109 protein-coding genes, 1 tRNA gene and 1 pseudogene (1 of these 111 only partly in view) are annotated in these 112,401 nt (G+C 62.0%); 52 read left to right on the forward strand and 59 right to left on the reverse strand.

Annotated features, from left to right (window positions below; translation table 11 throughout):
• From CHU94_RS02515 to CHU94_RS02535, 5 genes and pseudogenes are all read left to right on the forward strand, one after another.
• A pseudogene (locus CHU94_RS02515) lies at positions 1–294 on the forward strand (tripartite tricarboxylate transporter permease); the annotation flags it as partial.
• A gap of 61 nt (positions 295–355) precedes the next feature.
• Complete coding sequence (locus CHU94_RS02520) at positions 356–1,462, forward strand: ABC transporter substrate-binding protein (RefSeq protein WP_094476446.1); 1,107 nt, start codon at positions 356–358, stop codon at positions 1,460–1,462.
• A gap of 111 nt (positions 1,463–1,573) precedes the next feature.
• Positions 1,574–3,280, forward strand: a complete 1,707-nt coding sequence (locus CHU94_RS02525; protein WP_094476703.1) for a diguanylate cyclase — start codon at positions 1,574–1,576, stop codon at positions 3,278–3,280.
• A 61-nt stretch (positions 3,281–3,341) separates the two neighbouring features.
• Positions 3,342–3,764 (forward strand): hotdog fold thioesterase, encoded by a 423-nt coding sequence (locus CHU94_RS02530; RefSeq protein WP_094476448.1) that lies wholly within the window; start codon positions 3,342–3,344, stop codon positions 3,762–3,764.
• Positions 3,765–3,793: 29 nt separating this feature from the next.
• Positions 3,794–4,687, forward strand: coding sequence for a hypothetical protein (locus tag CHU94_RS02535; protein ID WP_094476450.1), 894 nt, complete (start codon positions 3,794–3,796; stop codon positions 4,685–4,687).
• Positions 4,688–4,730: 43 nt separating this feature from the next.
• Here CHU94_RS02535 and CHU94_RS02540 read toward each other — a convergent pair whose 3' ends face one another.
• The 6 genes from CHU94_RS02540 to CHU94_RS02565 form a co-directional block, all read right to left on the reverse strand.
• A complete protein-coding gene (locus CHU94_RS02540) occupies positions 4,731–5,306 on the reverse strand; it encodes a cob(I)yrinic acid a,c-diamide adenosyltransferase (protein ID WP_094476705.1) in 576 nt (191 codons plus the stop codon).
• A 46-nt stretch (positions 5,307–5,352) separates the two neighbouring features.
• Positions 5,353–6,408: an RNA 3'-terminal phosphate cyclase gene (gene rtcA / locus CHU94_RS02545; protein WP_094476452.1), complete on the reverse strand. Its 1,056-nt coding sequence runs from the start codon at positions 6,406–6,408 to the stop codon at positions 5,353–5,355.
• Positions 6,409–6,419: 11 nt separating this feature from the next.
• A complete protein-coding gene (locus CHU94_RS02550; RefSeq protein ID WP_094476454.1) occupies positions 6,420–7,652 on the reverse strand; it encodes an RtcB family protein in 1,233 nt (410 codons plus the stop codon).
• A 13-nt stretch (positions 7,653–7,665) separates the two neighbouring features.
• Positions 7,666–8,469 (reverse strand): hypothetical protein, encoded by an 804-nt coding sequence (locus tag CHU94_RS02555; protein ID WP_141211366.1) that lies wholly within the window; start codon positions 8,467–8,469, stop codon positions 7,666–7,668.
• Between the two features lie 45 nt (positions 8,470–8,514).
• Entirely contained in the window at positions 8,515–9,654 is a 1,140-nt protein-coding gene (locus CHU94_RS02560) for a slipin family protein (RefSeq protein WP_094476458.1), read from the reverse strand.
• Between the two features lie 243 nt (positions 9,655–9,897).
• Positions 9,898–9,970: transfer RNA gene (locus CHU94_RS02565), tRNA-Asn, on the reverse strand.
• 353 nt (positions 9,971–10,323) lie between these two features.
• Here CHU94_RS02565 and rtcR point away from each other — a divergent pair.
• The 4 genes from rtcR to CHU94_RS02585 all read left to right on the forward strand — a co-directional run bounded on the left by rtcR (position 10,324) and on the right by CHU94_RS02585 (position 15,128).
• Positions 10,324–11,925 (forward strand): RNA repair transcriptional activator RtcR, encoded by a 1,602-nt coding sequence (gene rtcR, locus CHU94_RS02570; RefSeq protein ID WP_094476460.1) that lies wholly within the window; start codon positions 10,324–10,326, stop codon positions 11,923–11,925.
• A gap of 64 nt (positions 11,926–11,989) precedes the next feature.
• Complete coding sequence (locus CHU94_RS02575; RefSeq protein WP_094476462.1) at positions 11,990–13,414, forward strand: FAD-binding oxidoreductase; 1,425 nt, start codon at positions 11,990–11,992, stop codon at positions 13,412–13,414.
• A gap of 78 nt (positions 13,415–13,492) precedes the next feature.
• On the forward strand, positions 13,493–14,299 hold the full coding sequence (locus tag CHU94_RS02580) for a transporter substrate-binding domain-containing protein (protein WP_094476707.1): 807 nt from the start codon (positions 13,493–13,495) through the stop codon (positions 14,297–14,299).
• 16 nt (positions 14,300–14,315) lie between these two features.
• The gene (locus CHU94_RS02585) at positions 14,316–15,128 is read left to right on the forward strand and encodes an amino acid ABC transporter permease (RefSeq protein WP_094476464.1); all 813 of its coding nucleotides are present in this window, start codon (positions 14,316–14,318) and stop codon (positions 15,126–15,128) included.
• Positions 15,129–15,149: 21 nt separating this feature from the next.
• On the opposite strand, the gene CHU94_RS02590 is transcribed toward CHU94_RS02585, so the two are convergent.
• The 11 genes from CHU94_RS02590 to mnmG form a co-directional block, all read right to left on the reverse strand.
• Positions 15,150–15,950 carry an ABC transporter substrate-binding protein gene (locus CHU94_RS02590; RefSeq protein WP_094476466.1) on the reverse strand — a complete coding sequence of 267 codons (801 nt, stop codon included), beginning with the start codon at positions 15,948–15,950 and terminating at the stop codon, positions 15,150–15,152.
• A 4-nt stretch (positions 15,951–15,954) separates the two neighbouring features.
• A complete protein-coding gene (locus tag CHU94_RS02595) occupies positions 15,955–16,713 on the reverse strand; it encodes an HD-GYP domain-containing protein (RefSeq protein WP_094476468.1) in 759 nt (252 codons plus the stop codon).
• Positions 16,710–17,501 carry a trans-aconitate 2-methyltransferase gene (locus CHU94_RS02600; RefSeq protein ID WP_255033771.1) on the reverse strand — a complete coding sequence of 264 codons (792 nt, stop codon included), beginning with the start codon at positions 17,499–17,501 and terminating at the stop codon, positions 16,710–16,712. Before CHU94_RS02600 ends, CHU94_RS02595 begins: the two co-directional genes overlap by 4 nt.
• Before the next feature lie 54 nt (positions 17,502–17,555).
• Entirely contained in the window at positions 17,556–18,515 is a 960-nt protein-coding gene (locus CHU94_RS02605) for a ParB/RepB/Spo0J family partition protein (protein ID WP_094476470.1), read from the reverse strand.
• 38 nt (positions 18,516–18,553) lie between these two features.
• Positions 18,554–19,111 carry an alpha/beta hydrolase gene (locus tag CHU94_RS02610; protein WP_094476472.1) on the reverse strand — a complete coding sequence of 186 codons (558 nt, stop codon included), beginning with the start codon at positions 19,109–19,111 and terminating at the stop codon, positions 18,554–18,556.
• A 68-nt stretch (positions 19,112–19,179) separates the two neighbouring features.
• Positions 19,180–19,965, reverse strand: a complete 786-nt coding sequence (locus CHU94_RS02615; protein ID WP_094476474.1) for a ParA family protein — start codon at positions 19,963–19,965, stop codon at positions 19,180–19,182.
• Between the two features lie 20 nt (positions 19,966–19,985).
• Positions 19,986–20,600, reverse strand: a complete 615-nt coding sequence (locus tag CHU94_RS02620; RefSeq protein ID WP_094476476.1) for a LysE family transporter — start codon at positions 20,598–20,600, stop codon at positions 19,986–19,988.
• 374 nt (positions 20,601–20,974) lie between these two features.
• On the reverse strand, positions 20,975–21,658 hold the full coding sequence (gene rsmG, locus CHU94_RS02625) for a 16S rRNA (guanine(527)-N(7))-methyltransferase RsmG (protein ID WP_255033772.1): 684 nt from the start codon (positions 21,656–21,658) through the stop codon (positions 20,975–20,977).
• Positions 21,645–22,208, reverse strand: a complete 564-nt coding sequence (locus CHU94_RS02630; protein ID WP_176451903.1) for a DUF4124 domain-containing protein — start codon at positions 22,206–22,208, stop codon at positions 21,645–21,647. Before CHU94_RS02630 ends, rsmG begins: the two co-directional genes overlap by 14 nt.
• A gap of 5 nt (positions 22,209–22,213) precedes the next feature.
• Positions 22,214–22,870: a hypothetical protein gene (locus tag CHU94_RS02635; RefSeq protein ID WP_094476480.1), complete on the reverse strand. Its 657-nt coding sequence runs from the start codon at positions 22,868–22,870 to the stop codon at positions 22,214–22,216.
• A gap of 33 nt (positions 22,871–22,903) precedes the next feature.
• The gene (mnmG, locus tag CHU94_RS02640) at positions 22,904–24,952 is read right to left on the reverse strand and encodes a tRNA uridine-5-carboxymethylaminomethyl(34) synthesis enzyme MnmG (RefSeq protein WP_094476482.1); all 2,049 of its coding nucleotides are present in this window, start codon (positions 24,950–24,952) and stop codon (positions 22,904–22,906) included.
• A gap of 408 nt (positions 24,953–25,360) precedes the next feature.
• Here mnmG and CHU94_RS02645 point away from each other — a divergent pair, with 408 nt between their 5' ends.
• On the forward strand, positions 25,361–25,945 hold the full coding sequence (locus tag CHU94_RS02645) for an NADPH-dependent FMN reductase (protein ID WP_094476484.1): 585 nt from the start codon (positions 25,361–25,363) through the stop codon (positions 25,943–25,945).
• Between the two features lie 84 nt (positions 25,946–26,029).
• On the opposite strand, the gene CHU94_RS02650 is transcribed toward CHU94_RS02645, so the two are convergent.
• Positions 26,030–27,484, reverse strand: coding sequence for an aldehyde dehydrogenase (locus CHU94_RS02650; protein WP_094476486.1), 1,455 nt, complete (start codon positions 27,482–27,484; stop codon positions 26,030–26,032).
• A gap of 166 nt (positions 27,485–27,650) precedes the next feature.
• Here CHU94_RS02650 and CHU94_RS02655 point away from each other — a divergent pair, with 166 nt between their 5' ends.
• From CHU94_RS02655 to CHU94_RS02685, 7 genes are all read left to right on the forward strand, one after another.
• Positions 27,651–28,637: a helix-turn-helix domain-containing protein gene (locus tag CHU94_RS02655; RefSeq protein WP_094476488.1), complete on the forward strand. Its 987-nt coding sequence runs from the start codon at positions 27,651–27,653 to the stop codon at positions 28,635–28,637.
• A gap of 140 nt (positions 28,638–28,777) precedes the next feature.
• Positions 28,778–29,533, forward strand: a complete 756-nt coding sequence (locus tag CHU94_RS02660; RefSeq protein ID WP_094476490.1) for a class II aldolase/adducin family protein — start codon at positions 28,778–28,780, stop codon at positions 29,531–29,533.
• A gap of 5 nt (positions 29,534–29,538) precedes the next feature.
• Positions 29,539–31,164: a GMC family oxidoreductase gene (locus CHU94_RS02665; protein ID WP_094476492.1), complete on the forward strand. Its 1,626-nt coding sequence runs from the start codon at positions 29,539–29,541 to the stop codon at positions 31,162–31,164.
• 73 nt (positions 31,165–31,237) lie between these two features.
• Positions 31,238–31,846, forward strand: a complete 609-nt coding sequence (gstA, locus tag CHU94_RS02670; protein ID WP_094476494.1) for a glutathione transferase GstA — start codon at positions 31,238–31,240, stop codon at positions 31,844–31,846.
• A 314-nt stretch (positions 31,847–32,160) separates the two neighbouring features.
• Entirely contained in the window at positions 32,161–32,634 is a 474-nt protein-coding gene (locus tag CHU94_RS02675) for an Lrp/AsnC family transcriptional regulator (RefSeq protein WP_094476496.1), read from the forward strand.
• Between the two features lie 10 nt (positions 32,635–32,644).
• Complete coding sequence (locus CHU94_RS02680) at positions 32,645–33,409, forward strand: NRDE family protein (protein WP_094476498.1); 765 nt, start codon at positions 32,645–32,647, stop codon at positions 33,407–33,409.
• Between the two features lie 72 nt (positions 33,410–33,481).
• Positions 33,482–34,636, forward strand: a complete 1,155-nt coding sequence (locus CHU94_RS02685) for a metallophosphoesterase (protein ID WP_094476500.1) — start codon at positions 33,482–33,484, stop codon at positions 34,634–34,636.
• Positions 34,637–34,702: 66 nt separating this feature from the next.
• Here CHU94_RS02685 and minE read toward each other — a convergent pair whose 3' ends face one another.
• From minE to minC, 3 genes are read right to left on the reverse strand one after another with little or no spacing between them, the layout of a single operon-like run.
• The gene (gene minE / locus CHU94_RS02690) at positions 34,703–34,966 is read right to left on the reverse strand and encodes a cell division topological specificity factor MinE (protein ID WP_094476503.1); all 264 of its coding nucleotides are present in this window, start codon (positions 34,964–34,966) and stop codon (positions 34,703–34,705) included.
• 3 nt (positions 34,967–34,969) lie between these two features.
• Positions 34,970–35,785: a septum site-determining protein MinD gene (gene minD, locus CHU94_RS02695; RefSeq protein ID WP_094476505.1), complete on the reverse strand. Its 816-nt coding sequence runs from the start codon at positions 35,783–35,785 to the stop codon at positions 34,970–34,972.
• Positions 35,786–35,822: 37 nt separating this feature from the next.
• Positions 35,823–36,602 carry a septum site-determining protein MinC gene (minC, locus tag CHU94_RS02700; RefSeq protein WP_094476507.1) on the reverse strand — a complete coding sequence of 260 codons (780 nt, stop codon included), beginning with the start codon at positions 36,600–36,602 and terminating at the stop codon, positions 35,823–35,825.
• A 418-nt stretch (positions 36,603–37,020) separates the two neighbouring features.
• Here minC and CHU94_RS02705 point away from each other — a divergent pair, with 418 nt between their 5' ends.
• The 3 genes from CHU94_RS02705 to CHU94_RS02715 are packed head-to-tail and all read left to right on the forward strand — an operon-like array spanning position 37,021 to position 40,136.
• Positions 37,021–37,968, forward strand: coding sequence for an alpha/beta fold hydrolase (locus tag CHU94_RS02705; RefSeq protein ID WP_094476509.1), 948 nt, complete (start codon positions 37,021–37,023; stop codon positions 37,966–37,968).
• 14 nt (positions 37,969–37,982) lie between these two features.
• The gene (locus CHU94_RS02710; RefSeq protein WP_094476511.1) at positions 37,983–39,542 is read left to right on the forward strand and encodes a GGDEF domain-containing protein; all 1,560 of its coding nucleotides are present in this window, start codon (positions 37,983–37,985) and stop codon (positions 39,540–39,542) included.
• A 15-nt stretch (positions 39,543–39,557) separates the two neighbouring features.
• Positions 39,558–40,136: an NnrU family protein gene (locus CHU94_RS02715; RefSeq protein WP_094476513.1), complete on the forward strand. Its 579-nt coding sequence runs from the start codon at positions 39,558–39,560 to the stop codon at positions 40,134–40,136.
• A 7-nt stretch (positions 40,137–40,143) separates the two neighbouring features.
• Here CHU94_RS02715 and CHU94_RS02720 read toward each other — a convergent pair whose 3' ends face one another.
• Both CHU94_RS02720 and CHU94_RS02725 read right to left on the reverse strand, forming a co-directional pair.
• A complete protein-coding gene (locus CHU94_RS02720) occupies positions 40,144–40,353 on the reverse strand; it encodes a DUF2788 domain-containing protein (protein ID WP_176451904.1) in 210 nt (69 codons plus the stop codon).
• On the reverse strand, positions 40,353–41,198 hold the full coding sequence (locus CHU94_RS02725) for a DUF2189 domain-containing protein (protein WP_094476517.1): 846 nt from the start codon (positions 41,196–41,198) through the stop codon (positions 40,353–40,355). Before CHU94_RS02725 ends, CHU94_RS02720 begins: the two co-directional genes overlap by 1 nt.
• A 106-nt stretch (positions 41,199–41,304) precedes the next feature.
• Between CHU94_RS02725 and CHU94_RS02730 the strand changes: the two genes are divergently transcribed.
• A complete protein-coding gene (locus tag CHU94_RS02730; protein WP_094476519.1) occupies positions 41,305–41,670 on the forward strand; it encodes a glutaredoxin domain-containing protein in 366 nt (121 codons plus the stop codon).
• Between the two features lie 2 nt (positions 41,671–41,672).
• Here CHU94_RS02730 and CHU94_RS02735 read toward each other — a convergent pair whose 3' ends face one another.
• Positions 41,673–42,155 carry a Spy/CpxP family protein refolding chaperone gene (locus CHU94_RS02735; protein ID WP_094476521.1) on the reverse strand — a complete coding sequence of 161 codons (483 nt, stop codon included), beginning with the start codon at positions 42,153–42,155 and terminating at the stop codon, positions 41,673–41,675.
• A gap of 148 nt (positions 42,156–42,303) precedes the next feature.
• Here CHU94_RS02735 and CHU94_RS02740 point away from each other — a divergent pair, with 148 nt between their 5' ends.
• Complete coding sequence (locus tag CHU94_RS02740; protein ID WP_094476523.1) at positions 42,304–43,260, forward strand: recombination-associated protein RdgC; 957 nt, start codon at positions 42,304–42,306, stop codon at positions 43,258–43,260.
• A 24-nt stretch (positions 43,261–43,284) separates the two neighbouring features.
• Positions 43,285–44,175 carry a dienelactone hydrolase family protein gene (locus CHU94_RS02745; protein ID WP_094476525.1) on the forward strand — a complete coding sequence of 297 codons (891 nt, stop codon included), beginning with the start codon at positions 43,285–43,287 and terminating at the stop codon, positions 44,173–44,175.
• 11 nt (positions 44,176–44,186) lie between these two features.
• On the opposite strand, the gene CHU94_RS02750 is transcribed toward CHU94_RS02745, so the two are convergent.
• The 18 genes from CHU94_RS02750 to CHU94_RS02830 all read right to left on the reverse strand — a co-directional run bounded on the left by CHU94_RS02750 (position 44,187) and on the right by CHU94_RS02830 (position 60,204).
• Positions 44,187–44,684 carry a glycine zipper domain-containing protein gene (locus CHU94_RS02750; RefSeq protein ID WP_255033794.1) on the reverse strand — a complete coding sequence of 166 codons (498 nt, stop codon included), beginning with the start codon at positions 44,682–44,684 and terminating at the stop codon, positions 44,187–44,189.
• 122 nt (positions 44,685–44,806) lie between these two features.
• A complete protein-coding gene (locus CHU94_RS02755; RefSeq protein WP_094476529.1) occupies positions 44,807–45,556 on the reverse strand; it encodes an aspartate/glutamate racemase family protein in 750 nt (249 codons plus the stop codon).
• An 8-nt stretch (positions 45,557–45,564) separates the two neighbouring features.
• Positions 45,565–46,278, reverse strand: a complete 714-nt coding sequence (locus tag CHU94_RS02760) for a GntR family transcriptional regulator (RefSeq protein WP_094476531.1) — start codon at positions 46,276–46,278, stop codon at positions 45,565–45,567.
• Positions 46,275–47,162 (reverse strand): ABC transporter permease, encoded by an 888-nt coding sequence (locus CHU94_RS02765; protein WP_094476533.1) that lies wholly within the window; start codon positions 47,160–47,162, stop codon positions 46,275–46,277. Before CHU94_RS02765 ends, CHU94_RS02760 begins: the two co-directional genes overlap by 4 nt.
• On the reverse strand, positions 47,159–48,079 hold the full coding sequence (locus CHU94_RS02770; RefSeq protein WP_094476535.1) for an ABC transporter permease: 921 nt from the start codon (positions 48,077–48,079) through the stop codon (positions 47,159–47,161). The genes CHU94_RS02765 and CHU94_RS02770 overlap by 4 nt, the downstream gene beginning before the upstream one ends.
• Before the next feature lie 160 nt (positions 48,080–48,239).
• Complete coding sequence (locus CHU94_RS02775; protein WP_094476537.1) at positions 48,240–49,520, reverse strand: PotD/PotF family extracellular solute-binding protein; 1,281 nt, start codon at positions 49,518–49,520, stop codon at positions 48,240–48,242.
• An 85-nt stretch (positions 49,521–49,605) separates the two neighbouring features.
• Positions 49,606–50,646 carry an ABC transporter ATP-binding protein gene (locus CHU94_RS02780; RefSeq protein ID WP_094476539.1) on the reverse strand — a complete coding sequence of 347 codons (1,041 nt, stop codon included), beginning with the start codon at positions 50,644–50,646 and terminating at the stop codon, positions 49,606–49,608.
• A 214-nt stretch (positions 50,647–50,860) separates the two neighbouring features.
• Positions 50,861–51,052: a DUF2892 domain-containing protein gene (locus CHU94_RS02785; protein WP_094476541.1), complete on the reverse strand. Its 192-nt coding sequence runs from the start codon at positions 51,050–51,052 to the stop codon at positions 50,861–50,863.
• A 66-nt stretch (positions 51,053–51,118) separates the two neighbouring features.
• Positions 51,119–51,787 carry a Crp/Fnr family transcriptional regulator gene (locus CHU94_RS02790; RefSeq protein WP_176451905.1) on the reverse strand — a complete coding sequence of 223 codons (669 nt, stop codon included), beginning with the start codon at positions 51,785–51,787 and terminating at the stop codon, positions 51,119–51,121.
• Between the two features lie 52 nt (positions 51,788–51,839).
• On the reverse strand, positions 51,840–53,132 hold the full coding sequence (locus CHU94_RS02795; protein WP_094476545.1) for a biosynthetic peptidoglycan transglycosylase: 1,293 nt from the start codon (positions 53,130–53,132) through the stop codon (positions 51,840–51,842).
• 29 nt (positions 53,133–53,161) lie between these two features.
• Positions 53,162–53,713: a hypothetical protein gene (locus tag CHU94_RS02800; protein WP_094476547.1), complete on the reverse strand. Its 552-nt coding sequence runs from the start codon at positions 53,711–53,713 to the stop codon at positions 53,162–53,164.
• Complete coding sequence (gene xrtQ, locus CHU94_RS02805; RefSeq protein WP_255033777.1) at positions 53,710–54,555, reverse strand: exosortase Q; 846 nt, start codon at positions 54,553–54,555, stop codon at positions 53,710–53,712. Before xrtQ ends, CHU94_RS02800 begins: the two co-directional genes overlap by 4 nt.
• Positions 54,556–54,557: 2 nt before the next feature.
• Positions 54,558–56,663, reverse strand: coding sequence for a VIT domain-containing protein (locus CHU94_RS02810; RefSeq protein ID WP_094476551.1), 2,106 nt, complete (start codon positions 56,661–56,663; stop codon positions 54,558–54,560).
• A 144-nt stretch (positions 56,664–56,807) separates the two neighbouring features.
• Positions 56,808–57,287 carry a hypothetical protein gene (locus CHU94_RS18975; RefSeq protein ID WP_141211368.1) on the reverse strand — a complete coding sequence of 160 codons (480 nt, stop codon included), beginning with the start codon at positions 57,285–57,287 and terminating at the stop codon, positions 56,808–56,810.
• A gap of 31 nt (positions 57,288–57,318) precedes the next feature.
• Positions 57,319–58,785, reverse strand: coding sequence for a two-component system sensor histidine kinase CreC (gene creC / locus CHU94_RS02815; RefSeq protein WP_094476553.1), 1,467 nt, complete (start codon positions 58,783–58,785; stop codon positions 57,319–57,321).
• On the reverse strand, positions 58,782–59,513 hold the full coding sequence (gene creB / locus CHU94_RS02820; protein WP_094476555.1) for a two-component system response regulator CreB: 732 nt from the start codon (positions 59,511–59,513) through the stop codon (positions 58,782–58,784). Before creB ends, creC begins: the two co-directional genes overlap by 4 nt.
• A 63-nt stretch (positions 59,514–59,576) precedes the next feature.
• The gene (gene cueR / locus CHU94_RS02825) at positions 59,577–59,996 is read right to left on the reverse strand and encodes a Cu(I)-responsive transcriptional regulator (RefSeq protein ID WP_094476557.1); all 420 of its coding nucleotides are present in this window, start codon (positions 59,994–59,996) and stop codon (positions 59,577–59,579) included.
• Between the two features lie 10 nt (positions 59,997–60,006).
• Positions 60,007–60,204, reverse strand: coding sequence for a heavy-metal-associated domain-containing protein (locus CHU94_RS02830; protein ID WP_094476559.1), 198 nt, complete (start codon positions 60,202–60,204; stop codon positions 60,007–60,009).
• Positions 60,205–60,334: 130 nt separating this feature from the next.
• Between CHU94_RS02830 and CHU94_RS02835 the strand changes: the two genes are divergently transcribed.
• From CHU94_RS02835 to CHU94_RS02850, 4 genes are all read left to right on the forward strand, one after another.
• Positions 60,335–61,750, forward strand: a complete 1,416-nt coding sequence (locus tag CHU94_RS02835) for a Fic family protein (protein ID WP_094476561.1) — start codon at positions 60,335–60,337, stop codon at positions 61,748–61,750.
• Positions 61,751–61,762: 12 nt separating this feature from the next.
• A complete protein-coding gene (locus tag CHU94_RS02840) occupies positions 61,763–62,218 on the forward strand; it encodes a GNAT family N-acetyltransferase (RefSeq protein WP_255033779.1) in 456 nt (151 codons plus the stop codon).
• A gap of 33 nt (positions 62,219–62,251) precedes the next feature.
• Complete coding sequence (locus tag CHU94_RS02845; protein WP_255033780.1) at positions 62,252–64,498, forward strand: cation-translocating P-type ATPase; 2,247 nt, start codon at positions 62,252–62,254, stop codon at positions 64,496–64,498.
• 73 nt (positions 64,499–64,571) lie between these two features.
• Positions 64,572–64,904: a YnfA family protein gene (locus CHU94_RS02850; RefSeq protein ID WP_094476563.1), complete on the forward strand. Its 333-nt coding sequence runs from the start codon at positions 64,572–64,574 to the stop codon at positions 64,902–64,904.
• A gap of 13 nt (positions 64,905–64,917) precedes the next feature.
• On the opposite strand, the gene CHU94_RS02855 is transcribed toward CHU94_RS02850, so the two are convergent.
• From CHU94_RS02855 to CHU94_RS02875, 5 genes are all read right to left on the reverse strand, one after another.
• Positions 64,918–65,523 (reverse strand): DUF4124 domain-containing protein, encoded by a 606-nt coding sequence (locus CHU94_RS02855; RefSeq protein WP_255033781.1) that lies wholly within the window; start codon positions 65,521–65,523, stop codon positions 64,918–64,920.
• On the reverse strand, positions 65,520–66,734 hold the full coding sequence (locus tag CHU94_RS02860; protein ID WP_094476567.1) for a hypothetical protein: 1,215 nt from the start codon (positions 66,732–66,734) through the stop codon (positions 65,520–65,522). The genes CHU94_RS02855 and CHU94_RS02860 overlap by 4 nt, the downstream gene beginning before the upstream one ends.
• Positions 66,718–68,577 (reverse strand): right-handed parallel beta-helix repeat-containing protein, encoded by a 1,860-nt coding sequence (locus CHU94_RS02865; protein WP_094476569.1) that lies wholly within the window; start codon positions 68,575–68,577, stop codon positions 66,718–66,720. The genes CHU94_RS02860 and CHU94_RS02865 overlap by 17 nt, the downstream gene beginning before the upstream one ends.
• Positions 68,574–69,443 carry a hypothetical protein gene (locus CHU94_RS02870; protein WP_094476571.1) on the reverse strand — a complete coding sequence of 290 codons (870 nt, stop codon included), beginning with the start codon at positions 69,441–69,443 and terminating at the stop codon, positions 68,574–68,576. Before CHU94_RS02870 ends, CHU94_RS02865 begins: the two co-directional genes overlap by 4 nt.
• Before the next feature lie 155 nt (positions 69,444–69,598).
• Entirely contained in the window at positions 69,599–70,447 is an 849-nt protein-coding gene (locus CHU94_RS02875) for a helix-turn-helix domain-containing protein (RefSeq protein WP_094476573.1), read from the reverse strand.
• A gap of 190 nt (positions 70,448–70,637) precedes the next feature.
• Between CHU94_RS02875 and CHU94_RS02880 the strand changes: the two genes are divergently transcribed.
• The gene (locus CHU94_RS02880; protein WP_094476575.1) at positions 70,638–72,215 is read left to right on the forward strand and encodes a methyl-accepting chemotaxis protein; all 1,578 of its coding nucleotides are present in this window, start codon (positions 70,638–70,640) and stop codon (positions 72,213–72,215) included.
• A gap of 35 nt (positions 72,216–72,250) precedes the next feature.
• A complete protein-coding gene (locus tag CHU94_RS02885) occupies positions 72,251–73,426 on the forward strand; it encodes a YbfB/YjiJ family MFS transporter (RefSeq protein WP_094476577.1) in 1,176 nt (391 codons plus the stop codon).
• Here CHU94_RS02885 and CHU94_RS02890 read toward each other — a convergent pair.
• The gene (locus CHU94_RS02890; protein WP_094476579.1) at positions 73,423–74,145 is read right to left on the reverse strand and encodes an amidotransferase; all 723 of its coding nucleotides are present in this window, start codon (positions 74,143–74,145) and stop codon (positions 73,423–73,425) included. The genes CHU94_RS02885 and CHU94_RS02890 overlap by 4 nt on opposite strands.
• Before the next feature lie 276 nt (positions 74,146–74,421).
• Here CHU94_RS02890 and CHU94_RS02895 point away from each other — a divergent pair, with 276 nt between their 5' ends.
• Together CHU94_RS02895 and infA are read left to right on the forward strand one after the other, a co-directional pair.
• Entirely contained in the window at positions 74,422–74,673 is a 252-nt protein-coding gene (locus CHU94_RS02895; protein ID WP_255033782.1) for a hypothetical protein, read from the forward strand.
• A gap of 23 nt (positions 74,674–74,696) precedes the next feature.
• Complete coding sequence (infA, locus tag CHU94_RS02900) at positions 74,697–74,945, forward strand: translation initiation factor IF-1 (RefSeq protein ID WP_087495722.1); 249 nt, start codon at positions 74,697–74,699, stop codon at positions 74,943–74,945.
• 46 nt (positions 74,946–74,991) lie between these two features.
• On the opposite strand, the gene CHU94_RS02905 is transcribed toward infA, so the two are convergent.
• Positions 74,992–75,426, reverse strand: a complete 435-nt coding sequence (locus CHU94_RS02905; RefSeq protein ID WP_217901283.1) for a DUF2798 domain-containing protein — start codon at positions 75,424–75,426, stop codon at positions 74,992–74,994.
• 100 nt (positions 75,427–75,526) lie between these two features.
• Here CHU94_RS02905 and CHU94_RS02910 point away from each other — a divergent pair, with 100 nt between their 5' ends.
• Positions 75,527–75,970 (forward strand): MarR family winged helix-turn-helix transcriptional regulator, encoded by a 444-nt coding sequence (locus CHU94_RS02910; protein WP_094476583.1) that lies wholly within the window; start codon positions 75,527–75,529, stop codon positions 75,968–75,970.
• A gap of 50 nt (positions 75,971–76,020) precedes the next feature.
• On the opposite strand, the gene CHU94_RS02915 is transcribed toward CHU94_RS02910, so the two are convergent.
• The 3 genes from CHU94_RS02915 to CHU94_RS02925 are packed head-to-tail and all read right to left on the reverse strand — an operon-like array spanning position 76,021 to position 80,353.
• Positions 76,021–77,661 carry a methyl-accepting chemotaxis protein gene (locus CHU94_RS02915; RefSeq protein WP_094476585.1) on the reverse strand — a complete coding sequence of 547 codons (1,641 nt, stop codon included), beginning with the start codon at positions 77,659–77,661 and terminating at the stop codon, positions 76,021–76,023.
• Positions 77,662–77,700: 39 nt separating this feature from the next.
• Positions 77,701–78,627, reverse strand: coding sequence for an SMP-30/gluconolactonase/LRE family protein (locus tag CHU94_RS02920; protein WP_141211369.1), 927 nt, complete (start codon positions 78,625–78,627; stop codon positions 77,701–77,703).
• Position 78,628: 1 nt separating this feature from the next.
• Complete coding sequence (locus CHU94_RS02925) at positions 78,629–80,353, reverse strand: IlvD/Edd family dehydratase (protein WP_094476589.1); 1,725 nt, start codon at positions 80,351–80,353, stop codon at positions 78,629–78,631.
• 135 nt (positions 80,354–80,488) lie between these two features.
• Between CHU94_RS02925 and CHU94_RS02930 the strand changes: the two genes are divergently transcribed.
• Positions 80,489–81,262: an SDR family NAD(P)-dependent oxidoreductase gene (locus CHU94_RS02930; RefSeq protein ID WP_094476591.1), complete on the forward strand. Its 774-nt coding sequence runs from the start codon at positions 80,489–80,491 to the stop codon at positions 81,260–81,262.
• 18 nt (positions 81,263–81,280) lie between these two features.
• Here CHU94_RS02930 and CHU94_RS02935 read toward each other — a convergent pair whose 3' ends face one another.
• Positions 81,281–82,249 (reverse strand): LysR substrate-binding domain-containing protein, encoded by a 969-nt coding sequence (locus tag CHU94_RS02935; RefSeq protein ID WP_094476593.1) that lies wholly within the window; start codon positions 82,247–82,249, stop codon positions 81,281–81,283.
• A 152-nt stretch (positions 82,250–82,401) separates the two neighbouring features.
• Here CHU94_RS02935 and chvE (CHU94_RS02940) point away from each other — a divergent pair, with 152 nt between their 5' ends.
• From chvE (CHU94_RS02940) to chvE (CHU94_RS02970), 7 genes are all read left to right on the forward strand, one after another.
• Positions 82,402–83,478, forward strand: coding sequence for a multiple monosaccharide ABC transporter substrate-binding protein (chvE, locus tag CHU94_RS02940; RefSeq protein ID WP_094476595.1), 1,077 nt, complete (start codon positions 82,402–82,404; stop codon positions 83,476–83,478).
• Between the two features lie 90 nt (positions 83,479–83,568).
• Complete coding sequence (gene mmsA, locus CHU94_RS02945; protein ID WP_094476597.1) at positions 83,569–85,104, forward strand: multiple monosaccharide ABC transporter ATP-binding protein; 1,536 nt, start codon at positions 83,569–83,571, stop codon at positions 85,102–85,104.
• Position 85,105: 1 nt separating this feature from the next.
• Positions 85,106–86,299 carry a multiple monosaccharide ABC transporter permease gene (gene mmsB / locus CHU94_RS02950; RefSeq protein WP_094476599.1) on the forward strand — a complete coding sequence of 398 codons (1,194 nt, stop codon included), beginning with the start codon at positions 85,106–85,108 and terminating at the stop codon, positions 86,297–86,299.
• Between the two features lie 9 nt (positions 86,300–86,308).
• Positions 86,309–87,238, forward strand: a complete 930-nt coding sequence (locus CHU94_RS02955) for a dihydrodipicolinate synthase family protein (RefSeq protein WP_094476601.1) — start codon at positions 86,309–86,311, stop codon at positions 87,236–87,238.
• Positions 87,239–87,262: 24 nt separating this feature from the next.
• Positions 87,263–88,432 (forward strand): Gfo/Idh/MocA family protein, encoded by a 1,170-nt coding sequence (locus tag CHU94_RS02960; protein ID WP_094476603.1) that lies wholly within the window; start codon positions 87,263–87,265, stop codon positions 88,430–88,432.
• Positions 88,429–89,865: an aldehyde dehydrogenase family protein gene (locus CHU94_RS02965; RefSeq protein WP_094476605.1), complete on the forward strand. Its 1,437-nt coding sequence runs from the start codon at positions 88,429–88,431 to the stop codon at positions 89,863–89,865. Before CHU94_RS02960 ends, CHU94_RS02965 begins: the two co-directional genes overlap by 4 nt.
• A gap of 25 nt (positions 89,866–89,890) precedes the next feature.
• A complete protein-coding gene (gene chvE / locus CHU94_RS02970; protein WP_094476607.1) occupies positions 89,891–90,958 on the forward strand; it encodes a multiple monosaccharide ABC transporter substrate-binding protein in 1,068 nt (355 codons plus the stop codon).
• Between the two features lie 16 nt (positions 90,959–90,974).
• Here chvE (CHU94_RS02970) and CHU94_RS02975 read toward each other — a convergent pair whose 3' ends face one another.
• Positions 90,975–91,964 carry a helix-turn-helix domain-containing protein gene (locus CHU94_RS02975; protein WP_094476609.1) on the reverse strand — a complete coding sequence of 330 codons (990 nt, stop codon included), beginning with the start codon at positions 91,962–91,964 and terminating at the stop codon, positions 90,975–90,977.
• Positions 91,965–92,112: 148 nt separating this feature from the next.
• On the opposite strand from CHU94_RS02975, the gene CHU94_RS02980 reads away from it, so the two are divergent.
• From CHU94_RS02980 to CHU94_RS03000, 5 genes are read left to right on the forward strand one after another with little or no spacing between them, the layout of a single operon-like run.
• Positions 92,113–93,591 (forward strand): amino acid permease, encoded by a 1,479-nt coding sequence (locus CHU94_RS02980; RefSeq protein WP_094476611.1) that lies wholly within the window; start codon positions 92,113–92,115, stop codon positions 93,589–93,591.
• Positions 93,592–93,608: 17 nt separating this feature from the next.
• Positions 93,609–95,018 (forward strand): glutamine synthetase family protein, encoded by a 1,410-nt coding sequence (locus tag CHU94_RS02985; RefSeq protein ID WP_094476614.1) that lies wholly within the window; start codon positions 93,609–93,611, stop codon positions 95,016–95,018.
• Positions 95,019–95,026: 8 nt separating this feature from the next.
• Positions 95,027–96,160, forward strand: a complete 1,134-nt coding sequence (locus CHU94_RS02990) for an iron-containing alcohol dehydrogenase (protein WP_094476616.1) — start codon at positions 95,027–95,029, stop codon at positions 96,158–96,160.
• On the forward strand, positions 96,160–96,972 hold the full coding sequence (locus CHU94_RS02995; protein WP_094476618.1) for a gamma-glutamyl-gamma-aminobutyrate hydrolase family protein: 813 nt from the start codon (positions 96,160–96,162) through the stop codon (positions 96,970–96,972). The genes CHU94_RS02990 and CHU94_RS02995 overlap by 1 nt, the downstream gene beginning before the upstream one ends.
• A gap of 8 nt (positions 96,973–96,980) precedes the next feature.
• Entirely contained in the window at positions 96,981–98,354 is a 1,374-nt protein-coding gene (locus CHU94_RS03000; RefSeq protein ID WP_094476620.1) for an aldehyde dehydrogenase family protein, read from the forward strand.
• A gap of 22 nt (positions 98,355–98,376) precedes the next feature.
• On the opposite strand, the gene CHU94_RS03005 is transcribed toward CHU94_RS03000, so the two are convergent.
• From CHU94_RS03005 to CHU94_RS03020, 4 genes are read right to left on the reverse strand one after another with little or no spacing between them, the layout of a single operon-like run.
• Entirely contained in the window at positions 98,377–99,240 is an 864-nt protein-coding gene (locus CHU94_RS03005) for an ABC transporter permease (RefSeq protein ID WP_094476622.1), read from the reverse strand.
• On the reverse strand, positions 99,237–100,121 hold the full coding sequence (locus CHU94_RS03010) for an ABC transporter permease (RefSeq protein WP_094476624.1): 885 nt from the start codon (positions 100,119–100,121) through the stop codon (positions 99,237–99,239). Before CHU94_RS03010 ends, CHU94_RS03005 begins: the two co-directional genes overlap by 4 nt.
• Positions 100,111–101,241 carry an ABC transporter ATP-binding protein gene (locus CHU94_RS03015; protein ID WP_094476626.1) on the reverse strand — a complete coding sequence of 377 codons (1,131 nt, stop codon included), beginning with the start codon at positions 101,239–101,241 and terminating at the stop codon, positions 100,111–100,113. The genes CHU94_RS03010 and CHU94_RS03015 overlap by 11 nt, the downstream gene beginning before the upstream one ends.
• Before the next feature lie 9 nt (positions 101,242–101,250).
• The gene (locus tag CHU94_RS03020; protein WP_094476628.1) at positions 101,251–102,318 is read right to left on the reverse strand and encodes an extracellular solute-binding protein; all 1,068 of its coding nucleotides are present in this window, start codon (positions 102,316–102,318) and stop codon (positions 101,251–101,253) included.
• 203 nt (positions 102,319–102,521) lie between these two features.
• On the opposite strand from CHU94_RS03020, the gene CHU94_RS03025 reads away from it, so the two are divergent.
• On the forward strand, positions 102,522–103,325 hold the full coding sequence (locus CHU94_RS03025; protein ID WP_094476630.1) for a TIGR00266 family protein: 804 nt from the start codon (positions 102,522–102,524) through the stop codon (positions 103,323–103,325).
• Positions 103,326–103,336: 11 nt separating this feature from the next.
• The gene (locus tag CHU94_RS03030) at positions 103,337–104,455 is read left to right on the forward strand and encodes a M48 family metallopeptidase (protein ID WP_094476632.1); all 1,119 of its coding nucleotides are present in this window, start codon (positions 103,337–103,339) and stop codon (positions 104,453–104,455) included.
• A gap of 9 nt (positions 104,456–104,464) precedes the next feature.
• On the opposite strand, the gene CHU94_RS03035 is transcribed toward CHU94_RS03030, so the two are convergent.
• Positions 104,465–105,553 (reverse strand): 3-deoxy-7-phosphoheptulonate synthase, encoded by a 1,089-nt coding sequence (locus CHU94_RS03035; protein ID WP_094476634.1) that lies wholly within the window; start codon positions 105,551–105,553, stop codon positions 104,465–104,467.
• A gap of 177 nt (positions 105,554–105,730) precedes the next feature.
• Between CHU94_RS03035 and hsdR the strand changes: the two genes are divergently transcribed.
• The 5 genes from hsdR to CHU94_RS03060 all read left to right on the forward strand — a co-directional run.
• The gene (gene hsdR, locus CHU94_RS03040; protein WP_094476636.1) at positions 105,731–108,187 is read left to right on the forward strand and encodes an EcoAI/FtnUII family type I restriction enzme subunit R; all 2,457 of its coding nucleotides are present in this window, start codon (positions 105,731–105,733) and stop codon (positions 108,185–108,187) included.
• 80 nt (positions 108,188–108,267) lie between these two features.
• Positions 108,268–109,737 (forward strand): class I SAM-dependent DNA methyltransferase, encoded by a 1,470-nt coding sequence (locus CHU94_RS03045; protein ID WP_094476638.1) that lies wholly within the window; start codon positions 108,268–108,270, stop codon positions 109,735–109,737.
• A gap of 8 nt (positions 109,738–109,745) precedes the next feature.
• The gene (locus tag CHU94_RS03050; protein WP_094476640.1) at positions 109,746–111,440 is read left to right on the forward strand and encodes a restriction endonuclease subunit S; all 1,695 of its coding nucleotides are present in this window, start codon (positions 109,746–109,748) and stop codon (positions 111,438–111,440) included.
• Positions 111,441–111,442: 2 nt separating this feature from the next.
• Positions 111,443–112,264, forward strand: a complete 822-nt coding sequence (locus CHU94_RS03055) for a hypothetical protein (protein ID WP_094476642.1) — start codon at positions 111,443–111,445, stop codon at positions 112,262–112,264.
• A gap of 75 nt (positions 112,265–112,339) precedes the next feature.
• Positions 112,340–112,401, forward strand: partial view of a type II toxin-antitoxin system RelE/ParE family toxin gene (locus CHU94_RS03060; protein ID WP_094476644.1) — the start only. 268 nt of this gene lie beyond the right edge of the window; only the first 62 of its 330 coding nucleotides appear in the window; the start codon lies at positions 112,340–112,342; the stop codon falls past the right edge of the window.

Genomic DNA, 112,401 nt, shown 5'->3' on the forward strand with positions numbered 1-112,401 from the left:
TATTCGACCAACAACAACACCTGGGATATCTGGATGGTGGCCTTGTTTGGCATCATTGGTTACATCTTCATCAAGCTGGGCACCGAGCCCGCGCCACTCTTGCTGGGCTTTATCCTGGGGCCGATGATGGAGGAGTATCTGCGCCGCGCCTTGCTGCTCTCCCGCGGGGACTGGAGTGTGTTCATCACCCGGCCGCTCTCGGCGGGCTTGCTCGCAGCAGCCATCCTGCTGCTCGTCGTCGTGCTCATGCCGTCTATCAAGGCCAAGCGCGAAGAGGCCTTTGTGGATGATTGAGCGTCGCCAACCCGACTTGTGGGCATGCTGTAATCCGGTCACTAAAAATTAGGAGACTCCCATGACATCCCTGCGTTCTGCGCTACTTGGACTTTGTATTGCCAGTGCCGGCTTCACCGCCCACGGTCAAATCAAGATAGGGCAAACCACAGGGGTCACGGGGGCGGTGGCTGCCACCGTCAAGGAAAGCAGCTTGGGTGCCCAGCTCTACCTGGATGCCACCAACGCCAAGGGCGGCGTGAACGGCGAAAAAATCGAACTGATCACGCTGGACGACAAGTTCGACACCAAGCTGGCAGCAGCCAATGCGCGCGAGCTGATCGAACAACGCGGTGTGCTGGCCCTGTTCATGACACGCGGCACGCCACACACCGAAGGTATCATCCCCCTGCTGGACCAGCACGGTGTGCCGTTGGTGGCCCCGTCCACGGGCGCCATGGTGCTGCACCAACCCGTAAAAAAACATGTGTTCAATGTGCGCGCCACTTACCAGCGCGAAGCGGAGCGCGCCATCACCCACCTGGCAGCCACGGGGGTCAACCGCATTGGTGTGGTGCACGTGGACGACAGCTTTGGTGCCGATGGCTTGGAGGGCACCCAAAAAGGCCTGGCTGCCGCCAAGTTGACCGCCATCGCCATTTCCAAGTTTGACCGCAGCAAGCCAGACTTCTCGCAAATTGCACCCGCCATGGCCAAGCTGAGCCCCCAGGCTGTCATGGTGATCGGATCGGGCACGGCGGTGGTGGATGCCATCCGGGCCCTCAAGGCGGCCGGCAGCGGGGCACAGTTTGTCACCCTGTCCAACAACGCATCCGGTGGCTTCATCAAACTGCTGGGCGATGATGCCCGCGGTGTCATCGTGAGCCAGGTGCTGCCGCAGTCACAGAACTATGCCTTGGTGCAAGAAGCCGCCACGCTGGCCAAAACGCGCGACATCCTCGAAGTCAGCCCTGCCATGCTGGAAGGTTTTGTGTCTGCCAAGGTGCTGGTGGAAGCCCTGCGCCGTGCAGGCCCCAAACCCACCCGCGAAAAACTCCAAGCCGCCTTGGAGGGATTGGGCAAGTTCGACCTGGGTGGCCTCATCCTGAACTTCAGCACCACCGACCACACTGGGCTGGACTTCGCCGACCTGTCCATCATCTCGGCCTCTGGCAAGTTCCGCCGCTAATCCCCGAAAAATAGCCCGAGGCTGGCCCCGTCCGGGGTATGCTTTGGCGCAGGGAGACCGCCTGGTAACACACGCACCACAACACGCCAGGCCCAGTTGAAAGCGGGCGGCATGTCGGCCTATCACTTGAAGAAGCTTAGGCTGCACAGCCTGCGCGGTCGCCTCACGCTGTGGCTGGTAGGCATGGCGCTGCTGACCTTGCTCAGCGTGGGCCTGTATGTGGGCCAGCTGGCCACCCAACAACGCGCGGACTCTGTCGGTCAGGCCCTGCACGCCACGGCCACCGCAGCGGCCCAGCTGATGGGCGCCAGCCTGCGGGAGCGGGAGCTGGATATCGCGCTGCTGAGCCAGGAACTCCACGTCATCCAGGGCCCCCTGAGCCACCCCAATGTGCTGCAGTCCTTGCAGCTGCGCCGCCAGGCACGCAACGAGCTGGTATGGCTGGGCGTGGTGGATGCCGAAGGCACCGTGGTCCAGGCTGTGGACGGTTTGCTGCAAGGTCAGTCCGTGGCCAAGCGGCCCTGGTTCCTTGCGGGGAAAGAACGTGTCTTCACAGGGGATGTGCATGAGGCCGTGCTTCTGGCCAAACTGCTGCCGGCAACAGCCACCGGGGAGCCGCTGCGTTTCATTGACTTTGCAGCCCCCATTCGGGGCCGGGACGGACGGTTGTTGGGGGTGGTGGGTGCCCACGCCAGCTGGAGCTGGGTGACCGACACCGTGCAGGGCGCTGCCCGCCAAGCTGAGCGTGGCACAGAGCTGCTCATTGTGGACCGCCAGGGCAACATTCTGTACCCCCAAGCATTGGTGGACCAAGCACCTCTGCAGCGCAACCCCGACCAACAGACGCCGTACACCACGGTGAGCAGCAATGACGGAAGCGAATACCTCAGCAGCGAGGTGCAGGTAGACACCCAGACCGACAACAACCTGGGTTGGCGTATTGTGGTGCGCCAACCGCTGGATGACGCCATGGCCCCAGTGCATGCCTTGCGCAACCGCCTGATCTGGCTAGGGGTAGTGGCGGCCCTGGTGTTTGGCCTGGTGGCGCTGGCATTGGCGCATACAGTGAGCCAACCCATCGAAGAACTCGCCGACGCCGCCCGGCGCATTGAGCTGCGCGAAGGAGAACCACGCTATCCGCAGACCACCCGGGTGCTGGAGGTGCAGCAGCTGGAGCAGTCGATCCGATCCATGACGGCATCGCTGCTGGCGCGTGAGCAAGAGCTGGAAACCCTGAACCACACGCTGGAAGCCCAGGTGCTGCAGCGTACCCACGCGCTGGCGGCGGCCAACGAGGAACTCGAGCGCCTAGCCACCCACGACGCCTTGACCGGCTTGCACAACCGACGGCATTGTGATGAACGGCTGGCAGAACGCATGGCGGTGGGCCAGCGCACGGGGCGCACCTTTGCGCTGCTTGTTCTGGATGCCGACCATTTCAAGCAAATCAACGACCGCTTTGGGCACGCCACGGGTGATGCCGTGTTGCAACAGCTAGCCCAAGTGTTGCGCACCTACACACGCAGCACTGACCTGCTGGCTCGCTACGGCGGGGAAGAGTTTGTGGTGATACTGCCAGAGAACGAGTCGGTAGACGACGCCGTAGCCGCCGCAGAAAAAATCCGGGTGGCAGTGGACAAAGGCACATTTGCCGAGGTGGGCCACGTCACCGTTAGCATCGGCGTCTGCCTGTGGGAGCTTTCGGACCTCAGCGTGGCAGGTTTGGTGCACCGGGCCGACCTGGCGCTCTACCAGGCCAAGCGCCTGGGGCGCAACCGGGTGGAAGCCGCACCGGCAGGTCAGGTGGCGCCCACTTGACAGGCCGGTTACGACAGCCATGCGTATAGTGAGACATCGCGTTCAAAACAGGGCTCTCACCATGCGTATCTGGCAACAAGCCGTCTCCGTTGATATTCTCCAGCGCATAAGTCAGAACACGGCCGTTGCCCACCTGGGCATTGAGTTTCTGGAGGTTGGTGACGACTTCCTGAGCGCCCGCGTGCCGGTAGACCACCGCACCCACCAGCCTTACGGCTTGCTGCACGGTGGCGTGTCGGTGGTGCTGGCAGAAACCCTGGGCTCCTGCGGTGCGGGCTTTGCCATCCCCGAGGGCCATAGCGCGGTGGGCCTGGACATCAATGCCAACCACCTCAAGGGCGTGAAGAGTGGCTGGGTGACCGGCGTGGCACGCCCGGTACACATCGGCCGCAGCACCCATGTGTGGCAGATTGACATGCGCAACGAGGCCGGTGAACTGAGCTGCGTGTCACGCATCACCATGGCCATCCTCTCGCCCCGCTAGGCCCCCCTCCCAGCAACCCGGCAACGCCCATGCCTACCTCCGCTGGCTCCTGGCCCACACGTCGCACCCTGTTGCTGGCCGCTGCCGGTGCGCCCCTGGTCGCCGGGGCCCAAGCATCGGGCCCGCTGCGGGTGGCCGTGCCTGAAGACGTGGCCTACGACTACGCCATGTTTCTGGGCACGCGTGACCTGCTGGCGCTGCGTAATTTTGGCGGCACCCACGCGCGGCGCGATGTGGCCGAGCTGGCCCTGCTGCTGCGCGAAATCGCCCGCACCCTGCCCCGCACCACTGTGCAACTGGTGCGCATCGACAGCTACCAACGCATCCTGCTGGAACTGCGGGCCGGTCGTGTGGATGTGCTGGGCACCACGGTGTGGAACACCGACCTGCAGGCACTGGGCACCCCAACCCTGCCCTCGCCCGCACTGATTGCCGATGGTGACTTTGTGGTGGGCCTGTACACCGCGCCCAACAACACCAGGGCCCAAAAGGCCCAGACCCTGGCCGCACTGCAGACCTTGCGGGCCGTCTCCAACAGCGACTGGAGCGCCGACTGGCGCACCCTGCAGGCGCTGGGCATGCGTTCGGTGATGGATGTGAAGACCTGGCGCCAAATGGTGCTGGCCGTAGCGCGGGGGCGGGCCGATATCCTGCTGGCACCGTTTCCCGCCACCCCCGACCTGGCGCTGGACGCGGAGGGCCAGCGCCTCGTGCCCCTGCAGGGCCGTACCTTGGCGCTAATGGGCGCACGCCACTTGGCCGCCGCGCCCACGCCCGCTGGCCGTGAGGTGGCGCAGAAAGTATTTCCGGCTTTGGGAGCGCTGGTCGCCAGCGGTGCCATGCGTCGCGCCTACCAAGAGTGCGGCTTTTACAACCCGCGCACCAGTAGCTGGCCCGCAATTAATGACAAAACAAGGCCCTAGACTTAGTAAATACTGCGCAAGTAGCTATTAATTTAGTAGCAAATTAGTCTTGGTTTTTGGCCATGCGCTCGCTCTTCCAGTACACGTCGTCCCCCACCGTGCCATCGGTGCGGTAGCGGTTGAGCACACGGGCCAGCACAAACATCAGGTCCGAGAGGCGGTTGAGGTACTGGCGCGGGGTGTCTTTGAGCGGGTCTTGCTGCCCCAGCGCCACCACCGCGCGTTCGGCACGGCGGGCCACCGTGCGGCACACATGGGCTTGGCTGGCTGCGCGCGTGCCGGCCGGCAAAATGAATTCCTGCAAGCGCGGCAAATTCGCGTTGTGCTCCGCCAGCGCCTCGTCCAGCGCCAACACGGCCTCAGGCTTGAGCAGCTCGTAACCGGGGATGGACAGCTCTCCCCCCAGGTTGAAGAGCTGGTGCTGAATCTCCACCAGCAGCGTACGCATGCCCTCGGGCATCGGCTCGCACAGCAGCAGCCCAATGTGGCTGTTGAGCTCGTCCACATCGCCCATGGCGTGCACGCGCAAGCTATTTTTGGAAACCCGGGTGTTGTCACCCAGCCCCGTGGTGCCGTTGTCCCCGGTGCGGGTGGCGATTTGTGTGAGTCGGTTGGCCATCAGGCGCTCCTCGTTGTTTGGCTGCACCTTATCGTAAACGGCGCCGTTAGGTCTTGCTGGTGCGCACCAGATGGCCATCCTTCCAGGGCGTCATGTCAAATGCAACAGGCAAGAATGCTTCAATGACGCGCGCATTGGTGCGTGTGTGTTCAGACAATGTGGTTGCCCAATACTGGCTGGTCTTGCCCCGCAAGGCAGCCAGCGCCATGGGGATCATCAGCTGGTCTGCCAAGTGCTCGCCTACCGGCGCCTGGTGGGCCAGGTAATCCTTCGTCTCGCCCAGAACCTTGCGCGCGACATCTTCTGCGCCCACCCCCTTTTCGCCATAAGCAGTAAGCACCTCCGTGATGTGCTGGTGCCGTAGGATCACTTGCAACGCATTGCCCGGCCCCTCATTGCTACGTAGGCCACGGTCGTGCAACTGGTCATCGCCCCACCCTAGCGCACGCTGCAACACACCTAACTCGCGTTCGGCCACGCTTCTTGGAATACCCGCGTGCAAAGCTTCAGCCCGGGCTTCGAGCAAAGCGCCTCGCTCAATGAGTTCTATCGCAGCCAGTCCTTTAGGCGGGGGCTGTACATGCACGAGCACCTCACCACCACCTGCGGGGTAAAAGCCATGGCGTTGCAACGTCATATCGAAGAAGGCCGGGCCCTCACCGGCAAAGAAAGGCGCCAAATGCTTCAGAAAGCTGAAAGAAGGCGCCATGGGGTTATGCGTTCCACCCTGCAACACCAGCTTGGAGGGCTGGGCCGCCATGGCCAGAGGCCACAGCACCGTCTGCAACACCAGCATGCAGCTACCTGCCGAACCCACGGCAAACATGAAATCACCGCCCTGGACCGGGCCTGGCTGAAACACCAGATGCGTGGCACCCAATCCCACAGGGCTTCCGTCCTGCGCAAGCGCCCGGGAATTCGCTCCACCCACAGCCACTGCCGCCTGCACGCAAGCCAAGTGCTGGCGCATCAGGCCTGGTTTGGGGCGCTTGGCGCGAATGTTGGCCAGCGTGAAAGGCTGCTGCGTCACCAGGCTCAGGGCAAGTGCTGTACGCAGGATCTGACCGCCGCCCTCACCTTGCGAACCATCTATTTCAATCAATTCCTCTCTCCCTAACCTTTCACGCACACAATCTGCTTCAGGGTGTAAACCACCTCCACCAGATCGTTCTGCGCCGCCATCACGGCATCGATATCTTTGTAGGCCATCGGGATCTCGTCGATCACGTCGGCATCCTTGCGGCACTCCACGCCTTCGGTGGCGCGCACCTGGTCTTCCACCGTAAACAGCTTCTTGGCCTTGGTACGGCTCATGGTGCGTCCGGCACCGTGGCTGCAACTGTTGAAGCTGTCCGGGTTGCCCTTGCCGCGCACGATGAAACTCTTGGCGCCCATGCTGCCGGGAATGATGCCCAGCTCACCCGCCTTGGCGCTCACCGCGCCCTTGCGGGTCACGTACACATCCTGGCCGAAGTGGGTTTCCTTTTGCACATAGTTGTGGTGGCAATTCACGGCTTCCAGATGCGTCTCAAAGGGCTTGGCAATCACCTTGCGCAGCGCGCCGATCACGGCCTGCATCATCACTTCGCGGTTCAGGCGCGCAAATTTTTGCGCCCAGCTCACGCCGCGCACGTAGTCACCAAAGTACTGGGCGCCCTCTTCCAGATAGGCGAGGTCCTGGTCCGGCAGGTTGCGCTGATGCTGCTCTGCATCTTTCTTGGCCAGCTCAATGAACAGATTGCCAATAGCACCACCCACGCCACGGGAGCCGCTGTGCAACATGATCCACACACCACCGGCCTCATCCAGGCAGATTTCGACAAAGTGGTTGCCACCACCCAACGTGCCCATGTGGCGGTGGTTGTTGGTGTTCTTCAGACGTGGGTAGTCCTGGCAAATGGCATCGAATTCGTCCACCAGCTGCGCCCAGGCTGCATCTGCCGTCACGGGCGGGTTGGTCCAGGCACCCACTTCGCGGTTGGAGCCATGGCGACGAAACTGCTTGGGGGCAGAACCGTGGGGCACTGCCTTTTCAATCTCGGTGCGTAGCGGGCCCAGGCTATCCGGCAGGTCCGCGGCCACCAGCGTGGTCTTGCAGGCCATCATGCCGCAACCGATATCCACGCCCACAGCAGCAGGAATGATGGCCTTCAACGTGGGCACCACGCTGCCAATGGTGGCGCCGATGCCGTAGTGCACATCCGGCATCACAGCCACGTGACTGAACACAATGGGCAGCTTGGCCGTGTTTTCCAGCTGGCGCTGGGCGGACTCTTCAATGGGTACGCCATTGGTCCACATCTTGACGGGTACGCCGCCTTCTACTTCTAATTGTTGATAGTTCATTTCTTACTTCTCCCTAATCCGTCATCCAATCAAATACCAGTGCAGCCATTTCCTGGAGAGTAATGGCTTGACCGTAGTAACTCATCGGTGTCGAGTCCATGGCGTTCATATCGAGCTCAAGGATTCGCTGTGCAAAGGCACTGCGGTGGCTTTGCTCCATCAGCCAAGACAAAAGTCTCTCCAAGTACTGCGATCGATCCACTGCAAACGCATCGCTGATGCAACGGTTTTGCCAAAAATTGTAGAACCCGCAGTACACGTAATTCAGCGTCGCAGCAGGCGCTTCGTCGCTCAACCAAAGTGCGAGCAAAGGCTGGATATCCACTCCCCCGATATCAAACATCAAGAGCACATCGAAAGAATTCTGCAAAAGACACTTCTGCCCCATTTGCCAGGGATGCTGACGCAATGTCTGCGCAAAATAGGCCAGCGCAAATGCAGCAATGGCTTGGTGCTCTGCATCGGAAAAATCAGTGCGCTCGCAATTTCCCAAGCGATCCAGATAGAGCGCTACTGAATGGTGAATCTCTTCACCTGCGGCGATCAGCTCCAACATGCGCGGCAACAGGTACTTCAACTCATCTACCGGTTGCCGCTCGCTTTTAGCCGAGTCGTTGTACGCATAGAAATGCCGTGTCGTGATCTTGCGAAGCGGCAATTGCCGCATTTCAGTCTCCAGCGCTGCGTTCATGCAGCAAAGGAGGCACACATCCAAGGTGTGCTGGGGTGCGCGGTGTTGCGCGAAGACCGAATAAAGCCTTTCCACCGCTCCATCCACCGTCGTGGGCCACGCAACTACAGGGGCGTTCTTTTTCATTGCTTTCCTCCACTTGGGCGGACTTCACCGGAGTCCGCCCAAAAGTCAACGCAGCTTCACCAGCCCGTTGAGCACGTTGTCCAAACCACCGAACACGGAGATCTTGTCAATGCGCTCGGCCACACGCTCCAAGGTCTCAAGCTCTTTCATACGCAAAGCGATGGGGTTGTCTTCCATCAGCTTGGCGGTGTTCAACAACGAGCGCGTGGCAGCGGTTTCTTCGCGGCGTCGGATCACGTTGGCCTGGGCCGATTTCTCGGCTTCAACCACTTGGGCCAGGATGGTCTTCATTTCGCCGGGCAAGATGATGTCCTTCACACCCAGGCCTTCCAACGTAATGCCAGCAGCCAGCAGCTTCTGCGCCGCAAAGTCCTTCACGATGGCATCGATGCTGGCCTTGTCTTCCAACAACTCGTCCAGCGTGCGGGTACCTACCGCAGCGCGCAGACCAAACTGCAGTTCGCGGTACACCAGCTCCGCGGGTTTCGCCGTGTTGGCAAATGCCTTGCGCACATCGTTGTAGCGCCAGGTCGCAGACAGGTTCAAGCGCAGACCCACCTTGTCCTTGGTCAGAATGTCTTGGCCGCTGATCTCCAGCGCCTGCGAACGCAGGTCCACGGATTCAAACTGCACCTGGCGGTTGTAGCGCCAGAAGCCATACGCACCAGCACCCAACAGTTCCTGCTGCTTACCATCTACGGTCAAAACACCGACGTGGTAATCAGGCACCTGCACCATCAGCACACCCGCCACCCCGGCAACTGGGCGTTGGCGCAACTGCGTTTGGTTCAACTTGGCCACCAGCTCCTTGTCCAGCTTCTCGGTAGCGGCGATGTCGATCACATCCACGCGCACATCGTTCAGACCCTTCCAATACAGTTTGCGGGTCGCAGGCGCCAACACTTCTACCAACACGCTGTTCTCATAGCGCAGGCCCACTTGGGTATCGGTCAACGCGGCCTGCACAAACTCCTGGGCCACAACCTCGGGCTCCTTGGCCATGAAGTAGTCGGCTAGACCGTGCGTGAACGCGGCTTGTTCCATCGAAAAAGTCTCGATGCGCATCCGGGCGCCCAGCGTGCCAACCCAGTGTTGGCCGGGCTGCAACACGCGCTCAAAGTCGCCATTGCGCAGCAGCAGGCCGCGTTCGTTTTTCTTGATGGTGATGCGTTTCAATCCCAACATTTTTACCTCTCCTCTTTCTAACAATTCGTTGATATGAAGGGCCGCAACAGCAACAGGCGCGGACTCCGGGTGCGGGCACTGCCTGACAGTGGTTTGAGATGGCTGGGCTTTACAGGTCTCAGTACACTGGCATTGGGTGTCGCAGATCCTTTGCTCTGGCGACTGCTGCAGGAGGGGGTTTTTGCCCCCACATGCGGCACTTCTTTCTCTCTTCACTTCCAAGTAAGCTGGCTTTTAACGACCAGCGTTCGGCGGGAGTCGAACCCGCGACAGACGCATTAATAGTGCGTTGCTCTACCCTCTGAGCTACAGAACGGTGGCACCCAGGAATCGAACCTAGCGGGGTGGCTCCTCTACCCGAGCCACCCCTTGACCACATGCCGTTGTGCCCTACGTTTCCAGGTCGCGGCATACAAAGGATCACGGGAACACCCGAATCGCTCTGCACCAGCGGGGCCCAGTTACCCGGAAACCCCTGCTTGTCAGCGAACACCTTCTTGCGTAAGGCGATACCTGTATTGCAGAGTGCGTGCCAACTCTTTCCAAATTCGATGTATTTTCATAAGTTGTTGAATTTATTAACTATTTTTTAGAAATCTAATTGATTTGACTTGAGTTTCATTTTTCAATTTCGTAAATTACTATCAATGTGGCTAGTAAACTAGCCAAATGAAAAAGACCGTTGTCATCGGATTCCTCGGCACGCAACTTGATTCCGGCCAAAGCGCTGCGCGTTGGGAGAAATGGCGGCCCACGTTGGCACTCACGCAGCATGAGGATCTGGTTATTGACCGGCTGGAGCTATTTCATGACCAGCGCCACGTGGCGTTGGCTGAGCTGGTGCGGCAAGACATTGCGCAGACATCCCCTAGCACCGAGGTGAAGCTGGTAGAGATGAACCTCGCCAACCCCTGGGACTTTGGTGAGGTGTACGCAGCGCTCTACGACTGGGCATCCGCCTATCCCTTCGACACGGCGAACGAGAACTACCAGGCTCATATCACCACCGGCACCCACGTGGCGCAGATCTGTCTGTTTCTGCTGGTAGAAGCGCGCTTCCTCCCCGGAGTCCTCCTGCAAAGTGCACCGCCCCGCGGACGCCAAAGCCAGGGGCCGGGCAGCCACGAAATCATCGACCTGGATCTGTCGCGCTACGACGCCATCAACCAGCGTATGCACAACGCCCAGCAGGACGCGCTGAACTTCCTGAAGAGCGGCATCGCCACACGCAACGCCAAGTTCAATGCGCTGATTGAAGAGGTGGAACGCGTGGCCGGCCAAAGCAAGGCCCCCATGCTGCTGACCGGCCCGACGGGCGCTGGCAAGTCGATGCTGGCGCGACGCGTGTTCGAACTGAAAAAGGCCCGCCACCAGCTCGAAGGCGGCTTCGTCGAAATCAATTGCGCCACCCTGCGCGGCGACGGTGCCGGATCCACTCTGTTTGGTCACAAAAAGGGCTCCTTCACGGGCGCGGTGACGGACCGCCCAGGCCTGCTGCGTGCCGCGCACCAAGGCTTGCTGTTTCTGGATGAAATCGGTGAGCTGGGACTGGACGAACAAGCCATGCTGCTCAAAGCGGTAGAAGAGAAACGTTTCTTCCCCATGGGTTCCGACAAGGAAGTACAGAGTGATTTCCAACTCATCGCAGGCACCAATCGGGACTTGCGGCTGGAAATTCGCGCAGGGCGCTTCCGCGAAGACCTCTTTGCACGTATCAACCTCTGGACTTACACGCTGCCGGGTCTGGCGCAGCGGCGCGAAGACATTGAGCCCAATGTGGACCACCAACTGCGCAACGCGTCCCAGGAGTTGGGCAAGCAGGTACGCCTGACTGAAGAGGCGCGCACGGCTTACTTGCGCTTTGCCACCGCACCCGAAGCTATCTGGAGCGGCAACTTCCGCGATCTGAGCGCCTCCGTCACGCGCCTGGCCACACTTGCGGACCACGGACGCATTGGCATCGGCTTGGTCGAGGCCGAAATCCAGCGTCTGCGCTGGCAATGGAACGATCTACAAGATGCGGGGTCGGGCACGGCAGGGGTTTCGGATCTGGAGGCCTTGTTGGGAGACCGTGCGGCACAACTGGATCAGTTCGATCTGCTGCAGCTGCGATCCGTGGTGGCCGTGTGCCGGGCTCAGTCATCGCTGAGTGACGCGGGCCGAGTATTGTTCAACGTTTCGCGAACGCAGCGCAGTGTGGTGAACGATGCAGACCGGCTGCGCAAGTACCTGCTGAAATTCGGACTGGACTGGGATACGGTTTCGCGCTGAGCTGTCAGCGCGCCGCACATCGGTTTGGATCAAAATGGGGGATTGCTCGCATTGGAAACACCCCATGAACGCCCCCACAGCCTCCCACCACCTGTTGCCCCAAGTCCAGGCCCGCGACGTACCCAAAGCACTGCTGGACGCACTGCAAGCCCGCTTCGGCGCGCAGTTCTCCGCCGCAATGGCCGTGCGTGAACAGCATGGGCGCGACGAATCCGCCTTTGACATTCCGCCCCCCGCCGCCGTGGTGTTCGCGCAGAACACGCAAGACGTGAGCGATGCAGTGAAACTGGCGGCACAGTATTTGGTGCCGGTGATTCCCTTTGGCGTGGGCTCGTCACTCGAAGGCCACTTGCTGGCCGTGCAAGGTGGCATCAGCCTGGATGTGAGCCGCATGGATGCGGTGCTGTCCATCAACGCCGAAGACCTGACGGTGACGGTGCAGCCCGGCGTGACGCGTAAGGCGCTGAACGAGGCGGTCAAAAGCAGCGGGCTGTTCTTCCCCATCGACCCCGGCGCGGACGCCACCATTGGCGGCATGAGTGCCACGCGCGCCAGCGGCACTAACGCCGTGCGCTACGGCACCATGCGCGAGAACGTGCTGGCGCTGGAGGTGGTGACGGCCAGCGGTGAGGTGATCCGCACCGGCACGCGTGCCAAGAAATCATCGGCCGGCTACGACCTGACGCGCCTGCTGGTGGGCAGCGAGGGCACGCTGGGTGTGATGACCGAGATCACCGTCAAGCTCTACCCTCTGCCCGAGGCGGTGATGGCGGCGACCTGCTCCTTCCCCACGCTGGCCGACGCGGTGAACACCACCATCCAGATCATCCAGATGGGCGTGCCGATTGCGCGCTGCGAGCTGCTGGACGAGAACACCATCCGCATGGTCAACGCGCACTCCAAGCTCAGCTTGCCCGAGAGCTCCATGCTGCTATTCGAGTTCCACGGCTCGCCCGATGGCGTGAAAGAGCAGGTGGCGGTGGTGCAAGAGATTGCGGGTGAGCATGGTGCTGCGGCCTTTGCCTGGGCCGAAACGCCGGAGGAGCGCACCCGCCTGTGGACGGCTCGGCACAACGCTTACTTTGCGGGTGTGCAGTCGCGCCCCGGTTGCAAGGCCATCACTACGGACGCTTGCGTTCCCATCTCGCACCTGGCCGACGCGTTGCTGGACAGCGTGACCGAGGCGCAAGAGGCCGGTCTGCCCTACTTCATGGTGGGCCACGTGGGCGACGGCAACTTCCACATGGGCTACCTGATTGACCCGACCAAGCCCGAAGAGCGCGAGCTGGCCGAGACACTGAACCACCAGCTGGTGGAGCGCGCGCTCAAGCTCGGCGGCACCTGCACCGGCGAGCACGGCGTGGGCCTGCACAAGCAGGGCTTTCTGGTGGAAGAGACGGGTAACGGTGCGGTGGAGATGATGCGCACCATCAAACGCGCGCTGGATCCGCACAACATCCTGAACCCCGGCAAGATATTTTCGCTATAACTTTAGTAGCTTTTAGCGCATATTCCATGAGGGCTAGCGCCCGATTTCATTCATACAATCGTTAATTTGGAGCTTTACTTGACCGCTACCCGCCGCCTCACCCTCGCCGCCAGCCTGCTTGCCACTCTGGGCGCCTGGTCCACCCACGCCAGCGCCCAAGCCCTGCCCGACCTGAAGGGCCGCACCATCGTGGCGGTGACCGAGAACGCCTACCCGCCCCTGAACTTCAAGGACCCCAAGACCGGCCAGAGCGTGGGCTGGGAGTACGACGTGTTCAACGAGATTGCCAAGCGCCTCAACGCCAAAGTGGACTGGAAGCTGACCAGCTGGGACACCATGATCGAGGCCGTGCGCAAGGGCCAGTTCGACGTGGGCATGGATGGCATCACTATCAAGGACGACCGCAAGAAGCAGGTGGACTTCTCCGACGCCTACATGGTGTCCGAGCAGTTCATGATGGTGCGCGCCAACGAGAAGCGCTTTACCGATGCCAAGGGCTTCAAGGCCAACCCCAAGCTGCTGGTGGGCGCGCAGAACGGCACCACCAACTTCTACACCGCAGTCTACGAAGTGCTGGACGGCAACGAGAAGAACCCGCGCATCAAGCTGTACGAGACCTTTGGCCTCTCCATGCAAGCCCTCAAAGCCGGTGACGTGGACACGGTGCTGACCGACGGTGTGTCCTCGCAAGGCTATGTGAAAGCATTCCCCGACACCTACAAGGTGGTGGGCAAGCCCATGGGGCGCGAGGAATTTGGCTTCATCTACAAGAAGGGCTCCGACTTGGTGAAGCCCATCAACGCCGCCCTCAAGCAGATGAAAGCGGACGGCACGCTCAAGAAGTTCGACCAGAAGTGGTTTGTGGACTACAAGCTGAACCAATAAGCAAGGGAGCTGCCCCTTGCAGATTCTTGTGGGCTCGGAGTCGTCCGAGCGCCCGTACTGGCTGATCGCCCTGGGCCTGATTAGCGCTGCATTTGTGGCGCTGGCCATTGCCGATGGGCGCTATGGCTTCATCTTCCAGACGCTGGCCGAGGGCCTGTGGACGACTGTGTATGTGGCGGTCATCAGCTTTGCGCTGGCGGCGGGCCTGGGGCTGTTGCTGGCGCTGGCTAGTCTGTCCTCGCGCATCTGGTTGCGCCAAGGTGCGCGCTTCTACATCGAGGTCATCCGCGGCCTGCCTGCGCTCGTCATCCTGCTCTACGTCACCTTTGTGGGGGCGCCGGCCGTGGTCAACCTGTACCAGTGGGCGTGTGAAGGCTGGATTGCCGACGGCTGGCTGCCCGATGTGCAGGTGCGCGATGTGTCCAACACCGTGCGCGGCATCGTGGCGCTGGCGCTGGCCTACAGCGCGTTTCTGGCCGAGGTATTCCGCGCCGGGCTGCAGAGCGTGGAGCGAGCGCAGATCGAGGCCGCCCAAGCCATTGGCCTGAACCGTTGGCTTACCTTCCGGCTGGTGGTGTGGCCGCAGGCGGTGCGCCGCGTGCTGCCGGTGCTGGGCAATGACTTTATTGCCATGGTGAAGGACTCGTCGCTGGTGTCGGTGCTGGGCGTGAACGACATCACCCAGCTGGGCAAGCTGTATGCGTCCAGCTCTTTCCTGACCGTGGAAACCTACAACGTGGTGGCCGTGCTGTACCTGATGCTAACCATCACGCTGTCACTGTTGTTGCGCCGCTTGGAGCGCCACCTGAAGCAGCGCGGCGCTGGTTGAGCGCAAGGCTGCAAGCAACCCTTATTTGCAGCCGATCTGGTCGGCCGACACCGGGCAAGGCACGTAGCGTTCGCGGATCTGGCGCAGCTCGCCGTCTTTGACCATGGCGTCCAGAGCGCGGTCGAACTCTGCCGCGAACTGAGGCGTCAATGCCTTCTTGCTCAGCGCAAACATGCCGGGCTCGGAGGTCGTGACGATGTGTGTCTTGACGATGGCTTGCGATAGACCCAGGGACTGCAACTCCAACAGGCCCGTGGTCTCGTCGGCAATGAGCCCGTCGAGCCGGTCCATGTCCATCATCTGCCAAGCACCGCGCCGCGCAGTGAACGGTGTGAGCAAGGCGGCAAAGCGCGGGTCTTTTTGCAAAGCCTCAAACGAGGGGCCGTACGCCACACCGATTTGTGCGCCCAAGCGGAACGAGGTGCCAATCAAATCCGCGAGTTTGGTGATCTTGTATTTGTCGGCCGCCGCCTTGCGCATGAACAGCACATTGGGCGAGCGATTCACCGGCCGGGAAAACATGGCGTAGACCTCGCGCTCGGGCCGGCGCAGGGCACCGGGCAGGATGTCCAGCACACCCTCCTCCAGCTCCACCAGGGCCCGGGCCCAAGGCCGTTCCACAAACTGCGGCTGGCAGCCCAGGCGCTTGAGCGCGGCGCGCACGGTGTCTACATGCAGGCCTTTGAGTTCGCCATCCGTGCTACGGAAGGCATAGGGCGCATCGTCCGACCAGCGAACGGATTTCGTGCATTCATTCGCTGCGGCAGTGGCAGCACCGAGGCACAGCACCGCCCCCCACACCCACGATGTCGAGAATCTCACCGGCTCAGATCACTGCCACTTCGGCAATCGCGTTGGCCATGTACTCGATCTTCTGCTGCATGTCAGCGTCCGTGTCGGCATGGCGCTGGGCGATGGTGCGGAACTCTTCATGGATGGCGAGGAAGGCGTCGACCATGTCGGGGTCAAACTGGCTGCCGCGTCCCTGGCCGATGATCTCCACCGCCTTGTCGTGCGACACGCCATCTTTGTAAACCTTGTTGCTGATCAACGCGTCGTACACGTCGGCCAGCGCCACGATGCGTGCCGACAGCGGAATCTGCGCACCCCACAGGCCCTTGGGGTAGCCAGAGCCGTCCCATTTCTCTTGGTGACACAGCGTGATTTCTTTGGCGATGGTGAGCAGCGGAGAGACATGGCCCAGCGTCTTTTCTGCGCGGGCCAAGGCGTCGTGGCCCAGCGTGGTGTGGGTGCGCATGATGGCGACTTCGTCAGGCGTCAATCGGCCGGGCTTGAGCAGGATGCGGTCGGGAATGCCGACGGTGCCCATGTCATAAATGGGCACGCTGGTGACCAGCATTTCCACATATGTAGGGGTCAACACCTCCGCGTGGCTGGGCAAGGTTTGCAACTGGGCGCACAGCGCGCGCACGTAGCGCTGCATGCGCAGCATGTGGCTCTCGGTGTCGGAGTCGCGCATTTCTGCCAGCGTGGCCAGAGCAAACACGGCCACCTGGGTGGCGCGCAAAGCATCGACAGGGTCGAGCGTGGAAGACACGGAAGAGGATGCGGCGTCGGAAGTCATGCAGTTTCTCCTGTAGCACCTACAAACGGCGCTTGGTACAGCCACACCATTCTGCCACCGGGCGTGCGCTCTACGGCATGTGGCTGCAGCTCTTTCGCCTCAAATTCCAGACTCACCAGCCAGGTGCCGGGTCGCAGCTCGGCGCGCGCCTTGGCCACGGCGCGCGGCATGCTCTCGGGCCGCTGGAAGAGGTAGACCATGTCGTAGGCCGACCAGTCGGCCTGCCAAATGTCGCCCTGGCGCACGCGCGCCCAGGGGCAGCGCAGCGCACACAAGGCGCGTAGCGGCCAGCTCCATTCCAAGCCGTGCAGCGCGGCCTGCGGATAGGCGAGTCGCAATGCCTGCAGGCCGTGGCCCAGACCGCAACCCGCGTCCAACACCAATGCCTTGTCTGGCAAGGGCGCGCGCTTCGACAAATCGATGAGCGCGCCACGCGGCGTGGGAAACAAAGGCGCATCGCGCCAAGCATTCACAGGGTAGACCAGCAGCAGCAATGCCAACGGGAACAACCAAGCCCAGGCCGGCACCGCACTCCCCCCCAACATCCCAAGGGTGAGTGCCAGCGACACCGGAAACCCCGCCGCAATCAAGGCACGGCGCCACCAACTCACACCCCACACGCTGAGCACCACGCCCAGTGCACTGGCCAGGGCCAGCGACCAAGGCAATGCCAAACCCTGCTCCCACACGGTTCGAAACAAGGTCCAGCACAGCCCCCAGGCCACGATGGCGGGCAGCGGCCAGAGCCAAGTGCCCGGGTTCAGGCGCCGCCAGGGTTTTGGGGTCAATTTGGCCTCCAGCCCTTGTGAAATCTGCGCAAACAGCTACTGTTTTTATAGCATTCAACGGTTGCCGCCGGGGGCCAGACGCTCAATCAGGCCGTTGAGCTCGTCCAGCGAGCCGAACTGGATGACCACCTCGCCCATTTCCTCGACGCGGCCATGGCGCTTGACGCGTTTTTTCACCAGCACTTCCACCTGCGCCATCAGCAGGTCAGACAGCTCTTCTTCCACCCGCTTGAGGTCGCGCGACTTTTCTTTGGTCGGCTTTTGCGGCGTGAGCGAAAACTCTGCGCTGAGCTTCTTGACCAGGCTTTCGGCCTCACGCACCGACATCTTCTTGGTTGCGATCTGGTTGGCCGCGGTGATCTGTGTGGCGCGGTCCAGCGCCAGCAACGCACGCGCATGGCCCATATCCAGGTCACCGGCCATCAACATGGTCTGCACCGGGTCGGCCAGGTTCAAGAGGCGCAGCAGGTTGCTGGCGGCGCTGCGCGAACGGCCCACGGCCTGCGCGGCCGTCTCGTGCGTGAGGCCAAATTCCTTGATCAGGCGTTGCAGACCCTGCGCTTCTTCCAGCGGGTTGAGGTCCTCGCGCTGGATGTTTTCGATGAGCGCCATGGCCGCAGCAGCCTCGTTGGGCACATCGCGCACCAGCACGGGCACACTCTCCAACCCGGCCAGCTTGGCCGCGCGGAAGCGGCGCTCGCCAGCGATGATTTCGTAGATGGCGCGCTTGCGGCCGTCACCGAGATGTTTGGCGGCGTCCGCCTCGTCCAGCTGGCGCACGAGAATCGGCTGCATGATGCCTTGCGCCTTGATGCTCTCGGCCAGCTCGTACAGCGCACCCTCGTCCATGCGCGTGCGCGGCTGGTAGACGCCGGCCACCATATCGCTCAGCAGCAAAGTGTTGGGCGTGCCGGGGTTGGCAGGCGCGGCGTCTGCGGCGGGCGCGTCCTTCACCTTGGGGCCCAGCAGCGCCTCCAGTCCCATGCCCAATCCTTTGGGTTTCTTCGTGACCATAGCTATTTCTCTTTCTTTGAATTTCTGTACGTCTGCTGTCAGGCGCTGCGTGCCGAACTGCGTGTGATGAGGGCCTGCAACCGGGCGCGGCCATCACGCCAGTCGCCCAATCCGCTGTCGGCGTTAATGTGGCCGGCATGGCCGTAGTCCACAAACTCGGCGCCCCAGGCGGCGGCAAATTGTTGGGCGCGGGCGAAGCTGCAGTAGGGATCGTTCTGGCTGCCCAACAGCTCGGCGGCGAAGGGCAGCTTGTCCATTACGACAGGCCACCAGCTCTTGAGGGCGGCGCGCAATTCTTCGCGCTCGGGGTCGCCCGGCGCCACCAAAAAGGCGGCCTGCACCTTGTGCGTGTTTTGCGAGTGTTGTGCCCAGGCGGCGGTAAGCATGCAGCCCAGGCTGTGCGCTACCAGCACCACGGGCGTGGGCGCGGCCAGCACGGCTTCTTCGAGCTGCATCATCCAGTCACCACGCAAGGGCTGCATCCAGTCGTGCTGCTGCACGCGGGTGTAGCCGTGCTGCGCCTCCCAGCGGCTCTGCCAGTGGGCCGCACCGGAGTTTTGCCAACCGGGCAGGATGAGGACGGTGGGAGAAGACATGATTGCTATGAATTCAGGAGCTGTTTGCGCAATATTGACGGGCTCTAGAGGCCAAAATGGCATCAAACCTACATGGTCTTGATGCGCTCCACCATCTCTTCGGCAAAGGTCACAAAAGCCTGCGCGCCCTTGGAAGCAGGATCGAACACCACGCCGGGCACGCCGTAGCTGGGCGCTTCGGCCAAGCGCACATTGCGCGGGATCACGGTGTTGAACACCTTATCGCCAAAGTGCGCCTTGAGCTGGTCGCTGACCTGCTGTTGCAACGTGATGCGCGGGTCGAACATGACGCGTAGCAGACCGATGATCTGCAGGTCGTCGTTGAGGTTGGCCTTTACCTGTTTGATGGTGTTAACCAGATCGGTGAGCCCTTCGAGCGCGAAGTACTCGCACTGCATGGGCACGATGACGCCATGCGCGCAGCACAGGCCGTTCAAGGTCAACATGCTCAGGCTGGGCGGGCAGTCGATCAGTACAAAGTCGTACTCGGCATCGACCACGGCCAGCGCCTGCTTGAGGCGCTTTTCGCGGCGCTCCACTTCCACCAACTCCACCTCGGCACCGGCCAGCTCGCGGTTGGCACCCAGGATGTCGTAACCACAGCCGCCCTCAATGAGCTTCTCGCTCTTGGCGCGTGCCTCGGCCACCGAAGCAGATTCGAGCAGCACGTCGTAAATGGTGAGTTCCAACTTGCGCTTGTCCACGCCCGAACCCATGGTGGCATTGCCCTGCGGGTCCAAGTCAATCATCAGCACGCGCTGGCCTACCTTGGCCAGACCGGCCGCCAGGTTGACGGTGGTGGTGGTCTTGCCAACGCCACCCTTTTGGTTGGCAACACAAAAAATCTTGGCCATCGAGAATTACCTTTGCCGTCTTATTTGGAAATGGCCAGCTTGATGCCAAAGCCGATGAGGAAGAGACCCGCCACCTTTTCGAGCACGCGGCCGATGGCAGGATTGGCCCGCATGCGCTCGGCCAGAAAGTGGGTGAGCAGCGTGGCGCCCAGGCCGTACAGAAAGGTGAGGAAGGCAATGGTGGCGGCCATGAAGCCATAGGTCACCAAGCCTTGGCCGCTGGCTCGGTCCACAAACAACGGGAAGAAGGCCATGTAGAACAAGATGGCCTTGGGGTTGAGCAGTGTGATGAGCAGCGCTTGGCGCAGGTATTGGCCAGCGCGGATGTTGAGCACGGGCGCTGCGCCGGGTTTCGCAGTGAGCATCTTGAAACCCAGCCAAGCCAGGTAGGCAGCACCGGCCCACTGCACGGCGTGGAAAGCTTCGGGGTAAGCAGCCAAGAGCGCCGCCACACCGGCCACGGCCGACCACATGAGCACCTGGTCACCCAGGATGACACCCAGCGTGGCAGCCAGTCCGCCCTTGATTCCGCCCTTGCTGGTGGACGTCACCAGCGCCAGATTGCCCGGGCCGGGGATGGCCAGGAACACGATGATGGTGATGACAAAAGTGCCGTAATCGGTGACGCCGAGCATGGGGATTTTCTTTCGGGGGAAGGGGTGAGTTTACGTTGGAAAACTCTGGGGGCTCTTTGGGCTATTCGGGGTGTTGTTCTGGGGTCATTTCTCGGAGGGTTTTGGGCTGAACTCACTGCGCGACAGGGGAGCGCCCCGCCGTTCGTGTCCCCCGGGCCTGCGGCCCTCCTCCTTGACCTCACTTTGGGGCGCACCCCTGCCACGCAGCTACGACGAGCGAGTGGGTTCACCACCGCGGGCGAGCCCACACCACCTCCGCAGGCTGGGTAGTGCTTGGCGTTTTGCGTAGGTAAAGGAGGAGGCCGAAGGCCGGGGGACACGAAGCAAAACGCCAAGCACTACCCAGCACCCCAAACACAGCAGAGAGAAAGGTCTTAGCCCGCCACCCTCTTGCGCATCCACACAATGCACCGCTCCGCATCCAACCCCGGCACGGACAACTGTTCCACGTGAAACACCTCCACGGACGTTGCCAACGCAGCCATCTCCTCCGCCGGGTGCTTGCCCTTCATCCCCATCCAGACGCCCCGCCCCGCCAGCGCCTTCTCCGACCAGGTCGTGAAATCCACCAGCGATGCAAACGCCCGGGAGCTCACCACGTCATACGGCTCGGTCAAACTCTCCACGCGTGCATGGATGCCACGCAGGTTTGGCAACTTCAGCGTCACCGCCACCTGCTGAATGAAAGCCGCCTTCTTGGCCACCGTGTCCACACAGTGCACCGTGATGTGCGGGCAACAAATGGCAATGACGATGCCCGGCAGCCCGGCACCCGAACCCACATCCAGCAAGCGCGGCGTATCGCCGCAAATGCCCTGCTCCTTCAATACCGCCAGCTGTTTTTGCAGTGGCGCAATCACCGCCAGACTGTCCAGCAGGTGGTGCGTCAGCATCTCGTCGGGGTCGCGCACGGCGGTCAGGTTGTAGACCTTGGTCCACTTGCTAATGAGCGCCAGGTACTCCAGCAACGCAGTGACTTGGGCATCGTCCAGTGCCAAGCCCAAGGCAGGCAGGGACTGGGCCAACACCTCGCGGTGGTTCAGCTTAGGGGCAGGCAAGGGACACCTCGTTCTGTAGTTTTGCGTAATCCATCTTTTCCTTGTCCGTCATTCTGGAGAGCCGGGCGCGGCTCTTGTCGACCAACTGCCGCAACTGCTTGCAGTTCGCCAAGTCCAATACCTTACCCTGCTCGGCTTTCCATACCTTCGCAAATTCGGTCATGCAGCGCTGCTGAAACTCGGTCAACAGCCGCTTGGAGTCTGCCAGCTCTGCAGTGGAGTCGTGGCGCAATGTCGCACCCAGCTGCTCGCCAATATCCCGGCACTCGGGAGACATGCCTGCCGAAATGCGCCGGTTCAGTGCCTTTTGCTTCGCGTCGTGCGCTGCACTGGCAAGGCTGGGCTCAGGAGCCTGATCCGCAGACACAGCAGGTTTGCCTGTTGACTTGGGAATGCCCGGCACGGAAAAACTTGTCTGACCGGCCGCACACGCATGGTCGCTAAACACCACCTTGCCGTCTGCTCCCTTGCACTTGAAAACCTCGGCCCGCGCCGTGGCAGCCAGCGCCAGCAGCCCAACGACAAACACAGCATTGCGAACACCCCGCATGCCCATCAGTCCCAGCAGTTGGCCGTCTGGCCTTGTGAATGCACCCAATAGCGGTTGTTGCCACCAATGCCTGCACCCAGCCGGCCCTGCAGGGCCCAGACCTCACCGCGCGCTTCGTGGTCGTAATGCTGGTCGTCCAGGTAATTGCCCCCATCAGCAAACGTAGCCATGCGCCAGCCCGGGCCCAGCTCACGTTCGCACATGACGTTGGCCTTCATCTCGGAGTCGAGCGTAGCACCCATCACAGCCTGGGTCGCACCCAGTTCACCGCGCGTCCAGCCACCACCACTCAGCCCACCGGGTCGGGGCAAATCACCCTTTTTGATGCACAGCACCGGCAGCACGATGCGGCAGCTGGTGTCGCCCACATTGGGGTTGCAAGCTCCTTTGTAGGGGCGCTCCAAGTCAGTATCACCGGCTTCACAAACCATATTGGCCACGTCTTTGGGGTCGTTCTCTTCCAGCGGGGCCAGGCCAAAGGTCAGTCCATACCCAATGGGTTTGTTGCCCGCGGGCTCTGGCACATTGGCGGCAGGGACCAATGGCGCACCGGATGGCGCCACCGCCACCGGAGGCGTTTTGGGGGCGGTACATTTTTTGAGCATCAAGGGGATCACCAGAATCCCCAGCAATGTCAGCACCAGCACAATCACACGCGGCATGCGCACCCTCCCCTTGTTATGAAGCGGGCTAGTTTACGCCGCCACTTTTTCGGCGAAACCGCGGAAGTTGCCTTTTTTCAGGTGGATGAGCAGCAGCGAAATAGTGGCCGGTGTGATGCCCGACAGGCGCGAAGCCTGGCCCAAGGTTTCGGGCCGGTACTTGTTCAGGCGCTGGCGTGCCTCGATGCTCAGGGCGCTGACCTGCATGTAGTCCAGCTCGGCCGGCAGACGCAGGTTCTCGTAGTGGGCGGCGCGCTCCACTTCGTCCTTCTGGCGGTCGATGTAGCCAGAGTACTTGGCGGCAATCTCGACCTGCTCCACCACGGCCGCCACAAAGGCAGCCTGCTCGGCAGACACGGCATCCGTTGTTTCACGTGAAACAGCGGGCAGCAAATCGCGGTTGGCGTACTTGCCGCCGTCCAGTGACATGAGGGATGCGTAGGCGATGTTGGGGCGGCGCAGCAGGTCGGCCAGGTTGTATTCGTGCTCGATGGACTTGCCAAGAACGCGCTCGGATTCCTCGGCAGCCAGGTTACGAGGATTCACCCAGATGGACTTGAGGCGTTCTGTTTCACGTGAAACCGCATCGCGCTTGCGGCAGAAAGCATCCCAGCGCGCGTTGTCTACCAGGCCCAGTTCGCGGCCCACTTCGGTCAGGCGGGCATCCGCATTGTCTTCCCGCAGCTGCAAGCGGAACTCCGCACGGCTGGTGAACATGCGGTAAGGCTCGGTCACACCCTTGGTAATCAGGTCGTCCACCAGCACACCCAAGTAGGCCTGGTCACGCCCAGGTAGCCAGGTGTCACCGTTGAAGCTGGCAGCACCCGCAGCACTGAGCGTCACATCGCCACCGCCCATGGCGCGTACCTGCAGCGCAGCGTTGATGCCAGCGAACAGGCCCTGGGCTGCCGCTTCTTCATACCCGGTGGTGCCGTTGATTTGCCCGGCAAAAAACAGGCCGCCAATCTGGCGCGTCTCGAAACTGCTCTTCAAGGAGCGTGGATCGAAGTAGTCGTACTCGATGGCGTAGCCCGGGCGCAGGATGTGCGCGTTCTCCAACCCGGCCATGCTGCGCACCAGGTCGTACTGCACGTCGAACGGCAAGCTGGTGGAAATGCCGTTCGGGTAGTACTCGTGCGTGGTCAGGCCTTCTGGCTCCAGAAAAATCTGGTGGCTGTCCTTGTCGGCAAAGCGGTTGATCTTGTCTTCCACGCTCGGGCAGTAGCGCGGGCCCACACCCTCGATCTTGCCGGTGAACATGGGGCTGCGGTCAAAGCCAGAGCGAATGATCTCGTGTGTGCGCTCGTTGGTATGGGTGATCCAGCATGGGATTTGTTGCGGGTGCATGGCCACATTGCCCATAAAGCTGGCCACGGGCATCACGTCACTCATGCCGCCGGGCACACCGTCGCCAGGCTGCTCGATGCACTTGGAAAAGTCGATGCTGCGCCCGTCAATGCGCGGTGGCGTGCCGGTCTTCAGCCGTCCTTGCGGCAGCTTGAGTTCCTTGAGGCGGGCGCTCAAGCTTTGTGCCGGTGGGTCCCCCGCCCGGCCGGCCGCGTAGTTGTTCAGGCCCACATGGATCTTGCCGTCCAGGAAGGTGCCAGCCGTCAGCACCACGGTCTTGGCGCGGAACTGGATGCCCACCTGGGTCACGGCCCCCACCACACGCGCACCGGCCCCATCGCCTTCCACCATCAGGTCGTCCACTGCTTGTTGGAACAGCGAGAGATTGGGCTGGTTTTCCAGCATGCGGCGGATGGCCGCCTTGTACAGCACGCGGTCGGCTTGGGCGCGGGTGGCGCGCACGGCCGGGCCCTTGCTGCTATTGAGAATGCGGAACTGGATGCCAGATTCGTCAGTCGCCAGCGCCATGGCGCCGCCCAGCGCGTCCACTTCTTTCACCAAGTGGCCCTTGCCGATACCGCCGATGCTGGGGTTGCAGCTCATCTGGCCCAAAGTCTCGATGTTGTGGGACAGCAGCAATGTCTTGCAGCCCATGCGGGCAGCCGCCAACGCAGCCTCGGTTCCGGCATGGCCGCCGCCAACGACGATGACATCGAATTCTTGTGGGTAAAGCATGGTGTTCTGTTCGGGCGCACCTAGAGAGACAGGGGATGTGCGCCAAGTGAGGGGGAAGGGCATGATTTTACCGGGTGCCTGATTTTTTGGCACCTTATGGGCATTCGGTCATTGCTGGGCTGCATTACTTCTGGCTCCAGCGGGGCGGGTACTCTGCGCCGTTCGTGTCCCCCGGGCCGTGAGGGCCCTCCTCCTTGACCTCACTTTGCAGAGCACCCACCCCACTGGATCCACCACCGTGTTTGCGCTCGGAGCTTGCAATGACGTACGTCGAGCGGCAGGGATGGGGCGTGCGTTTTGCGCAGGTCAAGGAGGAGCCCGCAAAGCGGGCGGGGGACACNAAACGTGCGCCCCATCCCTGCTGCGGGCAAAGAACAAAAACAATAACCCGCGGCGACAATCAGGTCCATGACCAAACTCCTCATCTTCGCCGGCAGTACACGCCAACACTCCTTCAACCGCCGCCTCGCGCACGTAGCCGCCGCCCTGGCCCGTGAGGCGGGCGCCGAGGTGACCCACCTGGAGCTGAGCGACTTCGACATCCCGCTCTACAACGCCGACCTGGAAGCCAGCGGCACGCCGCCCGACGTGATCCGTCTCAAGGAAATCATGGACGCGCACCCCGCGTGGATCATCGTCTCGCCCGAGTACAACGGCAGCTACACCGGCCTGCTGAAGAACACGCTGGATTGGGCCAGCAGCCCCGTCAAAGGCCACCCGGTATGGGCAGACGGTGAAAAGCCGTTTGGCGGCAAAGTGGTGGGGCTGCTCAGTGCGTCGCCTGGTGCACTGGGAGGCTTGCGCTCGCTCAGCCATTTGCAGCCCCTGCTGCTCGCCCTGCACTGCTGGCTGGCGCCCAAGCAATTTGCGCTGGGCTCGGCCAACAAGGCCTTTGACGAACAGGGCCAGCTCATCGACGAGCGCCAGCGCCGCGGCGTGCAGGCCGTGGTGGACCAGGTGCTGTGGGCGGCGCCCCGTTTGGCTGCCAATTAAGTGCCAAACAGGGCCCCAGCCCCCGTGAGTATTGCGCCAGCAGCTATTATTTATATAGCAAACTGACGCGCCACCGCGCTTCACTCAGAACGGGTAGTGGCGCGGTATGGTCTGCAGGGTGATCCAGCGCAGCTCCGTGAACTCGGCCACACCGGCCTTGCCGCCAAAACGGCCCATGCCACTGCCCTTCACGCCGCCAAACGGCATCTGCGCTTCGTCGTGCACTGTGGGGCCGTTCACATGGCAGATGCCGGAGTCGATGCGGCGCGCCACGTTGAAGGCGCGCGCGATGTCAGCGCCAAACACCGCAGACGACAGGCCGTACTCGTTGTCATTGGCGCAAGCCACCGCTTCGTCCACGCCGTTCACCCGCACGACGCACTTCACCGGGCCAAAGGTTTCCTCGTGGTAGATGCGCATGGCAGGCGTCACGTGGTCCAGCACCGTGGCGGCCATCAGCGTGTTGCTGGCTTTGCCGCCGCACAGCAGCTTGGCGCCCTTGGCCAGCGCGTCGTCGATCAACGCATTGCAATGCTCCACGGTGTTCATGCCAATCACCGAACCCAGCACCACCGGGTCTGGCTTGCGCGGGTCGCCCACGGGCAGCGCGGCCGCTTTGGCGGCAAACTGCTTCACAAACGCGTCGGCAATTTTCTGGTCCACCACAATGCGCTCGGTCGACATGCAGATCTGACCGCTGTTGGCAAAACAGCCAAAGGCCGCGCCGTTCACGGCGTCCTCGATGACGGCATCGTCCAGGATCACCATGGGCGCCTTGCCACCCAGCTCCAGCACCACGGGCTTGAGGTATTTGGCGCAGGTCATCGCGATGATCTTGCCCACCTTGGTGGAGCCCGTGAAGTTGACACGGCGCACTGCCGGTTGCGCCACGATGGCCTCCACCACGGCGCCCGCATCGGCCGGGGCGTTGGTGATGTAGTTCACTACGCCGGGCGGGAAACCGGCATCTGCAAAGGCTTCCACAATCAGCTGGTGGGTGCGCGGGCAGTTCTCGCTGCCCTTGAAGATGACCGTGTTGCCGCAGGCCAGCGGCGTAGCAATGGCGCGCACACCCAGGATGATGGGCGCGTTCCACGGTGCAATGCCCAGCACCACACCGGCCGGCTGGCGCACCCCCATGGCCAGGCTGCCGGGCACGTCAGACGGAATCACCTCGCCGCTGATCTGCGTGGTCAGCGCCGCTGCCTCGCGGATCATGCCAGCGGCCAGGTGCACGTTAAAGCCGGCCCACATGCCGGTGCCGCCGGTTTCGGCACCTACGGCTTCAATGAACTGTGGTGTCTTGGCTTCCAGCGCATCGGCGGCCTTGAGTAACAGTGCGCGGCGCTCACCCGGGCCGGTCTGGCTCCAGGCCTTGAAGGCTTCGGCGGCTGCATCGGCGGCCATCACGGCATCGGCCACCGAGGCGGCGGGGGCTCGCGTAGCCACACTGCCGTCCAGCGGGTTACGCCGCTCAAAGGTGGCGCCCTTCTCTGCAGTGACTTTGAGGCCATTGATCAACATGGACAAATCGGACATGGGGTTCTCCTGCGGTGGTTCGGTCTTAAACCATCATCGTAGAAAGCCTGTTCCTACTACGCTGTGCTGAGCGTGCACAAACCACCCTGCCCTGCGTGCAAATCGGCTAGGGATAACCCTTGCGGCAGCAGCGCAACGGGCGCTGGCCGCCCATAATCGCACCACCATGCCCCAGCCCCACAGCGCCGCTCCCGCTCCGGGTCCGCAGATCCAAGCGCGGAGTACGGACCATTTCCGCCCTGCGGAGCGCGCGTCCGTCTGGCGCGACTGGGTATGGCAGCAATTCGATGGCCTCCAGTCCGACCTGTACGGCGACACCGAATTTGACGGCCACCTGCACACCGGCCAAGCCGGAGCGCTGCGCCTCACCCGCCTGGAGGCCAACCGCCACCGCGTGATCCGCACCATGGACATGGTGCGGGGCAGCGAAGAGGCTTACCTCAAAATCGTAGCCCCGCTGCGTGGACGCGCCAGCGTGGAACAGGGCGGCCGACAAGCCTGGGTCAGCCCCGGCAGCTGGACGGTTTACGACACCACCACCAGCTACCTGGTGGCCAACCCCGAGCGCGTGGAACACCTGGTCGTCATGATTCCCCGCGCCGAGCTGGCGGGCCAGGGGCTGCGCCTGGAGAACGTGATGGCGCGGCCCGTCAACGGCAACAGTGGCATTGGCCGCATAGCGCTGGGCACCATGCGCAGCACCTTGGAAGAACTGCCGCATATGAGCGCAGATGCGGCCCGCGGCGCAGGCGAGTTGGTGACCCAGCTGGTACGGCTGTCTCTCGTCGAACTGGCAGGCCAGCACACGCCACTAACGCAGCGCGAGGCGTTCAAAGACCGCATTCGCCAGCACGTGGCGCTGCATTTGCGCGACCCGGCACTGTCCGTGGACCAGATTGCCACCGCGCTCAACTGCAGCAAACGCCACCTATACAACGCCTTTGCCGACGAGCCGCACACGCTGGCTAGCTACATCCAGCACTTGCGACTGGATGCTTGCCTGCGCGAGCTGCAACAGGTGGGGCCGGGTGCGCGAGCCATCACCGACATCGCACTGCACTGGGGCTTCAACAACCCCTCGCACTTCAGCCGTGTGTTCCGTGAGCGCACCGGGCAAAGCCCCAGCGAGTTCCGCCTGGCCCGCCTGAACTGACGCGGGCGCTGCACTGGCCGCCGTTTTGGAGTACCCCCTCCATTTCGCCCTAGAGCTTTCCCTAAATTGCCCCCTGGACGACAGTTTCCGGCGTGCTCGGCGGTTAATGTGGCCACTCCCCCAACCGCAGGAGACACCGCATGGGAACACCGTCTGTGCAATCGCAGGTCAGCGCCGAAGAATGGAAGCTGCGCGTCGACCTGGCCGCCTGTTACCGCCTGGTCGCGCTGTATGGCTGGAGCGACCTGGTTTTCACCCACATCAGCGCACGCATCCCCGGGCCTGAGCACCACTTTCTCATCAATCCCTATGGGCTGATGTTTGACGAAATCACCGCCAGCAGCCTGGTCAAGGTGGACCAGCAGTGCAACAAACTCATCGACTCGCCTTACCCCGTGAACCCGGCGGGCTTTGTGATCCACAGCGCCGTGCACGAGGCACGCGAGAACGCGTGTTGCGTGCTGCACACCCATACCCGCGCTGGGGTAGCGGTGAGCGCGCAGAAGGCCGGCATTCTCCCCTTGAGTCAACAGTCCACTTTTGTGCTGGCCTCGCTGGCCTACCATGACTACGAAGGCGTCGCCTTCCGCGAAGAAGAGAAGCCGCGCCTGCAGGCCGACCTGGGCGAAGCCAACTTTCTGGTGCTGCGCAACCATGGCCTGCTGACCGTGGGCAAGACGATTGCCGATGCGTTTCTGAGCATGTACACCTTCGAGGCGACGTGTCAGATCCAGATTGGCGCACAGGCTGGCGGAGAACTGACCCATGTGCACCCGCAGATCGTGCACGGCGTGAGCGAAGCCATGCGGGTGCAAACCGGTGGACTGGGTGGCTCCTTTGTCTGGCCGGCCCTGATCCGCAAACTCAATCGCATCGACCCCAGTTACCAAGAGTGAGCCCCATGTCGTCCCAAACATTTGATTACATCGTTGTCGGCGGCGGTTCCGCCGGTTGTGTGGTGGCCAGCCGCCTGAGTGAGGACCCCGCCGTCTCGGTCTGCCTGTTGGAGGCTGGTGGCCAGGACAGCAGCGCCTTCATCCACGCGCCGCTGGGCTTTGCGGCTACGGCGCCACTGGGCATCTTCAACTGGAACTACGAGAGCGTTCCACAGCCCGGCCTGGGCGGGCGGCGCGGCTTTGCACCGCGTGGCAAGGTCATGGGTGGCAGCAGCTCGCTCAACGCCATGGTCTACACGCGCGGCAACCCCTACGACTACGACCGCTGGGCTGGCCTGGGCAATCCCGGCTGGAGCTACCGCGATGTGCTGCCCCTGTTCAAGCAGTCCGAAAACAACCAATGCGTGGGCGCCAACGAGTTCCGTGGTGTGAACGGCCCTCTGCATGTGAGCTACCTGCGCAGCCCCAGCCCTCTCAACCAAGCCTTTCTGGACGCCTGCGAAAGCCAGGGGTTGCCGCGCACCCCCGACTACAACGGCGCCCAGCAATGGGGCTGCGCACCCGCCCAGGTTACACAAAAGGACGGTGAACGCTGGAGCGCGGCCAAGGCCTACATCACCCCGCACCGCAACCGCCCCAATCTGACCATCATCACCCACGCCCATACCTGCAAAGTGCTGCTGGAAGGCGGCGACGGCGACCAACATGCCGTGGGTGTGCAATACCTGCACCAAGGACAGACCAAGGAAGTGCGCGCCCAGCGTGAGGTAGTGCTCAGCAGCGGCGCCTTTGGGTCGCCGCAGATTCTGATGCTCTCGGGCGTGGGCCCGGCGGAGCACCTGCGGGCCCACGGCATTCCGGTGCGCCATGTGTTGCCCGGCGTGGGCCAGAACCTGCAGGACCATGTGACCACGGTGCTGATCTACCGCACCCAGCAACAGGACGCGACCTTGGGCTTCTCGGCCAAGGGGGCACTCAACATGGTCAAGTCCGTCTTCGAATGGCGCAAGCAGCGCACCGGCTGGATCACCACCAACGTGGCCGAGTCCCAGGCCTTCATGAAAACCCGGCCCGATGTGGAAGCGCCAGACATCCAGCTCGCGTTTTGCACCGGCATCGTGGACGACCACACGCGCAAGGCCCACCTGGGCCACGGCTATACCCTGCATGTCACCCTCATGCGGCCCAAAAGCCGGGGCAGCGTGACATTGCAAAGTGCCAAGCCCACCGACGCACCGCTGATCGACCCCGCTTACCTGCAAGACCCGGACGATTTGGACACCCTGGTGCGTGGCACACAAATGGGCTTTGACATCATGCAAGCCCCGGCCCTGCAGGCTTGCCGAGGCCAGATGCTCTACCCCTTGGACCGCAACAACCCGGAACAGATCAAACAGTTTCTGCGCGACCATTCCGACACCGAGTACCACCCCATCGGCACTTGCAAAATGGGGCCGGCCAGCGACCCCCTGGCTGTGGTGGACGCAGAGCTGCGTGTACATGGCCTGCAGCGCCTGCGGGTGGTGGACGCATCCATCATGCCGGACCTGGTGACGGGCAACACCAACGCCCCCACCATCATGATTGCGGAGAAAGCCGCCAACATGATCCGCATGGCTGCACGGGCTTGACGCCCGCGGTAGCATGCGCGCTGGTTCCCGGCTGTGTGCCGGGGTGGTTCTCTCGCACTGCACAAGGATTCGCATGAAGCTTTACTACTCTCCCGGCGCCTGCTCGCTGTCGCCCCACATCGTGCTGCACGAGGCGGGCCTGGCCTACGAAGGCATCCTCACCCCGACCAAGACCCACAAGACGCCCGACGGCACCGATTTCTACACCATCAACCCGCTAGGCTACGTGCCATTTTTGGAGCTGGACGACGGCCGCACCCTGCACGAAGGCCCGGCCATCGTGCAATACCTAGCTGACCTGGTGCCCGAGAAGAAGCTGGCGCCTGCCAATGGCACGTTCGAACGCTACAAGCTGCAGGAGTGGCTGACCTTCATCGGCACAGAGCTGCACAAGAACTTCTCGCCCTTGTTCAACCCCAGCACCCCTGACGAGGTCAAAGCGGCCACCAAAACCCAGCTGCTGTCTCGCCTGGGTTGGGTCAACGGCGAACTGGCGGGCAAGGACTACCTGATGGGTGACACCTTCACAGTGGCCGATGCCTACCTCTTCACGGTCAGCAACTGGGCGCGCCTGGTGGGCGTGGATATCGCCGGCCTGACCAACCTGGGCAGCTACCGCGCCCGCGTCGGTGCGCGCCCCGCGGTCCTAGCCGCCATGCACGCCGAAGGCCTGCGTACCTGAACCCCGGCAGCGACCTGCCTAGGGCCCTGCGGGGCCCTTTTTTCTATGTTTTTAGTAGCTGTTAGCGCATATTTCACGCGGGCCAGAAGCCAAAAAGCCCCAGGTTTGGGTAGACCTGGGGCTGTGGGGTGCTGAAGCTGCCCTTGTGGGGCAGCCTGCGCGGCGTCGGGTAGGTAGACCGTGTTGCTGCTGGGCTGTGGGTAACAGAGGCCTCCAGTGTAGGCCGCCACCGCCGGCAGACGATTGCGTTGTTGCGCACATAGCCGCTTTATTTGGCATACTCTGCTAAAACTACCAACGATTCAGGCATCCATATGAAACTTGACCGCTACGACCAGCAAATTCTGGAAATCCTGCAGACCGACGGCCGCATCAACAACCAAGACCTGGCCGACCGCATCGGCCTCTCCCCTTCCCCCTGCTTGCGCCGGGTGCGCGCGCTGGAAGAATCAGGCCTGATCGTGGGTTACCGCGCCCTGCTGGACGCCAAAAAGCTGGGGCTCTCCCTGATGGCCATCGTGCACATCTCCATGGACCGCCACACGCCCGAGCGCTTTGCCAACTTCGAAGCGAGCGTGGGCGTGCTGCCCGAGGTGCTGGAATGCCTGCTCATCACCGGGCAGGATGCGGATTACCAAATCAAGGTGGCCGTGCGCGATATGGACCACTACCAAGCGCTGCTGCTCAACAAGCTCACCCGCATCGAGGGCGTGACCGGCGTGCACAGCAGCTTTGTGCTGCGCCGCGTGGTCGATCGGACGGCTCTTTCCGTCACCTCCACCCCCTGAGCGTCGGCCCATGTGCCTGATCGCCTGGAATTGGCAGCCCGGCAGCGCCACCCCGCTGCTGCTGATCGGCAACCGCGATGAGTTTTATACCCGTCCCGCGGAGCCCCTGCACCACTGGCCCGATGCGCACATTCTGGCCGGGCGCGATGTCCAGGCTGGTGGCACCTGGTTGGGGGTGGGCCCGGGTGGGCGCTTGGCCGCACTGACCAACTTTCGGAGCGGCTTTCCCACCAACCCAGATGCACCTTCGCGCGGTCAACTGGTCACCGATTTCCTGCAAAGCCCGCTGGATGCCGCCAGCTACCTGCGCAAGCTGCAAGCCCAAGCCAGCGTCTACAACCCCTTTAACCTGCTGGTGTTTGATGGCCAGACCTTGCTGGGCCTGGAGAGCCGTGGCGCCCGCATCGTCACGTTGTCAGCTGGCCTAGGCGCTGTCTCGAATGCCGACTTCAACACCCCTTGGCCCAAGCTGCGCCAGCTCCGCAACGGTCTGGCGAACTGTGTGACACGCGGTAAGACAGAGGACGAAGACCTGTGGCCTTTACTGCAATCACGCACCCTGGCACAGGATGAAGAATTGCCCCACACCGGGGTACCGCGGGACTTGGAGCGCGCACTCTCCCCCATATTCATTGCCACACCAGGCTACGGCACGCGGGCTTGCAGTGTGGTGCGGGTAGGTACACACAGCGTGCAGTTTGCCGAGCAGCGTTTTGGGGCAGATGGGGCCTTGGGCGGTACTTCCGTCCCGTTGGCCATGGCAGTGCTCCCTTGAATCTGGGCGCTTTCCCACCACCTACACACTTTCCACTTTGCCGCCGGCCCACTGCTAAACGCGGCGCACACCATGGCAATTGCCCCGGTTACCCTGATCTCCCTGCTCTTTCATGGATTGATTGCCTGGCGTTTGTTGCCAGATTTGCCTTCCAGCCTGGGGCTCTTCATGGGTGGGCTGCTGCTACTGTCGGCCCTGCTGGTTCCCAAGGGTTTGATGGGGCGCGGCGCCCAAGCTGGGGTGTGGAATGCGGCGCTGGTGTGGGCAGGCTTGCTCTGCATGGGTGGGTTTTCTTCGCTGCTGGTACTCACCCTGCTGCGGGATGGGATGTTGTTTCTGGCCTGGGGGGCCCACACAGCAGGGTTGGTGCTGGACTTGGCAGCCCTGCGCCACCACAGTGCACTGGCAGTGCCCTTGCTTGCTCTGCTCATGACCGTGCTGGGTTTCTGGAACGCCCGCCGCACTGCAACAGTGGTGCGGGTGGATGTGCCGATTGCCAACCTGCCCATGGCGCTGCACGGATTCACCATGGCGCAAATCAGTGACATCCATGTCGGCCCCACCATCAAGACACACTACCTGCAGCGCATCGTGAACCGGGTGAACAGCCTGGGTGCTCACATGGTGGCCATCACGGGCGATTTGGTCGACGGCAGCGTGCATGAGCTGGGTCAGCACATTGCACCCCTGGCACAACTGCAATCCACACACGGCACCTTTTTTGTCACCGGCAACCACGAGTACTACTCAGGCGCACACAGCTGGATCAAAGCTTTGCGCGCTCTCGGTATCCGGGTGCTGATGAATGAACATGTGGTGATCCACCACAGCCATGATTCACAAGACGCGCAACGCGCCATGGTCGTGGTGGCCGGGATTGCCGACTACAGCGCCCACCACTTTGATGAGAGCCACCGCAGCGACCCCCATGCAGCCCTGGACCAGGCACCTGAACAAGCGCTTTTCAAGCTCTTGCTGGCCCACCAACCGCGCAGTGCGGCAGTGGCAGAACAGGCAGGATTTGATTTGCAGTTGTCAGGCCACACGCACGGCGGCCAGTTTTGGCCTTGGGGCTACTTTGTGCGTTTTCAGCAGCCCTTCACAGCGGGCCTGCACAGGCTGGGCACACTGTGGGTGTACACCAGCCGGGGCACTGGTTACTGGGGCCCACCCAAGCGCTTTGGTGCCCCGTCCGAGATCACGCTGCTGCGCCTTGTTGCGGCTTGAGTTGAAGCCAAATTGGCCTCTAGACGCCGTAAATACTGCGCTAATAGCTACTAAAACAATAGCAAATTAACGCGCGTCCGGCAGTTCGATCTTGACCTCCAAGGTCTCCAGGTTGTCTTGGCGACCCTGGATGACCTTGATGTCCGAGGGATTGATCTTGACGTATTTGCTGATCACGGCCACCAGCTCACGCTGCAGCTCCATCAGCTTCTCGGGTTGCAGGGCGTTGCGTCCTGAACGCTCGTGGGCCAGAAGAATGGACAAGCGTTCTTTGGCAACGCTGGCCGTACTCTTCTTTTCACCCAGAAAAAAGGACAGTAAAGAAGCCATGGCTTATTTGCCTCCAAACAGACGCTTGAGCAAGCCCTGCTTGGGGGCTTCGGTAAAGCGCATGGGTTTGTCAGTTCCGAGGAAACGCTCGATCACATCCTTGTAAGCCTCAGACACATCGCTGCCCTGCATGTGTACCGCAGGCACACCTTGGTTGGACGCCTGCAACACCGACTCGCTTTCGGGAATCACCCCGATCAACTTGATGCGCAGAATGTCCTGGATGTCTTCCAGCGATAGCATCTGGCCCTGATCAACCCGGGCAGGGTTGTAGCGCGTGATCAGCAGGTGTTCCTTGACGGGCTCAGCGCCGGTCATGGCGCGTTTGGTCTTGCTGGCCAGCATGCCCAGAATGCGGTCCGAGTCACGTACGCTGGACACCTCGGGGTTAGTCACGACCAAAGCTTCGTCCGCAAAGTGCATGGCCATCAGGGCACCGGTTTCAATGCCGGCGGGGGAGTCACACACGATGAACTCAAAGTCCATGGCCGACAGGTCGGCCAGTACTTTTTCCACACCGTCTTGGGTCAGCGCATCCTTGTCACGCGTTTGCGAGGCGGCCAGCACGTACAGGTTGTCGCACTGCTTGTCCTTGATGAGGGCCTGGTTCAGATTGGCTTCACCCTGGATGACATTGATGAGGTCGTACACCACACGGCGTTCGCAGCCCATGATCAGGTCTAGGTTGCGCAGGCCCACATCAAAATCGATGACGGCCGTTTTGTGACCACGCAGGGCCAAGCCAGTTGCAAAGCTGGCGCTGGTGGTGGTCTTGCCCACACCGCCCTTGCCAGAGGTAACCACGATGATTTTTGCCATGGGTGAAATGCTTTCGGGATAAAAGTTTGAAATGGGCTCAGGCCTTGAGCGGCTCTATGAGCAGTTTTTCCTGTCCATCGCTGCTCAGCCGCACCTGGGCCGCCTTGCCCTGCACTTCTTTGGGAAATGCGTTTTCACTGGTGCGGTACACGCCTGCGATGGATACCAACTCGGGTTCCAGGCACAAGGAAAAAATGCGTGCCTGGGTGTTGCCACGCGCACCAGCCATGGCTTTGCCACGCAGCGGTGCATACACGTGAATATTGCCATCGGCTGCAATCTCGGCGCCTTGGTTGACCATGGCTAACACCACCAAATCACCACCGCGCGCATAGACCTTTTGCCCCGAACGCAAAGGCTTGTCGATGACCAAGGTGGCAGGCCCGGGTACCTCACGCACTACCTCCTTGACCACTTCCTGCACGGCCACAGGAGCTGGTGCCTCGGCCTGCCGAACCCGGACAAGCTCGGGTGGGGCTTCGACCAAACCTACTGCCAAGGCTGCAGCAGTCCACGCCGCGCTGGCGCCGCGCACAGCAACCGGAATCAGGTTGCAAGAGCGCAAAACCTTGAGCAAAGGCACCATGTCTTGCACGGGTGTGTCAGCAGGCAGCTGAGAGAAGTCAATGACCAAGCCATCGTGGTCAAAAAAATCGGCACTTTCGCTTCCCTGTCCGTATTGCTGCTGCAACTCGGCAGCCACCTGGTCCCAATTGTCCGATTTCAAAAGCAAAGCCACCAAAGGAAGCTGCGCGCTTTTGATTTCGAAGCTCGTGGGCTTGGAAATAGGGGCTGAACCTGCGGAAGGAGCTGGCATGAAGGCGGTTTTTGGGAAGGGAGAAACGAAAGCTGGCAAATCTTACTTGATTGACAGGCCTGATTCGGCGCTTTGCTGCCTGGCTTTTGCAGATGTTCACAACTTTTTTTGGATTAGAAATACTGGTGTACTTTTCAGGAAAAGAAGTCTGCTGCTATTTAACTAAATTCATTATTTCAAGATAGTAGTAGTAGCTAAGCAAAGCCTGTTTGTGTGGACAACCCTTTTTTTCTTATAAAAATCAAATACTTAGATTGTGTGAACCCATGTGGGCGACTGCGCTTTGGTTTTGCTACCGGATTGGGGGTAACTTGGTTTTTCTCAAAAAATCTGTGGATAACTTGCCGTTTGTTAGAAATTTATGCACAGGGTTATTAGCAGTCGCTGGAGTGGTTACGAAAGAGTACAGTCGGTCCCCATGAAATACCTTTTGCGTTTGCTGTTGGTGGTCTGTGTCAGCTGCGTTGTGTTTTTTGTCGCGGGTGTGGTGGCGACCTGGGCACCAGACCGCAGTGTCGACAAACTGGCCGCACGTTGGGCCCTACCCCCTTCAAGCTGGCTGAACGTGGGTGGAATGCGGGTGCATGTGCGGGACGAAGGGCCGCGTAGCGACTCCCGTCCCATCGTGTTGTTGCATGGCACTTCTGCGAGTTTGCATACCTGGGATGGCTGGACAGCCGCATTGCAAGGCCAGCGCCGAGTCATCCGTTTTGACCTGCCCGGCTTTGGCCTGACGGGGCCGCACCCAGCCAATGATTATTCGATGGCAGCCTACGTGCAGTTTGTGATCCAGATGCTGGATGCCCTGGGAGTACAAACCTTTGTCCTGGCCGGCAATTCACTGGGTGGCCAGATTGCTTGGGCCACAGCGGTAGCCCAGCCCCGGCGGGTGAGCCAGTTGATTCTGGTGGATTCCGCTGGTTACCCTTTGGAGTCGCAATCAGTGCCGATCGGTTTTCAGATGGCCCGTTGGCCCGTGGTGCGGGATGTGATGGAGTACGTGCTGCCGCGCGGTGTGGTCCAAAGCAGTTTGCGCAATGTCTATGGAGACCCCGGCAAGGTAAGCCCCGACTTGGTGGATCGTTACTACGAACTGGCGCTGCGCACGGGCAACCGTGCAGCCCTGCGTTACCGGTTTGAGCAAAGTGTGTCAGGTGACACAGAAGCCCTCAAAACCCTCAAAATACCCAGCTTGGTGATCTGGGGCGCACAAGACCGGTTGATTCCACTGGAGAATGCCCACAAGTTTGTGCGCGATGTGCCAAACGCCCGTTTGGTGGTGTTTGACGATCTGGGGCACGTGCCCCACGAAGAAGATCCCCGGCGCACGGTGGATGCTGTACGTGCTTTTTTGAACATTGTGTAGAACCCTGTGCTGCCATGGCTGACAAAAAACCTTTTGAAATTGCCCGCGAAACACTCAAGCAACTGACGGCGCGCAAGCTGGTTCCCACCCCTGCCAATTACCTCTCCATCTACAACGAGATCGCAGGCATTCCCCATGTGCCGCATTTTCCAGCCGACATCCTGCGTGAGATCTCGCAGTCCTTGCCAGTCAAGACACCGGGTCAACAAAAACAGAAGGGTCTGCTTGACTACTCCATCGACCGCCTGAGTTGGGAAGGGGTGAAGTCCGCACTGGTGGCTTATGGTGGTTTTGTACCTGTCAACACCCCGGAGCCTGCGCCGGGCCATGGTGCGGCAACTCCGGCAGCGGAATCCGCGGCCACCAGTGTTGCGCCAGCAGCGCTGACGACCGAGTTTTTGGCACAGATCGGCAAGCTGATCGAATATGCCCAGCCCGCGCTGGGCAATGACGATGTGCGCTTCAACGAGCAGACCGACACTTTGATCAAAGCCTTGCGCCAGCCGGGTACGGATGTCGCCACCGCCAAACTCATGTTGGTGAACTACAGCCACCGCCTATCCTTTGCGGCCGAGGACCAGGCGGAAGTGCGAAGCACCTTGCTCAAGCTCTTGCATCTGGTGTTCGAGAATATTGGCGAGCTCAGTCTCGAAGAGCAGTGGCTCAAAGGTCAGATGGATGCACTGATGGAAGCATCCACGCCACCCCTGACACTGCGTCGCCTGGACGATGTGGAACGTCGCCTTAAGGATGTCATCTTCAAGCAAAAAGACGCCAAGGAAAGAACCCTGCAAGCGCAAAACGAGATGCGCAGCATGTTGGCCACGTTTGTGGAGCGTCTTTCGCAAATGACCCAATCCACAGGGACTTTCCAGCAGAAGCTGGAGGAAAGCGCCAAGCTGATTGAGCAGGCCAAATCGATTGCCGAGATTGCCCCGGTGCTCAAAGACGTGGTGGGGACCACACGTGCCATGGCCCAAGAGAGCCAAACCTCGCGAGAGCAGCTACAAAGCATGCGCGAACGTGCGACTGAAACCGATGCCCAGCTGGCACGCCTGCACCAGGAGCTGGACCGGGTGAGTACCCAGGCCCGCCACGATCCATTGACCGGCGCCCTGAACCGAAAAGGACTGGACGAAGCGCTGAACCGCGAAGTATCAAATGTGCGGCGCAAAGATACGCCGCTCAGCATGGCCCTGCTGGACATCGACAACTTCAAAAAGCTCAATGACACCATGGGCCATGCCACGGGTGATGAAGCGCTGACCCATCTCGCCAAGGTGGCACGTGAATGCATGCGGCCACAGGACACCTTGGCACGTTATGGTGGTGAAGAATTTGTCATCCTTCTACCAGATACGCCTCTGGACAAGGGCATTGAAGCCATGACCCGCTTGCAGCGGGAATTGACCAAAAAGTTCTTCCTTGCTGGTACCGAGAAGGTGTTGATCACCTTCAGTGCCGGGGTCGCCCAACTCGTGGCCAACGAAGAGCCTTCCGACGCCATCAAACGCGCCGATCAGGCCATGTACCTCGCCAAACGCGCTGGCAAAAACAGGGTGCTGGGCGCCTGACCAGGAGACACAACCATGGCGTATCTGCTTGCCGGCCTGCTCATTTTTCTGGGCCTACATTCCATCCGCATCGTGGCGGAGAGCACCCGCACACGCCTGCGCACTGTGTGGGGAGAGAACACCTACAAGGGTTTCTACACCGTACTTTCCTTGCTGGGTTTTGGGCTGATCGTCTGGGGCTTTGGGCTTGCACGTGAAACTCCTGCTGTGCTGTGGACGCCGCCCACCGGCATGCGCCACCTGGCTGCTTTGCTCACCTTGCCAGCGTTCTTTTTTCTGGCCGCTGCGTATGTACCAGGCAATGCCATCAAGGCACGTGTGCACCACCCCATGGTGTTGTCCGTCAAAACCTGGGCATTGGCCCATTTGCTGGCCACGGGAACCGTGGCCCACGTCCTGCTTTTTGGCAGCTTTCTGCTATGGGCAGTCTTGTGTTTTGTGGCTTCGCGCCGACGGGACCGGTTGCAGGCTGTGGTGTATGCGCCAGGCACTCTGCCCGGCACCTTGGCCACGGTGGTGCTGGGCGTTTTGGGCTGGGCCTTGTTTGCCTTTTACCTGCATGGCGTGCTGATTGGCATCCGCCCACTGGGCTAAGTTTGGTTCAAGACGTTAGCAGCCACTGGATGACAAACTTGGCGGCAAAGCCCACCATGCCAAAGGCCAGGCCCAAAAACAGCACAAAGGTCCCGAATTTCCCGGCTTTTGATTCCCAGGCCAGTTGCCCAATGATGAACAGCATGTAGAGCATGAAGCCGCCCACGCCGAAGCTCAGGCCAAAGCTGGCAATTTGCTCTTCAGAGAACCCGAACATCAGCGTTGGCCCTGCGGAATGTAGGGCTCGGAATAGGCTTCACGTGCTGGCAGTGCAGAGGCATCCACCAAGTCACGGTAGGCATGCCAGCTGGCATGGCCCAGCATGGGGATCACGGGGATCAGACCCAGCAGCAGCGAGCCCAGGCCCAGCAGCGTAAAACCCATGATCAACGCTGCCCAAAACGCCATGGGCACCGGGTTGGCCAGCACCGTGCGCCAACTGGTCAATACCGCTTGCAGCAAGGAAATGCGACGGTCCAGCAGCAAGGGCATGGAGACGACGCTGGAGGCGAACATGGGAGCAGCCATCACACCACCCAGTGCCAGCCACAGTTCAAACAACCAGCTGTCCTGTGCCAACATCACGTGGTGTACAAACTCCAGCGGCGTGTTGATGGGGACAGGTGCCAACAAGGTGATCAGGGCCGCCGAGGTCAGGACCCAGCCGGTTGCAGCCAAAGCCAGCAACGCTCCAAACTGCACCATGCACCAATAGTCGTTGCCCCACTTGTTGAAATGGCTGTTTTGCCAGTTCAGCCAAGTCTTGAAGACCACGCCCCAGTCTGCAGTTTCCTTGCGCTCCAGCGCACGGCTCAGCGCGTAGAGGCTGGTCGCGAGCACCGGTGCCACAACCAAAAAACCTGACAAGGCGCCCGCCAACAACCAGAACCGGTGGTGTGCCACTGCCACAATGCCTGCGCCAAATACCGCCAGCGCAATACCATGGGCAAAGCTGGACCAACCAGCACGCGCCATGTCACGCCAGGCCAGCGCCAGCCATGCCATGGGGCGCATCAAGCCTATGGTGCGAACAAGGGGGGGAGTGAAAGCGGAAGAAGGCATGCGGTAGGTGGGGTCTCAGTGTAGGTGGCTAGCATGGCGCAGATATTGATATCCATCAAGCACCTGTACCAACCCCATAATCCGGCGCCAACGCCCAGGAGACCCCATGTCCCGTCCCGTCCTCGATGAATCCCGCATACATCCTGCTGTGCGTGCGCGCATTGCGACCCACCATGCCGACATCGTGCAAGAGGTGCAAGCAGCCGTGGCGCGCAATGCCGTGGTGGTGGTGGGCATGGGCCTGAACCCCATGCCCAAAAAAGCGCGCGCCGCGTTGGACGCGGCGCGGGTTCCCTATACCTACCTGGAGTACGGCAATTACTTCAACGAATGGCGTCGCCGCAATGCTTTGAAAATGTGGACCGGCTGGCCCACATTTCCCATGGTGTTTGTCAAAGGCACCCTGGTAGGCGGCGCTAGTGACGTGCAGGCCCTGATTGCCAGCGGCGAACTCAAGACCTTGCTGGCCTGAACTTAGTGGTGCTTGCTGCCACGGTGGCCGCCTTTGCGGCTGTGCTCGGCGTCAAACAGCTTTTTCTGCTCGGGGCTCAAGGTTGCATACAGCGCTTTGGTTGCGTCATCACGCTTGGCCATGGCGGCTTGCATATCACCCATGTGTTGGGTGCGCAGGGCGCGCATTTTGTCCAGGCGCTCTGGCGTGCTCAGTTTCTCCAGCTCGGCACGGTCAGGGCGTTGCTGGGCGTCGCGTGCCGGTGGCTTCATGGCTGTGGTGAAGGCCGTCCAGGCACCTTCTTGGGCCGGGGTAATCTTCAGTTTGGCCTTCAGGTCTGCATTGCGCTTGGCGTGCATTTCTTCCATCTTGGCAGGGTCCATGCGGCGGTGTTCGGCACGTGGTTTGCCATCCATCATCGCACCCTCATTTTTGTAGGCAAAAGCAGAAACACCGGCACCGGCCAGCAGGGAAGCAATGATCAGAGATTTGAACGGGGTCTTCATGGGGAGCTCCTTAGGTCTTGAACCCGCAGCGGAATCGCCATCAGGTTGAGAGTTAGTGTGCTGCGCGCATGTAACGCTGGCGATTGCGGCCGGATAAAGGTTTGTAAAGTTGCATCACAATGCCCGGTTCTGCAAGAAAAGGGTAAACGTGTTCAAAAACATGATGGTGTACCGCTTGGTGTCGGCCTGGTCGACCACACAAGCGCAATTGGAAGACGCGCTGGACAGCGCGCGGTTTGTGGAATGTGGCGCTAGCCAGGAGAAGTCGGTGGGTTGGACCGAACCACGCGGCCAGGCCCATGGGCCGCTGGTAGAGATCGTGGGTGGCCAGTGGCTGCTCAAGCTGATGATCGAGGTCAAGACCGTGCCGGGCTCGGTGGTCAAACGCAAGGTACAGGAACAACTCCAACACATCGAAGCCACCACCGGCCGCAAGCCCGGCAAGAAAGAGGCGCGCGAGATCCGTGATGACGCCAAACTGGCACTGCTGCCCATGGCGTTTACCAAGCAGTCCAGCGTGTTGGTGTGGATCGACCCCAAAGCCGGCCGCTTGGTGTTGGACGCAGGCAGCCAATCCAAGGCCGATGAAGTGATGACTGCCTTGATCAAGGCCGTGGATGGACTGGCCGTCCAGCTGGTCAATACCCAGCTGTCGCCTGCCATGGCCATGGCGCACTGGCTGGGCACGCAGGAAGCCCCGACCGACTTCAGCGTGGACCGCGAATGTGAACTCAAGGCAGCGGATGAATCCAAGGCCGTGGTGCGCTACACCCGCCATGCGCTGGACACCGACGAGGTAGCTCAGCACATAGCGCTGGGAAAAATGCCCACCCGCCTGGCCATGACCTGGAACGAACGTGTGTCCTTTGTGCTGACCGAGGCACTGCAGATCAAAAAGATCGCGTTTCTGGACACCGTCTTCGAAGAAGCCGCCAAAGCGGCAGGAGACGGCAAGGATGACAACTTTGACGCCGACGTGGCCATTGCGACGGGTGAGCTGGTGCAGCTGATCCCGGATTTGCTGGAAGCGTTGGGGGGTGAGGTGGCCTTAGGCGAAAACCCTGCATCCAGTCCTGTTAATACAAACACGGACGCAAGGGGCTAAGCTGAATCTTTTTTGGAGGCCTCCATGCAACGCAAGACCGCACAAGACTTCGACCAAGAGCTGCTGATCCTGTTTGATGCCTATGTGCATGGTCTGGTGGACCGGCGTGGTTTCCTCGAGAAAGCCCAGAAATTTGCCGTCGGCGGCGCCACTGCCGTCGGCTTGTTGGCGGCCCTGAGTCCCAATTTCGCCATGGGCCAAGTGGTGCCCAAAGATGATGCGCGCATCAGCAGCCGTTTGGTGGATATTCCATCCCCTGCCGGTTACGGCAACATCAAGGGTTATGTGGTCCAACCCGCCAAATCGGACGGCAAACTCCCCGCCATTCTGGTGGTGCACGAAAACCGGGGCCTCAACCCTCACATCGAAGACATTGCGCGTCGCCTGGCGCTGGAGGGCTATCTGGTGCTAGCCCCCGATGCCCTCACCCCTCTGGGTGGTTACCCAGGGGATGAGGACAAGGCCCGCACCCTCTTTGCCCAGCTGGACCAGACCAAAACCCGCGAAGACTTTGTGGCGGCGGCAGGTTGGCTGCAAACCCTCCCACAAGGCAACGGAAAACTTGGTACCGTCGGTTTTTGTTATGGGGGTGGCATGGCCCACTTCCTCTCTACCCGCCTGCCCAATCTGGCGGCGGCTGTACCCTTTTACGGCAACCATCCGGCGCCTGAGGAAGCCGCCAAAGTCAAGGCGCCGCTGCTTATCCATTTTGCTGCCGTGGACGAACGTATCAACGCGGCGTGGCCCGCCTATGAAGCCGCCCTCAAGGCTGCTGGTGCCCGCTACACGGCCCACCTGTACCCGGGCACCCAACACGGCTTCAACAACGACACCACACCACGTTTTGATGCGGCCGCGGCCAAACTGGCCTGGGACCGCACACTGGCCTTTTTTGCCCAGACTTTGCGCGGATAGTTCGGACTTACTCAGTCGTCGTAGCGGTCATGCCCACGGCCGTGGTGGTGGCCGTGTCCTTTGCCCTTGTGACGTTTGAAGCCATGGCGGTAGTCATCACCCCGGTAGCCCACGCGGTCGTAATGGGGCTTGGGTCCATAAGCCCGCGTGTGTGCATGCTGTTGGGTCACACTGCGGCCCACGCCCGCACCAGCGGCGCCACCTACCCCAGCGCCCACCACGGCCCCGGTGCGCCCGCCCACTGACTGGCCGACGGCCGCACCCGCAGCTCCACCTACAGCGCTGCCAATGACCGCACCCGTTTGGCCGGAACCACGGGTGCTGACGGCGGCCCCTGCAGCCCCACCCAATGCCCCGCCCACAACTGCGCCTTGTTTGCCACCCATGCTTTGGCCAATGGCTGCACCAGCTGCCGCACCGGCACCACCCCCCAGGAGGGGGGTCCAGTCGTCAGCGTGGGCGGTGTGCACTAGGGCCAGCAGGCCCAAAGCAGCTAAAGAAGCGCGCAAAGTCTTTGCAGAAAGGGTCGTAGTCATGCGATCAAGGGGGCTGCAGCCCATACCGCCAAACGTGGTGGTTTATGCATCCACAACGCCAGCCCACGGCGGCGGATGACCCCCCTTACATGGGATTACACCTGCAGCAACTGCTTACGTTCGCCAAGGGCAGCAAGCGCTTCGCCCACCCCTTCCCAAGCGATGGCAAAGCCATTGCGCGACAAAGCCGTTGTAGGTTGCGCCAGTGCTTGGCGCGTGCCCGCTTGCACACTGTCAATCACGGGGACGGGTACATGCGCTTGCACCGCTGCCGCCATGCCCGCCAGCCCGGCACCGCCCAACACCACCGAGCCCACGTGCCAACGCTCGGCCGCTTCGCGGCAGGCTTGTGCCAACAAGGCAATGGCCGCCTCGGGGTTGCTGGCCAGCTCTGCCCCACTCGGCACCACAGTGTGGATGCCGGCCAATGAGGGTGCATGGCCCAGTGTGAAGGCAAGTCGTTCCAACATGGGTTTCCAGCGTTCACCCCCGGTCACGATGGCGAAGGGGCCATGCAGGGAGGCCTCATGAAACGAGGCCTCGGCCAAACCTGTTACGGGTGACTGGCTGCCCTGGCGCAGGGCCAGCAGACCGGGATCGCCAAAACATCCAATCAACACAGCGTCGGGCGTTGGCGCGTCGTCCTGCAATGCGCTGGCCCACCGGTCCAGCAAAGCATGCGCAGCGACGGCGTAGCTGGCCTCACACGCAATGTAAGGAGCGCCAAACCGTGCAGTCACGGTGCGTACCTTCACCTGTGGGCCCGCCGTAGCCTGCGCATGTGATTGCAGCAGCGCACTCACATGCACCGAGGTGTTGGGATTGATGACCAGCAAATGGCGCATGCGTGGTGTCAGTGGCTCGCCGGGGGGGTACCGAACAGGGAGGCGAGATCTGGCGCGGCTTCGTCGGTGGCGGTGAAACGCAGCTGGGCTTCCAGCTGGCCCAAATGCTCTCGCATCAGGCGCGCAGCTTCGCGCGGGTCGCGCAGGCGGATGGCGTCCAGCAAGGCACGGTGCTCTTGGCAGCCACAGGATGTCGCCTCTGCACGTGCCTGCAAATGGTTGTCGCTGTAGGTCATCAGAATCAGCGAGGTGCGCGACACCAGCTCACGCAGGATACGGCCCAAGGTCTGATGGTCTGAGGCATTGGCGATATGCAGGTGAAAGTCACCCGAAAGGCGGATGGCACGGCGCATGTCACCGGTAGCACGCGCGGCCTCTTCTTCGTTGATGCACTGGGTCAGCACGGCAATGTCGTCAGCTGTGGCGCTGGCAATGAAGCATTCGATGAGGGTGGGTTCGATCATGCGGCGCACTTCGAACACCTCCCGCGCCTCTTTCTCGGTGGGCTGGGCCACCATGGCGCCTCGGTTGGGTGTGAGCGTGACGATTTGCTCGTTGGCCAAGCGCACCAAAACCGGCCGGATGCGGGTGCGCGACACCCCGAAGGCGCTGGCCAACTTTTCTTCGATGAGCTTGGTGCCTGGTGGAAGGCGGTGGTCCAGGATGGTGGCCACCATGCGCTCGTAAATCTCGTTTTCTGTCAGTGCGACAAATTCAGTCATGCGGAAGGCCGGTTGGTTGGCTTCTTGGCCAGCAGTTTGGACAGGCCCACAGCCAGCCCCATCACCAGAAACGATACCACCATGGTTACCGTGCCCAAGGCGTAGATGGAGGGCGTGGTGACCGTGGTGGTCAGACCTTGCAGCTCCAGAGGTAGCGTGTTCACGTCACCAATGGCCTGTGAGGTGCGAGCAATCTCGTCCCAGCTCAGCGTGAAGCCAAACATGCCAATGCCGACGACCGAGGGCGCAATCAGCGGCAGCACCACGTGGCGAAATCCCTGCCAGGGCGTAGCACCCAGGTCGCGGGCAGCCTCTTCATAGGCTGGGCTGAAGCGGTTGAAGATGGCAAACATGATGAGCAGGCCGAAGGGCAGCGTCCACGTTAGGTGCGCGCCCAGGGCCGAGGTGTAGATACCCAGCGCCGTGCCGTAATTCTCCAGCACGCCCTCCATGCCAAACGTCTCCAGCATCTTCTTGATGCCACTATCGAGCAACCGGAACTCCAGTCCGATGCCCAGCGACACGATGATGGACGGCATGATGAGGCTGGCCACCACGGTGAAGAACAGGATGTGGCCCCCGCGCAGCTTCTTGCGGAAGGCCAGACCGGCCAGCACCGAAAACACAATGGTCAAGGCCATGACCGTGAGGCCCAAGCCCAGCGAGCGGTAAAGCGCAGCGGCAATGTCCACCACACCCAGACCCTCGGCCAACTTGTGGAACCAGTGCAACGAGATGCCGCGCATGGGGAAAGTCAGCCCACCCTCGGGGCCCTGGAAGCTCAGAACCACGATGACCAGCATCGGGCCATAGAGAAATAGCACATAGGCCGCGAAGAACAGGGCCAGGAGCCAAAAGGCGGCGGAGCGATTTTTGGTGTTCATAGTTCTTTGCGAATGTCGACCATGCGGGTCAGGGCCCAGATGATCATGAGCACGATACTCAAGAGCACCACAGCATTGGCCGCGGCCAGCGGGAACTGCAGGTAGGAGGTCTGCACCTGAATGATCTTGCCCACCGACGCGATCTGCTGGCCACCCATCACGCCGATGGTCACAAAGTCGCCCATGACGATGGTGATGACGAAGATGGAGCCAATAATGATGCCGGTGCGGCACAGCGGCACGATGACATTCCACAGTGTCTGCCACGCGGTGGCACCACTGTCGCTGGCAGCTTCAATCAGGCTGCGGTCGATGCGCATCATGCTGTTGAAGATGGGCACAATCATGAAGGTGGTGAACAGGTGCACAAAGGCCAGCACCACCGAGAAGTCGGAAAACAGCAGCCATTCCACTGGCTTGTCGACCATGCCCATGGTGAGCAGTGCGTCATTGACCAGGCCATTGCGGCCCAGCAGCGGCACCCAGGCAATCATTCGGATCACGTTGGAGGTCCAGAACGGAATGGTGCACAGCACAAACAGCACTACTTGCACACCGCTGGATTTGACGTGAAAGGCCAGAAAGTATGACACCGTAAAGCCGATGACCAGCGTCAGCAGCCACACCAGCAGGCTGAACTTGAAGGTGGACAGGTAGGTCTTGGCGGTGACACACAAGTCGCCGTACTCATTGCGCGACAGGCAGCCGTCGAAGATGGCCACGTAGTTCTTGAAGGTGAACCCGGGCAGCATTTCGTACTGGTTGTAGTCCCAGAAACTCACCATCAGCACCAGCGCCAATGGAATCAAAAAGAAGAGCGCAAACACCGTGGTGAGCGGCAGGGCCTGCCACCAGGCCGCAAGTGTGCGACCCGGGGCAGATGCCGCCGGAAGTGAAGGTGTTGAAGGTGCGCTCATAAATGCCTATCCGTAAACCAAGGTAGTGAGGACCCGTCCAAGGCGCGCGTAGCGCCGCCCGTTCCAGAAACACCGCGGGACTGGCTTTGCCAGACCGCTGGTGTTGCCCCCTTTCAAGGGGGGAACAGGCGACACGCAGTGCGCCTGGACGGGGGTGCGGCTAGGCCGCTACAAATTCATTCCACTTTTGGACCATGTAGGCGTTTTCGTCCATCACGGCGTTCCAGCAGGCGATGCCGCCCATGCGCTGTTCGTAGCTGCCGCCGTCGCGGCTTTCGCCCTTCTTGGCCAGCACGTCGCCATTTGGGCTCTTGATGTCTTGCGTGGCAGGTTTGCCTTCCATCCAGTAGGCCCACTCGTAGGCTTCCATCTTGGCCTTGGCAGTGTCCAGCACGGCGCTGTAGTAGCCCTGGCGGTTCAGGTAGGCACCGGCCCAGCCGTCCAAGAACCAGTTGATGAACTCGTAAGCACCGTCCAGCTTTTTGCCAGACAAGGTGGTGGGCAGGCCGAAGCCGGAGGCCCAGGCGCGATAGCCTTCTTTGAGTGGCTGGAAGTTGCAAGCAATGCCCTTGGTGCGCACGGCGGTGACGGCAGGCGACCACATGGACTGGATCACCACTTCGCCAGAGGCCATCAGGTTGACGGACTCGTTGAAGTCTTTCCACAGGCTGCGGAACTGGCCGGCCTTCTTGGCTTCAATCAGGGTCTTGATTGTCAGGTCAATTTCTTTCTTGGTCATGTTGCCCTTGTCGGGGTACTTGTAGATGCCCATGGCCTCTACCACCATGGCGGCGTCCATGATGCCGATGGAGGGGATGTTCAGAATGGCGGCCTTGCCCTTGAATTCGGGGTTCAGCAACTCGGCCCACGACGAGATGGGGCGCTTGATCAGGTCAGGGCGGATGCCCAGCGTGTCGGCGTTGTACACGGTGGGAATGAGCGACATGAATTGGGTAGGTGTGGCGGAGAACTTCTTGCTCTTTTCGCCTTCCAGGTAGATCACCTTCTTGGGTGCGGTACCTTGGTCGCCGACCTTCTTGCCGCCTACTTCACCCTTGGTAAACAGCGTAGTGATCTTGTCCGCGTTTTTGATGCGTTTGGTGTCGATGCCCTTGAGGTTGCCGGTGGGCACGATGTTCTTGAGTGAGAAGTACTCGGAGTCGATCAGGTCAAAGCTGTTGGGCGCAGTGACGGCGCGCTTGGTCACGTCGTCGGTGGTCACGGCCACGTACTGGATCTTGATGCCGGTGTCTTTTTCAAACTTTTCCGCAATCGCCTTGTCTTGGTTCACCGCGGTGCCCAGGTAGCGCAGCACGATGGGGTCGGCCGAATGCACGGCGGGGAACACGCCCGCGGCCAGGATACCGGCGGTGCCTTTGAGCAGGCTGCGGCGTTGCATGGGCGCGGCAGTGGAGAGGGTGTCTTTCAGATCGTCAGCCATGGGAAAACTCCTTAGAGAGGGTCGGGAGGGGGTTAAAAACTTCTTGCGAAGACAGGGAGAACTCGGGTGCGTCGCGGCGTGCGCTTCAGGACGCCAGCGGGTGTGCAGCGGCTGGCGCCCAGCTCAGCAGCACGGTCTCGCCCACGGCGTAGGGCCGCTGGGCAAAGGTGGCTTCGGACACCATCACCGAGATCTCGGCCGTGGTGTGCGCGGTGTGGGCTACGCCGGGGTTTTGCAGGCCCAGCAGCACATAGGTGCCCTGGTACTCCACATCGGTGATGACGGCAGGCTTGGTGTGCGGGGCATCGGTGTTGGCGCTGGTGGCGGGGGTGACCTGCATCTGGTCGGTGCGCACACCAATCTTGCCGGCCGGGGTTTCCAGCACGTTGTGGCCGCCCATGAAGCGCGCCACAAACTCACTGGCGGGCTTGTTATAGACCTCGTGCGGGCTGCCCACCTGCTCGATCACGCCATGGTTCATTACCACCATGGTGTCGGCCAAGGCCATGGCCTCTTCCTGGCTGTGGGTCACGTGGATGAAGGTCAGCCCCAGCTCTTTTTGCCAGCGGCGCAGCTCGGCACGCATCTGGATGCGTAAAAACGGGTCCAGCGCGGAGAGCGGTTCGTCCAGCAGCAGTACACGCGGCTGGGTAATCAGGGCACGCGCCAGCGCCACACGCTGTTGCTGGCCACCCGACAGCTCAGCCGGCTTGCGGTCGGCCAGGTGGCCCATGGCCACGCGCTCCAGCAGATCCTGTGCCTTGGCATGGCGCGCCAGCTTGTCCACGCCTTTCATCTTCAGGCTGAAGGCCACGTTGTCCAGCGCGCTCAGGTGGGGGAACAGCGCAAAGCTCTGGAACATCATGGCCGTGCCGCGCTCGGCGGCAGGCAGGTCGGTGATGTTGCGGTTTTCCAGCAGGATGTCGCCGCCCGTGGCGGACTCGTGCCCGGCAATCATGCGCAGCGTGGTGCTCTTGCCGCAGCCCGAGGGGCCCAGCAGGCAGCAGTAGCTGCCGCTGGCAATGCGCAGGTTGATGTTGTCCACGGCAGGCTTGCCCTGGGCGTAGCGTTTGCTCAGTCCAACCAACTCAATGGCCGCGGCCTGCACGGGGGTAGTGGCGTTCATGCCAAACCCTTACGCAAAGCCTGTGCCAGCTTTGTACACAATGTTTTCGACACTTTGTGTACAAAATGCACCCGTTTTGTGCGGTGCAGCACACCAAGGCCGCAAACCGGTGCGCGCGGCTTTGGTGCAGGCAGGCGCTTGCCTGACTTTTAGGTGTCAAATTGGCCGCTAGCGCTTATGGATATTGCGCGAGCAGCTATCTATTTGATAGTGATCAGCTCTTCATCTTGCAGGTGCTGAAGCCGAAGATCGCATATGGTGGGCACCAACCCATCAGGCCGGTGGCCAGGGGCACGGCGCCCAGCCAACCCCACCAGCCCACGGTGCCGGTGGCTGCCAGGCCGACGAGAACGGCGCCAGCGCCGATACGGATGATGCGGTCAATACCGCCGACATTTGCTTTCATGGAATCACTCCTTGGTTGCTATGGAGTGATTGGACGCCTGCGGTACGCCTTTGTCTGTGACTTAAGTCACCCAGTGGTGTGGGACGCGGTAGATGCTTGCCCACCCGCCACAGCACGCAGCGCTTGGCTGTTGAGGATGTGGATATGTTCTCGCCCCAAGGTCAACCAGCCCTCCCGCTCAAAACGACGCAGCAAGCGCGTCACCATCTCGCGTACCGTGCCCAGCTCGTCGGCCAGGGTCTGGTGCGAGAGGTGCAAATCCTGTCCCCGCCCCAGCAGCGCCGCCGCCAGCCGCTGGTCCAGCTTCTGGAAGGCCACCGCATCCACCAGGCTGGTTAGCTCGGCCATGCGTTCGGCAAACAGGCCCAGCACCAGGTTGCGAAACGCAGGTACGCCCAGCCACTCTTCAAACAGCGTGGGCGGAATCATCAAGAGTGTGCAGGCCTGGGTGCTCACCCCCTGCGCACCCAGTGGCAGCCCGCGAAACAGGCTGGCACTGCTGACCAGGCACAGCTCACCGGGCCGCACCCGGTACAGCTCCAGACTGCGCCCATCCTCCGCATGGCAGGCCACCCGCACCTCCCCCGCCAGCACCAGCGGAAAGCCCTGGCACGGCGCGCCCTGCGCAAACAGCTGTGTACCGGCCGGCACCGATACAGCTTGGGCTTGCAGCGCGGTCAGCGCCGGGCCCAGCGTTTCCAGGGTGGGATACAGGGTGAGCAGGTCGGTGTGCATGGTTATGCATCATATCGGCCACCAGCGCTTATGGAATATGCGCGAGTAGCTACTATTTTGATAGTGTTGTAGAGCCGCTGATACCGGAATTCACTGGCCCCATCGCGGTGAGCTCGTTCAGCAGCCGGGCGCGCTCAGCCCGGTGTAGCGGCCGCAAGCCAGCCGCTACCCATTGCGCGCGTTCGAGGTTGATGCTGCCGCGCGCCTTCCAGCGCTGGGCTTCTAAGGCGGGGTTATGCAGCATGGCGGCCAGCCAGACGGCTTCGGCAGCGGTGAGCTGGTCGGCCCGTTTGCCAAAGTAGGTGTGGGCCGCGGCTTGCGCGCCACACACGGTGGCGCCCCAGGGTGCGTGGTTCAGGTAGAGCTGCAGGATGCGGGCCTTGCCCAATGTCTGTTCCATCTCCACTGCATAAAGCAGTTCGCGCAGTTTGCGCACGGGGGAGCGTTCGCCACCCGTGACCAGCAGCTTGGCCACTTGCTGCGAGAGCGTGCTCGCTCCCCTTAGCGTGGCGTCCTCGGCTTGGTTGCTGTGCAGGGCCTGCGTCATCTCGGCCAAGTCGTATCCTGTGTGTTCATAAAAGCGTTGGTCTTCGGCGGCCAGCACGGCGCGAGCCAGCAGGCTGTCGTTACGCACATGGGCTCGCACCATGACGGCGGGCAGGCCGCGGCTGCACTGGCTTTGGGCTTGCGCCCACGCCTCGGTGCCCAAACCTTGCACGGTCATCCCGTCCAGACGCGGTTGCACGGTGAGCGTTTTGCTGGGCAGCTCCAGTGTGGCCTTCAGCGCAAACGTGCCGTCGATCTGCGCAGTGGCGACCTCGGGGATGGCGCTGGCGAACAGCGCGTAGCCATCGGCCACCGGGGTACTGGGCACATCAATGTGCAGCGTGATGCCGGCAGGTAGCAGCGTGCCATGCCAGGTGGCTGATATCGCGCCACTCTGCAGCGTGCCGCGCAGCTCGGTGGCGTTGCGGCGCACGGTCATGCGCGCGTCTTGCAGGCGGATCGGTTCACCGCCCCAGCTGCTGCTGCGTAGCGTGCAGGGCTGGCAGTGCAGGCTGAGTTGCTGGCTGGCCTCGTCCCACGCCAGCCGCACTTGGCCCAGGCGTGTGGGCAGGGTGTGGCCGTGCAGCTGCCTTGCAATCCACGGGGTGCTGCCCCATTGCACCAATGCAGCCACACCCACGTCCATCTTCAGCGGGCCCACGCGCAGCGTGGTGGCCCAGTCGCCCGGCGCCGGGCGCACGATGGCCCGCGCCGTAAACAACAAGGCACTCAGGCCCAACATGGCCAGCACCGCAGCGATAACGAGAACCCGGGCCGTAGCCCACAGCAGTTTGCGCACAACATCATCCTTGCAAAATCACCAGAGGGTTACAGCGGAGTGGCCACGGTGATGGCCTTCCACGGGCCGGTGGACTGGCCTGCGGCAGACGCCCAGTACCAGGCGGACGTATCGGTAAAGCCTTGCCCGTGCGCGTCTTCAATGCGTTCGCATACGCGCACCGCGCGGCCACCGCGGTCGGCAATAAAGCAGCGCCAGCGGGTTTTGTTGGTGTGTTCTTCCAGCTGCTCGTTGCGGATGCGGTAGCCCAGGCCGCGGTAGCAGTCGGTGGCGGGGTGCAGCATGCGCGTGGGCTGGGTTACGGTGCGCAGCACCAGCACTTGGCGGCCATCAGTCAGGCGCGCCAGCGTGCCGGGAAAGTGGCGCGCAAAGCGCAGCTCCACCTCGCTGAGTGCCAAAGGGCGCAGCGGTGCGCCTTGCCATTCGGTGGGCAACTCCACATGAGGTGTGTCGGGGTCGCGCATGGCAACCTGCCCCGAGAGTGCCTGGGCAATGCCCCACAGCGCGCACAGCGGCAGCACAAGTGTCCACAGCGTCTTGTGCAACACGCGGTTCAGAAACCGGTTTTCCAGAAAGCTCATGATGTCGCACGCTCCAATGTGCCTGTGCGGCCCATGGCCCAGGCAATGCCACCGCACACCGTGGCCAACACCACCAGGCCCACGCCCTCATGGCCCCAGTCAGGCACAGCGGTGCCCGAGGCCTGCAGCACCACCAGCACCGTGTTGCGCAACACGTTGCCCAGCAACACCAGCACACCCACCACAGGCAGGCGCAGCAAAAAGGTCTTGTTGCTCTGGCTGGTGGCCAGTGCCACCACGCAGGCCGTGAAGTAGCCCAGCCACGCCATCTGCACACCCGAGCAAGGCGCGTCCACGATGATGAGCTGGCCGTTCACCACCAGACTGCTGCCCGTGCGCTCCACGGTGTGGGCGATGGACAGCAAGCAGCGGCTGGCCTCCGCCGTGACCACACGCAGCGGAAAGCCCGCATAAAACTGCAGAGAGGCCAGTAGCGGCAATGAGAGCACGGACAGACCCAGCACCGGTGCCGTGGCTACGCGGGCAGGCAAAAAGGCAATGAGCCCTGCAGCCACCGACAGCAGGCCGATGAGCGCCACCACCAAGTCCGGCAGCTGCTGGTGCAAGGCCGTGGTGAGCACCGCACCCGCTAGTGCGGCGGTCTGAAAGCCCAGGCGTGGTGCGGCGCGCAAGTGCCTGCGGTGCTGCCACAGCAGTCCACCCAGGGCCGCCAGGGCCAGTAGCCCCAGCGGGTCGTCCGAGCCGTCCTCCATGCGTTGGCCCATCCACCACCAGGTGGGCCACAGCGCCAGGGCCAGCAGCGCCAGCCAGCGCCATTCGGGCGCGGTGTCCAGCGCGATGCCAAAGCGCACGAAGCGGGGCATGTGCAAGAGACGGTTCACGTTCAGCTCGTGTAGTGATGCGCACGAGTTTGTGCGCGGCGGCGGCGGTGCGCCAGCATGGCCAGCACCGACAGCGTCACCAAGATCGCACCCCAGGTGGCAGGTTCGGGCGTGCTGGGCACTTCTGCACCCAGGGCCGAGTTCTCCACACCCTGTGGCAGGGGCGAGGGCTGGTTCACGCTGGTGCTATCCGCAGGCGCCTTGTTGCGTACCACCTGGTCCACGGCCAGGAAGCTGGTGTACTGGGTCAGCAGGCTGTATTTCAGGCCCAGGTCGGTAATGGCGTCTTTGGCGGCGCTTCCGCCTTCCAGGGCTTCCTGGTCGCTGAGTGCGGCAATGCGGTGGCGGGCCCACAGGTGGCGCAGGGCGGCGGTGTCGGTGTTGGCGGCGGTGATGGGCAGGCTGTTTTGCAGCGGGCCGTTGGCGGTGTTGCCTTCCACCACCAGCTTGCCCTTGGCCTCACCCTTCCATTTGCCGAACACGATCAGCGGGCGCTGGGCCAGCAGGTCGGGCAGTTGGCGGGGTTCCACGTCGTACACGTCCAGGCCTTCAAAACGCACCTTCACGTTGGTGAGCACGGGGGAGTCGATCATTTTGCGGAAGCGGGCAGCTTGTTCGGCAGCCTCGGCAGGTTTGGTGATGATGAAGGGTTCGCCCATGCCCGCACGGGCCAGGCCTTCCATAAGGTGGCGGTTCACGCTGGAGCCGATGCCGAACGAAAACACGTTGGCGTTGGAGAGGTTGTTGCGCACCAGCTCAAAGGCTTCGCGCTCCACGGTCACATAACCGTCGGTCACCACCACCACGGTGCGCGAGGTGTCGGCGTTCTTGGGCTGCGCATAGACGCGTTTGAGCGCGGGGATCAGCTCGGTGCTGCCTCCGCCACCTTGTTGGTCGATGGTGCGGATGGCCTGGTCAATGTTGGCCTTGGTGGCAGGTACTGACGTGGGGTTCAAGAAGCTGTTGCTGCCCGAAAACAGCAGCACGTTGAAGGTGTCGCTGGGGCGCAGGCCACCAATCAGCTCGCGCAACACGCCCTTGGCCGTGTCCAGCGGAAAACCGTGCATGGAGCCCGAAATGTCCACCACAAAGATGTACTCGCGCGGCGTGATGGCCGTTGCGGCCGGTGCCTTGGGCGGCTCCACCATGGCCAGGAAGAAGTTCTCGTCCTGGCCCTTGTAGAGCATCACGCCCGTCTCGATCTTGTCGCCCGCCAGGCGGTAGTTCAGGATGAAGTCGCGGTTGTTGGTCGGCTCGGCCGTGGGGTTCAGGCCCACCACGGTGGCGCCGCCCTGCTCGGTGTAGCTGCTGATGGTGTGCGAGCTGGAGCGCACCTCTTTCACGCCAATGGGCGTGTTCAGCGTTACGTGGATATCAAATGCTGGTGTGGCTGCGCTGGTGGGCGTGTTCTGGCCTTGGGGCAGGATGGGCTGGGTCACCCAGGTGGCGTTGGCCTGGCTGCTCTGCGGGCTGTTGTAGCGCGGGCCCACCACGGTGGGGAAGACGAACTGGTAATTGCCATCCGTGGGCAGCAGCAGTTCGGTGTAGCGGAGCTCCACTTTCACGTCGTCGCCGGGCATGATGTTGGCCACGTTCATCTGGAACACATTGGGCAGGTGCTGCTCCAGCAGCGCGGCGGTTTTACCCTCTTGCTTGGCCGCGTCGTATTCGATCTTGGCCTGCTGCTTCTCGCGGATCTTGGCGGTGATCAGGCGGTCCGCCAGACGCACGTTCATGCCGTGCACCGCGGCGCGCGTGGAGCCGGGGAACACGTACTTGGCCTCGATGGCGCGCTGGCCTTCGTTCTTGTAGGTTTGCACCACGGTCACGTCGGCAATCACGCCGCTGACCTTCACATTCACTTGGGTGGACTTGAGCGGCAACTGGTCCACGCCAGGGTTGTCGCTTTTGACGAAGAAGTAGGGGCTCTCGGTCTTCTCGCGAGGTGCGGCATCGCGGTCTTGCGCGTGGGCCGGCGGGCTGATGGCCAGCGCTACAAAGCAGGCGGCAGACAGCGTGGTGGTGGCGAGCCAGAGCCAGCGTGATAGGCGCGCGGGAGGCTCGGTGTCGGCGGCGTTGGGGGCCGGGTGGGTAGCAACAAGTGCCATGGGGCTTCTCCATTCGGCGTGCGGTATTGCACGGTGAAGAGAGCATCCCGCCGAGGGGAGAAGTCAGTTTGAAGCGGCTAGGGGCTTGTGTGAAGTCTGTGTGAAAACGGGGTGAAGAGATTTATCCCGGGCTTGCGCAGCGATTCATTCCTGCGTTGGGGGCTGTTGTGAGTGCATTGGTCGAGTGGGTTGAAAGTTATCTACCTCGTCAACTACTTTGCTTGGCGCGTAATGCATGGACAAGGCGGCAAAGCATATTGAAATAACCCACAAAACAGCCCCATTGTCGAGACCTGTACCCTCTCCCAATGAGCCGCCCGCAGCGCCACACAGACGTGGCCAAAAGAGTGCTGTCGCAGCAATGGCCGCCGCGGTATATGGAATCCAAGCGCCGCCAACGCGACGGTTTTTAATGAACGAAACCACTGCAAGCACCAGTAGCCCGTTGCAGAACCAAGTGGGTGTGAAAGCCAGCAAACCCATAAAGCCGATGACTAGTACGGTAAGTCCGTCAAACGGAACACCACCATTGGCGCATTTCCACACTGGCTGAAACAAAGAAAGGCCAAATAGCAGCGCTGATGCGGCCAGCGCAAGCGATTGCCATAGATTTCGTTTTTGCATGTTCTTGTCACCTCCCCGCGGTCGTTGAAGATCAGTCCGATCTGCGTGGCAACCATAGCGTCGCACACGCTCCCGCACTTTCCATCTCCGGCCGATTGTCCAGTTCAATACGCCCCCGGTGCAACGAAGCAATCTCTTTCACAAAGCTCAGCCCCAACCCGGTGCTCTTCTTCTTGGTATGCGGGCGGGCGAGTGAGTAGAACTTCTCAAACACCTTGTCCTGCGCGTAGCCGGGGATGCCGGGGCCCTGGTCGCGCACGGTGATCTGGGCCCAGCGACCTTGCACCTGCAGGCCGAGTTCGATGTGGCCGCCTTCGGGGGAAAAGTCCAGCGCGTTGTCCAGCAGGTTGCTGACGGCGCGGCGCAGCAGGAAGGGGTCGGCCTCCACAGTCACGTCTTCGCTGGCAGCCACGGTGATGCGGCAGCCGCGTTGGGTGGCCACGCCGTGGGAGGCGTGGGCCAGTTCGTCCAGCAGTGGGAGCAGTGCGACGGGTTGTACGGTGTCCAGCACGCGGCGGGTTTCCAGCGCGGTGAGCTCCATCATGCGGTCCACCATTTCCTGGATGCGTTGGGTTTCGCGCTGGATGTTGGTGAGGAAGCGCTGGCGTTGGGCTTCTTCCATGGGCTCCTGTAGCAGCTCGGCCGCGCCGCGGATAGCGGACAGCGGGCTCTTCACTTCGTGCGTGAGCGTTTGCACATAGTCGGCCACATAGTTGCGCCCGGCCAGCGCATCGCGCATTTCGTCGTAGGCGGCGCGCATCAGGTCCCAGGCGCGGCGCAGCAGGCGGCCGGGGTGGAAACCTTTCTGCGCCTTGATGTAGCGCGCGTAGTCGGCAATCAGGCCAAAGGGGCGCACCAGCCACATGGAGACCATGACGGCCAGCACCAGCACGGCCAGCACCGAGATGAGCCCTGCATACAGCGTGCGGCTGCGCGCGGCGGCTACAAACTGGCCAAAGGTTTGCACCGGCTTGCCCACGGTGACGGCGCCAATGATCTCGCCGCTGCCCTCGCCTTGCGCATTGCTGGTCCAGCGCACGGGGGCAGCCATGTACATGACAGCGGAGTTGGGGTCGCCCGGAATGTCCAGCGTGGTGCGGGCGCCGTATTCGCCCTTGAGGGTGAGCTGCACGTCGCGCCACTGCGAGAAATCTTTGCCTTGCGACTGGCCGGTGGAGTCAAACAGCACCGTGCCGTTGCGGTCGGTGACGTAAGCGCGCAGCTCCACCTTGGTTTTGTTGACGCTGAAGATCTGGGCGCTGAACTCGCGGACGTAGGCGGCTTTGAACAGGCTGTCCAAGCGCGCGGTGTCTATGGCGCCGTCGCGCACGTCTTGTTCGATCAGCGTGGCCAGCAGCTGGGAGGTTTCTACCAGCGACTCCTCTGCAGACTCGCGGTAGCGCGGGTCCAGGTCGCTGACCACGCGGTAGAGCACGGCGGCCATGCCGATCGCATAGATCAGCAGCAGCCCGAAGAAGATGCGGCTTCTCTTGCTCAAGGCGTGGCCGGCAGTTCTTCGCTCAGCGCGTAGCCGCTGCCGCGCAGGGTGCGGATGGGCTCAAAGCCGGGGGCGACGAGCTTAAGTTTGGCGCGCAGGGTTTTGATGTGGGCGTCCACCGTGCGGTCAAAGCTGTCGTTGTCGCCACCCCAGACCTGCAGCAGCAGCTCGTCGCGCGTGAACACACGGCCGGGCTTTTGCACTAGCAGGCGCAGCACGCCGTATTCGTAGCGGGACAGCTCCAGCAGCTTGCCGTAGAAGCGGATTTGGCGGCGCTCTTCGTCCAGCGCCCAGATGGCTGGGGTGTTGGTTGGCGTAGCCACAGCGGGCGTTGCAGTGGCCACGGGCCGCGCACTGCGGCGCAGGATGGTGCGCACGCGGGCCACCAGCTCGCGGGGCGAAAAGGGCTTGGCGATATAGTCGTCGGCGCCCAGCTCCAGCCCCACCACGCGGTCGATCTCGTCGCTGCGGGCAGTCAGAAACAGCATGGGCACCTGGTTGCCACCGGGCAGGGCCTGCAGGCGGCGGAAGAGCTCAAATCCGTTCAGGTCGGGTAGGCCCACGTCCAGCACGGCCAGTGCGGGCAGCTCGGCGCTGAACTGCGCAATGGCGTCTTCCGCCGTGCTGGCCCACACGGGCGCAAAGCCGTCGGTGGACAGCACGTACTGCAGGGTGTCGGCAATGCCGGATTCGTCTTCAACAATGAGGATGCGCGGTTTCAGGGCCATGGGTCGCATTGTGGCGTAAAAATGGCCTCTAGCGCCCGTGGACTATGCGCAAGCAGCTATCAATTACGTAGCGTTTTGGGCGCTCCCCGCCAAGTCATCCAAGATGGGACAGTCTGGCCGGTCGTCGCCGTGGCAGCAGTGCAGCAGGGTGGAGAGGGTGCGCTGCATGGCTTGCATCGCGGCTATGCGCTCGCTCAGCTCGTCCATGTGCTTCTGGGCGATCTTCTTGACGTTGGCGCTGGCGCGGCGCTTGTTTTGCCACAAGCCCACCAGCTCGCCGATCTCGGCCATGGAAAAGCCCAGGTCGCGGCAGCGTTTGATAAAGCGCAGGGTGTGCACATCGGCTGCGCTGTACAGCCGGTAGCCGCTGTCCGTGCGCGTGACTGTGCCTAGCAGGCCCAGCGACTCGTAATGCCGCAGCATCTTGGCGGACACGCCGCTTTGGCGCGCCGCCTCGCCAATGTTGACCGGCTGGCTGGACATTCCGGCAGGCTTAGGCTGCGACGGCATAACCTTCTTCGGCAATCGCCTTGGCCAGGGTTTCGCGCGGTTGGGTGGATTCGACGTCCACCTTGTTTTGGCTGCGGTCGATCTTCACCTGGGCCTGGGCGTCCACATCCTGGATGGCGCGGGTGACGGCCTTCTCGCAGTGGCCGCAGGTCATGCCGGTGACGGTAAAGGTTTGATTCATGGCAACTCCTTGTTTTCAGTGAATGCAGGAATTGTGAACCTTGTCATGGTGGGAGGGTCAAGCGCGTTGGGTTTGGCTTGCGCGCCATCGGGTGCGGCGCAATAATGGCGCAATTAGGAATAAATGCGCCATGAATACGCCAAATCACGCCACGCTGGAATCCGACGTGCTTCGTTTGATCGCCCAAAACCCTGCGGGCTTGGGCATGGACGCCTTGTGCGCCGCGTTCCCCTCGGTACCCAGACGTACCCTGCAGCGGCGCATGGCCACCCTGGCACAGGCGCAAGGCGTGGTGTTGCAGGGCAAAGGGCGAGGCGCCCGGTATGTGCTGGCGACTACCAGCGCACCGGCAGTGCCTCAGCCCGTTGCCCCCATGCTTGCGCGCGAACCCGGCGCCGACTACCCCACCGACGCCTACGTGCCGACCTCTCCTGAGGGCGAAGCCATCAAGGCCTATGTGCGCCAGCCGCGCCACCTGCGCAAACCCGTGGGCTACCAACAGGCGTTTCTGGAGGCCTATGTTCCCAACGTCACCGCTTACCTGCCGCCAGAGCTGCGCGCCCAGCTGCACACCCTGGGCCAGTCACCCGCCGCGCAGACCCCGGCAGGTACCTTTGCGCGCGACATCCTGAACCGCTTGTTGATCGATTTGTCCTGGGCTTCGTCACGTCTGGAGGGCAACACCTACAGCCGTCTGGACACCGAGCGCCTGATCGCCCAGGGCCAGGTGGCCGAGGGCAAAGACGCAGTGGAAACCCAGATGATCCTCAACCACAAGGAGGCCATCGAATACCTGGTGCACGACCCCGAGCGCGCCAGCCTGACGCCCGACACCGTGATCGCGCTGCACGCCTTTTTGTCCAATGGTTTGATGGCCGACGCTATGGCGGTAGGTCGCCTGCGGCAGCGAGCGGTCGGCATTGGGGGAAGTGTGTATTTGCCCTTGGCCTCACCGCAAGGCATACAAGACATTTTTGGTTTCGTGCTGGAGATGGCTGCCGAGATTACAGACCCGTTCGAGCAAGCCTTCTTTCTGATGGTGCACTTGCCCTACTTGCAGCCCTTCGAAGATGTGAACAAGCGCGTTTCGCGCCTGGCGGCCAACATCCCGTTCATCCGGCACAACCTGTGCCCGTTGTCGTTCATTGACATGCCCCAGCAGGCCTATGTGGACGCGATGTTGGGCGTATACGAACTCAATCAGGTGGAGCTGCTGCGCGATGTGTTTGTGTGGGCGTATGGACGCTCTTGCCAGCAATACGTGGCGGTGCAGCAAAACATGGGCAAGCCGAACATGTTTCGCATGCGCTACCGGCGGGAGCTGAGCGACGTAGTGGCCGCCATGGTGCGCGCGCTGGAGCCTGCAACGGAAGAGGCGGTGCACAGGCGGCTACCGGTGCAAGTGACCCAGGCTGACCAGGCAGGTTTTAAGGCCCTGGTGTTGGTCGAGCTAAAAGCGCTGCATGCGGGGAATGCAGTGCGGTTTGGGTTGCGGCCGCTGGAGGTGGAGGGGTGGATGGCTCACACCACGCCCACCAAACTTTAGAGGAGTGCAGACGTGAAAATTTCAGTAGCCACAGCACAAGATGCTGCTGCCGTCAGCCGCCTCATTGGCAGCGTGGCCCGCTTCTTCACGCTGCAGCCCGATGGTGCTGGTGCAGAGGATTTTCTTAAGACGATTTCCACAGACTCTGTTACCCGCTACCTCACCGACCCGCGCTTCGCCTACTTCAAGGCAGAGCAAGACGGCATTCTGGCTGGTGTGGTGGCGGTGCGTGATGCCAGCCACCTCTACCACCTGTTTGTGGACGCGTCATTCCAGCGCCGGGGCTTGAGCCGCCAGTTATGGGACCACGCCCGTGCGGCGGTGGGCGAGGCGAACCCTGGCTACTTCACGGTCAACTCGACTCCGTATGCCCAGCCGGTGTACGAGCGGTTCGGGTTTGTGGCGACCGGGCCGCGCGTAGAGACCAGGGGCATTGCCTTTGTCCCCATGCGTTTGAACGCCGCTTGACCTTCCCACCATGGCAAGGCTTACGCTTGCACCATGAGTACCGAAACCACCCCCCTCGCGATCACCTCCACCATCGATATCGGCATCGGCGGTATGACCTGCGCATCGTGTGTGATGCGTGTGGAAAGAGCGCTGAAGAAGGTGCCCGGCGTGGACAGCGCCACGGTGAATCTAGCCACCGAATCTGCCCGCATTGCAGTGCACGACGCCACGCTGGAACCCCGCCTGCGCCGCGCCGTGCGCGACGCGGGTTACGAGCCGCTGGCGCCCAGCGCTGCGATTGACGCGGTGGACGCCTCGCCCTGGGCTGGTTTCATGCCGGTGGGTGTGGGGCTGGCGTTGTCGGCGCCTTTGGTGCTGCCCATGGTGGGCGAACTGTTCGGCAAAGACTGGATGCTGCCCGCTCTGTGGCAGTTTTTGCTGGCCACGCCGGTGCAGTTCATTCTGGGCGCGCGCTTCTACAAGGCCGGATGGCACGCGCTGTTGGCACGCAGCGGCAATATGGATTTGCTGGTGGCGCTGGGCACCACCGCGGGCTGGGCCTTGTCGATGTGGCTGTGGCTCACAGCGCCGGACCACAGCGCCCATGCCATGCCCGCAGACATGCCGGCTATGGAGCCGCACCTGTATTTCGAAGGCAGCGCCGTCGTAGTGACGCTGGTGCTGCTGGGCAAATGGCTGGAGGCGCGCACCAAGCGCCAGACCACCGCCGCCATCCGCGCGCTGCACGCCCTGCGGCCGGACACGGCGCACCTGTTGGGGCGCGATGGCGAGGTTGATGTTCCTGTTAGCGAAGTACTGGTGGGCGACAAGATTGTGGTCAAGCCTGGCGAGCGCTTTCCTGTGGATGGCATGCTGCTCGAAGGCCGCACGCAGGTGGACGAGTCCATGCTCACCGGCGAACCCCTGCCCGTGACCAAGGAGGTTGGTGCCAAGCTCACGGGTGGCAGCATCAATGGCGAAGGCCGCGTGGTGGTGCAGGTGCGCGCGGTGGGGGTGGACACGGTCCTGTCCCACATCATCCGCTTGGTGGAAGATGCGCAGGCGGCCAAGGCGCCCATCCAGCGCCTGGTGGACCAGGTGAGTGCCGTGTTTGTGCCCGTGGTGTTGCTGATCGCACTGGCCACTCTGCTGGGCTGGGTGTTGACCGGCCACGGTTTTGAGACGGCACTCATCCATGCGGTGGCAGTGCTGGTCATTGCCTGCCCCTGCGCGCTGGGCCTGGCGACGCCAGCCGCCATCATGGCGGGCACGGGCGTGGCGGCCAAGCACGGCATCCTCATCAAGGACGCACAGGCACTGGAGCTGGCGCACACGGTAGATGTGGTGGCCTTTGACAAGACAGGAACCCTCACAGTGGGCCGGCCGCGTTTGAGCGCGCTGGTACCCGTGGGGCTGGCCGACGACGAGGCGCTGGCCTTGGCCGCAGGCCTGCAAAGCGGCAGCGAACATCCCTTGGCCCATGCCGTGTTGCAGGCCGCGAAGGAGAGCGCCATCCCACTGCAAACGCCCGCCGATGTACAAACCGTCTCCGGCCGTGGTACTGAAGGTGCGGTGGCAGGCCGCACCTTGCGGCTGGGTAGCTTGCGGTGGATGGCGGAGCTAGGGGTAGACCTCTCGGTGGTTGAAGCGCAGGCAGCGCAGTTGCAGGCCCAGGGCGCTACGGTGTCGGCCATGGCGCAGACCACGGATTCCGGCAGCACCTTGCTGGCTTTGCTGGCATTCGCCGACGAACCCAAGCCGGGTGCGCAGCAGGCGCTGGCCTCCTTGAAGGCGCGAGGCATCCAGACCGTGATGATTTCAGGTGATAACCGGGGGGCGGCGCAGGCGATGGCTGCACGTCTGGGGTTGGACGCGAAGGACGTGTTGGCAGAGGTCTTGCCCGGCGATAAGGCTGCCAAGGTGGCCGCGCTCAAGGCCGGTGGCCACGCGGTGGCGATGGTGGGGGATGGCGTGAACGACGCGCCCGCCTTGGCGGCTGCCGATGTGGGCATGGCCATGGCCAACCCCCACGGCGGCACCGATGTGGCCATGCACGCTGCGGGCATCACGCTGATGCGCGGCGACCCACTGCTGGTGGCCGCCGCGCTGGACATCAGCCGCCGCACGGTGGCCAAGATCCGGCAGAACCTGTTCTGGGCCTTTGCCTACAACGCCGCAGGCATTCCGCTGGCCGCGCTGGGTTTTCTCAGCCCCGTGGTGGCGGGGGCCGCCATGGCGCTGAGCTCGGTGAGCGTGATGGCCAATGCATTGCTGCTCAAGCGCTGGAAGCCGGATTAATGGTCAAATGGGCATCTGACCCTTATAAAATGTGCGCGAGCAGCTCCTAAAATAATAGCAAACAGAACGCCCCATGCAGCAACTCTTGTTCACCACCGGCCTCTACGTGCTCACTGCTGTGGCCGAAATCGTGGGTTGCTACTTGCCTTGGCTGTGGCTGCAGCAGCGTGCATCGGCATGGGTGCTGGCGCCAGCAGCGTTGGCCTTGGCACTGTTTGTCTGGCTGCTGACCTTGCACCCTGCCGCTGCGGGCCGGGTCTACGCCGCGTATGGCGGGGTGTATGTGGCCACGGCATTGGCCTGGTTGTGGTTGGTGGATGGCATCCGTCCGCAGTGGTGGGATGGTGTGGGCGTCGCCCTCATGTTGACGGGGGCCGCGGTCATCGTGCTGGCACCGCGCCACTAGCGGCTGTGGCGCGCTAGAAGCTGTACTTGTTGCCGCAACCTGTTACGTGGTTTTTGCTGTTGCTCATGCATTGGTAAAACGACTTCTTGTTGCCGCTGGCTAGCTGGCAGTCGGTCAGCGTGACCTCGGATTTGGCCTGGCGCAGCTTGGCGGCCTTGGTGTCAAAGTCGCTTTGGGTGATGTAACCGTCCTTGGCGTTCTTCTGGCCGACTTCCAGCATCAGGTCTAACTGGTAGCGCACGTTCTCCACCGCCACGCTGCAGTTCAGCGGCTCCTCCTTGGGGTCCACCTTTTGCAGGCCTTTCATCAGACCCTCGCCCATCTCTTGCACGCCTTTGGGGATTTTTTTCGTGCCGTCGGCGTTGTACTCCACCGGTGGTTTGACCTTGCCGCTGTTGTTGCCGCCAAAGCCGCTGTTGCTGTGCAGCTTGAGCGCTTCGCCTCCTTTGTCGCTGGTAGGCGGTTGTGAGCCGTAGTGGGTTTTCCCTTCGGCATCCACCCATTTGTAGACGCCCTGGGCACTGGCGGTGGCGGCACAAAGCAGGAGCGCTGCCGTGAAATACAAAAGCGAATGGGCGTTAGTCAGGCGCATGGGCGGAGCTTGGTCGTCAGAATTCACGGCAATGTTACCGGCCAGCTGGCAGACGTGCTGCCGTCTGCGCGGACCACATACAGCCAGGCGATACCGGAAGAAAAGCCGCCCCGTTGCAGGGTGGCACTGATGCTGCCATCCTGCCACTGGCTAGCTACTTGCGGGTTGCGTATGGTGCTGGCCGCCCAGGTCGCGGCATTGGCCAGCACCAAGCGTGCGCGGCTGGTGTCGAGGTAGTGGTCGTCGTACCAGACGGCCACGCCGTCGGTGCTGCTGGGGTTGATCCAGTAGTCCATACCCACCACCAAGTAGCTGCAATTCAGCAGCTGGCCTGCAGCGTCGCGTGGCTGCAGCGTGTGGCGGTCTATTTGGCGGTTGCCGTTCACCCAAGTGACGTGTTCGCCATTGGCTTGGCCTACATCGTTGAGTCGGTAGTACTCTTCCACTTGCACCCAGGTGTCTTCTGGTATGGCCAGCACGGTGCCACTGCCCATTTTGGCTTCGCCAGCCCAACCTTCGTCCAGGCTGCCGTCGCTGCGCACAATGCCGCCTTGCACACTCGTCAAGCGTTTGTCGCTGGAGTAGCGGTTGACGCCGGGCCCGTCGGGGTAGTAACTGGAATAGTACTTGGGCTTGCCGCCGTAGCAGGGGCTGCCGTGGGCCCCCGCCACTTCCATGCCGCTGCGGTTGAACTTGAGTTGCACCATGCGGCCACCGTGGGTTCGGAATTTGAGCCGGTAGCTCAGGTAGAGCTCTTGGGTGCTGAAGCCTGTGACGGCAATGTGGGGGAATGACTCCTCCACGTCGTTTGTGGACACGGCGCCGAAGTGCCCCTGGTGTTTGAGCGATTTGCCGCTGCCAAATGCCACGCTGTCGTCCACCCTGGTGCTGCCGCCGAAGCCGCCGTAGTTGGTGTAGCCAAAGCTGGCCGGTGCTGCACCGGTGGTACGCGTGTCAAAGTCTTCAAACCGCAGTGGCGCGGCTTGGGGTTTGCTGCCAAAGTGGCTCCCTTGGACGGTGAAAGTCTGCTGGTGCAGCAGCGAGCCCACCACTCCCGAGATGCGGGGCGCGGGCAGCGGTGTGGTGTTGGCAGCGGTGGCCGCAGCATCGCCCTCGTCTGCGCCACCACCGCCACATGCGCTCAGTACCAGGCAGAGTGTCAGCAGGGCGCAGAGGCGGTGTGTCCGGTGGGAGTATTGCTGGTGCATGGCGGCCTTAGCCTTAGTACTGGTGGCCATGTTGGGTACGCCGTGTGTCGCCCTCCGGCAGGCCGGTGCGCGGGCCGCTGCCCACCAGCGGGCTGGCATGGCCAAAGGTGCTGCCAGAAGCTGCCGTGTCCATGCCATAGGTGCCTTGCCAGGTGGCCCATGACATGTCGCGCCCTGTGCACTCGGAGTCCTTGAAGGCCAAGGCGTGGCTCGACGCAATCAGGTTGCTGCCTGCGGCCAGGTTGGTGGTGAAGGTGGCGGGCACCGAAGCCTGGCAGGACAGCCCGTAGTAGGGGGCTACGCTCCCTGAGTCAATGATGTTGTGCGAGATGCGGGTTCCATAGCTGGTGCTGTTGAAAGGCCCCCAGCTGAAGGAGATGTGCTGTCCGGCCAAGGTGTTGTGGTGCACGTCCAAGTCGCGCATGTAGCAGCTGGCCTGGAAGCACTGGGTGCCCAGGTAGATGCCTGCATTCACCAGCAGGTTGTGGTGGATGTGCACCTTGTCGGCATTGGCCTGGCCGCTGATCTGGATGCCGTTGGACCGCGCGTTGCCGCTGGCAAACATGATGTAGTTCTCGCGGTAGGTGTTGTTCTGCGAATTGTCCTTGTCGTGGATGCCGCCGGTGGTTGCACCCAGGCGGATCTGGTTGTTTTCCACCAATGACTCTCCGGCGTCAAACAGTGTGAGGGCGTAGGCGCCAGAGCTTTTCATGCGGTAGGTGCCAAAGTCGTTGTCTTGCACCAGCAGCTTGTGGCGCCAGGTTGCGGCGGTATCGCCCCAGCCGTGGATAAACGCAGGGTTTTCGCTGGGGTTATTGCCCTCTTCACCGTCCACAAACCGTACGTTGCGAATCACCAGGCCTGCCCGGCTCGGATCGCTGACGATGCCGTATTGGCGCGCATGCAGGATGTCCAGACCCTCGATGCGCGCCATGGGCAGGCTGGTGCTGTTGACGGTGATGTTGGCGCTGTAGTTCAGGTCCAGGCGGACCACTTCGTCCGGGTAGGCCAGGAGTTGTTTGGCCCGGGTGTCCCGCAGGCTGATGGCCGCTGGCGTGTAGGTGCCTGCGCGCAGCATCAGCACCTGGGTGGCGCTGGATTGGGCTTGGGCATAGGCAATGCTGCGGTAGGGCAGTGCGCGGCTGCCGCGCCCGCTGCTGTCCTGGCCATCGGGGGCGACGAACAGAAAACGCGCAGCAGACGATTCAATGGTGAAGCTCTGTTGCAGGGTCTTGCTTGGGCTGCCGCTGTCACTCGCTTCCAGGGTCAGCACATAGCTGCCCTCCACGGTGGGGGTAAAGCGCACCGTGCCCCGGCGGGCGTCCAGGCTGACGCCGGTTGTGGCCTGCGCCACGCCGTTCAGCGTCAGGCTGACCAGGCGAAAGGCATAGGGAAATATGCCACCCACCATACCCGGGCGGCTTTCGTACGGAATCCCGGGATACGCTACGTCGCGCAGGCCAAAGCTGGCGCTCAGTGCGTTGTTGGGAAGCGTGGCCGGCAGGCTCAGTGCTGCTGCGGTGGCGTGGACGCAGCGCACAAACACGGGTGCCCCATCGGTGGGCACACTGGCGGGTGCCAGTTCGGACACGGCACAGTGTTGGTCCTTAGGCTGGGTGGCGATACGCAGGTTGAGCGGGCTACCGCCCGGGACTTGGTCAAAGGTATAGGGGCCGTTGAGCTCAACGGGGATGCGATGGGAGCCGTGGGCAAGCTCCAGCTCGGCACCCAAAGCCAGCCCTTGCACCCGGACCTGCAGGCTCGCCGCAGCGGAAGGGGCCGAGTCACCGCCACCACCGCACGCACTGAGCAGGCCCAGTGTGGCCACACCGCACCAGGCGAGCCGCTGTGTCCAGAACGGTATGCGGCTCATGCCTGCCCCTCGTCGGCGGACCGCAAGCGGGCAATCAGCTCCTGTTGCGCCTGCAAGGCCGCTGCAATGAGGTCCGGGTCGTCCAGCGAACGCGCGCGTTGCACGCGCAAGTCAAACCAGGTGCGTGCGCCCACGGGGTCGCCCTGTTCGCAGTCCAGCACGCCCAGCTGAAACAGGCAGTCGGCTTCGGTTTCGTAATCCTGCGCGCCCTGGGCCAGAGCCAGGCGGCGCTGCAGGTAGCGCTGGCTTTCGCCAAACTGCTGCAGTTCGTAGGTGTTTTGGGCAAGGTTGTTAAGCAGATTGCACAGCGCGTGCGTGTCGGACGCATAAAACAGCTTTGCGTCGTGCAGCAGGCGGGTATTGCAGGCCAGGGCCTCCGCGTGTTGCCCGGCCTCGTGCAAGAGGTAACCGAGTTTTTCGCGCAGTGCCAAGCCCTGCTCGTCGCTGAGCCACGGGCGGGGCTCGGTGGACAGTGCGGTTTGCAGATGGTGCAGCGCCAGCGCCGTTTCGCCTTCCTCATCGGCCGCACAGGCCATGCGGTAGTGCAAGTAGAAACAGGATTCCGCGTCCATAAAGGCTTGGCTGTTGTGGACATGGAGCGCCAATGCACCGTAGTGCAGCACCGACTCACTGTCCCCACGCTTGGTTTGCAGGCGGGTGAAGGTCTCGAACAGCCAGCCGCGCTGCGGCGAGTGCGCGGGCAGGCCCAGTGCTTGGGCCTCCAGCGCCTGCAACTCCTGGTACATGGCCGACCCCGAAAACAGGCGCCCTTCCTCCAGCAGGGTGGCGCGCAGGTCCGCCAGGGCGGCGTCGAAGTCTTGCTGGCGTGGCACAGGGGCCGAGAAGAGTTTGCGGAGAAACTGCATGTTTTTGAGTCTTTTAGGCCTCAAGGCCTTATGAAATGTGCGCGAGCAGCTATACATTGAGGAGCGGTTTGGGGTGGCTGCAGACCCTTTGGCAGTGTGTCCCAAGCGCACCGGCTTTGGCTTGAATCCATGCGACAAACCGCCTTCGCGGGGGCTCAGGCCGCTTCGGGAAGCAGTCCACCCCGTGCGGCCTGGCGCAACAGGCTAGGCGCCATGCCGCAAGCCGCGCCAAACGCCCGGCTCATGTGGGACAGGTCGGAGAAGCCAGTCTGGTGTGCAACCTCGGTGAGGCTGCGTGTGCCACGCACGCCGTGTGTGGCGCTCAGCAGGCGCACGGTTTGGCGCACGGCTTCGGCGGTGAGGCCTTCTTCGCGCAGGCGGCGTTCGAGGGTGCGGTGGTGGCAGCCCAATTGGCGCGCTGCCAGGGGGATAGGAATCGGCCCCTGGGCCTCAAACACGCCAGCCAACTGCGCGGCGGCGAGCCGCTCTACGCCCAAGACCCTGGCCAGGCTTGAGAGAGGGCGTAAACCCGCAGGCGCCATGCCCATGGCGTTTTTCCGCGTCTGGGCCAGCAAGGTTTCCATGGTGCTCACCACCCCGGCGCGGCACAGGGCAGGATCGGTATCGCTGGCCAGCAGCTCGCGGTGTACTTGCAGTTGCTGGTGGGCGGCGGGGGGCAGGGCAATGGTGGTGCGCACCCCGACCTGCGCTGAGCGGGTATAGGCATTGAGCGCCCAGGCCGTATTGGCCGGCAGGGTGAGCTGCCCCATAGTCTGCACAACCGGGTTGAGGTCTGTGGCCAGCCAATCCTCTACCCAGCGCTGTACCGCGCTTTCGCCGGTACGCCTGCGCTTGGCCTCGGCGCCTGCCATCAGGTAGCGGCTGTAAGGCAAGTGGCCGTCCAAGCAGTGGCTGACTGCCGCCGCAAACCGGCGTACCGGCGTCCAGCCTGCGCGCGCTTCAAGTGCGTGCACGACGACGTGGTAGGCCAGGCGGGTGCTCATGGTAAGGGGCAGCGGTGTTTGGCTTGGGTCAATGAAAGCAGCAATCTAAGCCGAAATCGGTTTCATGGCGCTTTTCTTCCCTTGCCACCACGTAACAAGCTGTAAGCTCGTGGCGCCTTGTACTCACTCCCAGACTCTGAAAGAATGCCCCGTAGCCCCGGCTGCCTGGGCCTTGATAAGGAAGACAACCATGAACACCATGTCCTTGATGCGCCTTTTCACGATTCGCATGCGCATGCTCGGAGCCATCGCCATGGTGCTGGCGCTGCTGGGCATTGTGGGCGCTGGAGGTTTGTGGGGCATGGCACAAATCCAGGCCCAGAGCGACGCCTTTCTGGAAAATTCCTTTGCCGAGGTCCAGCACCTCACGCAGCTCCGTTCTGCACTGAGTGCGGTGCGCATGGCCGAAAAGGACATGATCATTGAGTACGAGCGCACCAATGAGGTGGAAAAAGCCTACGCCCGCTGGAAAGCGGCCCTGGACCAGACCAACAAGGTGGCTGCCGAGTTTTTGGTGGGCGAGGACGACCCCGACAATGTGATCATCCGCGCCATGGAGGGCAACCTCAAAACCTATGCGCAGCAGTTTGAGCCCGTGGCGAACCAGCTCAAAAGCAGCGGCTACGAATCGGCCACCACCGCCAACCGCATGAGCCAGAAGGCGCTGGCCGAGGTGGACAAGGTGGAACAACAGCTCAAGGAGCTGGACGTGGTGCTGAAAACCGAAGCTGAGGGTGCCATTGCCGAGCAAAAATCTGTGGGCAATATCATTAAGTGGGTGTTCATTGGTGCACTGGTGGTGGCCACGCTGGTCGTCGTGCCGCTGACCATTTTGAACATGAACTCGATTTGTAAACCGCTGGAACAGGCCCGCCAGCTGGCGCAAGCGATTGCGGGGGGCGACTTGTCGCAGCGTGTGGAGGTGAGCGGCAAAGACGAAGTGGCCGATCTGCAACGCACCCAACAGGCGATGCAGGAGGGCCTGAGCGCCCTGGTGTCGCAGGTGCGCAATGCCAGCGAAAGTGTGGCTCTGGCCAGCCAGGAAATTGCGTCTGGCAACCAAGACCTGTCCATGCGCACCGAGAAGTCGGCCAGCAGCGTGCAAGACACGGTCACGTCCCTCTCCGACCTCACCACCAATGTGCAACAGACGGCCCAGTCGGCCCAGGTCGCGCGGGAGTTGTCAGGCTCTGCCTCCACCCTGGCCGTGCGTGGTGGCCAGGTGGTCACCCAAGCGGTGGGCAGCATGCACGAGATCGCTGCTTCCAGTAGCAAGATCAGCGACATCATCGGCCTGATTGACTCTATCGCCTTTCAGACCAACATCCTGGCGCTCAACGCCGCGGTGGAAGCCGCGCGCGCGGGAGAGCAGGGCCGCGGCTTTGCCGTGGTGGCCTCGGAGGTGCGCAGCCTGGCCAAGCGCTCTGCCGATGCCGCACAGGAGATCAAGGTGCTGGTGGGCAGCAGTGTGAGCGCCGTGAACGGTGGCGTGAAGCTGGTGGAAGAAGCGGGCGCTGCCATGCAGGAGATGGTGGTGGGCGTGCAGCGTGTGGGGGACATCATTGGTGAAATCACCACCGCATCGGCCGAGCAGTCCAGCGGCATCGCCCAGGTCAATGCCTCGGTCGGCCAGATCGACCAGGCCACCCAGCAAAATGCAGCGCTGGTCGAGCAGTCCGCTGCAGCAGCCGAATCCTTGCGCGAACAGGCCGAGCGCCTGGCCCAGGTGGTACGCCAGTTCCGCCTGCAAGACCGCGCGCTGGCCTGATCCAGCGTCTGTTGAACGCCCACGGCGGCCCCGGCATGCGGCAGACCTGGGTGCTGGCGCTGGCCTTGTCTCTGGGCGCCGCAGTTTCTTTGGGCATCACCCGTTTCGCCTATGGTCTGCTTCTGCCGGCCATGCGCACCGACCTGGGTTGGAGCTACACCCTGGCGGGCGCCATGAATACGGCCAACGCCTTGGGCTACTTTTTGGGGGCCCTGGCTACGCCTTGGCTCATGCGCCGTCTGGGACCGTCTACCCTCTTGTGGGGTGGTGCGCTGCTGGCCAGTGCCTTTATGGGGCTGAGTGGCTTCTTCATTGATGCGTCGCCTTTGCTGCTGCAGCGCCTGCTGGCGGGTGTGGCCAGCGCGCTGGTGTTTATTGCGGGGGGCTTGTTGGCCGCCCGTTTGGGAGCCCGGCATCCGCAGCACAGCGGTTTGTTGCTGGGTATGTATTACGGCGGCACGGGCCTGGGTATCGTGCTCTCTGCCCTGCTGGTGCCCTGGTTGCTGGAGGCCACGCAAACCCAGGCCCACGGGTGGCGTTGGGCTTGGTGGGTGTTGGCGCTCGCTTGTGCAGCTGCCAGTGCCGTGCTGGTATGGCCGGCACGTGTGATGGCGCGCTGGGAGGCTCCCGCTGCCGTTCCTGGGGCCGCTGCCCTGACGTTTCGTTGGCGCCAATTTGCCTTCGGCTTGGCTGGCTACACCCTGTTTGGCGTGGGCTACATCGGCTATATGACCTTTGTGGTGGCCCTGCTGCGTGCGCAGGGCAGCAGCGCGCTGGCGGTCACGGTGTTTTATGCCTTGTTGGGGCTGGCGGTGGTGGCGTCGGGTCGCATTTGGGCGGGGCTGCTGGACCGCCACAAGAACGGCAGGGCGTTGGCCATGCTCAACGCCCTGCTGGGCGTGGCTACGGTGTTGCCCGCGCTAACACATTGGTGGCCCATGGTGTTGACCTCGGGCCTGCTCTTTGGGGCGGTTTTCTTGTCCGTGGTCGCATCCACCACGGCCTTGGTGCGGCACAACCTGCCCCCTGCGGCGTGGGCTGCGGGGATCAGCGCCTTCACCACCGTGTTTGCGGCGGGGCAGATCGTGGGCCCTACCGTGGTCGGATGGATTGCCGATGGCCCCGGTGGGCTGGCGCGTGGCCTCGTGTTTTCTGCGGTGGCATTGTGGCTGGGGGCTGCGCTGGCCACCCGCCAAAAGGCATTGGTTTAGGCCGCGGCCCCGGCGCGCCCTTCCACAAACGCCACCATTACGCGGGCAAAGTCGGTTCCCTCGTGGCCCTGCGCCAGGCTATTGATACTGGCGATGTAGTGTTCGTCGCCCAGCAAGGCACGGCGCTTGTTGAGCAGGTGGGCGCTGTAGTCTTCCACAAATTCAGGGTGTGGCTGGATGCACAGCACCTCCTGGCCTCTGGCGTAAGCAGCAATCGGGCAGCGGTCGCTGCTGGCCAGCAGTGTGGTGCCAGCGGGAAGCTCCAGCACCTGGTCCTGGTGGCTGGCCAGCAAGGCAAAGCTCTCGCGTTCGCCTTCGGGCAGCAGGTCTTGGGCGTGCCAGGCATAGGTGTTGCGCCCCGTGACCCAGCCTTGCGGTGCGCGGCCCACCTTGGCGCCCATACATAGTGCGATGAGCTGGTGGCCAAAACACACACCCAGCAATTTGGTGTCGGTGTCCAGCAACTCGGTCACGCGCCGGCGCAGTTCCACCACCCAGGGTTCGTCCGAAAAAGAATCGGCCTTGCTGCCGGTGAGCAGCACGGCGTCGTAGTCGGCAAAGGAATCCGGGTATTCACCCAGCGGCGTGCTGAAGCGCTCCATGGTCCAGTCGGTGGCACCAGCGTCGCGCAGTACACGTTCCATCATGGCGGCGTAGTTGCCGTAAGTGGGCACCAGGGCCGGGTCAATCGAGTCGTTGTCCAGAATGCAGAGTTTCATGGTCCCAATTTTCGCAGTTTCGCCCTGAAAACCACAGCCAACAGGGTCTTTGCGGCCCAAATAGGGCCTGATTTGGCGTGCCGTGCTACATTAGGCAGTCGCCCAACAGGCGATTGGCCGTGTTCTGGTAGGCATACCGCAACACATCCACCCCCGGCAGTGGGGTTGCCAATCCAGCCCAAATGTCAGCGACCTGCAAACGCCCTCTCACGGCATCGCAGCTTTTCTCTTTTGAGCACTTAGCCTCTGCCGTGGCCGGTGCGCTTGTACTTTTTAATGATTCAGAACCACAACAAGATCGCTTCTTCGCATCCCGTTACCATCGGCAAATACCGCATTGCCGCTTGCTCCAAGCCGCTCCTTAGCGGCCGTTTTGGCGCACAAGTATCCATTGCCAGCGGACGCGGCAGCGCGTCAACCGACCGTGTCATGAGTTTTCATGACGATTTTTCCACGCCTGACGCAGCGGCCCGTTACGCCATTGCGCAAGGCATCCACTGGGTGCACAGTGCTATCCGCACCCAGTAAGCTACTGCATAAAGGAAACCACCATGGCCAAAGAAGACCTGATTGAGATGATGGGCGTTGTCAACGAAGTGTTGCCTGACACCCGTTTTCGCGTGACCTTGGATAACGGTCACCAGTTGATTGCCTACTCCGCTGGCAAGATGCGTAAGAACCACATTCGCATCTTGGCCGGTGACCGTGTGTCGCTGGAGCTCTCGCCTTACGACCTGAGCAAGGGCCGCATCAACTTCCGCCACATCGAGGGCCGCGGCCCCATGACCCCACGCCGTTAAGACGGCGCTGCCGGGGTCTTGCGCCCCGGTGTGATGGAGAGATGCTTTATCGACCGGCCGCCAACCGGTCCAGCTGGGGCTTGATGACAAAGCCCATGCACAGGCTCACGCATAGGCCCACAGGCAGGGACTTGACGAAGGCGGCTCCCCAAGCGATGGCAAAACCCGGCGCGAAGCCCCGGTTGCTCAGGGTGACCACGCTGGCAAGCAGCAACTCCATCATGCAGGCGGTGCAAGCCGCCAAGATCAGTTTGCGCGCCAGGGCGCTACGCCCAGCAAACACCTGCTGAACTTTGCGGTCCAGCACCGCCATGAAGGCAAAGGCCACCAGCATCACTGGTAGCGCCGATACAAATCCCCGCAACCACCGCGCCGTGAAGTCGGCGGTAAACCCGATATTGATCCAGGTGATCACACCGCTGAGCAGCAGCCCGATGGTGGGCAGGATAAGCAACGGCGGGACGATGGCGCGCAAGCGCATAGGGCGGGATGGGGTTGCAGAGGGCATGTCGTTGGAATGGCATTTGGTTGATAATGTCAACCAATGTAATCGATAAAGTTGACATAGTCAACCAAATGCCATGCCCTACCCACACAGTCCCGAAGAAGATGCGATCCAAGCCATGTTGCACATGTTTGAGACACTGAAGGCGCAGATGGGACAGTCCCTCACGCAGGCAGGCATTACCTTGTCACCCCTGCATTTGCACATCCTGAGCCACTGCAAAGCCCACCCTGGCGGGAATCAGCAGGCTTTGGTGCAGGCCAGTACGCGCGACAAGGGGCAAATCGCACGCATTACCAAGGAACTCGAGGCGCAGGCCCTGCTACGTAGACGCCCTGACCCACAAGACGGGCGCAGCCAGATTCTGGATGTGACACCCGCTGGGCTTGAAGCCTGCGCGGTATTTGAGGCCCAACACACGGCGTTGGTGCAGCGCATGTTTGCCACGGTGACACCCGAGCAGCTCGCGGTATTTACCAACGTCGCACGTACGGCTGTTGCTAAGGCGCTATCAAAATAGAAGCTATTCGCGCAGTATCCACGGTGCCCAAAGCCATATTTGAATAGAAATTAGCGCCCCATGCCCAGGCGCAAGGCCGGAGATTGGGCTGCCAACGCCGGAGCCGCGGTCGTCCACACGGGTTCTGCGGCGGTGTTGTTGTGCGCCGCCCCCAGCTTGAACACTGCCACCACCCCCACCAAGTCGCTGGCCTGGCTCTTGAGGCTGCTGGCCGCCGCCGCCATCTCCTCCACCAGTGCCGCGTTCTGCTGCGTGGTCTGGTCCATCTGGGTCACGGCTTCTCCCACCTGCGCCACCCCGGCGCTTTGTTCACTGCTGGCAGCAGAAATTTCGCCCATGATGTCGGTCACACGCCGGATACTGGCCACGACTTCGCTCATGGTTGCACCGGCCTGGTCGACCAGCGCACTGCCCTGCTCCACACGGGAGACGCTGTCACCAATGAGGCTTTTGATCTCCTTGGCGGCCTCTGCGCTGCGTCCGGCCAGAGAACGCACTTCCGAAGCAACCACGGCAAAACCTCTGCCCTGCTCGCCCGCCCGGGCGGCTTCCACCGCGGCGTTAAGCGCCAAGATGTTGGTCTGGAAGGCGATGCCATCGATGACACTGATGATGTCGTTGATCTTGCGGCTGGCTTCGTTGATGCCTTTCATGGTTTCGACGACGCGGCCCACGACTTCACCGCCCTGAATGGCGACTTGAGAAGCACTCATGGCCAGTTGGTTGGCTTGGGAGGCGGAGTCGGCGTTCTGGCGCACGGTGGCACCGAGTTCTTCCATGCTGGCGGCAGTTTCTTCCAGCGCACTGGCTTGTTGCTCGGTGCGGGCGGAGAGGTCATGGTTGCCTTGGGCGATTTCGGCGCTGGCGGTGGCCACCGATTCGCTGCCGCTGCGGACCCGCCCGACCACACTCGCCAACTGGATTTGCATGCGATCCAGCGCCATCAACAATTGCCCTGTCTCATTTGTGGAATGCGCATGAATAGGCTGCGACAAATCGCCCTCGGCGATTCTGCTCGCCACACTGACGACGGTGTTGATGGGGCCGGTGATGGAACGAATCAGCCACATTGCGGCCACGACTGCGGCGATGACTGCGACCAGTAGCGCCACAAGCATGGCGCTTCGAGCCGTGGTGAAACTGTGGTCGCTATTGTTGCTGGCAGTTACCGCACCAGAATGATTCAGGTCGGTCAGCTTCTTGATCGCCGCCTTAATGTTGTCATAGGTGACCTTGGACTCGTTTTCCAGCAACTTTCGGGCAGGGAACTTGTCGCGTTTGGTCGAGAAATCCACCAACTGGGCATGCTGTTCTAGGTACTTTTTCCATTCAGCTTCGAAAGAGTCGTAAATAGCCCTTTCCTCCGGGCTGTCAATCAATTTGGCGTACTCGTTGCGCACTTGTTCGATAGTGCCTAAAGCCTCCACCATGACCTTGTTGATGCGCTCCATTGCAGTTTCATCGCTGTTTTGCACGTGCTGGCTCTCCAGCGCACGCAATTCCGCAATGTTGGAGCGCAAGTTACCCACCTGCTCGATACTGGGAAGCCAGTTTCCCGTGATGTCCTGCGTATTCCCGCGCATTGCCAGCATTTGCAGGATGGCAACGACCACCACCCCAACCAACAGCGCAGTCAACAAACCCATGACGCTGATCAAGCGCGTGGATATCCTGAGATTTTCGAATTTCATGGCCCGTGTCTCCTCGTATTTTTAGTGGGGCAACTTCACCTAACCTGCAAATAAATGCGCTGGCAATCCAGGGCTGTCTACCTCCACGGCAAAGAGTGCGCCGCCCAGCGGCTCATTGAATATACCGGCGCTTGCTGGCGGGCAGGCACTGGTGACAAAGAGTGTGCGCAGATATGGACCTCCGAAGGTACACCCCGTCACATGGGCCGCTGGAATGCGGATGCGCAGCAGTTCGTGCCCGGTTTCTGGGTGGTGGCAAGTGACGACTCCAGAGCCCGCTCTGGCGAGCCAGATGCGCCCGACGGCATCGGTGCACATTCCTTGGGGAATGCTCTCAAGCCGGGGCAATGCCAGCCAAGTTTGAGCGGGTCCAAGCTGTCCGTGGGCGTCTAGCGAATGCGCGCGAATCCGTTGCTGAGACGGGTCGGACAGTAACAAGGTTCTCTGATCTAGAGTCCAGGTCAAGCCTGTGATAGCCCCCATGCCCGGCACCATTCGCGTGCAGCGGGACCCTCCGGCATAGCGATAGAGCGCACCCGTCGAGGCCTGGTTGTTGTTTGATGCTGTGCTGCACCAGAACTGCCCATGCGTATCGCACAGCCCCACTTGCATCAGGTTGTTCGGTTGCGCAGGTTCGGGCCGGTGGAGCAGCTCCAAGCGCGCAGTGTCAGGAGCGAAGAATGCCAACTCGTGGCGCAAGGCAAGCAGCAAGCCTGCATGGTTTCGCCGTTCGGCAATGGCGCTCACCGATTGCCCCAAAGACCAACTGTCGCGCAATCGTTGCGCGGGCTGAAAGCGGTGTAGCTGGTGGCTGGCCGAGTCCACCCAGTACAGCGCAGACTCGCGGGCTGACCAGATGGGTGCTGCGCCGCGTAGCGCCTGGGCACTCCAAGCACTGCGAACGTCTCCCAGCACTGCAGGCAATGGGCAGTACTGGGGTGGTGTTGCCTGCAACACCGCAGACATGTCAGTGCGAGTCGCGTGGGACTCCGGCGCCACTGCCACCGACCAGGAAGTCCAGGTCGGCGCCCAGGTGGGCCTGTTGCACGGTTTCGACGTAGAGCTTGTACCAGCCGCGCTTGGGTTTCTCGGGCGCTTGCCAGGCGGCCAGCCGGCGCGCCAGTTCTTCGTCCGATACTTCCAGGTGCAACTTGCGCTCGGCCACATTGAGCTCAATCATGTCGCCGTTTTGCACGACCGCCAGTGGGCCACCGGCGGCCGCTTCGGGGCTGGTGTGCAACACGGTGGTGCCGTAGGCAGTGCCGCTCATGCGCGCGTCGGAGATGCGCACCATGTCGGTAATGCCCTTCTTGAGCACCTTGGGCGGCAGGGGCATATTGCCCACTTCGGCCATGCCCGGATAACCGCGCGGACCGCAGTTCTTCAGCACCATGATGCAGTTTTCATCAATGTCCAGATCTGGGTCGTCGATCTTCGCGTGGAACTCTTCGATGGACTCGAACACCACCGCACGGCCGCGATGGTGCAGCAGATGTTTGGAGGCGGCAGACGGCTTGATCACGGCACCGTTTGGTGCCAGGTTGCCGCGGACCACGGCAATACCGGCTGCGGGCATGAAGGGCTCTTCCACCGTCTTGATGACTTCGCGGTTGTAGCAGGGGGCGTTTTCCACGTTTTCGCGGATGGTCTTGCCGTTCACGGTGATGCAGTCGCCATGCAGCATCGGCAAGATTTCGCGCATGACTGCAGGCAGGCCGCCGGCGTAGCAGAAGTCTTCCATCAGGTACTGGCCGGACGGTTGCAGGTTCAGGATGTTGTTCACTTCCGAGCCCAGCTTGTCGAAGTCTTCCAGTTTCAGGTCCACGCCCAGACGGCCGGCGATGGCCAGCAGGTGAATCACGGCATTGGTGGAGCCGCCGATGGCCGCATTGGTGCGGATGGCGTTTTCGAACGCTTTGCGCGTCATGATCTGGGACATCTTGATGTCTTGCTTGACCATTTCCACGATGCGACGGCCGGTGAGCTGGGCCAGGCGCTTGCGGCGCGTGTCGGCAGCAGGAATGGCAGCGTTCTCGGGGAAGGCCATGCCCAAGGCTTCGACCATGCTGGCCATGGTGGAGGCGGTGCCCATGGTCATACAGGTGCCGCTGGAGCGGTGCATATCGCTCTCGCAGGAGGTGAACTCCTGCATGGTCATCTGACCGCCGCGCACCATTTCAGACATTTGCCAGACGCCGGTACCGGAGCCCACGTCTTTGCCGCGGAACTTGCCATTGAGCATGGGGCCGCCAGAGAGGCCGATCGTTGGCAGGTCGCAGCTGGCGGCGCCCATCATCAGCGAGGGGGTGGTCTTGTCGCAGCCCATGAGCAGCACCACGCCGTCAATTGGGTTGCCACGGATGCTTTCTTCCACATCCATGGAGGCCAAGTTGCGGAACAGCATGGCCGTGGGGCGCAGCTGGGTTTCGCCCAGGGACATGACGGGGAATTCGAGTGGGAAGCCGCCGGCTTCGTACACGCCGCGTTTGACGAATTCGGCCAGTTCACGGAAATGACCATTGCAAGGCGTCAATTCGCTCCAGGTGTTGCAAATGCCAATGATGGGACGACCGTCCAGCAGGTCATGCGGATAGCCCTGGTTCTTCAACCAGCTGCGGTGCACAAAGCCATCGCGGTCTTGACGGCCGAACCAGGCGTGGCTGCGGCGGAATGGGGGCTTTTCGGAACTCATAGGTTGCCTCTTTGTATGCGGAGGAATTTCCTCCAGTTCTTGACAGCCGGCATCGTAACAATGCACAGTGATAATAGAAAATGAATTAACTAGCAATTTATATATCTAAATTGCAATCAATGAAAAAGGAAAAATATGTCGGCAGTTTCTAGCTTGGCGAGGTTCCCCAGCTTGCAGGGTAAAAACATCTTTATTACGGGAGGGGGTACCGGTATCGGCGCTGCCATGGTCAGTGCGTTTGCCGACCAAGGCGCGCGGGTGGCCTTTGTGGATGTGGCTGCCGGTCCCAGCGACGCCCTGGCAGAGTCCCTGCGTGCCCAAGGCTCCACGGTGTGGTGGCAGCGATGCGATGTCCGGGATGTCCCGGCCTTGCAGCAGGCCGTTGCAGACGCTCAGGCCGCTCTGGGTGATTTTTCGGTGCTCGTGAACAACGTCGCTCGCGATGACCGCCATACCCTGGAGTCGGTTACACCCGAATACTGGGACGAGCGCATGGCGGTCAACCAGCGCCCCGCCTTCTTCGCCATCCAGGCGGTGGTTCCGGGCATGCGCCGGCTGGGCGGTGGTTCGGTGATCAATTTGGGGTCTACAGGGTGGCAGACCAAAGGCAGTGGGTACCCCTGCTACGCGGTTGCAAAATCCTCGGTCAACGGCCTGACACGAGGCCTAGCCGATAGCTTGGGAGCAAGCCGTATTCGGGTCAACACCGTCTCGCCAGGTTGGGTCATGACCGAGCGCCAGATCAGCATGTGGCTGGACGCGGCCGGCGAGGCCGAAATCCAGCGCAACCAGTGCCTGCCCGACAAGCTCAAGCCCTCGGACGTTGCCCGCATGGTGCTGTTTCTGGCGTCGGACGACGGCGCCATGTGCACCGCCCAGGAATTCAAGGTGGACGCCGGCTGGTCCTGATAACCGTCCGCTGGCCGATCAAGGGGCGGGCGGGAAGGAAAACTCTTTGCCGTAGACCGTCATGGCCGAAGCCTTGAGGGCGCGCAGCACCACCTCGCCTGCGGGTGAGAGCAAGCGGTCGCGCCGCGTGATGAAGCCGAAAGGCTCCATGTCCAGCGGCAGCGCCACCGGTAGGATGGACATGAGGCCGTGGTTGGCGTAATAGCGCGCCACGTCGACCGCCATCACGCTGACCATGTCGCTTTGCTGCATCATCTTGCTGATGAACAGCATGGCGCTGGTTTCCACGCTGTTGGTCGGGGGCTGCAAGCCCAGCTCCTGGATCATCAGGTCAAAGCGGTGGCGCAGCATGCTGCCAGCAGGAGGGACGATCCAGCCGTACTGGAACACGTCCTCCAGGCTGGGTTTGATGGCGGTGAGCAGCGGATGGCCTGGGCGCGCCACGGCGCAGATCGGTTCGTCCGTCACGACCTCGTAGCGCAGCGCAGCCTTGTCGTGTTCCGGCGAGAGCCGCCCCACCAGGATGTCCAGCGTGCCACGATTCAGACGCTCGATCAGCACGTTGCTGGGCTCAATCTGGATGGTGATGTGCAGATTGGGGTGGGCTTGCTTGACCGCTGCCACCGTGGGCGGCAACAGCGCCAGACCTGGGGCGGTGATGGACCCCAGATTCACTTGGCCGAATTGGCCGCTCTTGGCTGCCTGCAGCTCTTCGTGCGCCTGGTTCAGGCTGGCCAGCGCCGCACGGGCGTGGCGAATCATGGTGTCGCCATACCAGGTGGGGCGCATGCCGCGGGGCAGGCGCTCGAACAGTGAAACCCCTAGTACGTCTTCCAGATCCTTGAGGAGCTTGGATGCCGCGGGCTGTGTCATGTTCAGGACCTGTGCCGCTCGGTGGATATTTCCTTCTTCAGAAAGTGCAACAAGTAGCAGCAACTGCCGCGTTTTGAGGCGAGCGCGCAAGAACCAGTGTGTGTAGTTCGTCATGTCAGGGTTACCACCAATCTGTGTTTACGTATCGAAACAGCTGCAAACTATATTAGAAATTAATCTATCACATCCTTATCATCCGGGCTCTGCGCCGACCTGGCAAAGACCCGAGTTAGTTAAAAATTTGTTAATCCCACAGGAGACATCCCATGACAGCACGTAGAAGCACCCTGAAGGCCCTGGTTGCCAGCTTGGCCCTTGGCCTGGCTTTCGGTGGCACCGTTGCCAACGCGCAGGACAAAGGCCTGGTCGGCGTAGCCATGCCCACCAAGAGCTCGACCCGCTGGATCAGCGACGGCAACAGCATGGTCGCCGCACTGGCAGCCAAAGGCTACAAGGCCGACCTGCAGTACGCAGAAGACGACATCCCGAACCAACTGGCCCAGATCGAAAACATGATCACCAAGGGCGCCAAGGTGCTGGTGATTGCTGCCATCGATGGCACCACCCTGACCAACGTGCTGCAAAAGGCTGCTGACAAGGGCATCAAGATCATCTCCTACGACCGCCTGATCGTTGGCTCCAAGAACGTGGACTACTACGCCACGTTCGACAACTTCCAAGTGGGCGTTCTGCAAGCCCAATCCCTGGAAAAGGCACTGGGCCTGAAAGAAGGCAAGGGACCTTTCAACATCGAATTGTTCGGTGGCTCTGCGGATGACAACAACGCGTTCTTCTTCTACGACGGCGCCATGTCCGTGCTGGACCCCTACATCAAGTCTGGCAAGCTGGTGGTTCGCTCCAAGCAAACCGGCATGCAAAAGGTGGCTACCCTGCGTTGGGACGGCCAAGTGGCACAGGCCCGCATGGAGAACCTGTTGAGCGCTTACTACGGCAAGGACAAGGTCCACGCTGTGCTGTCTCCCTATGACGGTCTGTCCATCGGTATCTTGTCTGCGCTGAAGGGCGTGGGCTACGGCACCGCAGCACAACCTATGCCTTTCGTGTCCGGTCAAGATGCTGAAGTGCCTTCCGTGAAGTCCATCATTCGCAAGGAACAGTACTCCACCATCTTTAAGGACACCCGCGAATTGGCCAAGGTTACCGCCAACATGGTGGACGCCGTCATGAGCGGCAAGCAGCCTGAAATCAACGACACCAAGACCTACAACAACAAGGTCAAGGTCGTTCCTTCCTACCTGCTCAAGCCCGTGGCTGTAGACCTGTCCAACTACAAGCAAGTCCTGGTCGGCAGCGGCTACATCAAGGAAGAGCAACTCAAGTAAACGAGTTACGAGTAAAAAGAGGCCCTGTGCCCACAAAGCACAGGGCTTTTTACATTCTTCCCGGGTTCGAGTGAACCAAGTTGAGGCAACATGGTCCAGCCAATTCTAGAAATGCGCGGAATGCGCAAGACATTCCATGGCGTGACGGCCCTCAGCAATGTGAACCTCACAGTGCTGCCTGGCCAGATCCATGCTATCGTTGGAGAAAACGGTGCCGGCAAATCCACCCTGATGAAGGTTCTCAGTGGTGTGTACCCTTACGGCGAATACGAGGGTGAGATCCACTACCAAGGTCAGGAATGCAAGTTCAAGGGCATTCACGACAGCGAATCGGTAGGCATCATCATCATCCACCAAGAGCTGGCCCTGGTGCCGCTGCTCTCCATTACGGAAAACATCTTCCTGGGCAATGAACAGGCCAATGCCGCCGGTGTCATTGACTGGAACACCTCCTATGTCAAGACCCAGGCATTGCTCCAGAAGGTCGGGCTCAAGGAGTCGCCCAACACGCTCATCACCAACCTGGGTGTGGGCAAGCAGCAGCTGATCGAAATTGCCAAAGCCCTGTCCAAAGAAGTGAAGCTCCTGATCCTGGACGAGCCCACCGCCAGCCTGAACGAAAAGGACAGTGATGCGTTGCTCGAACTCCTGCTGGAGCTCAAGCGCCAAGGCATTTCCTGCATCCTGATTTCACATAAGCTCAACGAAATTTCCAAGGTCGCCGATGCCATCACGGTACTGCGTGACGGCGCCAGCGTGGCCACGCTGGATTGCAGTGAAGGTCCGGCCAATGAGGACATCATCATCCGCAACATGGTGGGCCGTGAGATGGCCGACCGCTACCCCCGGCGCACGCCCAACATCGGTGACAAGGTGTTCGAGGTCAAGAACTGGACCGTGCACCATGCAGAACACGCTGATCGCAAGGTCATCAAGGGCGTGGACCTGCACGTCAAGCGCGGTGAGATCGTCGGCATTGCCGGTCTCATGGGCGCGGGACGCACCGAACTGGCCATGAGCATCTTCGGTCGTACCTATGGCCAGAACATCAGTGGGCAGGTGATGCTCCATGGCAAGGAAGTCGACACCAGCACGGTGCAAAAGGCCATCAACCATGGCATCGCCTACGTGACCGAAGACCGCAAGGGTTACGGTTTGGTGCTGGACGAAACCATTGCCTGGAACACCACGCTGGCCAACCTCCCGGCGGTAGCCAAACGCGCTGTCGTGGATGAGGGCCAGGAGTTCAGCGTCGCGCAGGACTTCCGCAAGAAGCTCAACATCCGCAGCCCCAACGTATTTGCGCGCACCGTCAACCTGTCGGGTGGCAACCAGCAAAAAGTGGTGCTCAGCAAATGGCTGTTCTCCGAACCTGAGGTGCTCATCCTCGACGAACCCACGCGCGGTATTGATGTGGGTGCGAAGTACGAGATCTACACCATCATTGCGCAGTTGGCCGCCGAGGGCAAATGCGTGCTCATGATCTCCAGCGAAATGCCGGAGCTGTTGGGCATGTGCGACCGTATCTGCGTGCTCAACGAGGGTGCCTTTGTGGCGGAATTTCCCGCTGCCGAGGCAACCCAGGAAAAAATTATGCGATCTATCGTGACATCAGGAGTGAATTGAAATGGCAACCCCCAACACAGGTGCAACCCCGGCGAGCAGCGGAGGCGTTGCCGCGTTCCTGAAAAACAATCTGCGTGAATACGGCCTGCTCATTGCCCTGGTCATCATCATGGTGTTCTTCCAGGCCAAGACGGACGGTACGTTGTTCCAGCCGCTGAACCTGACCAACCTGATCCTGCAGAACAGCTACATCATCGTCATGGCGCTGGGCATGTTGCTGGTCATCGTGGCGGGTCATATCGACCTTTCGGTTGGCTCCGTATGCGGTTTCATTGGTGCTGTAGCCGCGGTTCTGATGGTGAACTACAACTGGCACTACGTGCCCGCCACGATGGTTTGCCTGGTCTTGGGGGGTGTCATCGGCGCAGCCCAAGGTTACTGGGTGGCGTTCTACAAGATACCTTCATTCATTGTTACGCTGGCTGGCATGCTAGTTTTCAAGGGCCTGGCCTTGGCAGTGCTTGAGGGCGCATCTGTAGGCCCATTCCCGCCCGAGTTCCAGTTGCTGAGCACGGGCTTCATTCCCGACCCCTTCTCAGGCGAGACCCTGCGCATCGCGTCGTTGATGTTGGGCCTGCTGATTGCCCTTGCCATGTTGGTGGCCAAGGTGCGTGACCGTGCTGGCCGCACACAGCATGGCATGGAAAACGAACCGCTTGCCATCTTCGCAGTGAAAAACCTAGTGTTCGTGGCCATGATCATCGCCTTCACTTACCTGCTGGCGTCCTACAAGGGCCTGCCCAACGTGCTCATCGTCATGCTGCTGCTGATGCTGGCCTACGACTTTGTGGCCTCCAAGACCACCATCGGCCGCCGTATCTACGCGCTGGGCGGCAACGAGAAGGCTGCACGCCTCTCCGGCATCCGCACCGAACGCCTGACCTTCTACACCTTCATCAACATGGGTGTGTTGTCGGCGCTGGCCGGCCTCATCTTCGCGGCCCGACTCAACACGGCCACGCCCAAGGCGGGTCTGGGCTTTGAACTCGACGTGATTGCAGCTTGCTTCATCGGTGGTGCATCTGCCTCTGGTGGCGTGGGCAAGGTGCTGGGCGCCGTCATTGGCGCCTTCATCATGGGCGTCATGAACAACGGCATGTCCATCATGGGCATTGGCATTGACTGGCAACAGGTCATCAAGGGTCTGGTGCTGCTGGCTGCCGTCTGCTTCGACGTCTACAACAAGAACAAATAAGGAACCACCATGTTTACTGCTGCCAACGCCCGCTACAAGGGCGTGTTTCCTGTCGTCCCGACAACCTTCAATGACGCTGGCGCACTCGATCTGGAGAGCCAGAAACGCTGCGTTGATTTCATGATCGAAGCCGGCTCCACCGGCCTTTGCATCCTGGCGAACTTCTCCGAGCAGTTCGTCCTCAGTGATGCCGAGCGCGAGACATTGACCCGCACCATCCTCGAACACGTCAAGGGTCGCGTGCCGGTGATCGTCACTACCACCCATTTCAGCACCGACATCACCATCGCGCGAAGCGTCTTGGCCCAACAGTTGGGTGCTTCCATGGTCATGGTCATGCCGCCCTACCACGGGGCCACCATCCGGGTGCCAGAGGCACAGATCTACGAGTACTTTGCCCGCCTGTCTGACGCGATCAACATTCCCATCATGATCCAGGACGCGCCCGTGGCCGGTACGCCCTTGTCGGTCCCCTTCCTGGCCCGCATGGCCCAGGAAATCAAGAACGTTGCGTACTTCAAGATCGAAACCGCGGGTGCCGCCTCAAAGCTGCGCGAACTCATCCGCGTGGGCGGTGCCGCCATCGAAGGTCCCTGGGATGGCGAAGAAGCCATCACCCTCATGCCTGACTTGGACGCCGGTGCTACAGGTGCCATGACCGGTGGTGCCTACCCCGACGGCATCCGCAAGATTGTGGACGCCTATGCAGCAGGCAAGCGTGACGAAGCAGCAGCCCACTACGAAAAGTGGCTGCCGCTCATCAACTACGAAAACCGCCAAGGCGGCATCCTGACCGCCAAAGCGCTCATGAAGGCCGGCGGCGTGATTGCCAGCGAGGCAGGCCGCCACCCCTTCCCAGCCATGCACTCCGCAGTGCGCGAAGGCTTGCTCGATACCGCCAAGCGCCTGGACCCCATGGTTCTGCGCTGGGGCAAGTAAACCAACTACCCACGGGGAGGCCCCATGTCGGAAAACACCGTTTTCAAGCTCTTGGGCCGCCGCCTGCGCCTGGCCGTTATCGGCGGCGGGCCGGGCTCCTTCATTGGCGCCATGCATCGCCAAGCGGCCCGCCTGGATGACCGCTACGAGCTGGTGGCTGCCGCCCTGTCATCGGACCCCGAGCGCTCCCGCATCACAGGTCAAGGCATCGGGGTCGCGCAAGACCGCTGCTACCCCAGCGGCCAGGCCCTGATCGATGCCGAGGCTGGGCGCCCCGACGGCGCGGAAGTCATCGCCATCATGACGCCCAACGACAGCCACTTCGCCTTTGCCATGCAGGCGCTGGAGCGCGGGCTGGATGTCATTTGCGACAAGCCCATGACCAATACCCTGGCCGAAGCTGAGGCACTCCATGCGCGGGTGCAGGCTACCGGTCTGGTGTTTTGCCTCACCCACAACTACACCGGCTACCCCATGGTGCGCCAAGCCAAGGCCATGGTCATGGCTGGCGAACTTGGTGAGGTACGGCTGGTGCAAGTGGAGTACGTGCAAGGTGGTCGGGCCAAACCCGGCCCCGGTCGCCGTGCGTGGAAAGAAGACCCCGCGCGCGGAGGCCCCTCGCTCGTTCTCGGCGACATCGGCACCCATGCGCACAACCTGCTGCGTTTCATCACGGGGCTGGAGGTCGACCAGGTGGCCGCTGATGTCGGCAGCATCGTGCCTGACCGTGTCACCCATGACTACGCAGGTGCCATGCTGCGCATGAGCAATGGCGCGCGCGGCAGCTTCTGGGTCACCCAGGCCGCGGCAGGCGTGGAAAACGGCTTGCGCATTCGCGTGAGCGGCTCCAAAGGCAGCTTGGAGTGGCACCAGGAACACCCGCAGGTGCTGCAATTCAAGCCACTGGATGCCCCCGCCCAGGTGCGCACGCCCAACGGCCCCGGCACGCTGCCGCTGGCCGCGCGTGCTTCACGCATCGTGGCGGGCCACCCTGAAGGCTTTCACGAAGCCTTTGCCAATCTGTACACCGATGCGTCGGACGCCATTGCTGCGCGGCGCAGCGGGCAGACGGCAGATCCCCTGTCCCTCTTTTTCCCCAACGCTACCGACGGCCTGCAAGGCATTCGCTTTGTGGCCGCCGCTGTGCGTTCCAGTCAAACCAACGGCGCGTGGACCGCGCTTTCAACCCTATGACGCAACACAACAACCTCATCAATGGCGAATGGGTCGCCGGCACCAGCTACGCGCCCAACCTCAATCCCAGCAACCTCGCAGACGTTATTGGCGAATACGCCCAGGCGGACGTGGCCCAGCTTAATGCAGCAGTAGCCGCCGCGCAAAAAGCCTTCCCAGCCTGGTCCACCAGTGGCATCCAGGCCCGCGCCGATGCGCTGGACAAGATCGGCTCCGAAATCCTCGCCCGCAAGGAAGAGCTCGGTACCCTGCTGGCCCGTGAGGAAGGCAAGACCCGTGCAGAAGGCATTGGCGAAGCCGCCCGCGCTGGCAACATCTTCAAGTTCTTCGCCGGTGAATGCCTGCGCTTGGCCGGAGAAACCGTGCCCTCCGTGCGCCCCGGTATCGGCGTGGAAGTCACCCGCGAGCCGCTGGGTGTCATCGGCCTCATCACCCCCTGGAACTTTCCCATCGCAATCCCAGCCTGGAAGATCGCCCCTGCGCTGGCCTACGGCAACTGCGTGGTGCTGAAGCCTGCCGACCTCGTGCCCGGCTGCGCCTGGGCCTTGGCCGACATCATTAGCCGCAGCGGCATCCCTGCCGGCGTGTTCAACCTCGTGATGGGCCCCGGCCGCGTGATTGGTGACGCCCTGGTCAACCACCCCGGCATCACTGCCATCAGCTTCACCGGCTCCGTCGGCGTGGGCCAGCGCATTGCAGCCGCCTGCGCCGGCCACATGAAGAAAGTCCAGCTGGAGATGGGTGGCAAGAACCCCCAAGTCATCCTGGACGATGCCGACCTCAATGTGGCGGTCGAGCTGAGTGTCCAAAGTGCTTTCTACTCCACCGGCCAGCGCTGCACCGCGTCCAGCCGCCTCATCGTGACCGACAAGATCTACCCCGCCTTCATCGAAGCCATGCAGAAGCGCATGGCCGCCATCAAGGTGGGTGACGCCCTGGAAGCCGGTATCGACATCGGCCCCGTGGCCTCGCAGCCCCAGCTGGAGCAAGACCTCTCCTATGTGGAAATCGGCAAGGCCGAGGGCGCCACCCTGCTCACAGGCGGTGAACGCCTAAGCCGTGGCACCGACGGCTACTACATGGCCCCCGCCCTGCTGGTGGACAGCACCGCCGCCATGCGCATCAACCGCGAAGAAATCTTTGGCCCGGTGGCCAGCGTCATCCGCGTAAAGGACTACGAAGAAGCCCTGTTCACTGCCAATGACACGCCCTTTGGCCTGTCGGCCGGCATCGCCACCACCAGCCTCAAGTACGCCACCCACTTCAAGCGCCACAGCCAGGCAGGCATGGTGATGGTGAACTTGCCTACAGCGGGGGTGGACTACCACGTGCCCTTCGGTGGGCGCAAGGGCTCCAGTTACGGGCCCCGTGAACAAGGTAAGTACGCCGCCGAGTTCTTCACCACCGTCAAAACCGCTTACACGCTCGCCTGATTCAAACAATAACGAGGAGACAGGCATGCGACCCCTACGACGGTTCTTTTTAAGTGCAGTGTTGTTGGGGTCCATGCCCTGGGCCCACGCACAGATCGACAGCAAAGGTGGCGTGGGCATCCTCATGCCCACCATCACGTCCCAGCGCTGGGTGGTGGACGGTTTGGCCATGGTGCGCGCCATGGACAAGCTGGGCTACCGCCCCGACCTGAAGTACGCCAACGACGACATCGCCACGCAGATCGCGCAGACCGAAGAGATGCTCAAGGCCGGCGACATGAAGGTGTTGGTCATCGGCGCCATCGACGGCAGCAAGCTCGCCCCCGTGTTGCAAAAAGCTGCCGAGAAAAAGATCAAGGTCATAGCCTATGACCGCCTGATTCGCGACACGCCCCACGTGGACTACTACGCCACCTTCGACAACTTCCAGGTTGGCGTGCTGCAGGGCTCAGACATCATCGAGCGCCTCGGGCTGGACAAGGGCAAGGGCCCCTTCAACATCGAGCTGTTCGGTGGCTCCGCCGACGACAACAACGCCTTCTTTTTCTACGACGGCGCCATGTCCGTGCTCAAGCCCTACATCGACAAGGGCAAGCTGGTTGTCGGCTCGGGGCAGATTGGCATGGACAAGGTGTCCACCCTGCGCTGGAGCGGCTCGGTGGCGCGTGCCCGACTCACGCAGATCCTGGACAAGTACTACGCCAAGCAACGCCTGGACGCCCTGCTCTCGCCCTATGACGGCATCAGCATGGAGCTGATCACCGCCATGAAGAAAGCCGGCTACGGCCAGGGCGGTCAGCCGCTACCGGTGGTCACTGGTCAAGATGCAGAAATGCCCTCTGTGCGCTCCATCATCCGCAATGAACAGTCATCTACGGTCTTCAAGGACAACCGTGAGCTGGCCCAGGTGGTCACGACCATGGTGGATGCCATCTTGTCCGGGAAAAAGCCCACCATCAATGACGAGAAGACCTACAACAACGGTCAGAAAGTGGTGCCCTCTTTCCTGCTGAAACCCCTGAAAGTGGATTTGGAAAATTGGCGCGCTGCGCTGGTGACTTCGGGTTACTACAAGGCCGACCAGTTCCGCTGATTCGCCCTTTCCTGCGCTACTGCAGCGGTGGCGCGCAGCGTTTGTGGGTCTGCGAGGGCAGTTCGCCGAACATGGCCTGATAGTCCTTGGCGAAGTGGCCAAAGTGCCAGAAGCCCATGTCGGTGGCGGCTTCCGTCACAGAGCTCGCGGTCTTGAGGGCCTGGCGCACAGCGCCCAGCCGTATGGCACGCAGGTAGGCCAAGGGGCTGATGCCAAGAATGCGCTGAAACGCACTTTGCAAGGTGCGGCGACTGACCCCCAATTGCTGGCACAGCTCACCCACGGTGGGGGGCTGTTGCAATTGCCCTTGCAGCAGGGCGCGGGCTTGTTGCACCAGCAGCCAATGCACATCGTGCGCAACCTCATTGGTACACGATGCGAGGTTCAGCGCTGCCACTTTCTCCACCAGGGTATCCACCATGCCTGCACGCAGAGCTGGCAACGAAAACATGGCAGGCGCGGTGTGTGCGGTTTCGAATAGCATCAGCATGACCTGTCGCAAACCTTCCAAGCACGTTGGGTCGGTCGCCCTTAGACCTGCTTGGCTGCCTGCCAATGCGCCATGGCCCCATGGGTACAAGGTGTTGCTCAGCACGGGGTCCAGCTCCAGCCCCATCATCACGTGGTCGCTTCCGGTTCGAAACTCAAACCCCGACTGACCCGAAAACACATGCAAGGCATTGCGGTCACTCTGTGAACCGCAAAACACACTGCTGCCATCACAGCGCAGCGGCACACCCAGTGCCAACACACCAGCTTTCAGTTGACCGCTTTGGTACACGGTGGATTCCAGCCCTTCCATGAACAAACGTACCGGTCCCAGATCCACGCGCTGGATAGCACCCCGAAACCCTCCGCCCGACAACTGCAAGTAGGACTGGTTCCACCCCGTGAGGGCCGCAGCCTGCTCGTCCACGTCGGCGTAGATGGCCGACTCGAACCCCATGGCGCGGCCACCCGCTGCCGAGGCTGGCGGGTGGATTGCCGAAATGGGATGTTGGGACATAGGCCAAAGATTTTGCAAACAAGCGGTCAAGTGGCTTCTAGGTGTTTACACCCGGCTTCGCGTACTGCCAATTCGGGATAGCCGCTGGCTCGAGGCCTCTCCACAATGAATCGGCTAACTTTTGTCCAACCCAGTCAAGGAGTCGTTCATGTCAGAACATTCGGGAGTCCAGTACACCAAGGTAGACCAAAGCTATTTCGACAAACGCGGGTTGCGCCGCTATGCCGGGGTCTGGTCTCTGTGGGCGCTGGGAGTGGGGGCCGTGATTTCCGGGCATTTTTCAGGTTGGAACTTGGGCTTGGCCAATGGCTGGGGCAGCATGTTGTTTGCCACCATCATCATTGCCATCATGTATCTGGGCTTGACGTTCTCGCTGGCCGAAATGTCCCCCGCCCTGCCGCACACGGGTGGCGCCTACTCGTTTGCGCGCACTGCCATGGGCCCGTGGGGCGGCTTCCTCACCGGCCTGTCGGAGAACGTGGAATACGTCATCACGCCCGCGGTTATCGTGTACTTCATCAGCAGCTACATGGGTGGCATCTTTGGTACACCCACCGAATATCTGCCCCTGTGGTGGATTGGCTTCTACATCTTCTTTGTGGGGCTCAACATCGTCGGGGTGGAGCTGTCTTTCAAGGTCACCCTCGTCATCACCCTGCTTGCGTTGGCTTGCCTTGCCGTGTTCTGGGCCAGTGCCTTGCCGAATATCGACTTCAGCCGTTGGGCCATGAATGTGGGTGAGGGCGGTGCATTGCTGGAAAACGGCAACGGTCCCCTGTTGCCCATGGGCATCACCGGGGTCCTGGCCGCCATGCCGTTTGCCGTATGGCTGTTTCTGGCGATTGAGCAGTTGCCGCTGGCTGCCGAGGAGTCGGTCGATCCCAAGCGCGACATGCCACGCGGCATCTTGGCCGGTGTCTTTACGCTGATCTTCTCCGCCTTCATGGTGTTGTGGCTCAACCCCTCGATTGCGGGCATTGGTGCGCATACCCTGGCCAAATCGGGCGAACCGCTGCTGGACGGCTTCAAGGCCATCTACGGCGATGGCATTGCCAAAGTACTGGCCCTGGTGGCTGTGCTGGGCCTGATTGCCAGTTTCCACACCATCATCTTTGCCAAGGGCCGCCAGATCTATTCCCTGAGCCGGGCCGGCTACTTCCCCTCGGTGTTGTCCATTACCCACGGCAGCCGCAAGACACCGCACCTGGCCATGATCTTGGGCTCTGTGGTCGCGCTGGCAGTGATGTTCGTGCTGTGGTTCAGCCTGGGATCTGACAAAGGCGCGGCCGTGATCGGCGGCACCTTGCTCAATATGGCGGTGTTTGGCGCCATGTTCTCCTACATCATGCAGGCGCTGTCTTTCATCATCTTGCGCAAGAACATGCCCAACATCCCGCGCCCCTACCGCAGCCCGCTGGGCGTGGTGGGTGCAGGGCTAACCGTAGTGATTGCGGTGGTCACCTTGTACTTCCAGCTCAGCGATCCGCTCTACCGCGATGGCGTGATGTGGGTCGCTGTCTGGTTTGCCGCCGGGATTACCTACTTTGCCCTGGTGGGGCGCAAGCGCCTGATCCTTTCTCCTGAAGAAGAGTTCGCCATGGACATGGCCGACAAGGCTCGCTCTTGAACTGATCGGAGACCTACATGGCAACACGCAAGTCTTCCGCTGGTAGCGCGCGGGCCAAACCAGCTGCACCCCATGCAGCGCTGGCCGCCGTGCAAAAATCCGGCGCCCCCAAAGTCAAGGTGGCAGTGACCGATATCGACGGCGTGCTGCGTGGCAAGTACCTGCACCGCGACAAGTTCCTCGGTGCGGCCGAGCCTTACCCGGCCGGAGGCTTTGGCTTCTGCGACGTGGTGATGGGCTGGGACATGATGGACGCCTGCTATGACAACACCACCGTCACGGGCTGGCAGCATGGTTTCCCTGACGCGCTGGCACGGCTGGACCTGAATACCGCGCGCCATGTGCCGTGGGACGACGGTGTGCCCTTCTTCCTGGGTGAGTTTGTCAACGCTGACGGCACGCCCCACCCACTGTGCCCGCGCCAGACGCTCAAACGGGTGTTAAAGCGCGCCGAGAAGATGGGCCTGCAGCCCATGACGGGTATGGAGTTCGAGTGGTACAACTTTTTGGAGACGCCGCAAAGCTGGGCCGACAAGCAAGGCGTGGGCGCCACACCGCTCACGCCCGGCATGTTTGGCTACTCGCTGCTGCGGGCCAATCAGAACCGCCACTTCTTCAACGCCATCATGGACGACATGCTGGCCTTCAAGGTGCCGATTGAGGGCCTGCACACCGAAACCGGCCCCGGGGTGTTCGAGGTCGCCATCGGCTTCTCCGAGGCGTTGGAGCAGGCCGACCGAGCGGTGCTCTTCAAGACCGGTGCCAAAGAGATTGGTGCGCGCTTTGGCATCATGCCCAGCTTCATGGCCAAGCCGCACCAGCCGCTGCCGGGCTGCAGTGGCCACATCCACCAAAGCCTGAGCGATGGCAAGACCAACCTGTTCTTTGATGCGAAGAACCCGCGCAAGATGAGCAAGGTGTTCGAGAGCTACCTGGCCGGACAGATCAACTGCTTGATGGAGTTTGGTCCCATGATCTGGCCCACCATCAACAGCTACAAACGCTTGGTGGACGGCTTCTGGGCACCCGTCAAACCCACCTGGGGCATGGACAACCGCACCGCCAGCTTCCGCGTCATTGCCGGATCGCCCAAGGCCACACGTCTGGAGACGCGTTGCCCCGGTGCCGACGTGAATCCGTATCTGGCGATGGCTGCGGTCATTGCGGCCGGGCTCGATGGTGTGGAAAAAGGCCTCAAGCTCAGCACGCCGCCCATCACCGGTACCAATGGCGGCGCCGAGCACATTCCGCGTGCGCCGCGCACCCTGATAGAGACCACGCGCAATTTCAAGGAATCGGCCGTCGCACGCGACTGGCTGGGCGACACCTTTGTCGACCACTTTGCCGCCACCCGCGAATGGGAGTGGCGCCAGTGGCTGGACGCCGTGACCGACTGGGAAATGAAACGTTACTTCGAAATCATCTAGAGACCACCATGAGCATCACTTCCTTCTCCTTCCCTACGCCCATCAAGTTTGGTGCGGGCGCCCGCAAGCTTGTCGCACAGCACTTGAAAGACCTCGGCCTGAAACGCCCGCTGATCGTCACCGACAAAGCCTTGGGCGCCTTGCCCGTACTGGCCGAGTTCCAGACCCATCTGGCAGGTCTGGATGTAGCTGTGTTCTCCGGCGTGTTTGGCAACCCCACCTGCAGCCAGGTGATGGACGGTGCGGCTGCCTACAAGGCGCACATGGCGGACTGTGTGATCGGCTTTGGCGGCGGCGCCGCGCTCGATGTGGCCAAGGTCGTAGGCCTGGCTGCCACGCACCCGGGCGACATACTGGAATACGTGTGGGACCATCCGCAGGTGCGCCCCATCGTGAACGAGCTGCCCTATTTCGTGGCACTGCCCACCACCTCGGGTACCGGCTCCGAGGTGGGCCGCTCCAGCGTGGTCAGCGAGAACGACACGCACTTGAAACGCGTCGTCTTCAGTCCCAAAATCCTGGCCAAGACGGTGTTTGCCGACCCTGAGCTCACGCTGGGCCTGCCCGCACACGTAACCGCCGCTACCGGTATGGACGCCCTGACCCACAACATCGAGAGCTACCTCTCGCCCGCCTACCACCCGCTGTGCGATGGCATTGCGCTGGAAGGCACGCGCATTGCTGCCGCCGCACTGGTCACTGCGGTCAAAGACCCCGGCAACTTGCCCGCTCGCTCCGACATGATGATGTCCTCCATGATGGGCGCCATTGCCTTCCAGAAAGACCTGGGTGCCGTGCACTCCTGCGCCCACGCGCTGGGCGCCGTGTGTGACCTCCACCATGGCCTGGCCAACGCGCTGATGATAGACAGCGTGATGGCCTGGAACCTGGAGGCTGCGCCCGCCAAGTTTGACGAGTTGGCCCATGTGTGCGGCGTGGCCGGTGGCGGCAAGGCCTTTGTGGCGTGGCTCAAAGCCTTGAAGACCAGCGTGGGGATCACCGGCACGCTGGCCAGCCATGGCGTCAAGCCTGAACATCTGGCGCGCTTGGTGCAGGTGGCCACGGCCGACATCTGCCACCAGACGAACCCCCGCCCCTGCACGGCCGCCGACTTTGAGCGCCTGTTCAAGGCCGCCATGTGATGCACCACGCCGGGGAACGCCTCAAGATCGCAGTGAGTGCATGCTTCATGCACCCGGACCCGGCGCGTGCCGCGTTTGCCAAGAAGACGCTCAACTACGTGGAGCTGTCGGTACCGCAATGGCTCATGTCCGGTGGCGCGCTGCCGGTGATGGTGCCGTCGCCCATGGGCGACACGGGGCGCGGCAGCGTCACGCTGGACGACTACGCGCAGTGGCTCGATGGGCTGGTGCTGCACGGCGGTGCCGACCTGTGGCCGGGCAGCTATGGCGAGGCGCCGATTGATGCGCGCTGGCAGGGGGACAAGGTGCGTGATGCCTACGAGATGGCGCTGGTCAAGGCCTTTGTGGCTGCGGGCAAGCCGGTGTTTGGCATCTGCCGCGGCCTGCAGCTCATCAACGCCACCTATGGCGGCACCCTGGTGCAGGACATCCCCACCCAGCGCCCACAGGCCCTGCAGCACCGCGATGCCGACCGGTATGACCTGAACTTCCACCAGCTTGAATTAGTGCCAAAAACCCGCCTGAGCCAGCTTCTGGATTGCGCAAGCAGCTACAAAATCAATAGCGTTCACCACCAGTGCATCAAGGACCTGGCGCCCGGTTTCGAGGTCGAGGCGCGTTGCCCGGACGACGGCACCATCGAAGCCATCCGCGCCACGGGGCCGGACTGGATCGCTGCCGTGCAGTGGCACCCCGAGTTCCACAAACCCGAGCACGGTACCTTGGACGACACGCCGCTCTTGCATGATTTTCTGGCCCAGGCGCACGCGGTGCGTGCGGCGGCCAGCCCAACCCTTTCTCCTGAACTTTGAGTACCCCCATGAGCCAACTCGCCATCCACAACCCGGCCACCGGCCACCTCATCACCACCCTGGGCGCGGACGATGCCACCACCGTGGCCGCCAAAGCCGCGCGTGCCCGTGCTGCGCAAGCCCGCTGGGCCGCAAAACCGCTGGCCGATCGCAAGGCCTGCATCACGGCTTTTCGGGCCGGGGTGGTGCACGACTTGGAGTCCTTGGCCTTCACCATGACACGTGAGACGGGCAAGCCCATCAAGATGTCGCGCAACGAGCTCAACGGCTTACTCGGCCGTCTCGACTTCTTTCTGGCCGAGGCCGACGCCACGCTGGCCACCGAAACCGTGTTTGCCGACGGTGGCATGACCGAGCAGATCCAGCACACGCCGCTGGGGGTAGTGGCCAATATCTCGGCCTGGAACTACCCTTGGTTTGTCGGCTGCAACGTCATCGTGCCCGCCCTGCTGACTGGCAATACCGTGCTCTACAAACCCTCGGAGTACGCCACCCTCACCGGGCTGGAAATCACGCGCCTGCTGCACAAGGCCGGCGTGCCGGAAGACGTACTGATTTGCCTGGTGGGCGGTGGTGCCGTGGGTGCTGCGCTCTTGGAGCAAAAGGTGGACGGCGTGTTCTTCACGGGCTCTTACGCCACCGGCGCGCGCATTGCGCAAACAGTGGGCAGCAAGTTCGTGAAATTGCAGCTGGAGCTGGGGGGCAAGGACCCCACCTATGTGTGCGACGACGCCAATGTGCAAGTGGCCGCCGAGAGCCTTGCCGATGGCGCCATGTACAACACCGGGCAGAGCTGCTGCTCGGTGGAGCGGGTCTATGTGCACGAGAAGGTGTACGACCAGTTTGTGCAGGCCTTTGTCGCTACCGTCAACTCCTTCAAGACCGGTGACCCCGCGGCCGAGGACACCTACATCGGTGCGATCACCCGCGCGCCGCAGCTCGATGTGCTGCAGGCCCAGGTGGACGACGCCAAGGCCAAGGGCGCCACGCTGCATACGGGAGGCCACCGCGGCACCGGCGAGGGCAACTGGTTTGAACCTACCGTGTTCTCCAATGTGAACCACAGCATGGAAATCATGCGCGAGGAAAGTTTTGGCCCGGTCATTGGCATCCAGAAAGTGGCCAGCGATGCCGAGGCCGTCAAGCTGATGAACGACACGCGCTATGGCCTGACGGCCGGTGTCTTCACGCCCAACGAGGCGCGGGCCAAGGCGGTGCTGGAACAGGTGAACGCGGGCACCGTCTACTGGAACTGCTGCGACCGCGTGAGCCCGCGCCTGCCCTGGAGCGGCCATGGTGACTCGGGCGTGGGTCTTACGCTGTCCACCTACGGCATCCAGACCTTCACGCGGCCCAAGGCCTGGCATCTGCGCAAGGCCTGAGCCCCGCGTGCTGCTCAGAAGCTCAGCGCTCCTGCGGAGCGTCTGAGCGCTTGAGCAGGGTGAGCGCCAGCACGGCCGACGCCACCATCAGGAACAGGCTCACCGCATTGAGCACCGGGGTGGCGCCTTCGCGCATACGGCCATACATCATCACCGTCAGTGGTGCGTCGGAGCCCACCAGCATCAAGGTGGTGTTGAAGTTCTCAAACGACATGAGGAACGAAATGGCCGCCGCGCCAATCAGCGCAGGCTTGAGGTAGGGCAGCGTGATGGTGGTGAGCACCGCAAATCGCGAGGCGCCCAGGTTGTAGGCCGCTTCTTCCAGCGTGATGTCAAAGCGCTTGAGTCGGGCCGAGATGGTGAGCGTGGCAATCGACGCGATGTAGGCAAACTGCCCCAGCACCACCAGTGGCAGGCCGGGCCGCAAAAACTCCAGCTCCAGACCCCACAGGTCGTCCGCCAGGTTGGCCACACGGCTGGCCAGTGCCAGGATGGAGATACCCAGGATGACCCCCGGAATCACCAGCGGCGCCAGCATCAACATGCTCAGGGCTTGTTTGCCGCGGAACTGGGTGCGCTCGATGAGAAATGCATTGGCCGTGCCCACGAGGACCGACAGCAGCGTGACCCAGCAGGCCACCACCACGCTGGTCCACAGGCTGCCCAAGAGCGCGGTGTCGGCAAACAGACCACGGCGCGGACCGTCGGCGCCGCCCAGAAACCAGTCCAGCGTAAAGCCGTTCCAGGGCGGTGCGGGGTAGGGCGCGTTGTTGAATGCAAACACTGCCACCACGGCCAGCGGCAAAAACAGAAAGGCAAAGAACAGCACACCGTAGACCACGGTGCTGGCGCGCAGCCAAGCGGGGCGGGGGAGTGAGGGGATCATGTGCGTTGCATCACTTCACCAAATTTCTGGCCCGAGAGCTTGAGCCCCAGCCACACCAGGCCCGTGCTCAGCGCCAGCAGCAGGAAACCAAACGCGGCACCCTGTTCCCAGTTGAAGCGGGTGATGAACTGAGTGTAGATTTGCTCGGTAAACCAGAGGGAGTTTTTGCCACCCAGCAGGGTGGGCGTGAGGTAGTTGCCCAGCGTGAGCATGAACACCACAATGCAGCCCGCCACCATGCCCGGTGCGGCATGCGGAATGATGATGTGACGCAGGATGGACCAGCCATTGCCGCCCAGGTCGTAGGCCGCCTCGATCAAGGAGTCGTCCAGGCTCTCCAGCGCGCTGATCAGCGGGATCACCATGAACAGCATGCTGGTGTAGACCAAGCCGACGAGGATGGTCGCGTCGTGGTACAGCATTTCCACCGGGGCGGGGGTGACGCCCAGCCACACCAGAATGCCCGGCAACACACCCGACTCGCGTAGCAGAATCATCCAGCCCAGCGTGCGCACCGTCTCGCTCACCCAGAAGGGAATCAGGCACAGCACAAACAGCAGCGCCTTGCTACGTCCGCGCGCGATTTTCGCAATCGTCCAGGCGATCGGAAACGCCATCAGCAGCGTGATGGCCGTGGCAATCAGCGACATCACGGCCGTGCGCACAAAGGTGCGCCAGTACAGCGGCTCGTCAATGAAGGTCAGGTACTGCGCCAGGCTGGGCTCGTAGACCCGGGGTGCGACCCGTGCGCGCAGCGACAGCACCGCCAGCTCTGCGTGCGGCAGGATGATCAGCCCCAGCAGCCAGAGCAGGGCCGGTGCCAGCAACAGCATGCCCAGCAGCCGGGCCATGGTGCTGCGTGGCACGCCTTCAGCCAGCATAAGCCTGTGCCTGTGCGGCAAAACACACGGCGCGCTGCGGGTCAAAGCCAAACACCACGTCCTCACCGGCACGCAGGTCGGCGAATTGGCCGGTCTGTGGCAATGCGATGCGGAACTCAGTGCCGCTGTGCTTTTCGCGCAGCAGCACTGCCGAGTTGGCACCGTCGAATAGCAGGCTCTCCACCACACCAGTGAAGTGCGGCATGCCGGTCGCTATGAATTCAGTAGCTGCTCGCGCCAGTCTGGCAACCTCAGGGCGCACAAACGCCTCTACGGCATCGCCCGCCTTGATATGCGTATGGCCATGGGCCGCCCGCGCATGCAGCGCCAGTCCACTGGCCGTAGCCACCTGCACCACATCGCCTTGCACGCCCACGGCCTTGCCCACCAAGCGGTTGTTGGCACCCACAAAGCCCGCCACAAACGGGGTGTGGGGCTCGTAGTACAGTGCCTGTGGTGTGCCCAGCTGCTCAAAGCGGCCATGGTTCATCACCGCCACATGGTCCGACAGCACCAAGGCTTCGGACTGGTCATGCGTGATGTAGACAAAGGTGGTGCCAAACGCCGCCTGCAGCTGCTTGAGCTCGATCTTCATGTGCTCGCGCAGCTTCAGGTCCAGCGCGCCCAGCGGTTCGTCCAGCAGCAAGAGCGTGGGCTCCAGCACCAGGCTGCGCGCAATGGCCACGCGTTGCTTTTGCCCGCCCGAGAGCTGGTCCACCCGCTTGGCCTGCGCACCGGGCAGGCTCACGCGTTCCAGCATCTCGCCCACGCGGCGCTTGATCTCGTCAGCCGCCACACCGCGGCGCGCCAGGCCGTAGCCTACGTTCTCGCCGACCGTCATCATGGGGAACAGCGCCAGGTGCTGGAACACCATGTTCACCGGCCGCTGGTTGGGCGGCACGCCGTTCATGGGTTTGCCGCCTATGCGGATCTCGCCCGCGTCAGGTTGGATAAAGCCCGCCACCATGCGCAAGAGCGTGGTCTTGCCGCAGCCGGACGGTCCCAGGATGGAAAAGAACGACCCGCGTTGCACGGTGAACGACAGGTCGTCCACCGCGGCAAACGCGCCGTAGCGTTTGGCAACGCCTACGGCTTCAAGGTCAATGGTGGCGGCGCTCAACGCTACCGCTTAGTTGGCAGCCTTGATGCGGTCGAGCACGCGACCTTCGATCTCTTCAATGCCAGCGGGCACAGCGGGGTACCACTTGATGTTCTTCAGTGCCGCTTCGGGGAAGCTGGCCGCAAACTGCGCCTTGAGCTTGGCGTCCATCATCTGGTCCGCGCCCTTGGAGGCGGTGAAGTTGCCAGCCGAGCCAGCCACCTTGGCAGCAATCTCGGGGCGCATGTTGAAGTTGATCCAGGCGTAGGCTGCCGCGTCGTTCTTGCCCTTGGCGGGGATAGCGAAGGTGTCAATCCAGCCCATGGCGCCCGCCTTGGGGGCGATGAACTGGATCTCGGCCTTCTCGTTGTTGAGCTTCCAGCCGCCCGTGTCCCACATCATGGCGCCCACAATTTCACCAGCACGCATGCCGTTGAGCAACTGGTCCTTGTTGTCCCAGTAGAACTTCACGTTGGGCTTGCAGGCAATCATCGTTTTGCCCACTTCATCCATCAGCGCGGTATAGGCCTTGGCATCGTTGTACAGCGCAAAGGGGTTCTTGCCAGCGGCAAATGCAAAGGCCAGCAGCGTGGGGCGCTTCAGGCGGTAGGCCACCTTGCCTTTGTAGTCGGCCTTGCACAGGTCGATGTAGTCCGCCATCTGGGCCAGCTTGGTGTTCACCACCAGGCCATCAGTGCCCCAGATGTGGGGCAGGCCGTAGACCTTGCCGTCCACCGTGGTGTTGCCCTTGGTGGCGTCCAGCATGGAGGGGATGAACAGCTCGCTCTTGAGCTTGCTCAGGTCCAGTGGTTTGTAGATGCCAAATTCTTTTTGCGGGCCGGCAATGCGGTCTTGCGAAGGTTGGGCCAGGTCGAAGCCAGCGCCGCCCGTGGCGCGCAGCTTGGAAATCATCTCTTCGTTGTTGGACAAGGTCAGCTCCACCTTGTAGCCGGTTTCCTTCTCAAACTGTGCCACTACCGCTGCCGGCGCGTAGTCGGCCCACGTGAGCAGACGCAGCGTTTTTTCTTGGGCCATGGCGGAACCGCCGAACACCAGAGTTACGACGGCAGCAGCAATAGAAGCACGTTTGAAAGTCATGGAATCGTCCTTGAAGTGGATGGAAGTTTTGGCCAGAAGTGGCCAAACCCTTCGGAGATTAAGACAGCGAGGTGACAGTTATATGTCAAGCGATGCACTGGCACAAGCCTGATTTCCACAGGGGTAACAGGCGCACCAATTCGGGCTGCTATCGTTACGGCCTGAGCCCAATGTGGGGCGCGTTTTGTTCAAAGGAGTGCGTGATGGCAATGGATGTGGTGGACTACGAAATCTTTGGGTCCGAGATGCAATACGTCGAGGTGGAACTGGACCCTGGCGAGGCCGCGATCGGCGAAGCTGGCGTGATGATGTACATGCAAGAAGGCATCACCATGGACACCATCTTTGGGGACGGTTCGCAACAAGGCGGCTTCTTTGGCAAGCTCATGGGCGCGGGCAAACGCCTGCTCACCGGCGAAGGCCTGTTCACCACCGTGTTCCAGAACAGCGGCGCGGGCAAGCAGCGCGTGGCCTTTGCCGCGCCCTACCCCGGCAAGATCGTGCCCATGGACCTGAGCCAGTTGGGCGGCACCATCATCTGCCAGAAAGACTCCTTCTTGTGTGCTGCCAAAGGCGTAGCACTGGGGATTGCCTTCCAGAAGAAGCTGGGTGTGGGTCTGTTTGGGGGCGAAGGCTTCATCATGCAAAAGCTCGACGGCGATGGCATGGCCTTTGTGCACGCCGGTGGCACGCTGATGGAGCGCACCCTCGCCCCCGGCGAAACGCTGCGGGTGGACACCGGCTGCGTGGTGGCCTTCCAGCCCACGGTGGACTTTGACATTCAGTTTGTGGGCAAGATCAAGTCCGCCATCTTTGGGGGCGAAGGCCTGTTCTTTGCCACGCTGCGTGGTCCCGGCAAGGTGTGGCTGCAAAGCCTGCCGCTGTCGCGCTTGGCCAACCGCATCATCTTGTCGGCACCAGCCGCAGGTGGGCGCTCGGCAGACCAGGGCTCGCTCTTGGGCGCGGGGGTGCTGGGCGGCCTCATTGGCGGCGGCAACGACGACTGAGCGCACGCGCCATGCATAGCACCAGCAGCACCTTCGGCGGCCGGCTGTTTGCGCCCGGCCTGGACGGCGTGGGCGTGCCCGCCACCGGCCAGTGGCGCCAGGGGCGGCTGGTGGTGTGCGTGCAAGACGGTGGCGTTGAGCGCGAGTGGCTGGCGCCCGAGCAGCCCACGCTCAGTGCAGGCGGCTTCAACGCCGCGCAGCTCAGCGTGGCCTGGCCTGCAGAGGGTGGTCAGGTGCAGTTTTTTGTGGATGCGGGCGCAGCACGCGCTGCTTTTGCGGCAGCCATGCCAGCCACCCTGGCCCAGCCGCACGGCGCCGCCCAGCGCGCGGCACGCGGCGTGGAGCGGCGCTTCAAGCTCTGGTGGGCTGTGCTGGCTGCGGTGGCCCTGTTGCCGGTGTTGGCCCTGGCCCTGCTGGTACTGCGCGGCGGCGACGTGGTGGACTGGGCTGTGCGGCAAATCCCACATGCGCAAGAGGCCAAGCTGGGCGACCTGGTGCTGGCGCAAACCCGCGCGCGAATGCGCGTCATCGACAGCGGCCCTGCGGTGGACGCTGTGAAATACATGGGTGAGCGCCTCACCCCTGGCACCTTGCACCGCTACCGCTGGCTGGTGGTGGACCAGCCCGAGATGAACGCCTTTGCCGCCCCCGGTGGCGTGGTGGTGGTCTACAGCGGCCTGCTCAAGGGCACCGACACCCCCGAAGAGGCCGCAGGCGTCATCGCCCACGAGGTCGCCCACGCCGAGTTGCGCCACGGCCTGCAGGGCATGGTCAAAAGCATGGGCCTGCGGGCCGGTGCGGCTGTGCTGCTGGGCGACTGGAGCGGTGCTGTGCTCAGCGAAGCCACCACCAGCCTGCTGGAAATGAAGTTTTCCCGCGAAGCCGAAACGGAGGCCGACGCCGAGGGCCTGCGCCGCATGGTGGCCGCCAAGATCAACCCCGAAGGCATGGCCCGTTTCATGGACAAACTGGCTGCGCAGAGCAAAGATGCAACACCGCCTGCACTGCTGTCCACCCACCCTGCGTCCAGCGAGCGCGCAGCCACGCTGCGTGCGCTAGCCGCGCAACACCCCGGCCCTTGGGACACGCTGCCGCTGGACTGGGCGGCGGTGAAAGCCAGCCTGCCTTGAGGGCCTGGCTTAGCCGCGGCGCTGCCGCACCGCGGCCGCCAGCTGCTCCAGCACTGGCACCGTCTGCGCCCAACTGATGCAGGCGTCAGTCACGCTCACGCCGTGTTGCAGTGGTTTGCCGTCCACGATGTCCTGGCGGCCCTCGTTGAGGTGGCTCTCGATCATCAAGCCGGTAATGCGCGCGTCGCCTGCGGCAATCTGTCCCGCCACGTCCTGGGCCACTACGATCTGGCGGGCGTGCTGCTTGCTGCTGTTGGCGTGGCTCACGTCAATCATCACCTGCTCGCGCAGACCCGCGGCCTTGAGCAGCGCGCAGGCTGCGTCCACATCAGCGGCAGAATAGTTGGGCGCCTTGCCGCCACGCAAGATCACATGGCAATCGTTGTTGCCACGTGTCTCGAAGATGGCGGCCTGGCCCATCTTGGTCATGCCCATGAAAGCGTGCGCGCCTTGCGCGGCCTGAATGGCGTCTGTCGCCACCTTGATGCCACCATCGGTACCGTTCTTGAAGCCCACCGGGCAGCTCAGGCCGCTGGCCAGCTGGCGGTGGCTCTGGCTCTCGGTGGTGCGCGCGCCAATGGCACCCCAGCTCACCAGCTCGCTGATGAACTGAGGGCTCAGCAAGTCCAAAAACTCGGTGGCTGCAGGCAAGCCAATGTCCAGAATGTCCAGCAGCAGCTTGCGCGCCATCTCCAGCCCTTCGTTGATGGCAAAGCTGCCGTCCAGGTGCGGGTCGTTGATGTAGCCCTTCCAGCCCACGGTGGTGCGTGGCTTCTCAAAGTACACGCGCATCACCACCAGCAGGTCAGCGCTCAGCGCATCGGCCTGCGCCTTGAGCAGGCGGGCGTATTCCATGGCCTGGCTGTGGTCGTGGATGGAGCAAGGCCCCACCACCACCACCAGCCGGTCGTCCTGCCCCTGCAGGATGCGCGAGATCGCCGCACGGCTGCTCTCTACCAGCGCCTCGGCCGCAGCCGGCACGGGCAGCTTTTCTTCCAGCAGCGCGGGGGTGATCAGCGGGCGCACCGCGCCGATACGCACATCGTCAATGCGCGTGGTGTCGTGGGTGGTGAGGCGGGCGGCGGTGGAGGTGGTCATACTATGAATTTGATAGCTGTTTGCGCAGATTGGACGGGGGCTAGAGGGTGATTTGGCTCATATTTTAGGCCCAACGGCAAAGCGAGGCGCCTGCAGGTGCGCAATGGCAAAATGTGCTGACGCTTGGGCAATCCACCGTATCGATGGATACCAATTAATCAGGGAGCGCGCAAAAGCATGGACAAACACACGCTTTCAGAAAGCGACATCAGCGACAAGTTCGTCCGGCCCGCCATGGTGCGTGCAGGCTGGCACACGCTGGACCAAATCTATGCCCAGTTCCCTCTGCGCGCAGGCCGCGTGGTGGTGCGCGGCAACAAGTCGCATCGCGACAAAGACACCGTCCTCAAAGCCGACTTCGCTCTCTTCCTCAAGCCCAACATCCCGCTGGCGGTGGTCGAGGTAAAGAAGGCTCGCCTCTCGGCCCAAGCGGGCATGCAGCAAGCCCTGAACTACGCCACCTTGCTCGATGTGCCCTTCAGCTTCGCCAGCAATGGCGAGAGCTTTATCTTCCGCGATGCCACCTTGTCCACCGGTGTGCTGGAGCAAACCCTCACGCTAGACCAGTTCCCCAGCCCACAAGAGTTGTGGGCACGCTACTGCGCCTGGAAAGGCTGGTCCCCCGAGGTGCAGCGTGTCGCCGCCTTTGACTATTCGCCCAGCAAAACCCCACGCTACTACCAGCTCAACGCCATCAACCGCACCGTAGAAGCCATTGCCGCTGGGCAAAACCGCGCGCTGCTGGTCATGGCCACTGGTACTGGCAAAACCTACACCGCCTTCCAAATCATCTGGCGCCTGTGGAAAAGCGGCGCCAAAAAACGCATCCTGTTCCTGGCAGACCGCAACATCCTCATCGACCAAACCATGGTCAATGACTTCCGCCCCTTCAAGGGCGCCATGGCCAAGCTCAGCCCCAACGCCAAAGGTGTGGAACGCGTCAACGCCCAGAGTCAACTGGAGGTGGATGACATCGACCTGGCGGTGGACAAAACCACCAAGGCTGTCAACAAGAGCTACGAGATTTACCTCTCGCTCTACCAGGCGGTCACGGGCACCGAAGAAGAGCAAAACATCTACAAGCAGTTCAGCCCCGACTTCTTCGACCTCATCGTCGTGGACGAGTGCCACCGTGGCAGCGCGAATGAAGACTCCGCCTGGCGCGACATCCTCACCTACTTTGCCAACGCCACCCACGTGGGTCTGACTGCCACACCCAAAGAAACCAAAGACACCTCCAACACCTTTTACTTTGGCGAGCCCATCTACACCTACAGCCTCAAGCAAGGCATCGAAGACGGCTTTTTGGCGCCCTACAAAGTCATCCGGGTGGACCTGGATAAAGACACCTTCGGCTGGCGCCCCACCGCAGGCATGACCGACAACAAAGGCCAGCTCATCGAAGACCGCGTTTACACCGGCCGCGACATGAACCGTAAGCTGGTGCTGGAGCCACGCGATGCCGTAGTGGCCGAGCGCATCACCGCCTACCTGCGCGCCACCGACCGCATGGCCAAAACCATTGTGTTTTGCGAAGACATAGACCACGCCGCCCGCATGCGCCAGGCCCTGAGCAACGCCAATGCCGACATTTGTGCCACCCAGCCCAACTACGTGGTGCAAATCACTGGAGACAACCTAGAAGGCAAGCGCGAGCTCGACAACTTCATCGACCCCGAAAAGCCCTACCCGGTCATTGCCACCACCTCCAAGCTCATGAGCACCGGGGTGGACGCACAGACCTGCAAGCTCATCGTGCTGGACCAAAACATCAAGTCCATGACGCTGTTCAAGCAGATCATTGGCCGCGGCACCCGCCTGCGCGAAGACCTGGGCAAAAGCTGGTTCACCATCCTCGACTTCAAGCGCGCCACCGAACTGTTTGCCGACAAAGACTTTGACGGCGAGCCTGTGCAAATCTATGAACCCAAGGGCGACGCGCCCATCGCCCCACCAGACGCCCCACTTGGGCCATCGTTCCCCGGCGGAGACCTACCGCCCGACGGGGGCCTGGCCACGGGCGGCCCTCTGGGCCCGTTTGGTGGCGGTGGCGATCCCCCAGTCAAATACGTGCTCGGCAACCAGGTCACCGTCGCCGTAGCCCGCGAGCGCGTGCAGTACCTCAACGCCCAGGGCAAGCTCATCACCGAAAGCCTGCGCGACTACACCCGCATCAACCTCACCAAACAATACGACTCGCTGGACAAGTTCCTGCAAGCCTGGAACGACGCCGACCGTAAGGCCGCATTGATTGAAGAGCTGGAGTCGCGCGGTGTGCTCATCGAAGCCTTGGCCGAAGAAGTCGGCAAAGACCTCGACCCCTTCGACCTGCTGCTGCACGTGGCTTACAACATGCCACCCCTCACCCGACGCGAGCGCGCCCGCAGGGTGAAGAAGCGCAACGTCTTCACCCACTACGGCCCGGTAGCCCGCCAGGTGATCGACGCCCTGCTGGACAAGTACGCCGACGAAGGCATTGCCACCATTGAGGCCGACACAGTCTTCAACGTGCAGCCCTTTACCGACATAGGCCGCCCCGCTGAAATCATCAAGAGCTTTGGCGGCCGCCCCCAGTACAAAACCGCCCTGCAGACGCTGGAGCGCGAGCTATACACTTCGGGGCCAGACGCCTAAAAGCGCTACCAAATTCATAGCTGCTCGCGCACATTCCACGTGCGCTAGAGCCAGATTTCATACCAAAACAAGAACAAACCATGTCCAACCTCTCCGCCACCATCAAATCCATCCAGGACGTCATGCGCCAGGACGCCGGCATCAACGGCGACGCCCAGCGCATCGAGCAAATGGTGTGGCTGCTCTTCCTCAAAGTGTTTGACGCGCTGGAAGAAGAACTCGAACTCACCCGCGACAGCTACACAAGCCCCATCCCCGAGCCCCTGCGCTGGCGCAACTGGGCAGCAGACGCCGAGGGCATCACCGGCGACGGCCTGCTCAAGTTCGTGAACGATGACTTGTTTGGCGCGCTCAAAAAGCTGGGGGGCGACGCCCAGCGCAACCCGCGCGGCTACGTGGTGCGCAGCGTGTTTGAAGACGCCAACAACTTCATGAAAAGCGGCCACCTGCTGCGCCAGGTCATCAACAAGCTCGCCGCCATCGACTTCAACCGCCAGGCCGAGCGCCACCAGTTCAACGACCTGTACGAAAAAATCTTGCGCGACCTGCAAAGCGCCGGCAACGCGGGCGAGTTCTACACCCCCCGCGCCGTCACCCAGTTCATGGTGGACATGGTCAACCCCCAGTTGGGCGAAAAAGTGCTGGACCCGGCCACCGGCACCGGCGGCTTTTTGGTCTGCGCCATCGAGCACCTGCGCAAGCAAGTGCAAAACACCGAGCAAGAAGCCCTGCTGCAAAACAGCATCACCGGTGTCGAGAAAAAGCAGCTCCCCCACATGCTGTGCGTCACCAACCTCATGCTCCACGGCATCGAGGTGCCCAGCCTCATCCAGCACGGCAACACCCTGGCCCGCCCGCTGCGCGAAGTCACCCAGGCCGACCGTGTGGACGTGGTCCTCACCAACCCGCCCTTTGGCGGTGTGGAAGAGCCGGGCATTGAGCAAGGCTTCCCCGCCGACGTGCGCACCAAAGAAACAGCAGACTTGTTTCTGGTGCTCATCAAACACATCCTCAAAACCCATGGCCGCGCTGCGCTGGTGCTGCCCGACGGCACCCTGTTTGGCGAAGGCGTGAAGACGCGCATCAAAGAGCAGCTGCTGGCCGAGTGCAACCTGCACACCATCGTGCGCCTGCCCAACGGCGTGTTTGCGCCCTACACCGGCATCAAAACCAACCTGCTGTTCTTCACCAAAGGCACGCCCACCAAGGAAGTTTGGTACTACGAGCATCCGTACCCAACGGGCGTGAAGAACTACAACAAGACCAAGCCCATCCGCATCGAAGAGTTCGACGCCGAAAAAGCCTGGTGGGGCAGCGAGGCCGATGGCTTTGCCTCTAGGCAAGAAAACGAACGCGCCTGGAAGGTCAGCATCGAGCAGATCAAGGCCGCCAACTACAACCTCGACCAAAAGAATCCCCACGCCGTAGACGCCGTGAGCCACGACCCTGAGCAACTGCTGGCTGACTACGCCCGCCTGCAAGGCGAGGCGCAGGCCTTGCGCGATGAACTCAAGGGAATATTGGCCAAATCGCTCGCCAGCGCAGGTTGAATAAGCGCATGCTGCTATCAAATTTGAACCTATTGGCGCAAGCTCCCAACGGTGTGGCGCGTTTGCGCGAGCTGATTTTGACGCTGGCGGTGCAAGGCAAGCTGGTGCCGCAAGACCCGAGCGACGAGCCAGCGAGCGAACTGCTGAAGAAGATTCGGGCGGAGAAAGACCGGCTGGTTGCCGAGGGCAAGATCAAGCGGGACAAGCCGCTGGCGGAGATTGCGGAGGAGGAGAAGCCGTTTGAACTGCCGAACGGCTGGAGCTGGGTAAAGGGGCGTGACCTGTTTTCGGTAATACGCGGCGTTACCTATCAAAAGGCGGATGCCAGGGAGACTCCCGCCGAGACTCATCTTCCAATCCTTCGGGCGAACAACATTCGCGGCACCGTGAACCTCGACGATCTGGTTTACGTGCCCGCTGCGCTCATCTCTGAGGATCAGTTTTTGCGAGTTGGTGACTACGTGGTGTGCTTGGCCAGCGGCAGCAAGAACTTGGTTGGCAAGGCTGCTCCATTCAAAGAGTCTCTGGTTTGCTCATTCGGGGCGTTCTGTGGCGCTATTCGTCCAATTCAAGAAATCGCATATTTCGCCGTCTACCTTGCCAGTCCGATGTACCGGGACTCGGTGTCGGAAGCCTCAGCAGGTATTGGCATCAATAACCTCAAAGGGTCGTCGCTCCTTGATCTCGACATTGCGCTTCCGCCTGCAGCCGAGCAATCCCGCATCGTCACCCGCGTCGAAGAACTCATGCGCCTGTGCGACGCGCTCGAAGCCAAAGGCCAGCTCGAAACCACGCAACACGCCCAACTCGTCAGCACCCTGCTGGCCACGCTCACCGAGAGCGACACGCCCGCGCAACTGGCCGACAACTGGCACCGCATCGCCACCCACTTCGACCTGCTGCTAGACCGCCCCGAAGCTGTAGACGCCCTGGAGCAAACCATCCTCCAACTCGCCGTGCGCGGCCTGCTCGTCCCCCAAGACCCGCAAGACGAGCCCGCCAGCGAACTCCTCAAGAAAATCCGCGCCGAGAAAGACAAACTCATCGCCCAGGGCAAGATCAAACGCGACAAACCACAGCCGCCTATTGCGGAGGATGAACAGCCGTTTGCGTTGCCGCAGGGGTGGGAGTGGGCAACGATGGACGGCCTTGCGTCACAAATCACCGACGGGGCACATCACACGCCGACATATATCGCTGAAGGAGTTCCTTTCCTGTCAGTCAAAGACTTGAGTTCGGGCTTTATAGATTTCTCTGACACCAGATTCATTTCGTCCCAATCACATGAAGATTTGGCGAAACGCTGTAACCCTGAGATGGGTGATGTTCTGCTCACAAAGATTGGAACGACAGGAATTGCGGTGGTAGTAGATACACCTCGAGCGTTCAGCTTGTTCGTGAGTGTGGCGCTGATAAAGCTTCCATCGGTTTCGGTGGACAGAGATTTCCTGTCGCTTGTTATCAATTCGCCCTTTGTGCGTCAGCAGTCCGAAGACGGCACCGAAGGCGTAGGTAATAAAAATTTGGTGCTGCGAAAGATCAAGGCGTTTCAAATTCCAATCCCGCCCCTCGCCGAACAATCCCGCATCGTCACCCGCGTAGCCCAGCTGCGCCGCCTGTGCGCCGACCTGCGCCAGCGTCTGATCGCCAGCCAGTCCACCCAAGCCCATCTGGCCGAGGCGCTGGTGCAAGAGGTGGCCTGAGCATGTCTGTCGTGGGCGAGGTCACTGGCGTTTTGGGTCAACTTACCAAGGCATGGGACTGGTACCAGGAGCGGAATGACCCGGCCTACCGCTGCGCAAACCGCTTGATCCGCGCCTTTGAGGCCCATGGCATCAAGCGCCAGCAAGTCATACGTCTGCTTGCCCCACAGGCCCTACCCGCGAAGCCCGAGTTGACCATGGCTGATTTCTCCAAGCCCGGCAAACTCAAAGCCAAACTCTCGCCCCAGCTCTTGGACTGGGCTGCGGAGTACCTGAATGTGCAGCGCGCGTGGTTTGACGATGTGGATGTCCGCCCGCATGTGGTGGTGGACCACTACAAGTACCCCGCCAACTACCGCGAGTGGTTTGAGTCGCGCAAGGCGCAGGCGCCCCACGTGTCCCGCGCGCTGTCGGTGTGGAAGGGCGCAGGGCAGCGCTTGGATGAAGGCGGTTGCGGCGAGGGCCCTTTGTGCCTGGTGTACGAGGAGACCTCCGACGGGCTAGATGGCAAGGAGCTTTCACGCTATTGGCTGTTGTCCGACGAATGGAGCTTGCACCACGCCCCGTGCATAGAAAACATGGTGGCCGCCGTGGCTGTGGCCCAGTCCCTTGGCATTTTGGTCACTGGGCGCGAAATCCCTCGGGCCACGCTGGTGCGCCTAGAAGCAGGCAATTTGCTTTTGCCCGAGGCCGCCGCGTTGGGAAGAGCACCGTGGTATCCGGAAGATTTGGTGAAACCTTTACCGGGCAGAGATTCCGCGTGGCGGCAGGCGCTTTGGCAGGGCGCGCAGGGGTGGTTGGCGCGCGAAGCTCGCGGTCTGTAGAGGCTTCAAAAAGCAATCCGTATTTACCTAATAGGTAAATACGTATAGAATCCCGGAAACGAAACGGAGGCGTTCTTGGAGATTCGATTCAAGGACAAACTGCTGCGCGAACTTTGTGAAAAGAAGGCCGTAGCCGT

It is taken from the genome of Rhodoferax sp. TH121, assembly GCF_002251855.1.
GTDB lineage: Bacteria > Pseudomonadota > Gammaproteobacteria > Burkholderiales > Burkholderiaceae_C > Allorhodoferax.

Excerpts from the sequence above, each read along its gene's own strand:
- CHU94_RS02980 (WP_094476611.1), top strand. The coding sequence starts at position 92,113 with ATGTCAGAACATTCGGGAGTCCAGTACACCAAGGTAGACCAAAGCTAT.
- CHU94_RS02920 (WP_141211369.1), bottom strand. The coding sequence starts at position 78,627 with ATGTCTGCGGTGTTGCAGGCAACACCACCCCAGTACTGCCCATTGCCT.
- CHU94_RS02680 (WP_094476498.1), top strand. The coding sequence starts at position 32,645 with ATGTGCCTGATCGCCTGGAATTGGCAGCCCGGCAGCGCCACCCCGCTG.
- CHU94_RS02665 (WP_094476492.1), top strand. The coding sequence starts at position 29,539 with ATGTCGTCCCAAACATTTGATTACATCGTTGTCGGCGGCGGTTCCGCC.
- CHU94_RS02990 (WP_094476616.1), top strand. The coding sequence starts at position 95,027 with ATGAGCATCACTTCCTTCTCCTTCCCTACGCCCATCAAGTTTGGTGCG.
- CHU94_RS02735 (WP_094476521.1), bottom strand. The coding sequence starts at position 42,155 with ATGAAGACCCCGTTCAAATCTCTGATCATTGCTTCCCTGCTGGCCGGT.
- CHU94_RS02705 (WP_094476509.1), top strand. The coding sequence starts at position 37,021 with ATGAAATACCTTTTGCGTTTGCTGTTGGTGGTCTGTGTCAGCTGCGTT.
- CHU94_RS18975 (WP_141211368.1), bottom strand. The coding sequence starts at position 57,287 with ATGCAAAAACGAAATCTATGGCAATCGCTTGCGCTGGCCGCATCAGCG.
- CHU94_RS02885 (WP_094476577.1), top strand. The coding sequence starts at position 72,251 with ATGCGGCAGACCTGGGTGCTGGCGCTGGCCTTGTCTCTGGGCGCCGCA.
- CHU94_RS02860 (WP_094476567.1), bottom strand. The coding sequence starts at position 66,734 with ATGGCCACCAGTACTAAGGCTAAGGCCGCCATGCACCAGCAATACTCC.
- CHU94_RS02915 (WP_094476585.1), bottom strand. The coding sequence starts at position 77,661 with ATGAAATTCGAAAATCTCAGGATATCCACGCGCTTGATCAGCGTCATG.
- creB (WP_094476555.1), bottom strand. The coding sequence starts at position 59,513 with ATGGCCCTGAAACCGCGCATCCTCATTGTTGAAGACGAATCCGGCATT.
- CHU94_RS02650 (WP_094476486.1), bottom strand. The coding sequence starts at position 27,484 with ATGTCCGATTTGTCCATGTTGATCAATGGCCTCAAAGTCACTGCAGAG.
- CHU94_RS02765 (WP_094476533.1), bottom strand. The coding sequence starts at position 47,162 with ATGAACACCAAAAATCGCTCCGCCGCCTTTTGGCTCCTGGCCCTGTTC.
- CHU94_RS02560 (WP_094476458.1), bottom strand. The coding sequence starts at position 9,654 with ATGTTGGGATTGAAACGCATCACCATCAAGAAAAACGAACGCGGCCTG.
- CHU94_RS02685 (WP_094476500.1), top strand. The coding sequence starts at position 33,482 with ATGGCAATTGCCCCGGTTACCCTGATCTCCCTGCTCTTTCATGGATTG.
- CHU94_RS02960 (WP_094476603.1), top strand. The coding sequence starts at position 87,263 with ATGTCGGAAAACACCGTTTTCAAGCTCTTGGGCCGCCGCCTGCGCCTG.
- CHU94_RS02760 (WP_094476531.1), bottom strand. The coding sequence starts at position 46,278 with ATGACTGAATTTGTCGCACTGACAGAAAACGAGATTTACGAGCGCATG.
- CHU94_RS02780 (WP_094476539.1), bottom strand. The coding sequence starts at position 50,646 with ATGAACGCCACTACCCCCGTGCAGGCCGCGGCCATTGAGTTGGTTGGA.
- CHU94_RS02620 (WP_094476476.1), bottom strand. The coding sequence starts at position 20,600 with ATGCTCGGCGTCACCGATTACGGCACTTTTGTCATCACCATCATCGTG.
- CHU94_RS02540 (WP_094476705.1), bottom strand. The coding sequence starts at position 5,306 with ATGGCCAACCGACTCACACAAATCGCCACCCGCACCGGGGACAACGGC.
- CHU94_RS02720 (WP_176451904.1), bottom strand. The coding sequence starts at position 40,353 with ATGTTCGGGTTCTCTGAAGAGCAAATTGCCAGCTTTGGCCTGAGCTTC.
- minE (WP_094476503.1), bottom strand. The coding sequence starts at position 34,966 with ATGGCTTCTTTACTGTCCTTTTTTCTGGGTGAAAAGAAGAGTACGGCC.
- CHU94_RS03005 (WP_094476622.1), bottom strand. The coding sequence starts at position 99,240 with ATGATCCCCTCACTCCCCCGCCCCGCTTGGCTGCGCGCCAGCACCGTG.
- CHU94_RS02785 (WP_094476541.1), bottom strand. The coding sequence starts at position 51,052 with ATGAAAGCAAATGTCGGCGGTATTGACCGCATCATCCGTATCGGCGCT.
- CHU94_RS02910 (WP_094476583.1), top strand. The coding sequence starts at position 75,527 with ATGCCCTACCCACACAGTCCCGAAGAAGATGCGATCCAAGCCATGTTG.
- CHU94_RS02745 (WP_094476525.1), top strand. The coding sequence starts at position 43,285 with ATGCAACGCAAGACCGCACAAGACTTCGACCAAGAGCTGCTGATCCTG.
- CHU94_RS02835 (WP_094476561.1), top strand. The coding sequence starts at position 60,335 with ATGAATACGCCAAATCACGCCACGCTGGAATCCGACGTGCTTCGTTTG.
- CHU94_RS02775 (WP_094476537.1), bottom strand. The coding sequence starts at position 49,520 with ATGGCTGACGATCTGAAAGACACCCTCTCCACTGCCGCGCCCATGCAA.
- mnmG (WP_094476482.1), bottom strand. The coding sequence starts at position 24,952 with ATGCTTTACCCACAAGAATTCGATGTCATCGTCGTTGGCGGCGGCCAT.
- CHU94_RS03035 (WP_094476634.1), bottom strand. The coding sequence starts at position 105,553 with ATGACCACCTCCACCGCCGCCCGCCTCACCACCCACGACACCACGCGC.
- CHU94_RS02755 (WP_094476529.1), bottom strand. The coding sequence starts at position 45,556 with ATGCGCCATTTGCTGGTCATCAATCCCAACACCTCGGTGCATGTGAGT.
- CHU94_RS02715 (WP_094476513.1), top strand. The coding sequence starts at position 39,558 with ATGGCGTATCTGCTTGCCGGCCTGCTCATTTTTCTGGGCCTACATTCC.
- minD (WP_094476505.1), bottom strand. The coding sequence starts at position 35,785 with ATGGCAAAAATCATCGTGGTTACCTCTGGCAAGGGCGGTGTGGGCAAG.
- infA (WP_087495722.1), top strand. The coding sequence starts at position 74,697 with ATGGCCAAAGAAGACCTGATTGAGATGATGGGCGTTGTCAACGAAGTG.
- CHU94_RS02525 (WP_094476703.1), top strand. The coding sequence starts at position 1,574 with ATGTCGGCCTATCACTTGAAGAAGCTTAGGCTGCACAGCCTGCGCGGT.
- hsdR (WP_094476636.1), top strand. The coding sequence starts at position 105,731 with ATGGACAAACACACGCTTTCAGAAAGCGACATCAGCGACAAGTTCGTC.
- cueR (WP_094476557.1), bottom strand. The coding sequence starts at position 59,996 with ATGTCCAGCCAGCCGGTCAACATTGGCGAGGCGGCGCGCCAAAGCGGC.
- CHU94_RS02800 (WP_094476547.1), bottom strand. The coding sequence starts at position 53,713 with ATGAGCTTTCTGGAAAACCGGTTTCTGAACCGCGTGTTGCACAAGACG.
- CHU94_RS02810 (WP_094476551.1), bottom strand. The coding sequence starts at position 56,663 with ATGGCACTTGTTGCTACCCACCCGGCCCCCAACGCCGCCGACACCGAG.
- CHU94_RS02790 (WP_176451905.1), bottom strand. The coding sequence starts at position 51,787 with ATGCACACCGACCTGCTCACCCTGTATCCCACCCTGGAAACGCTGGGC.
- CHU94_RS02865 (WP_094476569.1), bottom strand. The coding sequence starts at position 68,577 with ATGAGCCGCATACCGTTCTGGACACAGCGGCTCGCCTGGTGCGGTGTG.
- CHU94_RS02770 (WP_094476535.1), bottom strand. The coding sequence starts at position 48,079 with ATGAGCGCACCTTCAACACCTTCACTTCCGGCGGCATCTGCCCCGGGT.
- CHU94_RS02955 (WP_094476601.1), top strand. The coding sequence starts at position 86,309 with ATGTTTACTGCTGCCAACGCCCGCTACAAGGGCGTGTTTCCTGTCGTC.
- CHU94_RS02880 (WP_094476575.1), top strand. The coding sequence starts at position 70,638 with ATGAACACCATGTCCTTGATGCGCCTTTTCACGATTCGCATGCGCATG.
- CHU94_RS02530 (WP_094476448.1), top strand. The coding sequence starts at position 3,342 with ATGCGTATCTGGCAACAAGCCGTCTCCGTTGATATTCTCCAGCGCATA.
- chvE (WP_094476595.1), top strand. The coding sequence starts at position 82,402 with ATGACAGCACGTAGAAGCACCCTGAAGGCCCTGGTTGCCAGCTTGGCC.
- CHU94_RS02930 (WP_094476591.1), top strand. The coding sequence starts at position 80,489 with ATGTCGGCAGTTTCTAGCTTGGCGAGGTTCCCCAGCTTGCAGGGTAAA.
- mmsB (WP_094476599.1), top strand. The coding sequence starts at position 85,106 with ATGGCAACCCCCAACACAGGTGCAACCCCGGCGAGCAGCGGAGGCGTT.
- CHU94_RS02870 (WP_094476571.1), bottom strand. The coding sequence starts at position 69,443 with ATGCAGTTTCTCCGCAAACTCTTCTCGGCCCCTGTGCCACGCCAGCAA.
- CHU94_RS02635 (WP_094476480.1), bottom strand. The coding sequence starts at position 22,870 with ATGCCGCGTGTGATTGTGCTGGTGCTGACATTGCTGGGGATTCTGGTG.
- CHU94_RS02615 (WP_094476474.1), bottom strand. The coding sequence starts at position 19,965 with ATGGCCAAGATTTTTTGTGTTGCCAACCAAAAGGGTGGCGTTGGCAAG.
- mmsA (WP_094476597.1), top strand. The coding sequence starts at position 83,569 with ATGGTCCAGCCAATTCTAGAAATGCGCGGAATGCGCAAGACATTCCAT.
- CHU94_RS02890 (WP_094476579.1), bottom strand. The coding sequence starts at position 74,145 with ATGAAACTCTGCATTCTGGACAACGACTCGATTGACCCGGCCCTGGTG.
- CHU94_RS02845 (WP_255033780.1), top strand. The coding sequence starts at position 62,252 with ATGAGTACCGAAACCACCCCCCTCGCGATCACCTCCACCATCGATATC.
- CHU94_RS02605 (WP_094476470.1), bottom strand. The coding sequence starts at position 18,515 with ATGGTCACGAAGAAACCCAAAGGATTGGGCATGGGACTGGAGGCGCTG.
- CHU94_RS02935 (WP_094476593.1), bottom strand. The coding sequence starts at position 82,249 with ATGACGAACTACACACACTGGTTCTTGCGCGCTCGCCTCAAAACGCGG.
- CHU94_RS02925 (WP_094476589.1), bottom strand. The coding sequence starts at position 80,353 with ATGAGTTCCGAAAAGCCCCCATTCCGCCGCAGCCACGCCTGGTTCGGC.
- CHU94_RS02645 (WP_094476484.1), top strand. The coding sequence starts at position 25,361 with ATGACCAAACTCCTCATCTTCGCCGGCAGTACACGCCAACACTCCTTC.
- CHU94_RS02710 (WP_094476511.1), top strand. The coding sequence starts at position 37,983 with ATGGCTGACAAAAAACCTTTTGAAATTGCCCGCGAAACACTCAAGCAA.
- CHU94_RS03020 (WP_094476628.1), bottom strand. The coding sequence starts at position 102,318 with ATGACTTTCAAACGTGCTTCTATTGCTGCTGCCGTCGTAACTCTGGTG.
- CHU94_RS02995 (WP_094476618.1), top strand. The coding sequence starts at position 96,160 with ATGCACCACGCCGGGGAACGCCTCAAGATCGCAGTGAGTGCATGCTTC.
- minC (WP_094476507.1), bottom strand. The coding sequence starts at position 36,602 with ATGCCAGCTCCTTCCGCAGGTTCAGCCCCTATTTCCAAGCCCACGAGC.
- rtcR (WP_094476460.1), top strand. The coding sequence starts at position 10,324 with ATGAAAAAGACCGTTGTCATCGGATTCCTCGGCACGCAACTTGATTCC.
- CHU94_RS02660 (WP_094476490.1), top strand. The coding sequence starts at position 28,778 with ATGGGAACACCGTCTGTGCAATCGCAGGTCAGCGCCGAAGAATGGAAG.
- CHU94_RS03055 (WP_094476642.1), top strand. The coding sequence starts at position 111,443 with ATGTCTGTCGTGGGCGAGGTCACTGGCGTTTTGGGTCAACTTACCAAG.
- CHU94_RS03030 (WP_094476632.1), top strand. The coding sequence starts at position 103,337 with ATGCATAGCACCAGCAGCACCTTCGGCGGCCGGCTGTTTGCGCCCGGC.
- CHU94_RS02535 (WP_094476450.1), top strand. The coding sequence starts at position 3,794 with ATGCCTACCTCCGCTGGCTCCTGGCCCACACGTCGCACCCTGTTGCTG.
- CHU94_RS02830 (WP_094476559.1), bottom strand. The coding sequence starts at position 60,204 with ATGAATCAAACCTTTACCGTCACCGGCATGACCTGCGGCCACTGCGAG.
- CHU94_RS02850 (WP_094476563.1), top strand. The coding sequence starts at position 64,572 with ATGCAGCAACTCTTGTTCACCACCGGCCTCTACGTGCTCACTGCTGTG.
- CHU94_RS02630 (WP_176451903.1), bottom strand. The coding sequence starts at position 22,208 with ATGCGGGGTGTTCGCAATGCTGTGTTTGTCGTTGGGCTGCTGGCGCTG.
- CHU94_RS03025 (WP_094476630.1), top strand. The coding sequence starts at position 102,522 with ATGGCAATGGATGTGGTGGACTACGAAATCTTTGGGTCCGAGATGCAA.
- CHU94_RS03000 (WP_094476620.1), top strand. The coding sequence starts at position 96,981 with ATGAGCCAACTCGCCATCCACAACCCGGCCACCGGCCACCTCATCACC.
- CHU94_RS02725 (WP_094476517.1), bottom strand. The coding sequence starts at position 41,198 with ATGCCTTCTTCCGCTTTCACTCCCCCCCTTGTTCGCACCATAGGCTTG.
- CHU94_RS02595 (WP_094476468.1), bottom strand. The coding sequence starts at position 16,713 with ATGACTTCCGACGCCGCATCCTCTTCCGTGTCTTCCACGCTCGACCCT.
- CHU94_RS02520 (WP_094476446.1), top strand. The coding sequence starts at position 356 with ATGACATCCCTGCGTTCTGCGCTACTTGGACTTTGTATTGCCAGTGCC.
- CHU94_RS02875 (WP_094476573.1), bottom strand. The coding sequence starts at position 70,447 with ATGAGCACCCGCCTGGCCTACCACGTCGTCGTGCACGCACTTGAAGCG.
- CHU94_RS02975 (WP_094476609.1), bottom strand. The coding sequence starts at position 91,964 with ATGTCCCAACATCCCATTTCGGCAATCCACCCGCCAGCCTCGGCAGCG.
- CHU94_RS02965 (WP_094476605.1), top strand. The coding sequence starts at position 88,429 with ATGACGCAACACAACAACCTCATCAATGGCGAATGGGTCGCCGGCACC.
- CHU94_RS02555 (WP_141211366.1), bottom strand. The coding sequence starts at position 8,469 with ATGAAAAAGAACGCCCCTGTAGTTGCGTGGCCCACGACGGTGGATGGA.
- CHU94_RS02905 (WP_217901283.1), bottom strand. The coding sequence starts at position 75,426 with ATGCGCTTGCGCGCCATCGTCCCGCCGTTGCTTATCCTGCCCACCATC.
- CHU94_RS02985 (WP_094476614.1), top strand. The coding sequence starts at position 93,609 with ATGGCAACACGCAAGTCTTCCGCTGGTAGCGCGCGGGCCAAACCAGCT.
- gstA (WP_094476494.1), top strand. The coding sequence starts at position 31,238 with ATGAAGCTTTACTACTCTCCCGGCGCCTGCTCGCTGTCGCCCCACATC.
- CHU94_RS02730 (WP_094476519.1), top strand. The coding sequence starts at position 41,305 with ATGTCCCGTCCCGTCCTCGATGAATCCCGCATACATCCTGCTGTGCGT.
- CHU94_RS02550 (WP_094476454.1), bottom strand. The coding sequence starts at position 7,652 with ATGAACTATCAACAATTAGAAGTAGAAGGCGGCGTACCCGTCAAGATG.
- CHU94_RS02610 (WP_094476472.1), bottom strand. The coding sequence starts at position 19,111 with ATGTCTTCTCCCACCGTCCTCATCCTGCCCGGTTGGCAAAACTCCGGT.
- CHU94_RS03050 (WP_094476640.1), top strand. The coding sequence starts at position 109,746 with ATGCTGCTATCAAATTTGAACCTATTGGCGCAAGCTCCCAACGGTGTG.
- CHU94_RS02675 (WP_094476496.1), top strand. The coding sequence starts at position 32,161 with ATGAAACTTGACCGCTACGACCAGCAAATTCTGGAAATCCTGCAGACC.
- CHU94_RS02655 (WP_094476488.1), top strand. The coding sequence starts at position 27,651 with ATGCCCCAGCCCCACAGCGCCGCTCCCGCTCCGGGTCCGCAGATCCAA.
- CHU94_RS03010 (WP_094476624.1), bottom strand. The coding sequence starts at position 100,121 with ATGCTGGCTGAAGGCGTGCCACGCAGCACCATGGCCCGGCTGCTGGGC.
- CHU94_RS02575 (WP_094476462.1), top strand. The coding sequence starts at position 11,990 with ATGAACGCCCCCACAGCCTCCCACCACCTGTTGCCCCAAGTCCAGGCC.
- CHU94_RS02895 (WP_255033782.1), top strand. The coding sequence starts at position 74,422 with ATGATTCAGAACCACAACAAGATCGCTTCTTCGCATCCCGTTACCATC.
- CHU94_RS03045 (WP_094476638.1), top strand. The coding sequence starts at position 108,268 with ATGTCCAACCTCTCCGCCACCATCAAATCCATCCAGGACGTCATGCGC.
- chvE (WP_094476607.1), top strand. The coding sequence starts at position 89,891 with ATGCGACCCCTACGACGGTTCTTTTTAAGTGCAGTGTTGTTGGGGTCC.